At 72.3% G+C, this 112,719-nt stretch carries 100 protein-coding genes, 1 tRNA gene and 2 pseudogenes (2 of these 103 only partly in view); 63 read left to right on the top strand and 40 right to left on the bottom strand.

Going from position 1 to position 112,719, the window contains the following annotated elements:
- The 8 genes from ACE1OA_RS27675 to ACE1OA_RS27710 all read left to right on the top strand — a co-directional run.
- Positions 1–1,234, top strand: the 3' portion of a protein-coding gene (locus ACE1OA_RS27675; protein ID WP_432753544.1) for a hypothetical protein. It extends 56 nt beyond the left edge of the window; the window shows 1,234 of its 1,290 coding nt (coding positions 57–1,290); its start codon lies beyond the left edge, outside the window; the stop codon is at positions 1,232–1,234.
- Between the two features lie 19 nt (positions 1,235–1,253).
- The gene (locus ACE1OA_RS27680; protein ID WP_384869729.1) at positions 1,254–1,895 is read left to right on the top strand and encodes a TetR family transcriptional regulator; all 642 of its coding nucleotides are present in this window, start codon (positions 1,254–1,256) and stop codon (positions 1,893–1,895) included.
- Positions 1,896–2,022: 127 nt separating this feature from the next.
- Positions 2,023–4,242, top strand: coding sequence for a molybdopterin oxidoreductase family protein (locus ACE1OA_RS27685; protein ID WP_432753545.1), 2,220 nt, complete (start codon positions 2,023–2,025; stop codon positions 4,240–4,242).
- 211 nt (positions 4,243–4,453) lie between these two features.
- Positions 4,454–5,905, top strand: a complete 1,452-nt coding sequence (locus ACE1OA_RS27690; RefSeq protein ID WP_432753546.1) for a CitMHS family transporter — start codon at positions 4,454–4,456, stop codon at positions 5,903–5,905.
- Positions 5,906–6,134: 229 nt separating this feature from the next.
- Positions 6,135–6,995 carry a hypothetical protein gene (locus tag ACE1OA_RS27695; RefSeq protein ID WP_384869723.1) on the top strand — a complete coding sequence of 287 codons (861 nt, stop codon included), beginning with the start codon at positions 6,135–6,137 and terminating at the stop codon, positions 6,993–6,995.
- Positions 6,982–7,755, top strand: a complete 774-nt coding sequence (locus tag ACE1OA_RS27700; RefSeq protein ID WP_384869722.1) for a class F sortase — start codon at positions 6,982–6,984, stop codon at positions 7,753–7,755. Before ACE1OA_RS27695 ends, ACE1OA_RS27700 begins: the two co-directional genes overlap by 14 nt.
- 218 nt (positions 7,756–7,973) lie before the next feature.
- Positions 7,974–9,365: an aldehyde dehydrogenase family protein gene (locus ACE1OA_RS27705; RefSeq protein ID WP_356601088.1), complete on the top strand. Its 1,392-nt coding sequence runs from the start codon at positions 7,974–7,976 to the stop codon at positions 9,363–9,365.
- A 20-nt stretch (positions 9,366–9,385) separates the two neighbouring features.
- Positions 9,386–10,465 carry a zinc-binding dehydrogenase gene (locus ACE1OA_RS27710; RefSeq protein WP_356778718.1) on the top strand — a complete coding sequence of 360 codons (1,080 nt, stop codon included), beginning with the start codon at positions 9,386–9,388 and terminating at the stop codon, positions 10,463–10,465.
- Positions 10,466–10,663: 198 nt separating this feature from the next.
- On the opposite strand, the gene ACE1OA_RS27715 is transcribed toward ACE1OA_RS27710, so the two are convergent.
- From ACE1OA_RS27715 to ACE1OA_RS27730, 4 genes are all read right to left on the bottom strand, one after another.
- Positions 10,664–11,179, bottom strand: coding sequence for a DinB family protein (locus tag ACE1OA_RS27715; RefSeq protein WP_432753547.1), 516 nt, complete (start codon positions 11,177–11,179; stop codon positions 10,664–10,666).
- 40 nt (positions 11,180–11,219) lie between these two features.
- Positions 11,220–12,233: a DMT family transporter gene (locus tag ACE1OA_RS27720; protein ID WP_432753548.1), complete on the bottom strand. Its 1,014-nt coding sequence runs from the start codon at positions 12,231–12,233 to the stop codon at positions 11,220–11,222.
- 32 nt (positions 12,234–12,265) lie between these two features.
- On the bottom strand, positions 12,266–12,961 hold the full coding sequence (locus tag ACE1OA_RS27725) for an ArsR/SmtB family transcription factor (RefSeq protein WP_384869717.1): 696 nt from the start codon (positions 12,959–12,961) through the stop codon (positions 12,266–12,268).
- 136 nt (positions 12,962–13,097) lie between these two features.
- Positions 13,098–13,763 carry a TetR/AcrR family transcriptional regulator gene (locus tag ACE1OA_RS27730; protein WP_384869715.1) on the bottom strand — a complete coding sequence of 222 codons (666 nt, stop codon included), beginning with the start codon at positions 13,761–13,763 and terminating at the stop codon, positions 13,098–13,100.
- A gap of 74 nt (positions 13,764–13,837) precedes the next feature.
- On the opposite strand from ACE1OA_RS27730, the gene ACE1OA_RS27735 reads away from it, so the two are divergent.
- The 3 genes from ACE1OA_RS27735 to ACE1OA_RS27745 all read left to right on the top strand — a co-directional run bounded on the left by ACE1OA_RS27735 (position 13,838) and on the right by ACE1OA_RS27745 (position 16,133).
- Positions 13,838–14,989: an acyl-CoA dehydrogenase family protein gene (locus tag ACE1OA_RS27735; protein WP_432753549.1), complete on the top strand. Its 1,152-nt coding sequence runs from the start codon at positions 13,838–13,840 to the stop codon at positions 14,987–14,989.
- 61 nt (positions 14,990–15,050) lie between these two features.
- Positions 15,051–15,338, top strand: a complete 288-nt coding sequence (locus ACE1OA_RS27740; protein ID WP_147977281.1) for a YiaA/YiaB family inner membrane protein — start codon at positions 15,051–15,053, stop codon at positions 15,336–15,338.
- A 168-nt stretch (positions 15,339–15,506) separates the two neighbouring features.
- A complete protein-coding gene (locus tag ACE1OA_RS27745) occupies positions 15,507–16,133 on the top strand; it encodes a TetR/AcrR family transcriptional regulator (protein ID WP_147977280.1) in 627 nt (208 codons plus the stop codon).
- On the opposite strand, the gene ACE1OA_RS27750 is transcribed toward ACE1OA_RS27745, so the two are convergent.
- On the bottom strand, positions 16,124–16,585 hold the full coding sequence (locus ACE1OA_RS27750; RefSeq protein ID WP_356601081.1) for a MaoC family dehydratase: 462 nt from the start codon (positions 16,583–16,585) through the stop codon (positions 16,124–16,126). The two genes, ACE1OA_RS27745 and ACE1OA_RS27750, sit on opposite strands and share 10 nt — an antisense overlap.
- Positions 16,586–16,701: 116 nt before the next feature.
- Here ACE1OA_RS27750 and soxR point away from each other — a divergent pair, with 116 nt between their 5' ends.
- On the top strand, positions 16,702–17,175 hold the full coding sequence (soxR, locus tag ACE1OA_RS27755; RefSeq protein WP_356601080.1) for a redox-sensitive transcriptional activator SoxR: 474 nt from the start codon (positions 16,702–16,704) through the stop codon (positions 17,173–17,175).
- A 103-nt stretch (positions 17,176–17,278) separates the two neighbouring features.
- Here soxR and ACE1OA_RS27760 read toward each other — a convergent pair whose 3' ends face one another.
- The 5 genes and pseudogenes from ACE1OA_RS27760 to ACE1OA_RS27780 form a co-directional block, all read right to left on the bottom strand.
- Positions 17,279–18,349: an RNA ligase (ATP) gene (locus tag ACE1OA_RS27760; protein ID WP_386541910.1), complete on the bottom strand. Its 1,071-nt coding sequence runs from the start codon at positions 18,347–18,349 to the stop codon at positions 17,279–17,281.
- A 199-nt stretch (positions 18,350–18,548) separates the two neighbouring features.
- Positions 18,549–18,744 (bottom strand): annotated as a pseudogene (locus ACE1OA_RS27765) (3-keto-5-aminohexanoate cleavage protein); the annotation flags it as partial.
- 74 nt (positions 18,745–18,818) lie between these two features.
- Positions 18,819–19,430: a hypothetical protein gene (locus tag ACE1OA_RS27770; RefSeq protein WP_356601078.1), complete on the bottom strand. Its 612-nt coding sequence runs from the start codon at positions 19,428–19,430 to the stop codon at positions 18,819–18,821.
- Between the two features lie 499 nt (positions 19,431–19,929).
- Positions 19,930–21,159 carry a serine-threonine protein kinase gene (locus tag ACE1OA_RS27775; protein WP_356601077.1) on the bottom strand — a complete coding sequence of 410 codons (1,230 nt, stop codon included), beginning with the start codon at positions 21,157–21,159 and terminating at the stop codon, positions 19,930–19,932.
- A 301-nt stretch (positions 21,160–21,460) separates the two neighbouring features.
- Positions 21,461–22,702, bottom strand: coding sequence for an exo-beta-N-acetylmuramidase NamZ family protein (locus tag ACE1OA_RS27780; RefSeq protein ID WP_384869705.1), 1,242 nt, complete (start codon positions 22,700–22,702; stop codon positions 21,461–21,463).
- Positions 22,703–22,870: 168 nt separating this feature from the next.
- Here ACE1OA_RS27780 and ACE1OA_RS27785 point away from each other — a divergent pair, with 168 nt between their 5' ends.
- From ACE1OA_RS27785 to ACE1OA_RS27805, 5 genes are all read left to right on the top strand, one after another.
- Complete coding sequence (locus ACE1OA_RS27785; RefSeq protein ID WP_384869703.1) at positions 22,871–23,641, top strand: SDR family oxidoreductase; 771 nt, start codon at positions 22,871–22,873, stop codon at positions 23,639–23,641.
- The gene (locus ACE1OA_RS27790; RefSeq protein WP_384869701.1) at positions 23,638–25,284 is read left to right on the top strand and encodes a class I adenylate-forming enzyme family protein; all 1,647 of its coding nucleotides are present in this window, start codon (positions 23,638–23,640) and stop codon (positions 25,282–25,284) included. Before ACE1OA_RS27785 ends, ACE1OA_RS27790 begins: the two co-directional genes overlap by 4 nt.
- A 29-nt stretch (positions 25,285–25,313) precedes the next feature.
- Entirely contained in the window at positions 25,314–25,907 is a 594-nt protein-coding gene (locus ACE1OA_RS27795; protein WP_356601073.1) for a TetR/AcrR family transcriptional regulator, read from the top strand.
- Between the two features lie 69 nt (positions 25,908–25,976).
- Positions 25,977–26,126, top strand: a complete 150-nt coding sequence (locus tag ACE1OA_RS27800; RefSeq protein WP_356601072.1) for a hypothetical protein — start codon at positions 25,977–25,979, stop codon at positions 26,124–26,126.
- A gap of 109 nt (positions 26,127–26,235) precedes the next feature.
- Positions 26,236–30,492, top strand: a complete 4,257-nt coding sequence (locus ACE1OA_RS27805; protein WP_432753550.1) for an AAA family ATPase — start codon at positions 26,236–26,238, stop codon at positions 30,490–30,492.
- A gap of 12 nt (positions 30,493–30,504) precedes the next feature.
- Here ACE1OA_RS27805 and ACE1OA_RS27810 read toward each other — a convergent pair whose 3' ends face one another.
- Both ACE1OA_RS27810 and ACE1OA_RS27815 read right to left on the bottom strand, forming a co-directional pair.
- Positions 30,505–31,719, bottom strand: a complete 1,215-nt coding sequence (locus ACE1OA_RS27810; RefSeq protein ID WP_356601070.1) for an acyl-CoA dehydrogenase family protein — start codon at positions 31,717–31,719, stop codon at positions 30,505–30,507.
- 6 nt (positions 31,720–31,725) lie between these two features.
- Positions 31,726–32,748, bottom strand: a complete 1,023-nt coding sequence (locus tag ACE1OA_RS27815) for a phosphotransferase family protein (protein WP_356601069.1) — start codon at positions 32,746–32,748, stop codon at positions 31,726–31,728.
- A 163-nt stretch (positions 32,749–32,911) separates the two neighbouring features.
- Here ACE1OA_RS27815 and ACE1OA_RS27820 point away from each other — a divergent pair, with 163 nt between their 5' ends.
- A complete protein-coding gene (locus ACE1OA_RS27820) occupies positions 32,912–34,192 on the top strand; it encodes a glucarate dehydratase family protein (protein ID WP_432753551.1) in 1,281 nt (426 codons plus the stop codon).
- Positions 34,193–34,256: 64 nt separating this feature from the next.
- Here the strand turns inward: ACE1OA_RS27820 and ACE1OA_RS27825 are convergent, their stop codons facing one another.
- A complete protein-coding gene (locus ACE1OA_RS27825) occupies positions 34,257–35,168 on the bottom strand; it encodes an MBL fold metallo-hydrolase (RefSeq protein ID WP_432753552.1) in 912 nt (303 codons plus the stop codon).
- A 103-nt stretch (positions 35,169–35,271) separates the two neighbouring features.
- On the bottom strand, positions 35,272–35,568 hold the full coding sequence (locus ACE1OA_RS27830) for a hypothetical protein (protein ID WP_384869692.1): 297 nt from the start codon (positions 35,566–35,568) through the stop codon (positions 35,272–35,274).
- 203 nt (positions 35,569–35,771) lie between these two features.
- Between ACE1OA_RS27830 and ACE1OA_RS27835 the strand changes: the two genes are divergently transcribed.
- Positions 35,772–36,710: an NADP-dependent oxidoreductase gene (locus ACE1OA_RS27835; RefSeq protein WP_384869690.1), complete on the top strand. Its 939-nt coding sequence runs from the start codon at positions 35,772–35,774 to the stop codon at positions 36,708–36,710.
- A gap of 68 nt (positions 36,711–36,778) precedes the next feature.
- On the opposite strand, the gene ACE1OA_RS27840 is transcribed toward ACE1OA_RS27835, so the two are convergent.
- The 4 genes from ACE1OA_RS27840 to ACE1OA_RS27855 form a co-directional block, all read right to left on the bottom strand.
- The gene (locus ACE1OA_RS27840) at positions 36,779–37,087 is read right to left on the bottom strand and encodes a DUF202 domain-containing protein (protein WP_356601064.1); all 309 of its coding nucleotides are present in this window, start codon (positions 37,085–37,087) and stop codon (positions 36,779–36,781) included.
- Complete coding sequence (locus ACE1OA_RS27845) at positions 37,084–37,479, bottom strand: YidH family protein (protein ID WP_147977266.1); 396 nt, start codon at positions 37,477–37,479, stop codon at positions 37,084–37,086. Before ACE1OA_RS27845 ends, ACE1OA_RS27840 begins: the two co-directional genes overlap by 4 nt.
- 9 nt (positions 37,480–37,488) lie before the next feature.
- Positions 37,489–38,019 (bottom strand): NUDIX hydrolase, encoded by a 531-nt coding sequence (locus tag ACE1OA_RS27850; RefSeq protein WP_356778705.1) that lies wholly within the window; start codon positions 38,017–38,019, stop codon positions 37,489–37,491.
- Positions 38,020–38,100: 81 nt separating this feature from the next.
- Positions 38,101–38,745 carry a TetR/AcrR family transcriptional regulator gene (locus ACE1OA_RS27855; RefSeq protein WP_356601062.1) on the bottom strand — a complete coding sequence of 215 codons (645 nt, stop codon included), beginning with the start codon at positions 38,743–38,745 and terminating at the stop codon, positions 38,101–38,103.
- Between the two features lie 84 nt (positions 38,746–38,829).
- On the opposite strand from ACE1OA_RS27855, the gene ACE1OA_RS27860 reads away from it, so the two are divergent.
- Positions 38,830–40,485, top strand: a complete 1,656-nt coding sequence (locus ACE1OA_RS27860) for an FAD-binding dehydrogenase (RefSeq protein WP_361315285.1) — start codon at positions 38,830–38,832, stop codon at positions 40,483–40,485.
- 61 nt (positions 40,486–40,546) lie between these two features.
- Here the strand turns inward: ACE1OA_RS27860 and ACE1OA_RS27865 are convergent, their stop codons facing one another.
- From ACE1OA_RS27865 to ACE1OA_RS27875, 3 genes are all read right to left on the bottom strand, one after another.
- Complete coding sequence (locus ACE1OA_RS27865) at positions 40,547–40,972, bottom strand: ASCH domain-containing protein (RefSeq protein ID WP_356778702.1); 426 nt, start codon at positions 40,970–40,972, stop codon at positions 40,547–40,549.
- A 133-nt stretch (positions 40,973–41,105) separates the two neighbouring features.
- Positions 41,106–42,503: a GntP family permease gene (locus ACE1OA_RS27870; protein WP_432753553.1), complete on the bottom strand. Its 1,398-nt coding sequence runs from the start codon at positions 42,501–42,503 to the stop codon at positions 41,106–41,108.
- 109 nt (positions 42,504–42,612) lie between these two features.
- On the bottom strand, positions 42,613–43,137 hold the full coding sequence (locus tag ACE1OA_RS27875) for a gluconokinase (RefSeq protein WP_356601058.1): 525 nt from the start codon (positions 43,135–43,137) through the stop codon (positions 42,613–42,615).
- Between the two features lie 136 nt (positions 43,138–43,273).
- Here ACE1OA_RS27875 and ACE1OA_RS27880 point away from each other — a divergent pair, with 136 nt between their 5' ends.
- The 4 genes from ACE1OA_RS27880 to ACE1OA_RS27895 all read left to right on the top strand — a co-directional run bounded on the left by ACE1OA_RS27880 (position 43,274) and on the right by ACE1OA_RS27895 (position 47,571).
- Entirely contained in the window at positions 43,274–43,975 is a 702-nt protein-coding gene (locus tag ACE1OA_RS27880) for a FadR/GntR family transcriptional regulator (protein WP_356601057.1), read from the top strand.
- Positions 43,976–44,251: 276 nt separating this feature from the next.
- Entirely contained in the window at positions 44,252–45,721 is a 1,470-nt protein-coding gene (locus tag ACE1OA_RS27885) for an amino acid permease (protein ID WP_432753554.1), read from the top strand.
- 135 nt (positions 45,722–45,856) lie between these two features.
- Positions 45,857–46,942, top strand: a complete 1,086-nt coding sequence (locus tag ACE1OA_RS27890; RefSeq protein ID WP_384869683.1) for an S-(hydroxymethyl)mycothiol dehydrogenase — start codon at positions 45,857–45,859, stop codon at positions 46,940–46,942.
- Entirely contained in the window at positions 46,942–47,571 is a 630-nt protein-coding gene (locus tag ACE1OA_RS27895; protein ID WP_356601054.1) for an MBL fold metallo-hydrolase, read from the top strand. The genes ACE1OA_RS27890 and ACE1OA_RS27895 overlap by 1 nt, the downstream gene beginning before the upstream one ends.
- On the opposite strand, the gene ACE1OA_RS27900 is transcribed toward ACE1OA_RS27895, so the two are convergent.
- Entirely contained in the window at positions 47,555–48,481 is a 927-nt protein-coding gene (locus ACE1OA_RS27900) for an RluA family pseudouridine synthase (RefSeq protein ID WP_432753555.1), read from the bottom strand. The two genes, ACE1OA_RS27895 and ACE1OA_RS27900, sit on opposite strands and share 17 nt — an antisense overlap.
- Before the next feature lie 151 nt (positions 48,482–48,632).
- Between ACE1OA_RS27900 and ACE1OA_RS27905 the strand changes: the two genes are divergently transcribed.
- Positions 48,633–48,983, top strand: a complete 351-nt coding sequence (locus ACE1OA_RS27905; RefSeq protein ID WP_432753556.1) for a hypothetical protein — start codon at positions 48,633–48,635, stop codon at positions 48,981–48,983.
- Positions 48,984–49,066: 83 nt separating this feature from the next.
- On the opposite strand, the gene ACE1OA_RS27910 is transcribed toward ACE1OA_RS27905, so the two are convergent.
- Positions 49,067–49,154 (bottom strand) — tRNA-Leu (locus tag ACE1OA_RS27910).
- A gap of 229 nt (positions 49,155–49,383) precedes the next feature.
- Here ACE1OA_RS27910 and ACE1OA_RS27915 point away from each other — a divergent pair.
- From ACE1OA_RS27915 to ACE1OA_RS27925, 3 genes are all read left to right on the top strand, one after another.
- A complete protein-coding gene (locus ACE1OA_RS27915) occupies positions 49,384–50,712 on the top strand; it encodes a M20/M25/M40 family metallo-hydrolase (RefSeq protein ID WP_356778675.1) in 1,329 nt (442 codons plus the stop codon).
- Positions 50,713–50,858: 146 nt separating this feature from the next.
- A complete protein-coding gene (chpH, locus tag ACE1OA_RS27920) occupies positions 50,859–51,092 on the top strand; it encodes a chaplin ChpH (RefSeq protein ID WP_147977251.1) in 234 nt (77 codons plus the stop codon).
- A 155-nt stretch (positions 51,093–51,247) separates the two neighbouring features.
- Positions 51,248–52,090: a chaplin gene (locus ACE1OA_RS27925; RefSeq protein WP_432753557.1), complete on the top strand. Its 843-nt coding sequence runs from the start codon at positions 51,248–51,250 to the stop codon at positions 52,088–52,090.
- Between the two features lie 67 nt (positions 52,091–52,157).
- Here the strand turns inward: ACE1OA_RS27925 and ACE1OA_RS27930 are convergent, their stop codons facing one another.
- Positions 52,158–52,346, bottom strand: a complete 189-nt coding sequence (locus ACE1OA_RS27930) for a DUF5703 family protein (protein WP_147977249.1) — start codon at positions 52,344–52,346, stop codon at positions 52,158–52,160.
- A gap of 47 nt (positions 52,347–52,393) precedes the next feature.
- On the opposite strand from ACE1OA_RS27930, the gene ACE1OA_RS27935 reads away from it, so the two are divergent.
- Entirely contained in the window at positions 52,394–53,038 is a 645-nt protein-coding gene (locus ACE1OA_RS27935) for a hypothetical protein (RefSeq protein WP_356601049.1), read from the top strand.
- Between the two features lie 99 nt (positions 53,039–53,137).
- Here the strand turns inward: ACE1OA_RS27935 and ACE1OA_RS27940 are convergent, their stop codons facing one another.
- Both ACE1OA_RS27940 and ACE1OA_RS27945 read right to left on the bottom strand, forming a co-directional pair.
- Positions 53,138–55,408, bottom strand: coding sequence for a helix-hairpin-helix domain-containing protein (locus ACE1OA_RS27940; RefSeq protein WP_432753558.1), 2,271 nt, complete (start codon positions 55,406–55,408; stop codon positions 53,138–53,140).
- A complete protein-coding gene (locus tag ACE1OA_RS27945; protein WP_356601047.1) occupies positions 55,405–56,391 on the bottom strand; it encodes an aldo/keto reductase in 987 nt (328 codons plus the stop codon). Before ACE1OA_RS27945 ends, ACE1OA_RS27940 begins: the two co-directional genes overlap by 4 nt.
- A gap of 129 nt (positions 56,392–56,520) precedes the next feature.
- On the opposite strand from ACE1OA_RS27945, the gene ACE1OA_RS27950 reads away from it, so the two are divergent.
- Complete coding sequence (locus tag ACE1OA_RS27950) at positions 56,521–57,570, top strand: LLM class F420-dependent oxidoreductase (protein WP_356601046.1); 1,050 nt, start codon at positions 56,521–56,523, stop codon at positions 57,568–57,570.
- Positions 57,571–57,785: 215 nt separating this feature from the next.
- Positions 57,786–58,571: a ferritin-like domain-containing protein gene (locus ACE1OA_RS27955; protein ID WP_356601045.1), complete on the top strand. Its 786-nt coding sequence runs from the start codon at positions 57,786–57,788 to the stop codon at positions 58,569–58,571.
- Between the two features lie 22 nt (positions 58,572–58,593).
- On the opposite strand, the gene ACE1OA_RS27960 is transcribed toward ACE1OA_RS27955, so the two are convergent.
- Positions 58,594–59,577 (bottom strand): magnesium and cobalt transport protein CorA, encoded by a 984-nt coding sequence (locus ACE1OA_RS27960; RefSeq protein ID WP_356601044.1) that lies wholly within the window; start codon positions 59,575–59,577, stop codon positions 58,594–58,596.
- Positions 59,578–59,745: 168 nt separating this feature from the next.
- On the opposite strand from ACE1OA_RS27960, the gene ACE1OA_RS27965 reads away from it, so the two are divergent.
- From ACE1OA_RS27965 to ACE1OA_RS27985, 5 genes are all read left to right on the top strand, one after another.
- Positions 59,746–60,435 (top strand): histidine phosphatase family protein, encoded by a 690-nt coding sequence (locus ACE1OA_RS27965; RefSeq protein WP_361315262.1) that lies wholly within the window; start codon positions 59,746–59,748, stop codon positions 60,433–60,435.
- A gap of 77 nt (positions 60,436–60,512) precedes the next feature.
- Positions 60,513–61,103: a DUF3090 domain-containing protein gene (locus ACE1OA_RS27970; protein WP_147977241.1), complete on the top strand. Its 591-nt coding sequence runs from the start codon at positions 60,513–60,515 to the stop codon at positions 61,101–61,103.
- Positions 61,100–62,008, top strand: a complete 909-nt coding sequence (locus tag ACE1OA_RS27975) for an SCO1664 family protein (protein WP_384869669.1) — start codon at positions 61,100–61,102, stop codon at positions 62,006–62,008. The genes ACE1OA_RS27970 and ACE1OA_RS27975 overlap by 4 nt, the downstream gene beginning before the upstream one ends.
- Positions 62,009–62,153: 145 nt before the next feature.
- On the top strand, positions 62,154–63,383 hold the full coding sequence (gene mshC, locus ACE1OA_RS27980; protein ID WP_384869667.1) for a cysteine--1-D-myo-inosityl 2-amino-2-deoxy-alpha-D-glucopyranoside ligase: 1,230 nt from the start codon (positions 62,154–62,156) through the stop codon (positions 63,381–63,383).
- A gap of 115 nt (positions 63,384–63,498) precedes the next feature.
- Positions 63,499–66,552 carry an NPCBM/NEW2 domain-containing protein gene (locus ACE1OA_RS27985; RefSeq protein WP_432753559.1) on the top strand — a complete coding sequence of 1,018 codons (3,054 nt, stop codon included), beginning with the start codon at positions 63,499–63,501 and terminating at the stop codon, positions 66,550–66,552.
- A 69-nt stretch (positions 66,553–66,621) separates the two neighbouring features.
- Here ACE1OA_RS27985 and ACE1OA_RS27990 read toward each other — a convergent pair whose 3' ends face one another.
- From ACE1OA_RS27990 to ACE1OA_RS28015, 6 genes are all read right to left on the bottom strand, one after another.
- Entirely contained in the window at positions 66,622–67,695 is a 1,074-nt protein-coding gene (locus tag ACE1OA_RS27990; protein ID WP_356601039.1) for a PAC2 family protein, read from the bottom strand.
- 141 nt (positions 67,696–67,836) lie between these two features.
- Entirely contained in the window at positions 67,837–68,898 is a 1,062-nt protein-coding gene (locus tag ACE1OA_RS27995; protein WP_356601038.1) for an LLM class flavin-dependent oxidoreductase, read from the bottom strand.
- A 156-nt stretch (positions 68,899–69,054) separates the two neighbouring features.
- On the bottom strand, positions 69,055–70,665 hold the full coding sequence (locus tag ACE1OA_RS28000; protein ID WP_356601037.1) for a glycerol-3-phosphate dehydrogenase/oxidase: 1,611 nt from the start codon (positions 70,663–70,665) through the stop codon (positions 69,055–69,057).
- 16 nt (positions 70,666–70,681) lie between these two features.
- Positions 70,682–72,208, bottom strand: coding sequence for a glycerol kinase GlpK (glpK, locus tag ACE1OA_RS28005; protein ID WP_356601036.1), 1,527 nt, complete (start codon positions 72,206–72,208; stop codon positions 70,682–70,684).
- Positions 72,209–72,259: 51 nt separating this feature from the next.
- Positions 72,260–73,048 carry an MIP/aquaporin family protein gene (locus ACE1OA_RS28010; protein WP_356601035.1) on the bottom strand — a complete coding sequence of 263 codons (789 nt, stop codon included), beginning with the start codon at positions 73,046–73,048 and terminating at the stop codon, positions 72,260–72,262.
- Between the two features lie 383 nt (positions 73,049–73,431).
- Positions 73,432–74,193, bottom strand: a complete 762-nt coding sequence (locus ACE1OA_RS28015) for an IclR family transcriptional regulator (RefSeq protein ID WP_356601034.1) — start codon at positions 74,191–74,193, stop codon at positions 73,432–73,434.
- Between the two features lie 291 nt (positions 74,194–74,484).
- On the opposite strand from ACE1OA_RS28015, the gene metH reads away from it, so the two are divergent.
- From metH to ACE1OA_RS28035, 4 genes are all read left to right on the top strand, one after another.
- Positions 74,485–77,994 (top strand): methionine synthase, encoded by a 3,510-nt coding sequence (gene metH, locus ACE1OA_RS28020; RefSeq protein WP_356601033.1) that lies wholly within the window; start codon positions 74,485–74,487, stop codon positions 77,992–77,994.
- Between the two features lie 231 nt (positions 77,995–78,225).
- Positions 78,226–78,924: an HAD family hydrolase gene (locus tag ACE1OA_RS28025; protein WP_356779977.1), complete on the top strand. Its 699-nt coding sequence runs from the start codon at positions 78,226–78,228 to the stop codon at positions 78,922–78,924.
- A 531-nt stretch (positions 78,925–79,455) separates the two neighbouring features.
- Positions 79,456–81,045 (top strand): ABC transporter substrate-binding protein, encoded by a 1,590-nt coding sequence (locus ACE1OA_RS28030; RefSeq protein ID WP_356601031.1) that lies wholly within the window; start codon positions 79,456–79,458, stop codon positions 81,043–81,045.
- 75 nt (positions 81,046–81,120) lie between these two features.
- Positions 81,121–82,701 carry an ABC transporter substrate-binding protein gene (locus ACE1OA_RS28035; RefSeq protein ID WP_356779975.1) on the top strand — a complete coding sequence of 527 codons (1,581 nt, stop codon included), beginning with the start codon at positions 81,121–81,123 and terminating at the stop codon, positions 82,699–82,701.
- 107 nt (positions 82,702–82,808) lie between these two features.
- Here ACE1OA_RS28035 and ACE1OA_RS28040 read toward each other — a convergent pair whose 3' ends face one another.
- Positions 82,809–83,480 carry a response regulator gene (locus tag ACE1OA_RS28040; RefSeq protein WP_147977227.1) on the bottom strand — a complete coding sequence of 224 codons (672 nt, stop codon included), beginning with the start codon at positions 83,478–83,480 and terminating at the stop codon, positions 82,809–82,811.
- Between the two features lie 10 nt (positions 83,481–83,490).
- Entirely contained in the window at positions 83,491–84,393 is a 903-nt protein-coding gene (locus tag ACE1OA_RS28045) for a RecB family exonuclease (RefSeq protein WP_261992065.1), read from the bottom strand.
- A gap of 134 nt (positions 84,394–84,527) precedes the next feature.
- Between ACE1OA_RS28045 and ACE1OA_RS28050 the strand changes: the two genes are divergently transcribed.
- The 3 genes from ACE1OA_RS28050 to ACE1OA_RS28060 all read left to right on the top strand — a co-directional run bounded on the left by ACE1OA_RS28050 (position 84,528) and on the right by ACE1OA_RS28060 (position 87,533).
- Positions 84,528–85,814, top strand: a complete 1,287-nt coding sequence (locus ACE1OA_RS28050; RefSeq protein ID WP_356601029.1) for a site-2 protease family protein — start codon at positions 84,528–84,530, stop codon at positions 85,812–85,814.
- Between the two features lie 18 nt (positions 85,815–85,832).
- Positions 85,833–86,720, top strand: coding sequence for a tRNA (adenine-N1)-methyltransferase (locus ACE1OA_RS28055; RefSeq protein ID WP_019884997.1), 888 nt, complete (start codon positions 85,833–85,835; stop codon positions 86,718–86,720).
- A gap of 231 nt (positions 86,721–86,951) precedes the next feature.
- Positions 86,952–87,533, top strand: a complete 582-nt coding sequence (locus tag ACE1OA_RS28060) for a hypothetical protein (RefSeq protein ID WP_356601027.1) — start codon at positions 86,952–86,954, stop codon at positions 87,531–87,533.
- 78 nt (positions 87,534–87,611) lie between these two features.
- Here the strand turns inward: ACE1OA_RS28060 and ACE1OA_RS28065 are convergent, their stop codons facing one another.
- Positions 87,612–87,923 (bottom strand): ferredoxin, encoded by a 312-nt coding sequence (locus tag ACE1OA_RS28065; RefSeq protein WP_147977223.1) that lies wholly within the window; start codon positions 87,921–87,923, stop codon positions 87,612–87,614.
- A 242-nt stretch (positions 87,924–88,165) separates the two neighbouring features.
- Between ACE1OA_RS28065 and arc the strand changes: the two genes are divergently transcribed.
- From arc to prcA, 6 genes and pseudogenes are all read left to right on the top strand, one after another.
- Positions 88,166–89,932, top strand: coding sequence for a proteasome ATPase (gene arc, locus ACE1OA_RS28070; RefSeq protein ID WP_356601026.1), 1,767 nt, complete (start codon positions 88,166–88,168; stop codon positions 89,930–89,932).
- Positions 89,933–90,154: 222 nt separating this feature from the next.
- The gene (gene dop, locus ACE1OA_RS28075) at positions 90,155–91,666 is read left to right on the top strand and encodes a depupylase/deamidase Dop (protein WP_356601025.1); all 1,512 of its coding nucleotides are present in this window, start codon (positions 90,155–90,157) and stop codon (positions 91,664–91,666) included.
- 143 nt (positions 91,667–91,809) lie between these two features.
- On the top strand, positions 91,810–92,022 hold the full coding sequence (locus ACE1OA_RS28080; protein WP_260230259.1) for a ubiquitin-like protein Pup: 213 nt from the start codon (positions 91,810–91,812) through the stop codon (positions 92,020–92,022).
- 224 nt (positions 92,023–92,246) lie between these two features.
- Positions 92,247–92,438: pseudogene (locus ACE1OA_RS28085) on the top strand (endonuclease domain-containing protein); the annotation flags it as partial.
- The gene (gene prcB / locus ACE1OA_RS28090; RefSeq protein ID WP_356601024.1) at positions 92,390–93,229 is read left to right on the top strand and encodes a proteasome subunit beta; all 840 of its coding nucleotides are present in this window, start codon (positions 92,390–92,392) and stop codon (positions 93,227–93,229) included. The pseudogene ACE1OA_RS28085 and the gene prcB, both read left to right, overlap by 49 nt.
- Before the next feature lie 70 nt (positions 93,230–93,299).
- Positions 93,300–94,061 (top strand): proteasome subunit alpha, encoded by a 762-nt coding sequence (gene prcA, locus ACE1OA_RS28095; RefSeq protein ID WP_356601023.1) that lies wholly within the window; start codon positions 93,300–93,302, stop codon positions 94,059–94,061.
- 98 nt (positions 94,062–94,159) lie between these two features.
- On the opposite strand, the gene ACE1OA_RS28100 is transcribed toward prcA, so the two are convergent.
- Positions 94,160–95,179, bottom strand: a complete 1,020-nt coding sequence (locus ACE1OA_RS28100; protein WP_432753560.1) for a LacI family DNA-binding transcriptional regulator — start codon at positions 95,177–95,179, stop codon at positions 94,160–94,162.
- A 136-nt stretch (positions 95,180–95,315) separates the two neighbouring features.
- Here ACE1OA_RS28100 and ACE1OA_RS28105 point away from each other — a divergent pair, with 136 nt between their 5' ends.
- From ACE1OA_RS28105 to ACE1OA_RS28165, 13 genes are all read left to right on the top strand, one after another.
- Complete coding sequence (locus ACE1OA_RS28105) at positions 95,316–96,638, top strand: MFS transporter (RefSeq protein WP_356601021.1); 1,323 nt, start codon at positions 95,316–95,318, stop codon at positions 96,636–96,638.
- Between the two features lie 9 nt (positions 96,639–96,647).
- On the top strand, positions 96,648–98,009 hold the full coding sequence (pafA, locus tag ACE1OA_RS28110; RefSeq protein ID WP_147977216.1) for a Pup--protein ligase: 1,362 nt from the start codon (positions 96,648–96,650) through the stop codon (positions 98,007–98,009).
- 237 nt (positions 98,010–98,246) lie between these two features.
- Entirely contained in the window at positions 98,247–99,185 is a 939-nt protein-coding gene (locus ACE1OA_RS28115; protein ID WP_356779963.1) for an FKBP-type peptidyl-prolyl cis-trans isomerase, read from the top strand.
- Between the two features lie 40 nt (positions 99,186–99,225).
- Positions 99,226–99,597, top strand: a complete 372-nt coding sequence (locus ACE1OA_RS28120; protein WP_147977214.1) for an FKBP-type peptidyl-prolyl cis-trans isomerase — start codon at positions 99,226–99,228, stop codon at positions 99,595–99,597.
- A gap of 139 nt (positions 99,598–99,736) precedes the next feature.
- Positions 99,737–100,693: a helix-turn-helix transcriptional regulator gene (locus tag ACE1OA_RS28125; protein ID WP_356779961.1), complete on the top strand. Its 957-nt coding sequence runs from the start codon at positions 99,737–99,739 to the stop codon at positions 100,691–100,693.
- A gap of 13 nt (positions 100,694–100,706) precedes the next feature.
- Positions 100,707–101,663, top strand: coding sequence for a helix-turn-helix transcriptional regulator (locus ACE1OA_RS28130; RefSeq protein WP_386544593.1), 957 nt, complete (start codon positions 100,707–100,709; stop codon positions 101,661–101,663).
- A 120-nt stretch (positions 101,664–101,783) separates the two neighbouring features.
- Positions 101,784–102,047, top strand: a complete 264-nt coding sequence (locus ACE1OA_RS28135) for a hypothetical protein (RefSeq protein ID WP_356601017.1) — start codon at positions 101,784–101,786, stop codon at positions 102,045–102,047.
- A gap of 35 nt (positions 102,048–102,082) precedes the next feature.
- Complete coding sequence (locus ACE1OA_RS28140) at positions 102,083–102,280, top strand: hypothetical protein (protein WP_356601016.1); 198 nt, start codon at positions 102,083–102,085, stop codon at positions 102,278–102,280.
- A 187-nt stretch (positions 102,281–102,467) separates the two neighbouring features.
- A complete protein-coding gene (tatA, locus tag ACE1OA_RS28145) occupies positions 102,468–102,752 on the top strand; it encodes a Sec-independent protein translocase subunit TatA (protein ID WP_356601015.1) in 285 nt (94 codons plus the stop codon).
- A gap of 106 nt (positions 102,753–102,858) precedes the next feature.
- Positions 102,859–103,761, top strand: a complete 903-nt coding sequence (gene tatC / locus ACE1OA_RS28150; protein WP_356601134.1) for a twin-arginine translocase subunit TatC — start codon at positions 102,859–102,861, stop codon at positions 103,759–103,761.
- A 41-nt stretch (positions 103,762–103,802) separates the two neighbouring features.
- Positions 103,803–104,720, top strand: a complete 918-nt coding sequence (locus ACE1OA_RS28155; RefSeq protein ID WP_386544589.1) for a diacylglycerol kinase — start codon at positions 103,803–103,805, stop codon at positions 104,718–104,720.
- Between the two features lie 134 nt (positions 104,721–104,854).
- Positions 104,855–107,683, top strand: a complete 2,829-nt coding sequence (locus ACE1OA_RS28160; protein WP_356601013.1) for a DEAD/DEAH box helicase — start codon at positions 104,855–104,857, stop codon at positions 107,681–107,683.
- 200 nt (positions 107,684–107,883) lie between these two features.
- On the top strand, positions 107,884–109,380 hold the full coding sequence (locus tag ACE1OA_RS28165; protein ID WP_432753561.1) for a cytochrome P450: 1,497 nt from the start codon (positions 107,884–107,886) through the stop codon (positions 109,378–109,380).
- Positions 109,381–109,604: 224 nt separating this feature from the next.
- On the opposite strand, the gene ACE1OA_RS28170 is transcribed toward ACE1OA_RS28165, so the two are convergent.
- The 3 genes from ACE1OA_RS28170 to ACE1OA_RS28180 are packed head-to-tail and all read right to left on the bottom strand — an operon-like array spanning position 109,605 to position 111,975.
- Positions 109,605–110,528: an ADP-ribosylglycohydrolase family protein gene (locus ACE1OA_RS28170; protein ID WP_356601011.1), complete on the bottom strand. Its 924-nt coding sequence runs from the start codon at positions 110,526–110,528 to the stop codon at positions 109,605–109,607.
- Positions 110,528–111,001 carry an ABA4-like family protein gene (locus ACE1OA_RS28175; RefSeq protein ID WP_384873846.1) on the bottom strand — a complete coding sequence of 158 codons (474 nt, stop codon included), beginning with the start codon at positions 110,999–111,001 and terminating at the stop codon, positions 110,528–110,530. Before ACE1OA_RS28175 ends, ACE1OA_RS28170 begins: the two co-directional genes overlap by 1 nt.
- Entirely contained in the window at positions 110,998–111,975 is a 978-nt protein-coding gene (locus ACE1OA_RS28180) for a hypothetical protein (protein ID WP_432754102.1), read from the bottom strand. Before ACE1OA_RS28180 ends, ACE1OA_RS28175 begins: the two co-directional genes overlap by 4 nt.
- A gap of 127 nt (positions 111,976–112,102) precedes the next feature.
- Here ACE1OA_RS28180 and ACE1OA_RS28185 point away from each other — a divergent pair, with 127 nt between their 5' ends.
- Positions 112,103–112,719 carry the 5' portion of a MerR family transcriptional regulator gene (locus ACE1OA_RS28185; protein ID WP_432753562.1) on the top strand. Its footprint extends 16 nt past the window's final position, so only the first 617 of its 633 coding nucleotides appear in the window; its start codon is at positions 112,103–112,105; the stop codon falls past the right edge of the window.

A 112,719-nucleotide genomic window follows, 5' to 3' on the forward strand; every position in this document is an offset into this window, starting at 1 on the left:
GCACGACCTCCCGCTCTCGCCCTTCTACGCCTACGCCGGCGCCTTCGCCGCGCTCTTCGTCTCCTTCCTCGCCCTCGGCCTCCTCTGGTCCGCCTCCCGTTTCCGGGGGGCGGCCGCCGGCCGCCCCCTGCCCGCCGCCGTCCAGCGCGTCGCCGACGCCCGGGCCACCCGCGTCGCCCTGCGCGCGCTCGGCCTCGCCGCCGCCGTCACCGTCCTGCTGCACCTCCTCCTCGGCCCCGACGACCCCGAGCGCAATCCCGCGCCCGGCGCCGTCTACGTCCTGCTCTGGGTCGGACTCGTCCCCGCCTCCCTTCTCCTCGGCCCCGTCTGGCGCCTCCTCAACCCGCTGCGCGCCGTCCACTCCCTGCTGCCCGCACCCCGCACCCCACGGCCCCTGCCCGCCGCCGTCGGCATCCGCCCCGCCGCCGCCGGCCTCCTCCTCTTCGCCTGGCTCGAACTCGCCGCCCCCGAACCGGCGGCCACCCCCACCCTGCTGGCCTTCCTCGCCGTGTACGCGGCCGTGCAGCTCCTCGGCGCGGCCCGCCACGGCGCCCGCTGGTTCGCCCACGCCGACCCCTTCGAGGTCTACTCCTCCCTCCTCGCCCGGCTCTCCCCGCTCGGCCGCCGCGCCGACGGCCGGCTCGTCCTGCGCTCGCCCTTCGACGGCCTGGACTCCACCCCCCAGACCCCCGGCCTGGTCGCCTGCGTCTGCGTCCTCCTCGGCTCCACCGCCTACGACGGCCTGTCCGACCACCCTCGCTGGCTCACCGCTCTCCAGACCTCCCCCCTCGGTCCGACCGTCACCGCCACCCTCGGCCTGCTCGCCACCGTCGCCCTCGTCGCCGCCCTCTACGGCATCTGCGCCGGCGCCCTGCGCCTGATGACCCGCTCGCTGACCCACCCCCTCACCGCCTTCGCCCACTCCCTCCTGCCGATCGCCCTCGGCTATCTCGTCGCCCACTACTTCACACTCCTCGTGACCGAAGGGCCACGTACCGTCATGATGGCAGCGGGCACTGACAACGCCCTCGCCCCGGACCCGCCCCTCGCCCCCGGCGGCCTCGCGACCCTCCAGGTCGCCGCCATCGTCACCGGCCACGTCCTCGGTGTCGTCGCCGCCCACGACCGCTCGGTCCGCCTCTTCCCGCCCGCCCGGGCGGTGGCGGGCCAACTGCCGCTGTTCGCGCTGATGATCGCGTACACCCTCGGCGGTATCGGACTGCTCATCGCCTGACCCCGAGCGGAGCGGCATCATGGTCCCCGTGCCCCAGCCCCGCCCGACCCACCCGCCCACACCGCCCGCCCTGCGCCGCACCCCCGTCCAGCAGCGCAGCGCCGAGCGGCTCACCCGGATCCTCGACGCCTGCGCCGAACTCCTCGACGAGACCGGCTACGAACAGCTCAGCACCCGGGCCGTCGCCGTCCGGGCGGGCGTCCCCATCGGCTCCGTCTACCGCTTCTTCGGCAACAAGCGCGCCCTGGCCGCCGCCCTCGCCCACCGCAACCTCGACCGCTACGCCGAGCGGATCACCGCCCGGTTCGCCGCGCTCCCGGCGATCGACGCCCGCCGGGCCATCGACACCGTGCTCGACGAGTACATCGCCATGAAGCGGACCGTGCCCGGCTTCGCCCTGGTCGACTTCGGGGTGCCGGCACCCGGCGAGGCCGGCGACGACGACCCGAACCACCTGGTCGCCGGCCGGCTCTGCGAGCTGCTGGCCGCCCCGCTCGCCCGGGCCGACGACGAGGTCCTGCGCCGCAAGATCCTCGTCGGGGTCGAGGCCACCGACGCGCTGCTCCAACTCGCCTTCCGCACCGACCCGTCCGGCGATCCCGCCCTCATCGCCGAGACCCGCGCCCTCCTCCACGCGTACCTGGCGCCCGCTCTGTCCTGAGGTATCCGGGCCCGGCTCCTGCCGATCTAGGCCGGACGATGTCCGCTGCCCGCGGCCAGACCCTCCCCATCATCCCTACCGGTCGGTATGCTCGGCGCAGCCCGTCGCCGCCCCAGGGGAGACCGCCATGCCCGACGCCAGGTCCGACGCCACCTCCAACGCCCTGCGCATCTGTCCGCTGTGCGAAGCCACCTGCGGGCTGACCCTGACCCTGTCCGGTACCCGGGTCACCGGCGCCCGCGGCGACCGCGACGACGTCTTCAGCCAGGGCTTCATCTGCCCCAAGGGGGCCTCCTTCGGCGAGGTCGACGCGGACCCGGACCGGCTCAGGACCCCCCTCGTCCGTACCGACGGCGTCCTGCGGGAGGCCACCTGGACCGAGGCGTTCGACCTCATAGCCGCCCGCGTCCGTCCCCTCGTCGAGGAGTACGGACCGGACTCCGTGGGCATCGTCCTGGGCAACCCGAACGTGCACACCATGGCCGGGGCGCTCTACCCGCCCCTGCTGATCGGCGCCCTGCGCACGCGCAACCTCTTCACGGCCTCCACGCTCGACCAGATGCCCAAGCACGTCTCCAGCGGGCTGCTGTTCGGCGACCCCTTCGCCATCCCCGTGCCCGACCTGGACCGGACCGCGCACCTGCTCATGCTGGGTGCCAACCCGCTCGACTCCAACGGCAGCCTGTGCACCGCCCCCGACTTCCCCGGCCGGCTCAAGGCGCTGCGCCGGCGCGGGGGCACCCTCACCGTCGTCGACCCGCGCCGTACCCGTACCGCCGCGCTCGCCGACCGGCACATCGCGATCCGTCCCGGTGCCGACGCGCTCTTCCTCGCCGCGCTCGCCCACACCCTCTTCGAGGAGGACCTCACCGACCTCGGCGCCCTCGCCGCCCACGTCGAGGGTGTCGAAGAGGTGCGCGCGGCGGTACGGGAGTTCACCCCCGAGGCCGTCGCCGACGCCTGCGACCTGGACCCCGCCACGATCCGCGACGTCGCCCGCGAACTCGCCGCCGCCCCCTCGGCCGCCGTCTACGGACGGATGGGCAGCTCCACCGTCGAGTACGGCACCCTCGCCAACTGGCTCGTCGACGTCCTCAACATCCTCACCGGCAACCTCGACCGCGCCGGCGGCGCCCTCTTCCCGCTCTCCGCGACCGCCCCCGCGCCCCGCCCCGCGGGCCCCGGGCGGGGCTTCGCGCTCGGCCGCTGGAGCAGCCGGGTCTCCGGTCACCCCGAGGCCAAGGGTGAACTCCCCACGGCCGCGCTCGCCGAGGAGATCGAGACCCCGGGCGAGGGCCGCATCCGTGCCGTGATCACGATCGCCGCCAACCCGGTGCTGTCCGCGCCCGACGGGCGGCGCCTCGACGAGGCCCTGGACGCCCTCGACTTCATGGTCGCCGTCGACCCGTACCTCAACGAGACCACGCGGCACGCCGACGTGGTGCTGCCCCCGCCGCCGCCCTCGCAGAGCGCCCACTTCGACTTCGCCTTCAACGGGTTGGCCATCCGCAACCAGGCCCGCTTCACCCCGGCCGCCGTCCCGCTGGACGAGGGCCGCATGGACGAGTGCGAGATCCACGCCCGGCTGATCCTCGCCGTCTCCGGCATGCACGGCGCCCCGCCGTCGGCCGTCGACGACCTCGCCGTCGACACCGCGCTCGCCAAGGCCGTCACCCAGCGGCACTCCCCGCTGTACGGGGCCGATCCCGGCGAGCAGGCGCGGCTGCTCTCCGGCGGTACCGGCCCCGAGCGCCGCCTCGACCTGATGCTCCGCCTCGGCCCGTACGACATCGGGCTGGACGATCTCCGCGCGGCGCCGCACGGCGTCGACCTCGGCCCGCTGGAGCCGCGGGTCCCGCAGGTCCTCAAGACCCGCAGCGGGCGGATCGAGCTGCTGCCCGCGCCGATCGCCGCCGACCTGCCCCGGCTGCGGGCCGCCCTGGACGCCGGCCGGGACGCGCTCGTCCTGGTGGGCCGCCGTCACCTGCGCTCCAACAACAGCTGGCTGCACAACGTCCCGTCCCTCAACGGCGGCTCGAACCGGTGCACCCTCCAGGTCCACCCGGCCGATGCCGACCGTCTGGGCCTCGCGGACGGCAAGCCCGCCCGGATCTCCTCCGCGGGCGGCGCGCTGGACGTCGAGGTGGAGGTCACGGACGCGGTGCGGCGCGGGGTGGTCAGCCTCCCGCACGGCTGGGGGCACGACCGCCCGGGCACCCGGCTCACGGTCGCGGCCGGCCGCCCCGGCGTGAACGTGAACCAGCTGCTCGACGGCTCCCGGCTGGACCCGCTCTCGGGCACCGCCGTGCTCAACGGCTTCCCCGTGGACGTGGCGCCCCTGCCGTGACCTCCCCGGTCCCGCCGGTGCCGCGCCAGGGGCTGTCCCGTCATCCCCGGTGGGATCTGCCGGACCCCCGCTCCGACCTGGTTCTTTTGCTCGTATTGCTCACGCGTCAAGACCTTGTTGGCGGCTGAAGAGGGCACCTAACGTCATCGCGACCACCGCTCCGGCGAACCCTCCCCGGTGCGAGTTCGACGGTGAACGTGAGGTGCCCTCGATGCTGACCATCCTCGGCTTCGCCATGATCGCGACCTTCCTGGTCCTGATCATGATGAAGAAGATGTCGCCGATCGCGGCGCTCGTCCTGATACCGGCGCTCTTCTGCGTCCTCGTGGGGCAGGGGGCCCAGCTCGGCGACTACGTCATCGACGGCGTCGGCAAGCTCGCGCCGACGGCCGCGATGCTGATGTTCGCCATCGTCTACTTCGGCGTGATGATCGACGTCGGGCTCTTCGACCCGATCGTCCGGGGCATCCTGCGCTTCTGCAAGGCCGATCCGGTGCGCGTCGTCGTCGGTACGGCGATGCTGGCCGCGATCGTCTCGCTCGACGGCGACGGCTCCACGACCTTCATGATCACCGTCTCGGCGATGTACCCGCTCTACAAGCGGCTCGGCATGAGCATGGTCGTCATGACCGGGGTCGCGGCGACGGCCAACGGCGTCATGAACACGCTCCCCTGGGGCGGCCCCACCGCCCGCGCCGCCACCGCGCTGAAGGTCGACGCCGCCGACATCTTCGTCCCGATGATCCCGGCGCTCGGCGCGGGCCTGCTCTTCGTCCTGGTGCTGGCGTACGTCCTCGGCCGCCGCGAGCGCCGCCGGATCGGCTACCTCAGCCTGGACGACGCCCTGGCCCCCGAGTCCGCGACCGCGCTCGTCGCGGCGGGCGGCGCTACCGCGAAGGGCGCCGGCAGTGCGAAGTCCGCCGGCAGTGCGGGTGCGGGCGGTGGGGGAACGGGTGCCGGTACCGTTCCGCCGACCGGCGGCGGCTCCGACGCCGCCGCCGCGGATGACGACGACGAGGCGTTCCGCGGCCTCGACCCGAACCGGCCGACCCTGCGCCCGCGGCTGTACTGGTTCAATGCCGCGCTCACCGTCGTCCTGCTCACCGCGATGATCCTCGAACTGCTGCCGATCCCGGTCCTGTTCCTGATCGGCGCCGCCCTGGCGCTCACGGTCAACTATCCGCAGCCGGCGGCCCAGAAGGCCCGGCTCGCCGCCCACGCCGACAACGTCCTCAACGTCGCCGGTATGGTCTTCGCCGCCGCCGTCTTCACCGGTGTCCTCACCGGAACCGGCATGGTCGGGCACATGGCCGACTGGCTCGTCGGGGCCATCCCGGAGGGGATGGGGCCGCACATGGCCCTGGTCACGGGCGTCCTCAGCCTTCCGCTCACCTACTTCATGTCGAACGACGGCTTCTACTTCGGCGTCCTGCCGGTGCTGGCCGAGGCCGGCGCCGCGCACGGGGTCTCCCCGCTGGAGATCGCCCGCGCCTCGATCGTCGGCCAGGCCCTGCACATGTCGAGCCCGCTCGTCCCGGCGGTGTACGTCCTGGTCGGCATGGCGAAGGTCGAGTTCGGCGACCACACCCGCTTCACGGTCAAGTGGGCCGCCCTCACCTCCCTCGTCGTGCTGGCCGCGGCGTTCCTGTTCGGGATCGTCTGAGGCCCGTCCGGTCGTCCGCGGCGTCGTGTGCCCGCCCGGGATCACGAGGAGCTGAAGGGGCGTCTCCCGGATCCCGCCGGGCGCGCGGGGGCGGGCGGCCCCAGGACCGATGGGGTGAAGATCGGAGGGTGACGCGGCGCTGCCGCCCCCTTCCGCCTCCCTGTCGCCACAGATAGTCAGATTATCTGCCGAATTGTCTGGCATCGTCGCGACCGGGAGGAACCCCTTCATGACCGTCCTGACCGTCCGTCCGCTGCTGTCCACCGCCCTCGCCGCCCTCGCCGCCGGCGGCGTGCTGTGGACCGGCGCCCCCACCGCCGACGCCGTCGTCGGGGACAGCGGTGACCTCAAGATCCAACGCGTGGGCACCGACCCCGACAGCCGCGCCGACCACACCCGGGTCTGCCAGTTCCACCTCGCCGCCTTCAACTTCGAGACGCTCCGCGAGGTCGACTGGGAGATCGCGCCCCAGCCCCGGGTCGGCGCCGCGACCTCCGGGGGCCGCATCATGCTCCGCGGCGGCATGGGACACACCGCCGACCTGGCCCTGCCCGAGGGCCGGTACCAGCTCACCTGGACCTTCGACGGCGCCGTCGAGACCGGCCCTGCGAAGGACTTCCGGGTCGACTGCGCCGGTGACCTGACCAACCCTCAGCCCAACGGTGCCGGAGCCGGCGGAGGCAGCGGTGACAGCGGCGGCGGCGAAGCCGACGACGGCGCCCCGGGCCCGAACGGAAGCGCCTGGAGTGGCGACGGCGGTGACGGCGGCGGGGAAGGTGCGGAGCCGGACAGCGCCGGAGCCGACGGCGGGAGGGGTGCGGAAGCCCCCTCCGGCCCCGGCGCCGGAGGGGGTGACGGCGTCCGGGGGAGCGGTGCCGACGAGGCGGTCGGCACGGCGCGGCGTGCCGACCGCGGCGACGCCCGCCCGCCGCACGGCCCGGTCGGCGCCGGCGGCGGTGGCAGCGCCGAGGTCGCCGCGGACGACGACTCCGCCTTCGGCGCCGGGTCGGCCCTCGCCGCCGGGCTCGCGGGTACGGCCGTGCTGATCCTCGTCCGCCGGTCGCGGCGCCGCACCGATGGCACCGCGTAGATCCCGCTCCGCGCGCAGGCGGCGGCGCCGACTCCGGCTCCTGCGGACCGTCGTGGGAGCCCTCTCCCTGACCGTCGGCGGGGTCTGGTGGGCGCAGGGCGGGGAACCTCCCGACCCGTCGGCGAACGCCGCCCCGGCCGTGGACGGGCGGCGCGCCGGTGACGGGCCGGCGGCCCACCCCGGCCCGCCGGCGGCCGCACCCGCCGTCCGGCCGCCGACGGGACCGAAGCCGGCGGTGAGACCGAAGTCGCCGGCGCGCCCGCCGCACCCGCCCAGGCCGTCCCCCGCGCCGCTGCCCCCCTCGCGCGCGACCCGCCTGGCCATTCCGGCGATCACGATCGAGGCACCGGTGCGCGGCATCGGCCTGGACCGGTCCGGAAGGCTGGGCTCCCCACCGGTCGACAACCCGCGCGTCGTCGGCTGGTACGCCCGTGGTGCCACGCCGGGGGAGCGCGGCACGGCCGTCTTCGTCGGGCACCGCGACACCCTGACGGGACCGGCCATCTTCCTCAACCTCGACTCGCTGACCACCGGCCACACCATCCGGGTCGCGCGGGCGGACGGCCGTGTCGCCGTCTTCACGGTCGACAAGGTCCGCACCTACACCAAGGCCGCGTTCCCCGACACGGAGGTGTACGGCTCCACGGGCCGGCCGGAACTCCGGCTGCTCACGTGCGGGGGAGCGTACTCGCCCAAGACCGGGTACGAGGCGAACATCGTCGTCTTCGCCCATCTCACCGACGTCGCCCGCCGGATCTGACCGGAGGCGGCATCAAGACGGAGTCCTCCGGGGCCGCCCGGCGGGCGCGCGTCCACCCGGCGGGCCCGCGCCCCGCGGCGCGAGCCCGCCGGTCCCGGTACCCCGGGGCGGCCGGTGTGGGATGCGTGACAGCGGGTGCGGCCGACCCTGGCGCCAGAAAACTAACAGCGCTAGTTTGGGTCTGGACGACGAACCGGCCGGCCCCAAGGAGACAGTCGATGAAGGCCCACGACGCGATGTACATCGGCGGAGCATGGCGCGCAGCCTCCTCCTCCGACACCATCCCGGTGATCAACCCCGCGGACGAGCAGGTCATCGGGCACGTCCCGGCCGGGACCGCCGAGGACGTGGACACCGCCGTACGGGCCGCCCGCGCCGCCTTCCCCGGCTGGGCCGCCACCGCGCCCGCCGAGCGGGCGGCCGGCATCGCGGCCCTCCGCGACGCGCTCGCGGCCCGCGCGGAGGAGATCGCCGCAACGGTCACCGCCGAGCTCGGTGCCCCGCCCCAGCTCGCGGCCGCCGTCCACACCGGACTGCCGATCGCCGTCGCCGGCTCGTTCGCCGAGCTCGCCGCCACCCACCCCTTCGAGGAGAAGGTCGGCAACTCCACGGTCTACGCCGAGCCCGTCGGCGTGGTCGGCGCGATCACCCCGTGGAACTACCCGCTCCACCAGATCGTCGCCAAGGTCGCGCCCGCGCTCGCCGCCGGCTGCACCGTCGTGCTCAAGCCCGCCGAGGACACCCCGCTGACCGCCCAGCTCTTCGCCGAGGCCGTCCACGAGGCGGGGCTGCCGGCCGGAGTCTTCAACCTGGTCACGGGTCTCGGCCCGGTCGCGGGTCAGGCGCTCGCCGAACACCCCGACGTGGACCTGGTCTCCTTCACCGGCTCCACCGCCGTGGGCCGGCAGATCGGCGCCACCGCGGGCGGCGCCGTCAAGCGGGTCGCCCTGGAGCTCGGCGGCAAGTCCGCCAACGTCATCCTGCCCTCCGCCGACCTGGGCAAGGCCGTCGCCGTCGGCATCGCGAACGTCATGTCCAACTCCGGCCAGACGTGCAGCGCCTGGACCCGCATGCTGGTGCACACCGACCGGTACGACGAGGCCGTGGCGCTCGCCGCCGAGGCCGTCGCCAAGTACGTGCCGGGCGAGCGCGTCGGCCCCCTCGTCAACGCCAGGCAGCAGCAGCGCGTCCGCGGCTACATCGAGAAGGGCGTGGCCGAAGGCGCGCGGATCGTCGCCGGCGGCCCCGAGGCCCCGAAGGAGACCGGCTACTACGTCTCCCCGACCGTGTTCGCCGACGTCACGCCGCAGATGACCATCGCCCAGGAGGAGATCTTCGGCCCGGTCGTCTCGATCCTGCGCTACCAGGACGAGGAGGAGGCCCTCGCCATCGCCAACGGCACCGTCTACGGCCTCGCGGGCGCCGTCTGGGGCGACCAGGAGGCCGCCGTGGCCTTCGCGCGGCGCATGGACACCGGCCAGGTCGACATCAACGGCGGACGCTTCAACCCGCTGGCCCCGTTCGGCGGTTACAAGCAGTCGGGTGTCGGGCGCGAGCTGGGTGCGCACGGCCTGGCCGAGTACCTCCAGACCAAGTCCCTCCAGTTCTGAAACCCCGAGGAGTCAAGAGCGTGATCCGCGCCGCCGTCCTGACCGCCGTCGGCTCTCCCCTGGAGATCACCGGCATCGAACTCCCCGAACCCGGCCCCGGCCGGGTGAAGGTGCGCCTGGCCGCGGCCGGGGTGTGTCACTCCGACCTGTCCCTGTCGAACGGCACCATGAAGGTGCCCGTTCCGGCGGTACTCGGCCACGAGGGCGCCGGCACCGTCGTCGCCGTCGGCGAGGGCGTCGCCCATGTCGCCGTCGGCGACCACGTCGTCCTCAACTGGGCCCCGTCCTGCGGCGCCTGCCACCACTGCTCGATCGGCGAGGTCTGGCTCTGCGCCGACGCCCTCAAGGGCTCGGCCGCGGTGCACGCGGTCGCCGAGGACGGCACCACGCTGCATCCCGGGCTCAACGTCGGGGCCTTCGCGGAGGAGACCGTGGTGCCCGCGAACTGCGTGCTGCCCGCGCCCGACGGCGTCCCCCTCACGGAGGCGGCCCTCCTCGGCTGCGCCGTCCTCACCGGCTGGGGCGCGATCCACCACTCGGCGCGGGTCCGGCAGGGGGAGTCCGTCGTCGTCTTCGGCGTCGGCGGCGTGGGCCTGGCCACGCTGCAGGCCGCCCGGATCGCCGGCGCCGGGCCGATCGTCGCGGTCGACGTGTCGCCCGAGAAGGAGGAGCTCGCCCGGGCCGCCGGGGCCACCGACTACCTGGTCGCCTCGGACACGACGGCCCGGGAGGTCCGCAAGCTGACGGGGGGCCAGGGCGCCGACGTGGCCGTCGAGTGCGTGGGCCGCGCCGTCACCATCCGTACCGCCTGGGACTCCACGCGGCGGGGCGGGCGCACCACCGTCGTCGGTATCGGCGGCAAGGACCAGCAGGTGACGTTCCACGCCCTGGAGATCTTCCACTGGGGCCGCACGCTGTCCGGCTGCGTCTACGGCAACTCCAACCCGGCCGAGGACCTGCCGGTCCTCGCCGAGCACATCCGGGCGGGCCGGTTCGACCTGTCCACGCTCGTCACCGAGCGGATCACGCTGGACGGCATCCCGGGCGCCTTCGCCAACATGGTCGCGGGCAAGGGCGGCCGGGCGCTGGTCGTCTTCTAGGGCCCTGTCCTGAGCCGGGCCCTGTCCGGGTCTCGGCCTTGTCCGGGTCCGGGCCCTCCGCGGTCCCGGTCCCGGTCCCGGCCTCGTCCCGGTCCCGGACCCGTCCCGGACCCGTCCCGGACCGGTCCCGGGGTGGGGTCCCGTCGATTGCGCCGCGCAGGCGGCGCGGCCGACGGGACACCGGCGTTCGGACAGACCTCAGACGCCCGTCCGGCCGTCGACGAGCTCGCGCACGATGTCGAGGTGGCCGTTGTGGCGGGAGGTCTCCTCGACGAGATGGAGGATCACCCAGCGGAGGTCCACGTGCCGGCCGTCCCGGAGGGGGCGCACGGCCTTCGCGTCCAGGTCGTGGTCGGCCAGCAGGCGACGGTGACGGGCGCTCTGCTCCTCGTACTCGGTGAGGAGGCGGGGCAGCGGGATGTCGACCGCGGTTCGCATCTCCGGGTCGGGGTCCTCGTCGGTCGCCTCCGTGAGCGGCCCCTCGGGTTCCTCCCCCAGGAACACCACCTGGACCCAGTGGTGCTCGACCCATCGCAGATGGCTGATCAACCCGCTGATCGTCATCAGCGGTGAGCCCGGGAGCGGTGCCTTGCGGGCGTCCTCCGCGGAGACCCCCTCGCATTTGGCTCGTGCCGTGTCACGGGCGTAGTCGAGGAAGGTGGACAGCTGTGTGCGCTCGTCCCAGCTGGGCGGCGTATCGGTTCGTCGAGTCATCGCAGGGAGTGTCCCGCGGCTCGGTGGGGGCGTCGAGCGATTAACGAGCGGAGCCCGCCGTGCCCTTGCCGGACGCGTCGCCCACGGGGGTGGCGGACGAGGCGGTCTCCACGGTGTCCACCGCGCCCGGGGCGTCCACCGTGCCGGTGACCGCCACGGCGGGCTCGGCGTCCGCCGTCTTCGGGCGGGAACGCGAGACGGCCACACCCGCCAGGCACAGCACACCGCCCGCGAGGGTCAGGAGGCCCGGCAGCTCGCCCAGGAGCGCCCACGCCATGACCACCACCAGCGCCGGCACGGCGTACGTCGTCGCGCCCATCCGCCCCGCCGTCGTGCGGGCCAGCGCGTAGGCCCAGGTCGTGAAGGCCAGCGCGGTCGGGAAGACGCCGAGGTAGACCATGTTCAGGGTGGCCGACACCGGCGCCTCACCCAGCTCGCCGATCAGCTGCCAGGAGAAGGGCAGGCACACCACCGTGCCGATGAGGCAGCCGAAGGTCGTGACCTGCAGGGCGGTGGCGTGCGCGAGCGCCGGCTTCTGGGCGACGACACCGGCGGCGTACGTGACGGCGGCGACCAGGCAGAGCACGACGCCGAGCACCGAGGCGTGCCCCTTGCCCGACATCGACAGACCCACGGCCACCGCGCCCGCGAAGGACACGCCCATGCCGGCGATCAGCCGGGGCGGCAGCTTCTCGCCGAGGAACCGGGCGCCGAGCAGGGCGATCAGCAGGGGGCCGATGTTGACGACCATCGCGGCCGTGCCCGCGTCCACCTCCTGCTCGCCCCAGTTGAGCGCCACCATGTAGCCGCCGAACCAGAGCAGTCCCGAGACGAGGATTCCCGGCCAGGCCCCGCGGGACGGCAGTCCCTCCCGCCGGACCAGCAGCACGAGAACGAGGACGAGCGAACCGGCGACGAGCCGGCCGAGCGCGAGGGCGCCGGGGGAGTACGCGGCTCCGGCGCTGCGGATGGAGACGAAGGCGGAGGCCCACAGGACGACGGAGACGCCGGCGGCGGCGAGGGCCGACCGGGAGGTGGTGCGGGAGTTCGTCATGGGGTGACGGTAGGCCGTGAACGGTTCGGTCTTCACCTAATTTCCAAGGGGCTTACTCCCAGGGCTTGTCGGAGCGCCTCCTCGCCCTCGGGCGTCACCTTCACGGCCCGTTCGGACCCGATCCGCACGCACCAGCCGCGGTCGAGCGCGTGACGGCACAGCGCCGCGCCCGCGAGCCCCGCGAGGTGCGGTCGCCGCTCGGTCAGGTCGAGACAGCCGCGGGCGACGGGCCGGCGTCCGGCGGTGGCGAGCGTGATCCCCAGATCCGCGAACCACGTCATGCCGCGGTCGGTGAGCGCGAACCCGGTGTCCTGCCGCAGCAGCCCGCGCGCGGTCATCGCCTCGGTGACGACGATCCCGAGCCGCCCCGCGAGATGGTCGTAGCAGGTACGGCCCCGGGCCATGGCCCGCCCCGCGCTCGCGGCCCGCAGCGTCCGCGGCGGCTCCGGGGCGGCGGGTTCAGCGCGGGCGGCGAGGTCCTCCACGAGCTGGGCGATTTCCGGATCGGCGAGGCGGACGTACCGGTGTCGGCCCTGGCGCTCCTCCGCGAGCACCCCGCCCGCGACGAGCTTGCCCAGGTGTTCGCTCGTGGTGGAGGCGGCCACGCCCGCGTGGCGGGCGAGCTCGCCCGCCGTCCAGGCCCGTCCGTCGAGCAGGGCGAGCAGGAACGCGGCGCGGGTCTCGTCGGCGATCAGGGCCGCGAGGGCGGCGAGGTCTCTGGGAGCCATGGAACCAGGGTCCCGCACGGTCGCTTCGGCCCCGGCCGAACGGTCCCGCCGCCGTGCGCCGCGGACCACCGGGCGTCTCCCCCGCGTCGCGCGGGCGCCCCGTCCCGCCCTCCCGCGCCGCCGGGCCGGCCCGGCTTCAGGTCCCGCGGACCGCCCAGGCGCCGCGGATCCCCGCCTCGTACTGGATCGCCAACCCGTCGAGCAGCGCGCGCAGCCCGGTCTCGAACGCCCCCTCGTCGACCTTCTGGCGGTGCTCCGCCAGGAGGTGCGCCTGGCCGAGGTGCGGATAGTCGGCCGGGTCGTACGCGGTCTCGTCGTCGACGAAGCCGCGGGCGAAGGAGCCGAGCGCCGAGCCGGTGACGAAGTACCGCATCAGCGCGCCGATGGAGGTCGCCTGGGCCGGCGGCCAGCCGGCCCGGACCATGGCGCCGAAGACCGCGTCGGCCACCCGCAGGCCCGCCGGGCGGCGGCCCGGGCCCCGCGCGAGCACGGGGACGATGTGCGGATGGTCGGCCAGGGCGGCCCGGTAGGAGCGGGCCCAGTCGTACAGCGCGGTCCGCCAGTCGCGGCCGTCGTCCTCGTCGAACATCGACAGGTCGATCTTCGCGCTGACCGCGTCGGCGACGGCGTCGAGGATCTCGTCCTTCGTGCGGAAGTGGTTGTAGAGCGAGGGGCCGCTCACGCCCAGTTCGGCCGCGAGCCGCCGGGTGGAGAGGGCGGCGAGACCTTCCGCGTCCACGAGCGCGCTCGCCGTCTCGACGATCCGGTCTCTGCTGAGGAGGGGCTTGCGCGGTCGGGCCATGGCCCACATAGTAGGCCCGTACACCAGAAACTAGCAGTGCTAATTAAAGCCCGCGATCGAAGGTCGGTGCCGCAGTGAACCTGGAGCTCAGCGAGGAGCAGGAAGCCGTCCGGCGGCTCGCCGAGGACTTCGTCGCACGCGAGGTCGCCCCGCACGTCGTCGCCTGGGACCGCGGCGAGAGCGTCGACCGCTCGATCGTGAAGAAGCTCGGCGCCGTCGGCTTCCTCGGGCTCACGATCCCGGAGGAGTACGGCGGCTCCGGCGGCGACCATCTCTCCTACTGCCTGGTCACCGAGGAGCTCGGGCGAGGCGACTCCTCCGTGCGCGGCATCGTCTCGGTCTCCCTCGGCCTGGTCGCCAAGACGATCGCCGCCTGGGGCGACGAGGAGCAGAAGCGCCGCTGGCTGCCCCCGCTCGCCTCGGGCGACGCCATCGGCTGCTTCGGCCTCACCGAGCCCGGCACGGGGTCCGACGCCGGAAGCCTGGCGACCAGGGCGGTCCGCGACGGGGACGGCTACGTCGTGAACGGCACGAAGATGTTCATCACCAACGGCACCTGGGCCGACGTCGTGCTGCTCTTCGCCCGGACCGACGACACCCCCGGTCACAAGGGCGTCTCCGCCTTCCTCGTCCCCACGGACACCCCCGGCCTCACCCGTCGCACCATCCACGGAAAGCTCGGTCTGCGCGGCCAGGCCACCGCCGAGCTGGTCCTGGAGGACGTCCGCGTCCCGGCCGCGGCCATGCTCGGTCCCGAGGGCAAGGGCTTCTCGATCGCCATGTCCGCCCTCGCCAAGGGCCGGATGTCGGTCGCGGCGGGCTGTGTCGGCATCGCGCAGGCGGCGCTCGACGCCGCCGTCCGCTACGCGGGGGAGCGCGAGCAGTTCGGCAAGCCCATCGCCTCCCACCAGCTGGTGCAGGAGCTGATCAGCGACATCGCCGTGGACGTCGACGCGGCCCGGCTGCTGACCTGGCGGGTCGCCGACCTGGTCGACCGGGGCGAGGAGTTCGCCACGGCCGCGTCGAAGGCGAAGCTGTACGCCTCGGAGGCCGCGGTGCGCTGTGCCAACAACGCCCTCCAGGTCTTCGGCGGCTACGGCTACATCGACGAGTACCCGGTCGGGAAGCTCCTGCGCGACGCCCGGGTGATGACGCTCTACGAGGGCACCAGCCAGATCCAGAAGCTGATCATCGGGCGGGCCCTGACGGGGGTCTCCGCCTTCTGAGTACCGGGATGAGTAGCCGAGCGGATGTGGCCCCCGGCACATCCGCCGGATGCTGTCGGGCATGAGTGAGACACCGGTCAAGCAGCAGAACACGGCCGCCTACCACATGCAGGCCGTCATCTCCTTCGGACTCGCCCTCACGGCGGTGGCCGTCGGGATCTACAAGCTCGAAGCGGACGCCTGGGTGCGGTCCTTCCTCGCCATCGCGGTCCTCTACCTGACGACCTCGGCCTTCACGCTCGCCAAGGTCGTCCGCGACCGCCAGGAGGTCGGCCAGATCGTCAGCCGGGTCGACCAGGCCCGCCTGGAGAAGCTCCTCGCCGAGCACGACCCCTTCCAGAAGCTCTGACGCCGTGCGGAGGCTCCGGCCCCTCCGGAGCCCCGGCCCTCCCGGAAGCCCCGATCCGGCTCGTCCGCTCCCGGCGCCCGGTGACAGAGATCTGCCACCACGCCTCTAAGCGCTTGCTCAGCTTCGTTGTATGGTGTTCGTCCTTGACGGATGAAGAAGGGGCGAACCATGAGCGTGGCGGAGGAGACGCCCGGCGGCGAGGACGTGCCGTGGGGCGAGGTCACGCCCGAGGCCGCCCGGCGCCTGCTGGTCGCGGCCGTCGAGGCGTTCGCCGAGCGCGGCTACCACGCCACCACGACCCGTGACATCGCGGGCCGCGCGGGCATGAGTCCGGCCGCCCTCTACATCCACTACAAGACCAAGGAAGAGCTGCTCCACCGGATCAGCCGCATCGGTCACGACAAGGCGCTGGAGATCCTCCGGGTCGCGGCCGACGGCGAGGGCACGGCCGGGGAGCGGCTCGCCGACGCCGTACGGTCCTTCGTCCGCTGGCACGCCGAGCGGCACACCACCGCGCGGGTCGTCCAGTACGAGCTGGACGCGCTCGGCCCCGAGCACCGCACCGAGATCGTGGCGCTGCGCCGCGAGTCCGACGCCGTCGTGCGCCGGATCGTCAACGAGGGTGTGGCGGCCGGGGAGTTCGACGTGCCGGACGTGGCCGGCACGACGGTCGCGGTGCTCTCGCTGTGCATCGACGTGTCCCGCTGGTTCAACACGGAGGGCCGCCGGACGGCCGACGAGGTCGGCGCGCTCTACGCCGACCTCGTACTGCGGATGGTCGGGGCTCAGAAGTAGTAGCGGGAGACCGACTCGGCGACGCACACCGGCTTGTCGCCGCCCTCGCGCTCCACGGTCACGGTCGCGGTGACCTGCACGCCGCCGCCGGCATCCGTCACCTCGGTGAGGACGGCGGTCGCGCGCAGCCGCGAGCCCACGGGTACGGGGGAGGGGAAGCGGACCTTGTCGGTGCCGTAGTTGATGCCCATCTTCATGCCCTCGACGCGCATGATCTGCGGTACGAGCGCGGGCAGCAGCGACAGCGTCAGATAGCCGTGCGCGATGGTCCGGCCGAAGGGCCCGGCGGCGGCCCGTTCCGGGTCCACGTGGATCCACTGGTGGTCGCCGGTCGCGTCGGCGAACAGGTCGATCCGCTTCTGGTCGACCTCCAGCCAGTCGCTCTGCCCCAGCTGCTCGCCCACTCCGGCGCGCAGCTCCTCGGCGGACGTGAAGATCCTCGGCTCAGCCATGTCCCTGTTCCCTGCCTCTCACCCGGTCGGTCCCACCTCTAAGCGACTGCTTAGTCTGGCCGTATCGGGGTGCGCTGTCAACGGGTCGCCCGAACCGAACCAGTAGGGTTCGAGGAGTGCCCCAGATTCCGGAGAAGATCCACGAGCTCACCGTCGGCCAGCTGTCCGCGCGCAGCGGCGCCGCCGTGTCCGCCCTGCACTTCTACGAGACCAAGGGCCTGATCAGCAGCCGCCGTACGAGCGGCAACCAGCGTCGCTACGTCCGGGACACCTTGCGTCGCGTCGCCTTCATCCGCGCCGCCCAGCGCGTCGGCATCCCGCTGGCCACCATCCGGGAGGCGCTCGCCGCACTCCCCGAGGAGCGCACCCCCACCAAGGAGGACTGGGCGCGGCTCTCGGAGGCCTGGCGCACCGAGCTGGACGAGCGGATCAACCAGCTCGGACGGCTGCGCGACCACCTCGCGGACTGCATCGGCTGCGGCTGCCTCTCGCTGGAGAACTGCGTGCTGTCCAACCCGGACGACGTCGTCGGCGAGCGCATGACCGGCTCGCGCCTGCTGCCGGAACGCCGGCGCGCGGCGCGCGACTGAGGGCCCCGGGCCGCGACGCCCCGTCCCCCGCGCCGGACACGGCGCAGGGGCCCGACACCCCCGTGGTCGGACCCCTGCTGTTCTCGGAGGGCGGTGCCCCGCCCTACTCGTACTCGGTGCCGCCCTTGCGCGTCAGGTACGCGTGGCTGACCGCCTTGGCGATGGCCCGCCCCCCGACCACGGGGCTGTACCGCTCCGTCACCGGACGGATCACGACGCCCTCCCGCAGGTGCAGCTCCCGCCCGGACACGGTCTCGCGGCCGGTCGCCAGCTCCAGCACCGTGCCGAGGTCGTACGGCCCCGTGTACAGCCGCGGTACGAGCGGCAGTTCACCCGGCTCCAGGACCTCCGCCGGGTCCAGCCGGCGCACCTCGCCGTCGATCTCGGCCGACACGTCGAAGACCGCGTAACCGAGGTCCTCGCCACGGGCGTTGGCGCCGTAGCCGAGGTCCTGGACCCCGGCCCCGTACACCTCGCCGAACAGGCCGATCCGGCGGGCGCCCAGCCGCTCGGCGAGCCGTGCAGCGACCGCCGGGGCGTCGTGCCCCAGGACCGCCCGCCAGTACAGGTTGCGCGGATCCTCCCGGAGGGCCAGGCCCTTCGCCCCGAACCCCTTCGAGGACACCTGGACCCGCCCGTCCTCCGCGAAGTACGTGAGCAGGCAGGCCGATCCGTGCAGCTTCTCCGTGAGGACCACCGGCTCGCCGGGCTCGAAGATCCCCGGATAGCGCTGGAGGTTCTCGATGTCGCACCAGGGCAGCAGATCGGGCGCGGCCTCCACGTCCCCGGACATCGTCGGCGGGATCGGTGGCGTCCACTTGGTGATCCCCAGCAGTTCGGCGAAGTCGGTCTCCGCGGCGACCGCCTCGGCCAGGTCGACGTCCGCGAGCGCCTTCGGCCGGCACACGAGTCCCTGCGACAACTCGCCCCGCAGGCGCACCGCCTTGACGCGGTCCGAGGCCTTTCCGGCGAGCCGCCCGGTCAGTCCGAGCTCGTCGACCAGGGCGAGCGGGAGCACCGCCTGCTCCGGGATGTAGATCGCCATGTCGCCCGTGCGGTACGCGCCCTTGGCGACGACGGCGCGATACAGGCCCACCTGGGCCAGTTCGAGCGCGTCGGCGTTCGGATGGGCGTGGACGGTCAGCACTTCGGCGGTGACGCGCAGCGTCGACATGGCGGTTCTCCGGTGGATTCAGGGTGTCGTCATCGCCGGACACACTGCGGCACGCGCATACCGTTGGGCCACCGATTTACCGCCTGGTAGCGTCACTTGGTTCCGCCGGGCACCGCGACGCCACGCGCCGGCGAGGCGAGTTCGGCATCGCCCCTCCTCCCCGTCCGGGACCGGACGCGCTCCCCCCCCCGCCGTACCGGTCGGGCTCCGCCCACGCGCCGGTCGTCACGCCCACCGGGACGTCGACCGCGGCGCGGATCGCGGTGAGGGCCGCCGCCGGCGCCCGGGGCGGGAGCGTGATCGTCACCGCGCGGCGTTCCGGGGTGGACGCGCACGTCCACCGCCCCGGCCGCGACCGCCTGCGCCGCCGCGGCGGCCATGGCACCGGGCGACATCGGCACGGCCGCGGTGTCACCGGGGCCGCGCGTGCCGTCCGGTCAGACCCGGATCACACGTTCCGCTCCGCCGCTCAGGCCGCGGACACCAGCCGCGGCAGGGACTCGCCCCGCGCCCGGGCCAGCGCCCCCGCGGTGAGGACCGCCTGCGGTACGACCACCCCGCAGTTCCCGCACACCGGGCCGAACCACGGTTCCTCGCGCAGCTCCGGACGCCACTCGATCCGGGGTCCCGCGCACACCGGGCAGGCATCCCCCGGGCCCGATCGCAGAGCGGCTATCAGTCGTCGCAGCACCTCGGCCAGCGGCTCCGAGGGATGCACGGCGGGATCGTCGCACCGCGCCACCCCGTTGCCGCCCCAGGTCCGCCGGTGCCAGTCGTCGAGCGCGCCCGGCCGGCGCAGCCCGTCGTGCTTCTCGCGCCGCCGCCGCTCGGCGAACTCCTCCTCGTAGGCGAGCCACACGGCCCGCGCCTCCTCCAGTTCCTCCAGTGCGGCCACCAGCCGCCCCGGATCGAGCTCCCGGTCCTCGGGCCCGAACCCGTGCCTCCGGCACAGGTGGGCCCAGGTCGCTCGGTGCCCGTAGGGGGCGAACCGCTCCAGGCACTTGCGCAGCGAGTACCGCCGCAGCGCCGTGTCGCACCCCGGATCACGCACCTGTCTCGCAAGACTCCGGAAACCGGCCATCGCTCCGCACCTCCGTCGCTGGTACTTCGGCGTCAAGGACGTTATGGGATGGACGAACGAGTGCCCCGTCCTGTTCCATCGAAAATTCGAAGAGGCCCGTGAACGGCGTACGGGGGACGTTCGGTACGGGACGCCACACGCGGACTCGCGGGCGGTCCGGCCCTCCCGGAGCGGGACTCCGACCGGCTCGCCGAAGCCGGGGAGGAGGAGCTCGCGCACGGGCTCGCGGTCCCTCAAGAACCGGCGTCCTCCCAGATCAGGAGCCTGTGGCACAGGGCTTCCCGGAGCTCGCCGAGGTGCCGGTCCGGTCCGGCGAGGTGCCCCGCCCCGAGCTCCCGGGGGCGGGCCGGAAGCCCCTTCCGGGCGCCGTGACCGGCGGTGCCGGCCCTCCCGAGGTCTGGCGAGAACTCGCCGCCCGACCGGACCCCGCGCCCCGCGACGGGATCGACGGCGGGCCCGGCGGGCCCACCGATGTGACATTCTCCCGGTCGACGGTCGCTCAGGTCCCGAACCGGCCCGCCGACGCGATCACCCGCGCCAGTTCCACGTGGATGATGTCGCTGTGCGCGCCGGCGGGAGGACCGCCGTCCTTGACCACCGCCGCCGCGTCCACGCTCACGCAGCCCGAGGACGGAACGCCGTCACGCAGCGCCGTGGCCAGGGTCAGGGAGGCCGCGTCCGGCACCGCCTGGATGCCGTCGTGGCCGATCGCCCCCCAGCGGCGGTCGCTGCCGAGGATCGACTCGGCGTCCCGGGCCAGCCGCGCGGCCAGCGGGTAGATCACTCCGAGGGCCGTGTCGTGCCGGGAGTAGCAGGCCACCACCGGCCCGTCGACCCGCCGCTCCATGTCCCGCAGGGCCCCGCCCCGGCCGGGCTCGTGCGGCAGGCTCGCCGCGAACGCGTAGTGCGAGAAGGACCCCTGGAGCAGCGTCACGGACCGGACGGTGCGCACGCCCTCGGGCAGGGCGCGCAGCGCGTACGCGACGAGCCGGGCGCCCATGCTGTGGCCGACGAGATGGATCCGCAGGCCGGGGGCGGAGCGGGCGAGCCGGCCGAGCAGCGGCCCGAGCCCCCGCTCGCCGACCGTGCCGGCCCGGCGCTTCATCGTGTAGTACGTGGCCTGCCGCAGCGCCTCCCGGGCGCCCTTCCAGTACCGCCCGAGCCGGCCCCCGAACGCCTCGCGCGGCGTCGGCACCGCCCCCGGTCCGGCCGCCTCGTCCAGCGCGTCCGCGAACATCGCGCAGACCACCACCGGATCCCCCAGCAGGAAGTCGGGCACCGGCGGCCCCTCGGCCAGGGACCGCGAGGCCGGGCCGGTGTCGGTCAGCTCCCTGAGCAGATCGCCGAACTCGGTGAAGGCGGCCTCGTCCTCCGGCTGTTCGCGCAGCAGCGCGGACAGCCGTTCCACCACGGCCTCCTTGCCGGGATGCACCGCCGCCACGGACTCGAAGTCGGGGATCGGTTCGTCCGTGAACATCGTCGACGGCCACACCACACCGGCGTACGCCAGCCGCGCGCCCGGTCGCACCAGGCCCGGGAAGGGGGCGAAGAAGGCCGCGTACATCCGGGTGGCCACGGACGGGTCGCTGTTCCACCCGTGGGCGAACACCACCAGGTCCGTGGCTCCCCGCGCGGCGAGCGCCGACAGCGCCTCGTGCTGCCCGGCCGCGCCGTCTCCGTCCTTGTCGAAGGTGATCTCCCGGTACGGCTCCACACTCATCCCGGCCATGGGCGGTCCGTCCCTCCGTGTCGAGGACACTGTCGTGGAGGGAGCCCGGAGGACCCCCTCCCGCGACAGCATCCTGCGCGCACGGGGGGACGGCCAGGCTTTCGGCGCGGACGCGCCGCGGAGTCCACCGGGACGTGCGGCAACAGGTCGTACGAGTCGGCCGGGCGGACCGGTGCCGGGCTGCCGGGGGACGCGAGGCCGTGCCGATCGGCCGAGGCGGGCGGAACCCGCCCCGGCGTCCCCGCAGGATCGGCAGGACACCCCTGGGAACGTCTTGCCGGTCAGGCCGGAGAGGCACCCCTCAGCGGTAGAGCAGGTGCTCCCGGCGCACGGCGCGGAAGGCCGCCAGGTCCGCGGCCCAGGCGCCGACCACCTCGTCCGTGTCCGCGCCCGCGTCGACGAGGGTCCGCACCCGGGTGGAGCCGGTCAGCTTGTCGATCCAGTTGTCCGGACGCCAGGCGAACCCGCTCCACGACCGCTTCGCGCTGACCAGCAGCCCGATGCCGGCGCGTACCGGGTCGAAGACGTCACGGTCGTGCACGTGGAGCTGGACGCCGCCGACCGTCTTTCCCTGGAACTTGGAGAAGGTCGGGGCGAAGTACGCCTCCCGGAAGCGGACCCCGGGCAGTTCCAGGGCGTTCGCCTCCTCCGCCCAGCGCCGGTCGATCCCCTCCGCGCCCAGCAGTTCGAAGGGGCGGGTCGTGCCGCGCCCCTCGGAGAGGTTGGTGCCCTCGAAGAGGCAGGTCCCGGAGTAGACGAGCGCGGTCTCCGGCGTCGGCATGTTGGGGCTCGGCGGCACCCAGGGCAGCCCGGTCGCGTCGAAGAAGTCCCGGCGCCTCCACCCCGACATCGTCACGGTCTGCAGCCGCACCGGCGTCGTCAGGAACTCGGCGTTGAACAGCAGGGCCAGTTCCGCCACCGTCATCCCGTGCGCCTGGGCGATCGGTTCGCGGCCCACGAAGGTCGCGAAGGCCCGGTCCAGGACCGGGCCGAGGGCCGCCCGCCCGGTCACCGGGTTCGGCCGGTCGAGGACGACGAAGCGCTTGCCGGCCAGGGCGGCGGCCACCATGCAGTCGTACAGCGTCCAGATGTAGGTGTAGAAGCGCGCGCCCGCGTCCTGGATGTCGAAGACGACGGTGTCCACGCCGGAGGCGGTGAACACGTCGGCGAGCGGCTGACCGCTCTTCAGGTACGTGTCGTAGACGGGCAGTCCGGTCGCCGGGTCGTCGTGGCGGCCCTCGGAGCCGCCCGCCTGCGCGGTCCCCCGGAAGCCGTGCTCGGGGCCGAAGACGGCCGTCAGGTCCACCCGGTCGTCGGCGTGCATGACGTCCACGATGTGCCGGGCGTCGGCGGTGATCCCGGTCGGGTTGGTGACGATGCCTACCCGTTCTCCGGCGAGGAGCGCGTAGCCGTCGGCGGCGAGCCGGTCGAAGCCGGTGCGCACCCGGCGCCCGCCCTCGTGCGCCGCGGCCGCGGGGGCGGCCGCGGCCCCCACGCCCAGGGCGCCGCCGGCGGCGAGCAGACCCCGTCTGGACAGGCTCATGCGGAAACCTCCTTGATCGCCTTCCCTGACATGGGCACGCACGCTAGCGCCTGCACCGGCCGCGCGATACGAGGCGTGCGGTGCGAGGTGTCGCCGAAGAGGACTTCCGTCTCGACATACCGACTGGTTAGTCTGCTGTCACTGTCGCAACGGAGAAGGCGGGTCCCGATGAGTACGGTGCAGGGCGCTGGAGTGGTCGTCACGGGTGCGGGAGGCGGGATAGGCGCCGCACTGGCACGCCGGTTCGCCGCCGAGGGCGCCCGGGTCGTCGTCAACGACCTCGATCCCGACCGCACCGAGGCCGTCGCCGAGGAGATCGGCGGCCTGGCGATCGCGGGCGACGCCTCCGCCATCGTCGAGGAGGCCCGCGACGCCCTCGGCGGACCCGGCTCCATCGACGTGTGGTGCGCCAACGCCGGGCTCGCCTCACCCGGCGACGCCTTCGCCGACGAGGCCGTCTGGGCCGCCGCCTGGGACGTCAACGTCATGGCGCACGTCCGCGCGGCCCGCGCCCTGCTGCCCGAATGGCTGGAGCGCGGCAGCGGCCGCTTCGTCTCCACCGTCTCCGCCGCCGGCCTGCTCACCATGGTCGGCGCCGCGCCCTACAGCGTCTCCAAGCACGGCGCGTACGCCTTCGCCGAATGGCTCTCGCTGACCTACCGGCACCGCGGGCTCAAGGTCCACGCGATCTGTCCGCAGGGCGTCCGCACGGACATGCTCACGGCCGCCGGATCGGCCGGCGAACTCGTCCTGACCCCCACCGCCATCGAGCCCGAGGATGTCGCCGACTCCCTCTTCGACGCCATCGACACCGACCGCTTCCTGGTGCTGCCGCACGCCGAGGTCGCCGACTACTACCGGGCCCGCGCGACCGACCCCGAACGCTGGCTCGGGAACATGAACCACCTCCAGCAGAAGTGGGAGCGAGCCGGCGCATGACCTCGATCTACGCCGCGATGCCCTGGGTGGCCCAGCTCAGCGAGGCACAGCGGGCCCCGATAGCGCCGCCGCCCACCGTGCTGCACGCCTTCCGCGCCGCCGCGGCCCGCACCCCCGGTCACCCCGCCCTCGCCTACTTCGACGGCCGGCTGACCTACCGCGAGACGGACGCGCTCTCCGACTCGGTCGCCGGACACCTCGCCGCCCGGGGCGTGGCGCGCGGCGACCGGGTCGCGATCATGCTCCAGAACAGCCCCCACTTCGTGCTGGCCCTGCTCGGCGCCTGGAAGGCGGGCGCCACCGTCGTCCCGCTCAACCCCATGTACAAGTCCGGCGAGGTCGGCCACGCCCTGCGCGACTCCGGCGCCACCGCCCTGATCTGCTCCGACCGCGCCTGGGAGAGCCATCTGCGCGACACCGCGGCCGCGGCCTCCGTCGGCGTCACGCTCACCGCCTGCGAGCGCGACCTGCAGACCCGCGACGACCCCCGCGTGCTCGCCTTCGAACGGGTCCCCACCGAGACGGACGACCTGATCGAGGTCGCCCGCGCCGGACACCCGGCCCCCGCGGACCGTGACCCCGGCGCCGACGACGTGGCCCTGATCAGCTACACCTCCGGCACCAGCGGCACCCCCAAGGGCGCTCTCAACCTCCATCGCGGCATCGTCCACAACGCCGAACGCCAGCGCACGGGCCACCCCGTCCCCGAGGGCGCCGGCTACTTCGTCCTCGCGCCCCTCTTCCACATCACCGGCCTCGTCTGCGAACTGGGCGCCTGCTTCGTCAACGCCGGCACCCTCGTCCTCGCCTACCGCTTCGAGGCCGGGGTCGTGCTCGACGCCTTCCTGGAGCACCGGCCCGCCTACACGGTCGGCCCCTCCACCGCCTTCATGGCCCTGGGCGCCCACCCCGGCGCCACCCCCGACCACTTCTCCTCGTTCCTGGTCGTCTCCTCGGGCGGCGCACCCGTGCCGCCCGCCCTGGTCGAGAGGTTCCGCGCCGGCTTCGGCCCGTACATCCGGAACGGCTACGGCCTCACCGAGTGCACCGCGCCCTGCGCCGCCGTACCGCCGGAGAAGGAGGCCCCGGTCGACCCCGTGTCCGGGACCCTGTCGGTCGGCGTCCCCGGACCGGACACGCTCGTGCGCATCCTGGACGAGACGGGTGCCGAGGTGCCCTTCGGGGAGCAGGGCGAGATCGCGGTCCGCGGCCCCCAGGTGGTGCCCGGCTACTGGGGGATGCCCGAGGCCACCGCCGCGACCTTCCCCGACGGGGAGCTGCGCACCGGCGACATCGGCTTCATGGACGCGGACGGCTGGCTGTACGTCGTCGACCGCAAGAAGGACATGATCAACGCCTCCGGCTTCAAGGTGTGGCCGCGGGAGGTCGAGGACGTGCTCCACACCCACCCGGCTGTCCGGGAGGCCGCGGTCGTCGGGGTGCCCGACGCCTACCGGGGAGAGACCGTCAAGGCCTACGTCAGCCTGCGCCCGGGAGCCGAGACGAGGCCCGAGGAACTGTCCGCCCACTGCGAGCAGCGCCTGGCCGCGTACAAGTATCCCCGCGAGGTGGAGATCCTGGCGGAGCTGCCCAAGACGACAAGTGGGAAGATCCTCAGGCGGGAACTCCGTTCCCGCCCGTGACGACGATGACGAGAGAGAGGCGGCGGCGCATGGCCAGGACGACGGACGGGAGCGGTACCCCCGTCCCCCAGAGGCTGCTGGCCGCCGCCACCCGGCTCTTCGCCGAGCAGGGCTACGACCGGACCTCCGTGCAGGAGATCGTCGAGGCGGCGGGGGTCACCAAGGGCGCGCTCTACCACTACTTCGGCTCCAAGGAGGACCTCCTGCAGGAGGTCTACTCCCGGGTGCTGCGGCTCCAGCAGGAACGGCTCGACGCCTTCGCGGGCGCCGACGCCCCCGTCGAGCAGCGGCTCCGCGCCGCCGCCGCGGACGTGGTCGTCACCACCATCGAGAACCTCGACGACGCCTCGATCTTCTTCCGCTCGATGCACCACCTGAGCCCGGAGAAGAACAAGCAGGTGCGGTCCGAGCGGCGGCGGTACCACGAGCGGTTCCGGGCGCTGATCGAGGAAGGCCAGCAGGCCGGCGTGTTCACCACCGAGACCCCCGCCGACCTGGTGGTCGACTACCACTTCGGGTCCGTCCACCACCTGTCCACCTGGTACCGGCCGGACGGCCCGCTCACCCCCCAGGAGGTGGCCGACCAGCTGGCCGGCCTGCTGCTGCGGGCGCTGCGGCCCTGACGCCACCGGGCCGCGACGGTCCCGGCGCCCCCGGTGGACCGGGCGCCCGCGCAGGTCCACGCTGGAGACATGAGCAACCGCGTACCACGGCTGTGGAGCGCGGCCTACGGACCGTCGCGCGCCCCGCTCACCCGCCTGCTCGCCCGCGGTGCCCTGCGGATCACCGCCTTCGTCCGGGAGCTGGCCCTGGCCGACCACCGGCCGTTCGTGAGCCTGTGACCTGTGCCCCTCCGGGTTCCGCAGCCGCTTCCGGCGCACCCTCCGCACTCGGGTCACCGCCTTGCGGATTCCCCGGTCCCCGAGCGGGCGCGACAGGTATAACTTCCGGGTGGAGGTCGACCGAAGGCTCGTCGTCGCCGGCACCGGCGCCTACGACCACGAAGACGGACTGCCGCTCGTCCGCGAGGAGTTGAAGGCGGCGATCCGGCTCTTCGGTGGCCTCGGCTACCGCCTCGACGAGCGGATCGAGGAGGTCACCACCGCGGAGTTCCGTTCCCGCCTGGCGGACTGGGCCTCCCGCTGCGACCACACCGGCGAAGCCGTCGTCGTCTACTGCACGGGCCACGGAGTCCAGGGCCCCGACCGGCACTATCTGCTGTGCCGGGACAGCCACGGACAACGCCTGAACAGCACCGCGCTGGCCGCCGAGGACCTCACGCGCCTCGTCCTGGACGCGGGCGCCGGACGCGTCCTGCTCGTCGTCGACACCTGCTACGCGGGCGGGGCGGGGGCCGACGCCGCCCGGATCGCCGGCACGCTGCACCGCTCGCTGCGCGACGGCGCCGGCCGCGCCGGCGGGCTGACCGACTTCTCGGTCATCGCCGTCGCCCGCGCCGGGGAACCGGCCGCGCCGATGGTCTTCGCCGGCGCCCTGGAGACCGCGCTCGCCCGGCTCTCGCTCTCCCACAAGCAGCAGTACCTGTCCGTGGAGCAGGTCGTCCGCACGGTCAACGACATCTACCGCAGCGCCGGCATGCACCAGACCGCCCACGCCCACGTCGTGACCGAGGGATACGCCTTCTTCTCCTTCGAGAACTCCGGCTACCGCCCCGAGGCGCGCTACGACGACTGCGATCTCGCCGAACTCACCGTCCGCCTGAGCCCCGAGGGGCGCCGCCGCCGCGCCGAACTGGAGAACCACTTCGTCCCCCGGGGGCGTGGCTTCGAGGACGGCGGCGCGGGCGGCCGGGCCTCGTACTTCATGGGCCGCACCGCCGAACTCGACCGCCTCACCACGTGGCTGGGCGGCGGAGTCGGCGGGTGGGGCAGGGGAGTGGTGGTCACCGGGGGCCCGGGGGTCGGCAAGTCCGCCCTGCTCGGCCGGCTGCTCCTGCGCGCCGCGTCCCCCGCCTCGGCGACCGCCGTCCCCACGGCGATCCACGCCCGCCACCGCTTCCTGGCGGACATCGTCGCCGGCATCGCGGACGCGGCCGGCCTCGACGGCGCGACCACCGTGCAGACGTTGCTGGTGGGCCTCGCCTCACGCCGGGAACCGCTCGCCGTCCTCGTCGACGCCCTGGACGAGGCGGGCGAGGCCGGCGCCGACGACGCCGAGGCCCGGCGCATCGCCACCCTGCTCCTGGTGCCGCTGGCACGGATTCCGTGCGTACGCCTCCTGGTCGGCACGCGGCGGCACGTCCTGGACGCACTGCGCGGCGAACTGTCGGTGCTGGACCTCGACGACCGGCTCGCCGCCAGCCGGGACGACGTCGCACGGTACGCCCGCAGGCTGCTCCAGGCCCCCGACGGACCCGGCAGCACCGGGCCCTACGACGACCCCACCGCCGTCGCCGTCGCCGAGGAGATCGCCGACCGGGCCGGGGGCAGCTTCCTCTCCGCGCGGATCGCCGCCCGCCACCTCGGCCGCATGCCCCGGTCGATCGACCTGACCGACCCGGGCTGGCGCGCCGGGGTCCCGGTGGTGGGGGAGGCGCCGGGCGAGACGTTCCTCCGGGTCCTGCGGCACCGGCTCGGCGCGCAACGGGCCCGCGGCCTCCCCCTGCTGGGCGCGCTCGCCCTCGCCCAGGGCCGCGGCCTGCCACCCGACGAGGTGTGGCGGGCCGCCGCCGGAGCACTGGGCCGGCGGTCGTACTCCTGGGAGGACGTCGAGTGGATCGTCCGGGCCGCCGGCGAGCACCTCGTGGAGGACCTCGACGAGTCCGGCCGGTCCGTCTACCGGCTCTACCACCAGTCCTACGCCGACGCCCTCGCCGCCGACATCACCCCGGCCGCCCGGGACCGGGTGGCCCGGGCCCTGTACGCCCTCGTCCCTCGCGTCGACCGGGTGCGCGACTGGACCGCCGCCCCCGCGTACGTGCTGCGCCACCTCGCCGAGCACGCCGAGGGAACGGACCTCCTCGACGTCCTCGCCCTCGACCCCGCCTACCTGCTCACCGTCGACACCGACGCCCTCCGGCGCGTCCTGGACCGCGCCCCGTCGGGCCCGGCCCACGACGCGGCCCGCACCCTGAACCACGGGGCGGCCCTGCTCCGCAGCACGGCGGACCCGGCCACCCGCGCCGCACGCCTGAGACTGTCCGCCTTCCAGTCCGGCGCCGAACCCCTCGCCCGGGCCGTCCGCGACCATCACCCCGACCTTCCCTGGGACACCCTCTGGGCCGACGTCGCTCCCGTCCCGTACACCACGCTCGGTACCCTCACCGCGCCGGTCGGCGGTGCCGCCGTCGTGACCGCGCACGGCCGGCCGGTCCTCGTGACGGCCGAGACCGGCGGCCCGGTCTCGGTCTGGGACTGCACCGACGGCCGGCCGCTCGGGCTGCTGCCGGGCGACGTCGGCCGGGTGACCGGGGTGCACGGCTGCGACGGGCACCCGTGGGCGGCCCTGCGGACCCGGACCCACGTCTGGGTCTGGGACGTGGAGAGCCGGGACCTGATCGGAGCGATCGAGCACGAGGGCCGTGCCGCGCTCGTCGACTGCGCGCTGCTCGCCCTGGACGGCCGGTGCGTGGTGGTGACCCTCGACGCGAGGGGCGAGGTCGTCCTGCACGACCTGACGCGGGACCGCGTCCTCGCCCGGCTGCGCGAGGGACGGCGGCGCAGACCGTGGCAGGCGGTCCGGCTGGCGGCGGCACCCTCGGAGGACGGCGGGTTCCGTGTCGCGACCACCGTCGAGTGGCATCAGGACGAGCTCTCGTTCCGCCGGGCCCGGCTGACGGTCTGGGAGATCGGCCCGGACGCCGAGCGGCCGGCCCGGACCTGGACCCGCGTCCTGCGCGGACGCCGGGTCTCCGCCCTCGCCGTCCACGGCGCGACCGTGGCCGCGGCGACGAGACGCGCCTGGCTCCCCACGCGCGGGGGCCGCTCCCTCGCCCTGGAGATGCGCGGGCCGAGGGTCGTCGAGTGGGCCGGGGGCCGGCGCCATCTGCCCGCCCTGCGCGTCTGCCCCGGTGCGCCGGACGGCACGGGGCTGTGGTCCCTCTACGAAGCGGGGGGCACGGTGTTCGCCTTCGACGAGCGGGGCGAGGCGGCCGCCGCGACCCCGGTCGACGCTCCGGTGCGGCACCTCCTGGCGGCCGGTCGCGGGCCGAAGGGCCTGTGGCTGGTCTCGCTCGCCCCCGACGCCGCGTCCGCCAAGTCGTGGACGCTCGCCCCGGGTGGCGCGGACGACGCCGAGGACGCCGTGGACACGTCCATGGCGGTCGGGACGAGCGACGGCCGGCCCGTGGTCGCGAGCCGCCGCGGGGCACGGGTGCGGCTGCTGGATCCGGAGACCGGTGCCGAACTGCGCGCCGACGCCATCGACACCGGCTTCGTCGCGGGCACTTCGGGGGCGCCCCTGATGCGGCTGCGCCCCGGGAAGCGGGCCGTGACGGAACTGTGGGGCGGTGCGGACGGCGGGGCCGTCGATCGCCGCGGCACCGTGGACGACCTGCGACCCGTCCTCCTGGGCGGGGTCCCGCACCTGGCGATGGTCAAGGGCTACGGCGGTCTGGGCGAGAAGTACCTGGTGCTGCGAAAGCCGACCGGCGCCACCGTGTGGGCGGAAGGGGTGGGGCTCGTACGAGTCGGACCCCTGCGCGCCGTTCCTGCCGGTGGGTACGCCCTCATGGCCGTGGCCGGCGCTCTCCCGGGCAGCGGCGGCAACGACCAGGGAGCGTTCGACTTCGGCCCGGAGCAGTACATGCTGGCGGTCCGGTCGCTGCCGGGCGAGGCCGTCGACCACTGGGAGGAGGTGCACTCCCTGGACCTCGTGCACGACGTGGGCGTGTGGCCCGGAGGCCCGGTCGTCGGGTACGTCACGGCGGACGGACGCCTGGTCGTCCGCACCCGCTTCCTCCCCGCCGGGACGAGGAGCCGGGACCGTCACCCGCCCGAGCCGGTGACACGGCCCGACTCCGCCCGGATCTCGGTCTTCCGGCTCCAGACCCGGCACGGGCGGCCCACCGTCCTGACGGCCACCGCCGACGGGTACGTCACGCTCTTCGTCGTCGCGGCGGCCGACGACCAGCCCGAGGTCCTGCACCGGATCCCGCTCGGCTGCGCGGTGCGCGACCTGGAGTGGGTGGACGACGAGCGGCTCGCCGTCCACACCGCCACCGGGGTGATCTGCCTCAGGCTGCCCTGAACTCGGCCGCCGCTACAGGTACTTCTTGATCTCGCGGCGCGCCAGCGATCGCTGGTGCACCTCGTCCGGCCCGTCCGCCAGCTTCAGCGTCCGCGCCGCGGCCCAGAGTTCGGCGAGCGGGAAGTCCTGCGAGACACCGCCCGCGCCGTGCACCTGGACCGCCTTGTCGATGATGTCGACCACCGCGCGGGGGGTCGCGATCTTGATCGCCTGGATCTCCGTGTGCGCGCCGCGGTTGCCGACGGTGTCCATCAGCCAGGCGGTCTTGAGGACCAGCAGCCGCAGCTGCTCGACCGTCACCCGCGCGTCCGCGATCCAGTTCTGCACGACGCCCTGCTGGGCGATCGGCTTGCCGAAGGCCGTACGGGACACGGACCGCCGGCACATCAGCTCGATGGCCCGCTCGGCCATGCCGATCAGCCGCATGCAGTGGTGGATGCGGCCCGGGCCGAGCCGCGCCTGGGCGATGGCGAAGCCGCCGCCCTCCTCGCCGATCAGGTTCGAGGCGGGGACGCGGACGTCGTGGAAGAGCACCTCGGCGTGACCGCCGTGGGAGTGGTCCTCGTAGCCGTACACCTGCATCGCGCGCCGTACCTCGACACCGGGGGTGTCGCGCGGCACGAGGATCATCGACTGCTGGCGGCGGACGTCCGAGCCCTCGGGGTCCGTCTTGCCCATCACGATGAAGATCCGGCAGTCGGGGTTCATCGCCCCGGAGATGTACCACTTGCGGCCGTTGACGACGTACTCGTCACCGTGGCGCTCGATCCGGGTCTCGATGTTCGTGGCGTCGGAGGAGGCCACCTCGGGCTCGGTCATCGCGAACGCCGACCGGATCTCCCCGGCGAGCAGCGGCTCCAGCCACTGCTTGCGCTGCGCCTCGTCGCCGAACTGGGCCAGCACCTCCATGTTCCCGGTGTCCGGGGCGGCGCAGTTGAGGGCGGTCGGCGCCAGGTGGGGACTGCGGCCGGTGATCTCGGCGAGCGGCGCGTACTGGAGGTTGGTCAGCCCCGCGCCGTACTCCGCGTCGGGCAGGAAGAGGTTCCACAGGCCCTGGCGCTTGGCCTCGGCCTTGAGGTCCTCCACGACGCCCGGGGTGTCCCAGGGGGAGGCGAGCAGCGCCCGCTGCTCGTGCTCGACCCGCTCGGCCGGGTAGACGTGCTCGTCCATGAAGGCGAGCAGCTTGGCCCGCAGTTCCTCGGTGCGGGCGTCGAACGCGAAGTCCATGACGGATCAGCCTTCCTGGAGGGTGGTGAGGCCGTGCTCGATGAAGACGGGGACCAGTTCGCCGATCCGGTCGAAGCCGGCGCCGACGGTCTGCCCGAGGGTGTAGCGGTAGTGGATGCCCTCCAGGATCACGGCGAGCTTGAACCAGGCGAAGGCCGTGTACCAGGAGATGGCGGAGGTGTCCCGGCCGGAGCGGGCGGCGTAGCGCTCGATCAGCTCGGCGGGATCGGGGTGCCCCGCGGCGGCCGCGGTGGTGCTGACCGGGGAGTGGGGAAGGTCCAGCCTCGCGCTGTACATCACGAGCAGGCCGAGGTCCGTCAGCGGGTCACCGAGGGTCGACATCTCCCAGTCGAGGACGGCCTTGATGCGGTCGTCCTCGCCGATCAGCACGTTGTCCAGGCGGTAGTCGCCGTGGACGACGGTGGCGGCGGGGGAGGGGGGCAGGGCCCGGCCGAGGGCGGCGTGCAGTTCGTCGATGCCGGCCAGTTCCCGGTTGCGGGACGCGTCGAGCTGCTTGCCCCAGCGCCGGAGCTGCCGGTCGAGGAAGCCCTCGGGGCGCCCGAAGTCGGCGAGGCCGACCTCCGCGGGGTCCACGGCGTGGAGGTCGACGAGGGTGTCGACCAGGCCGAGGACGGCGGCGCGGGTGCGCTCGGGCCCGAGCGGGGCGAGCTGCTCGGCGGAGCGGTAGGGCGTGCCGCCGACGAACTCCATGACGTAGAACGGCGCCCCGAGCACCTGGTCGTCCTCGCAGAGCACGACCGGCTCCGGAACGGGCACGGCCGTCGGGTGCAGGGCGCTGATGACCCGGTGCTCGCGCTTCATGTCGTGCGCGGTCGCCAGGACGTGGCCGAGCGGCGGCCTGCGCACCACCCACGCGCCGGTGCCGTCGGTGACCCGGTACGTGAGGTTGGACCGGCCGCCCTCGATGAGCCGGGCGGTCAGCGGGCCGGATACGAGCCCGGGCCGCGCGCGGTCGAGGAATCCGCGCAACTGCTCGGGATCGAGACCTGGCGGCGGGGCTGGGCTCATCGTGCGTACCTCCGGGTGGCTTCGCGGGCCGGGCGCGGCCGGCGGGTCGGCGTTCATGATGACCGACCAGTCGGTATGTCGTCCAGGGTCCGTCCGGGCGTGACACCGGGAAAGCCTGTCCGGCACCCTGGTCGCGAATCTGATCCATGAATAGAGTTCACATATGAATCCTGCGAGTTCTGATCTGATCGTCGACGAGGTCCGGCTGACCCCGATCCTCATCTCCGACCCGCCCCTGCTCAACACTCAGGGTGTCCATCAGCCGTACACGCCGCGCCTGGTGGTCGAGGTCGTGACGCGCGGGGGAGTGAGCGGAGTCGGGGAGACGTACGGCGACGGGAGGTACCGGGAGCTCGCGCGGCCCCTCGCCGAGGCGCTGCCGGGGCGATCGATCACGGATGTGAACGGCCTGTTCAGGTTGGCGGCCGAGGTGTGCGGCGATTCACGTGCCGTCGACGGGCGGGTGGACGCGGGCGGCCTGCGCGGGGTGCAGACCGCCGACAAGCTCCGCCTGTCCGTCGTGTCCGCCTTCGAGGTCGCCTGCCTGGACGCCCTCGGCAAGGCGCGCGGCCTTCCCGTCCACGCCCTGCTCGGCGGCAGGGTGCGCGACAGCGTCGAGTACAGCGCCTACCTCTTCTACAAGCACGCCGGCCAGGACGCGTGGGGCCCCGCGCTCGACCCAGCCGGCATCGTCGGGCAGGCGCGCCGCTTCGACCGGGAGTACGGCTTCCGCTCCTTCAAGCTCAAGGGCGGGGTCTTCCCGCCCGAGCAGGAGATCGCCGCGATCCGCGCCCTGGCCGAGGCGTTCCCCGGCCGCCCGCTCCGGCTCGACCCCAACGGCGCCTGGTCGGTCGAGACGTCGCTGGCCGTGGCCCGGGAGCTCGCGGACGTCCTGGAGTACCTGGAGGACCCGGCCACCGGCACGGCCGCCATGGCCGAGGTCGCGGCCCGCACGGACGTGCCGCTCGCGACCAACATGTGCGTCACCACCTTCGAGGAGGTGCCGGAGGCCTTCGCCCGCGACGCCGTGCGGATCGTCCTCTGCGACCACCACTACTGGGGCGGCCTGCACCGCACCCGCGAACTCGCCGCGCTCTGCCGCACCTACGGCGTCGGGCTCTCCATGCACTCCAACACCCATCTCGGCATCAGCCTCGCCGCCATGACCCATGTCGCCGCCACCCTGCCGCTGCTCGACCACGCGTGCGACACCCACTACCCCTGGCAGACGGAGGACGTCGTCACCACCCGGCCCGACTTCCGGGACGGCCGCCTCGCCGTCTCCGACGCGCCCGGCCTCGGGATCGAGCTCGACCGCGACCGGCTGGCCGACCTGCACCGCCGCTGGGTGGCGGACGACGGCACGATGCGCGACCGCGACGACGCGGCGGCGATGCGGCGTCTCGACCCGGACTGGCGGGCGCCCGCGACCCCGCGCTGGTAGCGGCGCGGGCCGTGCGGCGGGCGGGCGGCGGCTCTCCGGCGTCCGCCCGCCGCACGGCCGGCCGTCAGGCGTGGCAGGCCACCGGCACGCCCCCGTTCATCGCCGCCATGTCGCCGAAGACCGCCGCCGGGTCCAGCGGGGAGCCTTCCGGCAGGCCGTCCAGTTCCGCGTACGCCCGGTGCAGGTTCGCCACCAGGCGCTCGCTCTCCCGCCACGCCGCGAACTCCCCGAGATCCGCCTGCCGGGCCGTCTCCAGCGGCGTGGCCCCCTTGGCGCGACCCTCGGCGGCCAGCTCGGCGACCCAGCGCAGATAACGCTCCGTGGCGTCGTACGCCGACGGGTCGGTGACCCTGCCGTGGCCCGGCACGACCGTCGGGGCGTCCAGCGAGCGGAGCAGGTCCAGGGCGCGCAGCGATCCGGCGAGCGAACCCATCGGCAGGAACGGCGTCCCGCCGTGGAAGACCAGGTCCCCGGTGAAGACGACGCCGTGCCCGGGAAGGTGCACGATCGAGTCGCCCGTGGTGTGGGCGGGCCCCGGGTGCAGCACCCGTACCTCCGTCTCGCCCACGTGCAGCGTCAGCCGCTCGCTGTACGTGAGGGAGGGCGGCGCCACCTCGATGTGCCCGAAGTCCGTCTGCGGCCACAGCAGGTGCAGCTGGCGGCCGGCGGCCAGCTGTTCGGCCCGGCAGTTCTCGTGGGCCACGATCCGGGCCTCGGGCAGGAACACCCCGTTGCCGTAGGTGTGGTCACCGTGGTGGTGGGTGGAGACGACGGTCCGCGGCAGCGGCAGGCCCTCGGCGAGCACCGCCTCGCGCAGCAGCCGGGCTCGTCGCTCCGTGGCCGCCGTGTCCACGAGCAGCGTCTCCCCGCCGCTGCCGAGGAACCCGGCGTTGTTCAGGCACCAGCCGCCGTCGGGCTGGACGAAGGCGTGCACGGACGGGGCGAGCGTGACGACGTACGGATCGGTGGCAGGCAAGGGGATCCCCCCGGAAGGAAACTGACGCGTGGTCGGACGACAGGAGCAGCCTGCCAGTCGGATCCGTCCGGGGGGAAGCTCGGCCGCGGGAGTGCGGACGGTGTCAGTGGTCGTCCCAGTGCCCGTCGTGGGCCGCGTGCCGGTGCCCGTCGTGGACGTAGTCCTGGTGGTCGCCGTGGGTCACCGCCGGGTGCCCGCATCCGGGCCCGTGCTCGTGCGCGTGCCCGTCGTGCGCCAGGTGCCCCTCCCGCTCGCACTCGTCCCAGTGTCCGGCGTGCTCGCGGTGCAGGTGTCCGTCGTGGGCGTAGTCGACGTGGCCCTCGTGGTCGATGGCCGGGTGCCCGCAGGCCGGCCCGTGGGCGTGCTCGTGCGTGGGGTGCTCGGGATGGGGAGCGGTCATGGTGTCGCCTCGGTGATGAGGGGGTGGGTGACCGCTCCAGGCTAGTCCGTTATGCCGGTTCAGTCCGCTTTTCGGCTCGGGGGTGGCGTGGTGTCCCCCTCGGCATCCGCGCACCGAGCCGGCCGATCGCGCCGCCCGGCCGCCGCCCCCGGCCGGGCGACCCCGGCTTGCGGGAGGCAGGGGCCGCGTCGATCGTTCGGGGTATGAAGGCGATCAGCTACAGCCGGTACGGCGGACCCGAGGTGCTGGAGTACGGCGAGCGGCCCGACCCGAAGGTCGGACCGGACGCGGTGCTGGTCAAGGTACGCGCCGCCGCCGTCAACCCGGTCGACTGGAAGGCCCAGGCCGGGTACCTCGACGGCATGATGGACGCGGTCTTCCCCGTCGTCCCCGGCTGGGACGTCTCCGGCGTCGTCGTCCAGCCCGGCGTCTCCGTCACCGAGTTCGCCGTGGGCGACGAGGTCATGGGCTACGTCCGGGAGGACTTCCTCGCGCGCGGCACCTTCGCCGAGTACGTCGCCGCCCCCGTCCGCACCCTCGCCCGCAAGCCGCGCACCGTCGGCTTCGAGGAGGCGGCCGCGCTCCCGCTCGTCGGACTCACCGCCTACCAGTCGCTCCACCACGCCCTGGCGGTGCGCTCGGGCGAGACCGTCCTGGTGCACGCGGCGGCCGGCGGGGTCGGCTCCATGGCCGTCCAGATCGCCCGGCACCTCGGCTGCCGCGTCCTCGGCGCGGCGCGCGAGGCGGGCCAGGACCGCGTCCGTGAGCTGGGCGCCGAACCGGTGCTGTACGACGAGCGGACCTTCACCGAGCAGATCCGCGCCCTCGCCCCGGACGGCGTGGACGCCGCGCTGGACACCATCGGGGGTCCCTTCCTCAAGCTGACCCCGGACGTCCTCGCGCCGGAGGGCCGCCTCGTCTCGATCGCCGACGGCGAGGTGCTCGCCCTCGGCGGCCGGTACTTCTGGGTCCGCCCCGATCCCGAGGACCTCGCCGCCCTCGCCGTGCTCGTCGACGACGGCGTCCTGACGGTCCGGGTGGCCCGCAGCTTCCCGCTGGAGGAGGCGGCCGACGCCCAGCGCGCCAACATGGAGGGCGGCCTGAACGGCAAGGTCGTCGTCACGGTCGCCTGGCCGGACTGAGTTCCAGGGAGCGGGCGTCTTGCCGATCTCGCCGGGCTCCCGGGTGTGAACGATCGACACGGCACCCCCTACAGCACCACCGCCACGGCGAACACCGCGAGCGCGGCCGTGCACGTCGTCGCGAGCAGCGCCCCCCGGTGCGAGAGCGCCCGCGGCGCGGGGGCGTCCAGGTGCTGGATCCGCCGGTGGGCGACCGCCAGGAAGGCCACCCAGACCAGCGCCACCCCCGCCGCGCCGGCCAGCCCGGCGGCGGTGATCTCGTCGTGGATCGCCGCCTTCGCCGCCAGTACCGCCACGATCGTGCAGGTCAGCGTCGTGCGCCGCCAGGCCAGCCGGGTTCGCTCGGGCTGCAGTCCGGGGTCGCGGCCCCCGGTCACCGACCGGCCCAGCCGAAGAGGACGACCACCACCATGGCCAGCGCCACCACGGCCACCGCCAGGCTCAGCAGGGTCGGGAAGCGCGACACCGGAAGGTCCTCGCCGCGGCGCATGGCGCGCTCGCAGCGCACCCAGTGGTTCACCGCCCGCAGGGCGCACAGCACGCCCGCCGCGAGCAGCGCCAGCGCCAGCCCGACCCGCACTCCCCAGCGCAGGTCCGGGAGGAACTGGTCGACCGCGAAGCCGCCGCCGACGAGCGCGAGAGCCGTCCGGATCCAGGCGAGGAAGGTGCGTTCGTTGGCGAGGGAGAACCGGTAGTCCGGGGTCTCGCCCTCCTCGCTGATCCGCTGCGGGGCGAACCACAGCCGCAGGCTCTGTACGAAGTCGCTCACGCGGGCACCTTATAGGCCCGGTCCGCCGGTCGCCCGGTACGCGAGCAGCCGCTCGTACGCCGCCCTGCCGTCCGGAACCCACTCCCGGTCGCCCAGCCTGCGCGTCAGTTCCTCCTCCGGCAGGAAGGCGTGCCAGGCGACCTCCTCGATCTGCGGACGCACCGGCAGCGTGCACCGCACCTGGTACACGGCCGACCACCACTTCCCGGCGACGCCCTCGGAGTCGTACAGGAAACGGAACAGCGGCTCGGGGCGCGGGAGCCCGGACACGCCGAGTTCCTCCTCCGCCTCGCGCAGCGCCGCCTCGTCGTAGGACTCGCCGGCGCCGACGACACCGCCGACGAACATGTCGTACAGGGACGGGTAGACGAGCTTCGTCGGCGTGCGGCGGTGCACGAAGATCCGGTCCTCGGCGTCGCGGACCAGGATGAACGCGCAGCGGTGGATCAGACCCCGCGCGTACGCCTCCCCACGCGGGGCCTGCCCGATGACCCGGTCGTCCTCGTCGACGATGTCGACGATCTCGTCAGTGGCGCTCATGCGGCCATCCAAGCAGGCCGCGGGCGCCGCCGGTGATCGGGACGGTCGGTCCTGCCCGTGAGCTCGTTCATGGAGGTCCCTTCAGGACGTGGATCGGGGGTCGGGGCCGCTCGGGGGCGGTGCGGCGGAGAGGAGCGCCGTGGTGGTCCCGGCGAGGTCGGCCAGGAACAGGGCCTCGCCGGTGAGGGGTTCGGAACCGTCGAGGTACTGCCGGGCGCGGTCGGCCATCGCCGCGCCGACGACGGTGAGCGCCAGGTCCAGGCGCTCCAGGCGCACGGGCTCGGGCAGTGCGGCCAGGCAGCCCTCCACGCGTTCGATCAGGCGCCAGTAGGCGGTGCCGGCGAGCGCGGGGTGGGGGGTCCGGCTGCGCACCCCGCTCTCGTGGCTGAGCTGCGCGGAGATCCGCAGGCAGCGCCGGCCGCGGTCGGTGCGCAGCTCGCTCGCCTCGGCGGTGACCAGTGCCGTGATCAGGGCGCCCGGCTCGTCGGGGGCCGCCGCGAGCAGGGGCGCGAGCACCTGCTCCGTGCGCAGCCGGCGGCCCGCCATCACCGCGTCGAGGAGCCCGCCCCGCGAGCCGAAGTGGTACTGCACCGCGGAGGGATTGCCCTGTCCGGCCCGGGCGACGATGTCGCGCAGCTGGGCGCCGTCGACTCCCTGGGCGGAGAAGACCTCCTCCGCGGCGCGGATCAGCTTCTCCCTGGTCTCCGGTCCCGATGTCCTGGCCATACCCTCATATTAATGCTGGACATTAGGAAACGGGAGAGCCCCGGACGGTTGACTGGATACATTCGTGTATCCAAGATTCGGTCCATGTCGTACGACGCTGATGTGATCGTCATCGGAGCCGGGCTCGCCGGGCTCGTCGCCACCGCCGAGCTGGTCGACGCAGGACGGAGCGTGATCCTGCTCGACCAGGAACCCGAGCAGTCGCTCGGCGGCCAGGCGCACTGGTCCTTCGGCGGCCTCTTCCTCGTCGACTCGCCCGAGCAACGCCGGATGCGGATCAAGGACAGCCCCGAGCTGGCCCTCCAGGACTGGCACGGATCGGCCGGCTTCGACCGCGCCGAGGACCACTGGCCGCGCAAGTGGGCGGAGGCGTACGTCGACTTCGCGGCGGGCGAGAAGCGCAGCTGGCTCCACAGCCGCGGCGTGCGCTTCTTCCCGGTGGTCGGCTGGGCCGAGCGCGGCGGGTACGACGCGAACGGGCACGGCAACTCGGTGCCCCGCTTCCACATCACCTGGGGGACCGGACCGGGCCTCGTCGCCCCCTTCGAACGCCGGGTCCGCGAGGGCGTCGCCGCCGGCCGCGTCCAGCTCCGCTTCCGGCACCGGGTCACCGGCCTCGGCCGGACCGCCGGGGCCGTGGACACCGTCAGCGGCGAGATCCTGGAGCCGTCGGACGCCGAGCGGGGCACCGCGAGCAGCCGCGAGGTCACCGGCTCGTTCGCCTACCGCGCCCAGGCCGTGATCGTCACCTCGGGCGGCATCGGCGGCAACCACGACCTGGTGCGCAAGCAGTGGCCCGAGCGGCTCGGCACGCCGCCGGCGAAACTGCTCTCCGGTGTGCCCGCCCACGTCGACGGACTGATGCTGGGGATCGCGGAGGACGCCGGCGCGCACCACATCAACCGCGACCGGATGTGGCACTACACCGAGGGCATCGAGAACTGGAACCCGATCTGGGCCCGGCACGGCATCCGCATCCTGCCCGGCCCCTCCTCACTCTGGCTCGACGCCCGAGGCCGGCGTCTGCCCGTGCCGCTCTTCCCCGGCTTCGACACCCTCGGCACGCTCGAACACATCATGCGCACCGGCCACGACCACACCTGGTTCGTGCTCGACCAGCGGATCATCGGCAAGGAGTTCGCGCTCTCGGGCTCGGAGCAGAACCCCGACCTGACCGGCAAGTCGATCCGCGACGTCATCGGACGGGCCCGGGCCGAGGTGCCCGGCCCGGTGAAGGCCTTCATGGACAACGGCGTGGACTTCGTGGTGGAACGCGACCTCGGAGCCCTCGTCCGGGGGATGAACGCGCTGACCGAGGAGCCTCTGATCGACGAGGCCGAGCTGCGGCGCGAGATCACCGCACGGGACCGCGAGATCGCCAACCCCTTCACCAAGGACCTCCAGGTCACGGCCATCCGGGGCGCCCGCGCGTACCTGGGCGACAAGCTGATCCGCACGGCCGCGCCGCACCGGATCCTGGACCCCAAGGCGGGTCCGCTGATCGCCGTACGGCTGAACATCCTCACCCGCAAGTCGCTCGGCGGTCTGGAGACGGACCTCTCCTCGCGGGTGCTCACCGAGAGCGGTGAGCCGCTCCCGGGGGTGTACGCGGCGGGTGAGGCGGCCGGATTCGGCGGAGGCGGCGTCCACGGATACCGCTCCCTGGAGGGCACGTTCCTCGGCGGCTGCATCTTCTCGGGCCGCGCGGCGGGCCGGGCGGCCGCCGAGGCGGTGCGGTAGGCAGACGCCCAGGGGGGGTCCCGCCCCGGGACCGTCGGTGCCGGACAGGAGGGGGAGCGACTCAGACGAGCCGCTCCACCACCCGGAAGCGCTCCGCGACGAGCAGCGTCGCGTCGTCGACGGTGAACCCGGGGTCGCCCAGGCCCTCCCGCATCTCGTCCGAGTGCCAGAAGCGTTCGTGCGCCTCCCGCCAGGCCGCGACCGAGGTGTGCCCCTCGCCCTCGTCGACCGCGTGCCGCAGGTCGACCTCGCCGAGCGGCAGGACCCGTACCTCCGTCACCTCCACGACCGCGACCTCGCGGCCGTCGGAGTCGACGAGGGCCGAGCGCTCGCCCACCTCGGGCAGTTCCTCGTCCTCCACCGTCCACTCGGCGAGCAGCCCCGTCGTGGAGACCTTCTCGCCGGAGAGCACCGCGGCGACCAGTCGGTCGCGCAGCGGGCCGGGGAAGGCGAGCAGGAAGGGCTTGAGCGCGTGAGGGCCGGTCATGGCCGACAGTCTGTCAGCCATGTCCGGCCCCAGGGGGAACCCCGCCGATCTCGCCGGGCCCGGCCCGGTCGGCAGGACGCCCCCTCGCCGCCCGTTCACCGTGCGGGCAGTCGCGCCCGCGCCGGCGTTCGGGTCACAACACCAGCGACAGCAGCAGGACGAAGACGATGCCGAAGACCGAGATGATCGTCTCCATCACCGACCAGGTCTTCACCGTCTGGCCGACGTCCATCCCGAAGTACTCCTTGACCAGCCAGAAGCCCGCGTCGTTCACATGGCTGAAGAAGAGCGAACCCGCTCCGATCGCGAGGACGAGCAGTGCGGTCTCGCTCGAGCCCATGCCCTCGGCGAGCGGGGCCACCAGACCGGCGGCCGAGATCGTCGCCACCGTGGCCGAACCGGTCGCGAGCCGTATCGCCACCGCGATCAGCCAGGCGAGCAGCAGCGCCGGGATCGACCAGTTCTCGGAGAACTCCAGGATCATCTGGCCCACACCGGCGTCGATGAGGGTCTGCTTGAAGCCGCCGCCCGCGCCGACGATCATCAGGACGCCCGCGATCGGGGCGAGGGACCTGTCGACGGTCGTGGAGAGCCGCTGCTTGCTGAAGCCGGCCGCGCGGCCCAGCGTGAACAGACCCACGATGACGGCGGTGAGCAGCGCGATCAGCGGCGAGCCTATGACGTCGGTGATCTTCTGCAGGCCGTTGTCCGGGTTGTCCACGACGATGTCGACCAGTGCCTTGACCAGCATCAGGACGACCGGCAGCAGCACGGTCGAGACCGTCGCGACGAAGCCGGGACGCTTCTCCAGGTCCTCCGAGGGCCGGGCGGGGATCATGTTCTCGGGAGCCGGGATGTCCACCCAGCGGGCGGCGTACCGGGAGAAGACGGGACCGGCGATGATCACGGTCGGGATGGCGACGACGACACCGAGCGCGAGGGTGATGCCGAGGTTCGCCCCGAGCGCGTCGATGGCGACCAGCGGACCGGGGTGCGGCGGGATCAGACCGTGCATCACGGACAGCCCGGCGAGCGCCGGGACGCCGATCCGCATGAGCGAGAAGTTGCCGCGCTTGGCGACGAGCAGGACGACCGGGATCAGCAGCACGATGCCGACCTCGAAGAAGAGCGGCAGACCGATCACGGAGGCGATCAGGACCATCGCCCACGGCATGGACCGGCGGCTCGCCTTCGCCAGGATCGTGTCGACGATCTGGTCCGCGCCGCCGGAGTCGGCGAGCAGCTTGCCGAGGATGGCGCCGAGGGCGATCAGCACGCCCACGCTCGCGACGGTCTTGCCGAGGCCGGCGGTGAAGGAGTCGATCGTCGCCGCGAGCGGGGCGCCCGCGAACACGCCCAGGGCCAGCGACCCGATGGTCAGGGCGAGGAAGGCGTGCAGCTTGAACTTCGTGATGAGCAGGACGATGACGGCGATGCCCGCGAGCACGGCGATGCCGAGCTGGGCATTGCCGGCCGAGGTGATGGGCTCGACGGCGTCCGCTGCCAGCACCTCGACGCTGAGACTGGTCACGGTTGTTCCTTCTGGAGAACGGGGACAGGAAGGGGACGGGAGTGCGACGGTCCGGGGGACCGGGACGGCGGCTGCGCGTCCCGCCGGGCCGGGGGAGCGGTGACGGACCTCAGCCGGCGAGCCGGCGCAGGGCCGCGACGGCCCGTTCGGTGATCTCCGCGGGGGAGCCGGAGACGTCGACGGCGACACCGGCCTCGTCCTCCTGCAGCGGCTGCAGGGTGGCGAACTGCGAGTCGAGCAGGGCGGTCGGCATGAAGTGGCCCCTGCGGGCCCCCATCCGCCGCTCGATCAGCGCGCGGTCGCCGGTCAGATGGAGGAAGACGACACCCGGGGCGGCGGCGCGCAGCCGGTCCCGGTAGATCCGCTTCAAGGCGGAACTGCTCACCACACCGCCGAGCCCGGCCCGGTCGTGCGCCCACGCGCCGATCGCGTCCAGCCAGGGGCCGCGGTCGGTGTCGTCCAGCGGCACGCCGGCCGACATCTTGGCGACGTTCGCCGCCGGGTGGAAGTCGTCGCCCTCGGCATAGGGGATGCCGAGCGCCTCGGCGACCAGCGGACCGATGGTGGTCTTGCCGGTGCCGGCGACGCCCATCACGACGACGACCTGAGGGGTCGTCCGGGGAGTGGAGCTCATGGGGGTGCCTCGCTGTCTTCTTCGACAGATGTCCGTCGCGCTCATGAAACCCATTGAGTACGACGTATTCAAGAGCGTGTGACATAAAAGTCATACTTTTAGTTCCCGGCTTCCGGACCCGCATAGGCTGAGCCCCATGACGACACCGGCCCAGGGGCTTCATCCGCACGTCCTCGCCGCCCTGGGTCTCGCGATCACCGCGGGGGAGTACCCGCCCGGCAGCGTGCTGCGCAGCGACGAGCTCGCCCAGCGCTTCGACGTCTCGCGCACCGTGGTGCGCGAGGTGGTGCGGGTCCTGGAGTCGATGCACCTGGTCGAGTCCCGGCGCCGGGTCGGCGTGATCGTGCTGCCGACCGAGCGGTGGAACGTCTACGACCCGCAGGTCATCCGCTGGCGCCTGGCCGGCGCGGACCGCCCCCGCCAGCTGCGCTCCCTGACCGTCCTGCGCTCGGCGGTCGAACCGGTCGCGGCCGGGCTCGCCGCCCTCCACGCCACTCCCGAGCAGTGCCGCGAACTGACCGAGCAGGCCCTCGGCATGGTCGCCACCTCGCGCGGCCGGCAGCTGGAGGCGTACCTCGTCCACGACGTCGCCTTCCACCGGGTCGTCCTGAACGCCTCCGGGAACGAGATGTTCGCCCGGCTCGGCGACGTGGTCGCCGAGGTCCTCACCGGCCGCACCCGCCACCAGGTGATGTTCGAGGACCCCGACCCGGCGGCCGTCACCCTCCACGTCCAGGTCGCCGAGGCGGTACGGGAGAAGGACGCGGTCCGCGCGGAGGAGCTCACCCGGCAGATCGCCGTCGGCGCCCTCCGGGAACTGGACGTCCTCGCACCGTAGGCCGGACCCGGCAACCGTCGGGCGCGGCGCCGCCCGGGAGTCCGGCGCGCCGGCGGTTCCGGCAGCTCACGCCCCACCCGGGCGCGAAACCGGCGCACAACGCCCGTACCTCCTTGCGCAAGCTCAGAAGTAGCTCAAATAAGGGCGTTCAGTGACATTGGCCACTGCCGACGACCCCGCCCAGCCGTGACGATGTGCGCTGGCCGCGTCGGGGACACCCCCCACCGCGTGGCCGGGTACCGCACAGACCTCCCCCTCACGAAGGCGAACAACTCCATGAGTGACCGCATGTCCCCTGCGGCCGACACGCTGTCCGCCACGCCACCGGCGTCCGCGACTCCCGCCTCCCCCCATGTCGACGCGGGCGACGCCGGCTACCGCAAGGACCTGAAGTCCCGCCACATCAACATGATCGCCATCGGCGGCGCGATCGGCACCGGCCTGTTCCTCGGCGCCGGCGGCCGCATGGCCAACGCGGGCCCGTCGCTCTTCATCGCCTACGCGGTCTGCGGTGTCTTCGCCTTCTTCGTGGTCCGGGCCCTCGGCGAACTGGTCCTCTACCGTCCCTCCTCCGGCGCCTTCGTCTCCTACGCCCGTGAGTTCATGGGCGAGAAGGGCGCCTACACGGCCGGCTGGCTCTACTTCCTCAACTGGTCGACCACCGCCATCGCCGACATCACGGCCGCCGCCACGTACGCCCACTTCTGGGCGATGTTCAGCGACGTCCCGCAGTGGATCCTCGCCCTGGTGGCCCTCGCCGTCGTCCTCGCCGCCAACCTGATCTCGGTGAAGTACTTCGGCGAGATGGAGTTCTGGTTCGCGATCGTCAAGGTGGGCGCCCTCGTCGCCTTCATGCTGATCGGCATCTTCCTCGTCGTCACCCAGCACGAGATCGGCGGCCACACGCCGGGCCTCGCCACCATCACCGACAACGGCGGCATCTTCCCCAGCGGCGTGATGCCCATGCTGCTGCTCGTCCAGGGCGTCGTCTTCGCCTACGCGTCCGTCGAACTCTGCGGCGTCGCCGCCGGCGAGACCGAGCACCCCGACAAGATCATGCCGAAGGCGATCAACTCGATCATGTGGCGCGTGGGCCTGTTCTACGTCGGCTCCGTCGTCCTGCTGGCACTGCTCCTGCCGTACACCGCGTACTCCGGCGACCAGAGCCCCTTCGTCACCGTCTTCGAGAAGCTCGGGATCCCCGGCGGCGCCGGCGTCATGAACCTGGTCGTCCTCACGGCGGCCCTCTCCAGCCTCAACTCGGGCCTGTACTCCACCGGCCGCATCCTGCGCTCCATGTCGCTGTCCGGCTCCGCGCCGAAGTTCACCGGCGTCATGAACAAGGGCGGCGTCCCCTACGGCGGCATCCTGCTCACGGCCGGCTTCGGCGTCCTCGGCGTCGTCCTCAACTTCGTGATGCCCGGCGACGCCTTCGAACTGGTGCTGAACTTCGCCTCCGTCGGCATCCTCGGCACCTGGGCCATGATCATGGTCTGCTCGCTGCTCTTCCACCGCCGCTCCCGGGAAGGCCGGGTCACCCGCCCCTCCTACCACCTGCCCTGGGCCCCCTACACCCAGATCGTCACGCTCGGCTTCCTCGCCTCCGTCCTCGTCCTGATGTGGATGGACGGCGGCATCGGCCGCACCACCGTCGCCTGCCTGCCGCTCATCGCGGCGCTGCTCGTCGGTGGCTGGTTCCTCGTCCGCAAGCGGGTCCGCTCCACCGCGGTCACGCTCGAGGACTGACACCCACCCGGTACGTCTCCCCGCGTACATCCCCCACGGGTGAGGAAGACCCCCGCAGGCGCGACCTGCGGGGGTCTCGCCCTTCGTCAGGGGATAGTGGTAGCCAAGAGCCTTACCGAGGAAGGGAAGTACACGATGGCGCAGCAGGTCCAGGGAGTCGTCGCCCCCGGCAGGAACGAGTCCGTACGGGTGGAGACGATCGTCGTCCCCGATCCCGGACCCGGTGAGGCCGTGGTGAAGATCCAGGCGTGCGGGGTCTGCCACACCGACCTGCACTACAAGCAGGGCGGCATCAACGACGACTTCCCCTTCCTCCTCGGTCACGAGGCCGCCGGTGTCGTCGAGTCGGTCGGCGCCGGCGTCACCGACGTGGCCCCCGGTGACTTCGTCGTCCTCAACTGGCGTGCCGTGTGCGGCACCTGCCGGGCCTGTCTGCGCGGCCGTCCCTGGTACTGCTTCGCGACCCACAACGCGAAGCAGAGGATGACCCTGCTCGACGGCACGGAACTCTCCCCGGCCCTCGGCATCGGCGCCTTCGCGGAGAAGACCCTGGTGGCCGCCGGCCAGTGCACCAAGGTCGACCCCGCGGTGGCTCCCGAGGTCGCCGGCCTGCTCGGCTGCGGCGTCATGGCCGGCATCGGCGCGGCGATCAACACCGGCGACGTCGGCCGCGGCGACACGGTCGCCGTCATCGGCTGCGGCGGAGTCGGCGACGCGGCGGTCGTCGGGGCCCGCCTCGCCGGAGCGGCCAGGATCATCGCGGTCGACATCGACGACCGCAAGCTGGCGAAGGCGAGGGAGATGGGTGCGACCGACACCGTCAACTCCCGTTCCACCGACGCCGTCGAGGCGATCCGCGAGCTGACCGGAGGCTTCGGCGCCGACGTCGTCATCGAGGCCGTCGGCCGCCCCGAGACCTACCGGCAGGCGTTCTACGCCCGCGACCTCGCCGGCACCGTCGTCCTCGTCGGCGTCCCCACCCCCGAGATGAAGCTCGAACTCCCGCTCCTCGACGTCTTCGGCCGCGGCGGCTCCCTGAAGTCCTCCTGGTACGGCGACTGCCTGCCGTCCCGAGACTTCCCGATGCTCATCGACCTGCACCAGCAGGGCCGCATCGACCTCGGCGCCTTCGTCACCGAGACCATCGGCCTCGGCGACGTCGAGAAGGCCTTCGCCCGGATGCACGAGGGCGACGTCCTGCGCTCGGTGGTGATCCTCTGATGGCCACCCGCATCGACCACCTGGTCACCTCCGGCACCTTCTCCCTCGACGGCGGCACCTGGGACGTCGACAACAACGTCTGGATCGTCGGCGACGACAGCGAGGCGATCGTCATCGACGCCGCCCACGACGCCTCCGCGATCCTCGCCGCCCTCGACGGCCGCACCCTCCGCGCGATCATCTGCACCCACGCGCACAACGACCACATCGACGCGGCTCCGGCCCTCGCCGCCGCCACCGGCGCCCGGATCCTCCTCCACCCCGACGACCAGCCCCTCTGGAAGCAGACCCACCCCGACCACAGCCCCGACGGCGACCTCGCCGACGGTCAGGTCCTGACCATCGCCGGCACCGACCTCCAGGTCCTGCACACCCCCGGCCACGCCCCCGGCGCGGTCTGCCTGTACGCCCCCGACCTGGGCACCGTCTTCACCGGAGACACCCTCTTCCAGGGCGGTCCCGGCGCGACGGGCCGGTCCTTCTCCCACTTCCCGACCATCGTCGAGTCCATCCGCGACCGGCTGCTCACCCTCCCGCCGGAGACGGTCGTACGGACCGGACACGGCGAGTCGACCACCATCGGCGCGGAGGCGCCCGCGCTCGACGAGTGGATCAGCCGAGGCCACTGAGCCTCAGCCGGCTCTCGAACCTCCGCGGCACACCCGTGAACGGGTCGGTGAACTCCAGCGTCCGCGCGAGCAGTTGCAGCGGCCGCGCGTAGTCCTCCGGCCCGTCCGGGTGCACCACGGGATAGATCGGATCGTGCAGGATCGGCACCCCCAGGGCGTTCATGTGCACCCGCAGCTGATGGGTGCGCCCGGTGGCCGGCAACAGCCGGTACCGGGCGAGCCCGCCCCGGTGCCCGACCAGCTCGATCCGGCTCTCGCTGTTCGGCTCGCCCGGCTCCTCCCGGGCGGCCAGCACCCCGCGCTCCTTCACGATCCGGCTGCGCACCGTCACCGGCAGCGCGAGCCCCGGCAGGTACGGCGCCACCGCCTCGTACTCCTTGGCCACCAGCCGGTCCCGGAACAGCGTCTGGTACGCGCCCCGGTCCTCCGGGCGCACGACGAAGAGCACCAGCCCCGCCGTGAGCCGGTCGAGCCGGTGCGCCGGCTGGAGCGCCGGCAGACCCAGATCCCGGCGCAGCCGTGCGAGCGCCGTCTCGGTCACGTGCCGGCCGCGCGGCATCGTGGCCAGGAAGTGCGGCTTGTCGACGACCACGAGCCGCTCGTCGCGGTGCACCACCCCGATCTCGAAGGGCACCCGCTCCTCCGCGGGGAAGTCCCGGTGGAACCACAGACACCGGCCGGCGTCGTACACCTCGTCACCGGTGACCGGCCCGTCCACCCCCACGAAACGGCCGTCGCGCAGCATCTCCTCGACCCGCCCGACCCCGATCGCGCCCCCGAACCGCGCCCGGAGATGATCCCCGACCGTCGGCCACGCCCCCTCGGGATCCTCGGGCAGCCGCACCCGCGCCGGATCGATCCCGTCCCGCTGCGGCAGCGGGGCGGCGGGGGTCCTCGTTCTGCGTCTCACCGTCCCCACGGTATCGACCCGCACGACGCGCCCTACGACGGCCGTGCCCTCACGCACTCCACCGAACGCCGTAGAGCGGGCCCGGCTTCGCCCCACGAGGCGTCGCGCGTCACGGGAAGGGCACACTCCCGCTGACGCAAAGGGGTACCGGATGGAACCACTCGCCGCGGGCGCGGTCGCCGCGCTCATCGCCCGCTACGCCGAACACCTCGCCGCGGGCCCGCCCGACCCGGACCTCACCGAACGGCTCGGCGGCCTGTGGGACGCCGTCGCCGCGCGCTTCCAGGGCGATCCGGTCGCGGAAGGCGCCCTGCTGCGGCTGCGCGACCAGCCGGAGAACACCAACCGGCGCTGCGCCGTCGAGGACCACGTGCAGGAGCTGGCGGACGGCGACCCGGAGTTCGGCGCCGCCCTCGCCGGGCTGCTGGAGCGGGCGGGCCGCCCCGCGTCCACGTACCGGCCGCGCATCCCGGCGGCCCGCCCCTCGATCGAGAACGGCTGACCGGTCCCACCGGCCCACCGGAACGCGCGCGCCGCTCCGAACGCCGAAGTGCCCGTCGAGATCATCTCGACGGGCACTTCGTGTGGTGTCCGAGGGGGGACTTGAACCCCCACGCCCGATAAAGGGCACTAGCACCTCAAGCTAGCGCGTCTGCCATTCCGCCACCCGGACAAGGTGTCTGTCCTCCCGGCCCGCTGGGCCGTTCCGACGTGGAAAACCATAGCAAACATTCGGGGTGGTCGATCACCACCCCCTTCCCGGGCCGCCCCGGGCCCAAACCGCGGCTCGTGTGACAGCCGCATGTCGGCCGGCTGCCGCCCTTGGGTCCGGAGGGCCGGGCGCGGGAGGATGGGGGAGTACCACCGGCAATCACGTGGGGCACGTAGTGGGAGGAAGCAGCGTGAGCGAGTCGAACACGGCGGCACGGAGGGTCTCGGGCGAGGACGAGGTCGTCGACCTCTGTCGCGACCTCATCCGCATCGACACCAGCAACTACGGCGACCACTCCGGCCCCGGCGAGCGGCTGGCGGCGGAGTACGTCGCCGAGAAGCTCGCGGAGGTCGGACTCGAGCCGAAGATCATCGAATCGCACAAGGGGCGTGCCTCGACCGTCGCCCGCATCGAGGGGGAGGACCCCTCGCGGCCTGCCCTGCTCATCCACGGCCACACCGACGTCGTCCCGGCCAACGCGGAGGACTGGACGCACCACCCCTTCTCCGGCGAGGTCGCCGACGGCTGCGTCTGGGGCCGGGGCGCCGTCGACATGAAGGACATGGACGCGATGACCCTGGCGGTCGTGCGCGACCGGATGCGCAGCGGCCGCAAGCCCCCGCGGGACATCGTCCTCGCCTTCCTCGCGGACGAGGAGGCGGGCGGCACCTACGGCGCCCGGCACCTCGTGGACCACCACCGCGACCTCTTCGACGGGGTCACCGAGGCCATCGGCGAGGTGGGCGGCTTCTCCTTCACGGTCAACGAGAACCTGCGGCTCTACCTGGTCGAGACGGCCCAGAAGGGCATGCACTGGATGCGGCTGACCGTCGAGGGCACCGCCGGCCACGGTTCGATGACCAACAACGACAACGCCATCACCGAGCTGTGCGAGGCGGTCGGCCGGCTGGGCCGCCACCAGTGGCCGGTGCGGATGACCAAGACCGTCCGGTCCTTCCTGGACGAGCTCTCGGACGCGCTCGGCACCCCGCTGGACCCGGAGGACATGGAGGCCACGCTCGCCAAGCTCGGCGGCATCGCCAAGATGATCGGCGCCACGCTGCGCAACTCCGCCGCCCCGACCATGCTCGGCGCCGGCTACAAGGTCAACGTGATCCCCGGCCAGGCCACCGCCCACGTCGACGGACGGTTCCTGCCCGGCTACGAGGAGGAGTTCCTCGCCGACCTCGACCGGATCCTGGGCCCGCGGGTCAAGCGGGAGGACGTGCACGGGGACAAGGCCCTGGAGACCGGCTTCGACGGCGACCTCGTCGACGCCATGCAGCTCGCCCTGAGGGCCGAGGACCCGATCGCCCGGGCCGTGCCGTACATGCTCTCCGGCGGCACCGACGCCAAGTCCTTCGACGACCTCGGCATCCGCTGCTTCGGCTTCGCGCCGTTGAAGCTGCCGCCGGAGCTGGACTTCGCCGGGATGTTCCACGGTGTCGACGAGCGGGTGCCGGTCGACGGTCTCCGCTTCGGCGTCCGGGTGCTCGACCGGTTCATCGACGCCTCCTGAGCCCACTCTTTCCGGCTATTCGCCCGCGCGTGCGCATGTGACCGGAAAGAGTGAATGCACGCATGGGCTCGTAGCCCGCCCATCTCCCCCTCGTTACAGGTGATGCGGTCCGAGGTTGGGATCGCATTTGCCAACAAGGAGGAATAATGATCAAGAAGGTCGTCGCTGCTGCGGCTGCCACGGGCGGTCTCGTTCTCGCGGGTGCGGGCATGGCCGTTGCCGACTCGGGTGCCCAGGGTGCCGCCATCGGTTCCCCCGGCGTGCTCTCGGGCAACGTCGTCCAGGTGCCGGTTCACATCCCGGTGAACGTGTGCGGCAACACGGTCTCCGTGATCGGGCTGCTGAACCCCGCCTTCGGCAACACCTGCGTCAACGCCTGACGTTGTGCCTCGACCCCTGGGGGTCTGAGCCAGGCCGGCCCTGGAGTGCGTGCCATGCACTCCGGGGCCGGTGGGCATTTCCGCCCCGGGCCCGGACGGCCCGGAGGCCCCTTCTGCGGTGCAGAAGACAGAAGCCGAGAAGCAGGGAACAAGCTATGCGACAGGTCACGCGCAAGGGTCTGATCACCGTTGCGGCAGCCGGCGGCGTCATCGCCCTCGGTGGTGGTTACGCCCAAGCCTCCGCGGGTGCGGGCGGCACGGCCACGAACTCGCCGGGCGTCGCGTCCGGCAACTCCGTCCAGGTGCCGGTGCACGCGCCGGTCAACGTGTGCGGGAACACGGTCAACGTGGTCGGGTTGCTGAACCCGGCGGCGGGCAACAAGTGCGCCAACGTCTCCCAGCGCGGCGGCGGCGCCTCGGCCGGGGGGCACGCGAGTCACTCGCCGGGTGTCGCGTCCGGCAACTCCCTCCAGGTGCCGATCGACATCCCGGTGAACCTCTGCGGGAACAGCATCACGGGTATCGGCGGTCTCAACCCGGCGATGGGCAACGACTGCGCCACCGGCATCGAGCCGGCGCACCCTGGGCACCCTGGGCACCCGGGCAACCCCGGTAACCCTGGTAACCCTGGGAATCCCGGTAACCCTGGCAACCCCGGTAACCCTGGCAACCCCGGGAATCCTGGCAACCCCGGGAATCCCGGCAACCCCGGTAACCCCGGTAACCCCGGGAATCCTGGAAACCCGGGCAACCCCGGTACGCCCGGCAACCCTGGTACCCCGGGTTACCCCGGTACTCCGGGCAACCCCGGATACCCCGGAGAGCCGGGCTCGCCGACCGGACCGAACACGCCCGGTACGAACGTCCTCACCCCGCCGCAGGGCGCCGAGGAGCTCGCGCAGACCGGCGCCGCCCCGCTCGGGATGACCATCCCGGCCGGCGCGGGCCTGCTGCTCGCCGGCTCCGTGCTCTACCGCCGCGCCCGCCGGTCCGCCTAGGGCCTGTCCCCCTAGCGGGCGACCGAGGAACGCGCAGGGGCCCCGCACGGCGGGGCCCCTTGTCATGTCACCAGGTGGCGCGGACCTGACGGATGATGCGCCGCCGAAGCCGCACCCTGCGGCTCCCGTCCCGGTGCAGGGTCAACCGGTCCAACTCCCAGTGCTGGTACTCGGCATGATCGGTGAGGAGCCGCGTCGCCTCCTTGCGGGAGACGCCCCGCGGCACGTACAGGTCGACAAATTCGTATTCCGGCATCGCATCTATTGTGCGGGCACCGGCCCCGTACGGATAGCGTCTGTCCCATGTCTGATGCTGCGCAGCCCACCGCTGCCGAGGTACGTGCCGCCGCCGAGGCGGTCAAAGCCGCACTGGACCGTCACCTCGAGGCGGTCGAACGCCGCACGGGGGACGACGACCCGGCCGTCTACGAAGCCTTCAACGCCCTGGCCGCGGCGGCGGAGGCGTACGACGAGCGGCTCTACGACCGGTACGACGAGGTCACTCCCTTCGAGATCCCCGGCGCCGACGACTCCCTGCCGCCGTACGCCGGGCCCGAGGAGCCGCACGCGCTGAGCGTGCTCATCCGCCGTGACTACGCGGTGGTGGAGCCGAAGCGGCTGCTCGCCCAGGCGCAGCGCATCGCCGACCTGGAGAACGAGGACGGCTCGGAGGCGCCCGCCACCGTCGGCGCCAGCGCCCACGCGGCGCTCGGCGTGCTGTTCGGTGAGTACGAACCGGACGAAATCGCCTCGCGTCACAAGGAATTCGGTCTCGAGGAGGGCGACTCCACCCTCTGGGTGTCGGCCACCGACGAGCTGCCCGAGCCGGGGGAGTGGCTCGGCGCGCCCTTCGAGCAGGCCGACCCCGAGCGGATCGTCTGCCGGTTCGACGTCAGCGCCGTCTTCGACGACGAGTCGGACGAGGACCCGGAGGACCGGGAGCCGTGACCGGGCCGGCCGCACGGCGGCCGGCAGCACGACGGAGGAGGGCGGGGCGGCCTGGCGGCGGTCCCGCCCTCCTCCGTCTCCTCGTGCCCCTCGGCCCCCTCAGTCCTCCGGTGTCGCCAGCAGCGCTTCCAGGAGGGGGCGCAGCCGGGTCGTACGGTCCGCCGTGACGCCCTCCGCCACCGCCCGGGGCAGCGCCTGGTCCACGCCGTGGACGACCGACAGATGGCGCTCGGCGCGACCGAACGCGGTGTAGACCCAGGCGCGGCTCAGCCCGCCCGCGGCGTCGCCCGGCAGCACCACCACGGCGGCCGGCCAGCGCATCCCGGCCGCCTGGTGCGCGGTCAGCGCCCAGCCGTGCCGCAGCGCCCGTTCCACCCGCTCCTTCGGTACGACGACCTTCGCGTCCTCGCACTCCAGGTGCAGCCCCTCTGCGTCCGCGGAGACGACCGTCCCGGTCACCGTCCGGCCGGGCGCGGGCGCGTAGGCCACCGCGTCGCCCGGGTCGTAGCCGCCGAAACGGCCGGGGCCGGGGTTGAGCCGCTGCTTCAGCGCCGTGTTGAGCGCCCGGGTGCCCGCCGAACCGCCGTGGCCCACCGTGATCACCCGGGTCTGCCCGGCCGGCACGCCGAGGGCTCGCGGAATGGAGTCGGCGACCAGCTGCACCGTGCGGTGGACGGCCTCGCCGGCGTCCCTGACGGGCACGATCACGACCTCCTTGCCGGGGGCCTCCACCTGGTTCAGCTCGCCGATGCCGATGCCGGAGACCAGCTCGCCGAGCGGGCCGGGGTCGGGCGTCCGGGACGCGATCTGCGGGCACACCCGGGCCGCCAGGAGGTCGGCGAAGACCCGGCCCGCGCCAGCCGAACCCAGCACGCCGGGGTCGCCCCCGAGCACCAGACGGCAGCCGTCGGGCAGCGATTCGACCAGCATCGCGGCGTTCTCGACGTCGAGCTGCGGCGCGTCCAGCACCACCAGCAGGTCCAGGGCGAGCGCGCCGTCCTCGTCCCGTCCCGGCCCGTCCGCCCCCGACAGCAGGGCGGCGACGGTGGTCGCGGGCGTGTCCAGGCGGACGCGGCCGTTCTCGCTGTGGACCGCGACCGCGACGCGCAGACCCCGCTCGCGCGCGGCCTCGGCGAGCGCGACCGGCTCGCTGCGGGCCGCCTCACCACCGGTGTGCAGCACCAGGCCGTGCTCCCCGGCCGCCCGGACCAGCTCGGGTCCGTCCCACACCTCGGGCGTCACCGTCTTGACCAGCCGGGCCAGGCCGTCGGCCAGACTCTCCTCGGCGAGGGCGTACCGGTCGAGGCCGAGGAGCACGGGCAGCTCCGGGGCCGGCTCGGCCGCCGGTGCGGCCTGCTCCGCCCCGTCGGCGTCGGCGTCGTCGGTGTCGTCGAACCCTTCCGCGGCCGGCTCCTCCTCCTGGAAGACGAGCACCGTGGCCTCGGACACCGCCTGCCGGACGGCCTCGTCCGGGTCCGGCACCGACAGCTTGGCCAGCCCCGCCCGCACGTCTCCGGCCTCCAGGGCGGTGTGCCCCTTGAGCGCGGCCCGTTCCAGCAGCCAGCCGACCAGCGCCGCCCCGCGGCGCGGATCGCCGGGTCCGCACGCGTCGCCGAGCAGCGCGCGGGCGAAGCCGTCCGCCTGCTCGGGCTGCACGCCCGGGACCGAGAGCAGCTGCCAGGGATCCTCGCCCAGCACCTGGGCGGCGCCCTCGCCCAACAGCGGCGCGACCCGCTCCGCCAGCGACTCGGGAGCCCCGCCGCGGGCGAGGATCTCCCGCACCGCCGCCACGGTCCCGGGCGCGGCCGACAGCACCTCGGCCGCCTGCCGTACGACGGGCGTGGGCGCCGGCTCCGGGGCGGCGCGCCGGGGCGCGGGGGCCGGCGTCTCGAAGAGGTCGGTGTCCGTCCTGGTCCCGCTCTCCACGGCCCGTACCGCCGCCAGCAGATCGGCCGCCTTGCCGCTGAGCTTGGCACCGGCGTCGACGGGGCCGTCCTTCTCGGCCTTGCGCTGCTCGATCCTGGCCCGCAGCTCGCGCTGCGCGGCCAGTTCGGCCTGTGCCTCGGACACCTCCGGCGACGTCGCGGCACCCTCCGCCGCGCCGCCCTCGCCCGCGGTGCCGCCGGCCGCGTCGCCCGGTTCCGCCGCGTCGGGATCCGCGTCCTCCGTGCCGTCGCCGTCGCCGTCGCTGTCCGCCGCCGCCGGGGCGGCGTCCCGCGTGCCGTCCTCGTCCGGCCCCGCCCCCGCCGTGTCGTCGGGAACGTCGGCGGCCGGTGCGGCGCTCTCCGGCGCCGAGTCCTCCGCGGCCGATCCCACGACCGCCTCGTCGTGCTCGGCCTCGGGAGTGGTCTCGCGGGAAGGCTCGGTCACAAGGTGCTCCAGTCCTGGTCCGGGTAGCGGTGCACGGGCGCCGACACGTCGTCGAGAGCCCGACAGATCTCGTCAGGAAGACTAAGGCTCTCCACTGACAGAGCGGCCGCGAGCTGCTGCGCGTTGCGCGCGCCGACGATCGGCGCGGTCACCCCCGGCCGGTCGCGCACCCAGGCGAGGGCGACCTGCAGCGGTGTGACCGCCAGTCCGTCCGCCGCCGTCGCCACCGCGTCCACGATCCGGCTCGCCGCCTCGTCGAGGTACGGCTCCACGAACGGCGCCATCGTCTCCGAGCCGCCCCGCGAGTCCGAGGGCGTGCCGTGCCGGTACTTGCCCGTCAGCACCCCGCGGCCGAGGGGAGAGGACGGCAGCATGCCTATCCCCAGGTCGAGCGCGGCCGGCAGCACCTCGCGCTCGACGCCCCGCTGCAGCAGCGAGTACTCCATCTGCGTCGCCGCGAGGCGGGTCCGCGCGCCGGCCGCCGAGCCGAGCTGCCAGGTCCCGGCCTTCGCCAGCTGCCAGCCGCAGAAGTTCGACACCCCCACGTACCGCGCCCGTCCGCTGCTCACGGCGATGTCCAGGGCCTGGAGCGACTCCTCCAGCGGTGTGTGGGGATCGAAGGCGTGCAGCTGCCACAGGTCGACGTGGTCGGTGCCCAGCCGCGCCAGGGAGGCGTCCAGTGCGGCCAGCAGATGCCCCCGGGAGCCGTCCATGCGCCGGTCCGGGTCGGGCACGCTGCCCGCCTTGGTCGACACGACCAGGTCCCGCCGCGGCACCAGCCGCTCCATGAGCTGCCCGAGCAGGTATTCGGCCTCGCCGCCGCCGTAGACGTCCGCGGTGTCCACGAGCGTGCCGCCGGCGTCCCAGAACGCCTTCAACTGGTCGGCCGCGTCGTGCTCGTCGGTGTCCCGGCCCCAGGTGAGGGTGCCGAGCCCGAGCCGGGAAACGCGCAGGCCGGTACGTCCGAGATGCCTCTGCTCCATGGGCGCGAGATTACTGGCCACGGCCCCACGCGGAGAGACCCTGTGGACAAGCTCCTCCTGACGGATGCCGCACCCGCGCGCTAGAGTCCCGCGCAAGGGACGTTACTGATCAGTAAAGAGGGTGCGGATATGCGGCTCGGCATCAACCTCGGCTACTGGGGCGCCGGTATGGACGGCGACAACCTCGCCGTCGCCCAGGAGGCGGACCGCCTCGGATACGACGTGTGCTGGGCGGCCGAGGCCTACGGCTCCGACGCGCCCACCGTGCTCTCCTGGGTGGCCGCCAAGACCGAACGGATCGACGTCGGCTCCGCGATCATGCAGATCCCCGCGCGTCAGCCGGCCATGACGGCGATGACCGCCGCCACCCTCGACTCGCTCTCCGGGGGCCGGTTCCGCCTCGGTCTCGGCGTCTCCGGACCGCAGGTGTCCGAGGGCTGGTACGGCGTCAAGTTCGACAAGCCGCTCGCCCGCACCCGCGAGTACGTCGAGATCGTCCGCAAGGCCATGTCCCGCGAGCGGCTCACCTACGAGGGCGCCCACTGGACGCTCCCGCTGCCGGACGGCCCCGGCAAGCCCATCAAGCTCACCGTCCACCCGGAGCGCGAGCACATCCCGCTCTACATCGCCGCGATCGGCCCCAAGAACCTGGAGCAGACCGGCGAGATCGCCGACGGCGCCCTGCTGATCTTCCCCTCCGCCGAGCACCTGGAGGAGACCGCGCTGCGCCACCTGCGCGCGGGCCGCGAGAAGGCGGGGCTGACGATGGACGGCTTCGACGTCCACCCGACCCTGCCGCTGGCCCTCGGCGACGACATCGACGCCCTGGCGGACATCTTCCGCCCGTACACCGCGCTGTACGTCGGCGGCATGGGCAGCCGCAAGCAGAACTTCTACAACCAGCTCGCCCAGCGGATGGGGTACGAGAAGGAGGCCGCCGAGATCCAGGACAAGTACCTGGCCGGCGACAAGACCGGCGCCGCCGCCGCCGTACCGCGGCAGCTGATCGACCAGACCACCCTGCTGGGCTCCGTCGAGCGGATCGCCGACCGCATGAAGGCCTACGCCGAGGCCGGTGTGACCACGCTGACCCTGGCCCCGGCCGGCTTCACCCTGGACGAGCGCCTCGCCGCCCTGCGCGCGGGCACGGAGGCCCTGGAGCGGGCGGGCCTGGCGTAGCGGGAGGAAGTCTGCGGCCGTGGTGGGGGCTCGGGGGTCTTCCCCGCCACGGCCGTCACGCTGAACAACGCTCCGACCCGCCCCCCGGTTACGAGCGCGGGGCTCATTCTTTCGGCCGAGTCGCCCGCCCCTCGTGTTGCCCACTCTCCCGCGGCGCATTTGACTCGGTGTCTGCGGACGTGCGGTGTGCGGACGCCCGTATGGAGGTGGCAGCAATGCTCACGGCCAGGAGCCTTTTCCAGGAGATCATCGACAACGACGAGTCCTTCCAGCTCTTCTGTTCGATCGCCGCCAGCGGCGAGACGCAGGGAGGCTGGGAGAACGCGCGCATCGCGGCGCTCGTCGCCCCCGGCATGCGGGACCTGACTCCCAAGATCACCCGGCACGGCGCCGACGAGGACAAGCACGGCCGGATCTTCAACGCGCTGATGAAGAAGCGCGGCGTGGAGCCCGTACCGGTTCCTCCGGAGACCGACTACACCATGCTCCTCGAACAGCGCGGGATCGGTCTCGCCCACGACAAGCTGCGCCGCGACGAACCGCTGACCGAGGAGGACGTCGTCGTCTACCTCGCCCACAGCAGGGTCACGGAACAGCGGGCGGCCGACCAGATGGACATGCTGGTCACGTACTTCGGCGACCACCCCGAGCTCGGCAGGGCCATCCACATGATCTGCAACGACGAGGACAACCATCTCGCCTACTGCCACGAGGAGCTGCTGCGCCTCGCGCAGGCCGGCCACGGCCGTCTCATCCAGCGCACGCTGCGGGAGTCCGCGCTCACCGAGATCAAGGTGTACCGCGACGTCAGCCTGGCCGTGATGAGCCACATGGGCCGCATCCTGGAGTGGCCGCGGGCCAAGTCGGCCGCGCTCGCGGCCGGAATCCACGGCATGCACGCCTGGGAGCGGTTCGCCGGCTGGCACAGGATGGTCGACCTGAGGATGCCCGAGCGGCGCGACGCGCTCGGCGGGCCCGCCGTCCCCGCACCGGCCTTCTGACCTCGTCGTCCGCGCGCCGCGGCTACATCCAGCCGCGGCGCTTGAACAGCCGGTACAGGCCCGCCACGGCCCCGGCCATCAGCAGGACGACCGCCGGGTACGACCACTCCCAGCCCAGTTCGGGCATGTGCTCGAAGTTCATGCCGTAGATGCCCGCGACCATCGTGGGGACCGCGGCCATGGCCGCCCACGCCGAGATCTTCCGCATGTCGTCGTTCTGCCGCACGCCCATCTGCGCCAGATGCGCCGACAGCACGTCCGAGAGGAGCCGGTCCAGGCCCTCCACCTGCTCGTTGGCCCGGGTCAGGTGGTCGACGACGTCCCGGAAGAAGGGCATCGAGTGCTCGTGCACGAACGGCACCGACGCGGCCGCCAGCCGCTGCATCGGCACCGTCAGCGGGCTGCTCGCCCGGCGGAACTCGAGCACCTGGCGCTTGGCGGTGTAGATCCGCGCCGCCGTGTTGCCCGGCTTGCCCCCGACCGGCGCGAACACGTCGGCCTCCAGCTCCTCCAGGTCGACCTGGAGCTCGCCGGCCACGTCGATGTAGTGGTCCACCACGGCGTCGCTGATCGCGTACAGGACGGCCGTCGGGCCGTGCCGCAGCACGTCCGGCTCGGCCTCCAGCCGTTTGCGGACCGCCGCGAGCGGGGCTCCCTCGCCGTGCCGGACGGTGACCACGAACGAGTCGCCCAGGAACACCATCAGCTCGCCCGTGGAGACCCGGTCGCTCTTCGGCTCGTACAGCACCGGCTTGAGGACGACGAAGAGCGAGTCCTCGTAGACCTCCAGTTTGGGTCGCTGATGGGCCTTCAGCGCGTCCTCGACGGCCAGGGGGTGCAGCGCGAACTCGGCCGCCACGTGATCGAACTCCGCCTCGGTGGGCTCGTGGAGGCCGACCCAGAGGAAGGCGTCCCCGCTCGCCCGTGCCTCCGCCAGGGCGTCGGACAGGTCGGCGGGGCCTTCGGCACGGGCACCGGCCTTGTAGAGGGCAGAGTCGACGATCATCCGGGTATTCTTCCCCGCTCCGCCGCTTCTCGCACCCGCCCCTCCCGCCCCGGTCCCCGGCCCCGCGCGCGGGCCCCGGTCCGGTACCCCGGTGCCGGCCGCCCCGCCGGGCGGTCGCGAAGGAAGCCGCCGCCCCACGCGCCCGGGCGTGGCCCTACCCTTGCCGCCATGGCCACGTTGATCCTCGTCCGTCACGGACGCTCCACCGCCAACACCTCCGGGGTCCTCGCCGGGCGGACGCCCGGGGTCGCGCTCGACGAGCGGGGCGCCGCGCAGGCCGCCGCCCTCCCCGGGCGCCTGGCCGGCCTGCCGCTGGCCGCCGCCGTCAGCAGCCCGCTGCAGCGGTGCCGCGAGACCCTCGTGCCGCTCCTGGACGCCCGCCCCGGCCTGCCGCTGCACACCGAGGAGCGCATCAGCGAGTGCGACTACGGCGACTGGTCGGGCCGCAAGCTCGCCGAGCTCAACGACGAGCCCCTGATGGAGGTCGTCCAGGCGCACGCCTCCGCCGCGGCCTTCCCCGGCGGCGAGTCGATGCGCGCCATGCAGGCGCGGGCCGTCGACGCCGTACGGGACTGGAACGCCCGGATCGAGGCCGAGCACGGCGAGGACGCCGTCTACCTGATGTGCTCGCACGGCGACATCATCAAGTCGATCGTCGCGGACGCGCTGGGGATGCACCTCGATCTCTTCCAGCGCATCCACGTCGACCCCTGCTCCGTCACCGCCGTCCGCTACACCCGGCTGCGTCCCTTCCTCGTCCGCCTCGGGGACACGGGCGACCTCGCCGGTCTCGCTCCCCGGGAGGCGCGTGACACGCAGGGGACGGCCGAGGTCGGGGGCGGCGCGGGCGCACCGTGATCCATCCGCGCAGTAGGGTGGACGGGCCGCTGTAGCGCGGGCCTTCACCACTGTCGAGACTCAAGGGAGTCAGGGACGTGTCCCGTCAGGTGTTCCTCTACGACCCACCGGAGCGTTTCGTGGCCGGTACGGTCGGGCTGCCTGGCCGCCGTACGTTCTTCCTGCAGGCGTCCGCGGCGGGCCGGGTCACCAGCGTGGCCCTGGAGAAGACCCAGGTCGCCGCGCTGGCCGAGCGCATCGACGAACTCCTCGACGAGGTCGTGCGCCGCACCGGCGGCAACGCCCCCGTCCCGGCCGTCGCGCCCGCCGACATCGCGGACACCGCCCCGCTGGACGCCCCGGTGGAGGAGGAGTTCCGGGTCGGCACGATGGCGCTGGCCTGGGACGGCGAGGAACAGCGCATGATCGTCGAGGCCCAGGCGCTCGTCGAGCTCGACGCCGAGTCGGACGAGGACCTCGCCGAGGCCGAGGAGCGGCTGCTCCAGGACGAGGAGAACGGCCCGCCGATGCTGCGCGTCCGGCTCACCGGCGCTCAGGCCCGGTCCTTCGCCAAGCGCGCCCTCGACGTCGTCAACGCCGGCCGCCCGCCGTGCCCGCTGTGCAGCCTGCCGCTCGACCCCGAGGGCCACGTGTGCCCGCGCCAGAACGGATACCGGCGCGGCGCATGACGTACGCCGACAGGCCCGACGTGCCCCCCGTTCCCGACGTGCCCCCCGTTCCCGGCGGCCCCGGCGGACCCGCGGCCCTGGCGTCGCCCGGTGGGCAGCCGCCGCCCGGTCCCTCCGCCGCCGCGGACGTCGAACTGCTCGCCCACGGTGAGCTGACCGTCCGCGGCCAGGTCCGTGAGGCATCCAACGCGGTGCTGTTCTGCACGGTCGCGCACCGGGGCCGGGAGGCCGACTGCGTCTACAAGCCCGTGGCCGGTGAGCGGCCCCTGTGGGACTTCCCCGACGGCACCCTCGCCCAGCGCGAGGTCGCCGCCTACGAGCTCTCCGAGGCGACCGGCTGGGGCCTCGTGCCGCCGACCGTGCTGCGCGACGGCCCGTACGGCGAGGGCATGGTCCAGTTGTGGATCGAGGCGGACCCCGGCGCGAACCTGCTGGCCCTGACCGAGGGCGAGGAGGCGGGCGAGGGCTGGAAGGCCGTCGGGCCCGCCCAGGTCGGGGAGGACCGCACCGCGCTCCTCGTGCACGCGGACAGCCCGGCGCTGCGCCGTCTCGCCGTCCTCGACGCGGTCATCAACAACGGCGACCGCAAGGGCGGTCACCTGCTGCCGGCGCCGGACGGACACGTGTACGCCATCGACCACGGCGTGACCTTCAACGTGGAGGACAAGCTCCGCACCCTGCTCTGGGGCTGGGCGGGCGAGGAACTGCCCGCCGAGGCCGTCGAGGTCCTCGCCGGCCTCCGCGACGCGCTCGCGCCCGGCACGCCGCTCGCCACCCGTCTGGCGGAACTGCTCACCGCGGCCGAGGTGGACGCCCTGCGGGCCCGCGTCGAGGTCCTGAGCCGGACCGGCCGGCACCCGGAGCCTTCGGGCCAGTGGCCCGCCATCCCCTGGCCGCCCGTCTGACCGATCGGATCCGGCCACACCCCGCCTGACCGGGTGGGACCCCCCAGGGGTATGCACGAACCGCTCTGACCCGCAAGACCGCCTAATCGGTCAAGATCCCCGGTCCGGTTCGTATCCGGAACAGGTGTCCGGTTACGCTCAGGTCATGCATGCCTGGCCCGCTTCTGAGGTCCCCGCCCTGCCCGGCAAGGGCCGCGACCTCCGGATCCACGACACCGCGACCGGCGGACGAGTGACCCTCGCCCCCGGCCCCGTCGCCCGTATCTACGTATGCGGCATCACGCCGTACGACGCGACCCACATGGGTCACGCGGCGACCTACAACGCGTTCGACCTCGTTCAGCGCGTGTGGCTCGACACCAAGCGGCAGGTCCACTACGTCCAGAACGTCACCGACGTCGACGACCCCCTCCTGGAGCGGGCCGTCCGCGACGGCATCGACTGGGTCGGCCTCGCCGAGCGCGAGACCGCCCTGTTCCGCGAGGACATGACCGCGCTGCGGATGCTGCCGCCCCAGCACTACATCGGTGCCGTCGAGGCCATACCCGGCATCGTGCCGCTGGTCGAACGGCTCCGGGACTCCGGGGCCGCCTACGAGCTGGACGGCGACGTCTACTTCTCGGTCGAGGCCGACCCGCACTTCGGCCAGGTGTCGAACTACGACACCGAGCTGATGCGGCACCTCTCCGCCGAGCGCGGCGGCGACCCCGACCGCGCCGGGAAGAAGAACCCGCTCGACCCGATGCTCTGGATGGCGGCCCGCGAGGGCGAGCCGAGCTGGGACGGCGGCACCCTCGGCCCCGGACGGCCCGGCTGGCACATCGAGTGCGTCGCCATCGCCCTCGACCACCTGGGCATGGGCTTCGACGTGCAGGGCGGCGGCTCCGACCTGATCTTCCCGCACCACGAGATGGGCGCCTCGCACGCCCAGGCGCTCACCGGCGAGTTCCCCATGGCGCGGGCGTACGTCCACGCCGGCATGGTCGCGCTCGACGGCGAGAAGATGTCGAAGTCGAAGGGCAACCTGGTCTTCGTCTCGGCGCTCCGCCGTGACGGCGTCGACCCGGCGGCCATCCGCCTCGCCCTCCTCTCGCACCACTACCGCGCGGACTGGGAGTGGACCGACCAGGTCCTCCAGGACGCCGTGGACCGCCTGGAGCGGTGGCGCGCCGCCGTCTCCCGTCCCGACGGCCTGCCGGCCGACGCGCTGGTCGAGGAGATCCGCGACGCGCTCGCCGACGACCTCGACGCCCCGGCCGCGCTCGCCGCGGTCGACCGCTGGGTGGCGGCCCAGAACGCCGACGGCGGCACGGACGAGTCCGCGCCCGGCCTCGTCTCCCGCTCGGTCGACGCACTGCTCGGTGTCGCCCTGTAACGAGCACCTCCGAGCAAGTCCCTTTCACGCAACCGCCCTTGGACTTCCAGCCGAAGTCCGAGGGCGGTTCCGTTTTGTCCTGGCTCCCTGCTCGTTTCTGCGCTAAATACCCTCCATGCAATCAACATTGCGCATGAAGACTGCATTCGCAGGCGCCATGCTCGGACTGCTCGCGACCTTCGCGGGATCCGGCAGCGCCCAGTCCGCCGAACCGGCCCCCACCACGGTCGGGGACGTCACCGGCTTCGCCGCCGAAGGCTCCGTCTACCGCCTGAGCGCCGGCCCGGCCGAGGCCCGCGTCAGCTTCGTCACCCCGGAGACCTTCCGCATCGAACTGTCCCCCGACGGAAAGTTCACCGACCCCACCGGGCAGGACATCGTCCTGCCCCAGGGCCCGCCGCCCGCCACCCGCTGGTACGACCGCGGCGACCGCTACGAACTCACCTCCGCGAAGGTGACCCTGCGCGCCTACAAGGCGCCGCTCCGCTTCGCCGCCATCCGTGCCGACGGCACCCCCCTGTGGTCCGAGACCAAGGGCCTGACGTGGAGCCAGGACCGCACCACCCAGTCCCTGACCCGGGGCGCCGACGAGCAGTTCTACGGTGCCGGGATGCAGAACGGCCGCGGCAACACCTCACACCGCGGCAAGACCGTCGAGGTCGGCGTCGACTACAACTGGAACGACGGCGGGCACCCCAACTCCGTCCCGTTCTACCTCTCCTCGGCCGGCTACGGCGTCTACCGCAACACGTACGCCCCGAACACGTACGTCTTCGGAGAGCCCGTCACCACCACCGCCCGCGAACAGCGCTTCGACGCCTACTACTTCGCGGGTGACGGCTCCGACGCCGCCAAGGACGTCATCGGCCAGTACACGACCCTCACCGGCAAACCCTTCCTGCCGCCCGTCTACGGCCTGGAGATCGGCGACGCCGACTGCTACCTCCACAACGCCAACCGCGGCGAGCGCCACACCCTCGACGCCCTGAAGGTCGCCGACGGCTACGTCGCCAACGACATGCCCAACGGCTGGATGCTCGTCAACGACGGATACGGCTGCGGCTACGAGAACCTCGCCGAGACCGCGACCGGCCTCCAGCAGCGCAAGATGCAGCTCGGCCTGTGGACCGAGGACGGCATCGACAGGCTCGGCGAGCAGGTGAAGGCCGGCCAGCGGGTCGCCAAGCTCGACGTCGCCTGGGTCGGCGAGGGCTACAAGTTCGCCCTCGACGGCTGCAAGGACGCCTACGCCGGCATCGAGGCGCACAGCGACGCCCGCGGCTTCACGTGGGCCCCCGAGAGCTGGTCCGGCGCCCAGCGCTGCGGCGTGCAGTGGTCCGGCGACCAGTCCGGCAGCTGGGAGTACATCCGCTGGCAGATCCCCACCTACGCCGGCGCCTCCATGTCCGGACTCGCCTACACCACCGGCGACGTCGACGGCATCTTCGGCGGCAGCGCCAAGACCTACACGCGCGACCTCCAGTGGAAGACCTTCCTGCCGGTCACCATGACCATGGACGGCTGGGCCGCGAACGACAAGCAGCCCTTCCGCTACGGCGAGCCGTACACCTCGATCAACCGCGCCTCCCTCAAGCTCCACGAGGCCCTGCTCCCCTACATCTACTCGCACGCCCACCGCGCCACCACGACCGGCGTCGGCCTCGCCCGGCCGCTCGTCCTGGAGTACCCGGACGACCCGAAGGCGGCCGGCGAGGCGGCCAGGTACGAGTTCCTCAGCGGCGAGGACTTCCTCGTCGCCCCCGTCTACCAGGACGCCGTCGAACGCGACGGGATCTACCTGCCCAAGGGCACCTGGATCGACTACTGGAGCGGGCGCACCTACGAAGGCCCGGTCACGGTCGACGACTACAGCGCCCCGCTCGACACCCTGCCCCTGTTCGTCCGGGCCGGGGCGACGGTCCCCATGTGGCCCGGCGGCATCCGCTCCTACGCCGACCGCACCGCGGGCTCCCCGCTCGCCTGGGACGTGTACCCGCAGGGCACGTCCTCCTTCACGCTCTACGAGGACGACGGCGTCACCCGCGACCACCGGGCCGGCCGGTACGCCACGCAGCGCGCGGACGTCGTGGCCCCGGGGCGCGGCGCGGGTGACGTGACCGTCCGGATCGGCGCGAGCCAGGGCACCTTCGCCGGCAAGTCCGCCGCCAGGCCCTACCAGTTCACCGTCCACACCGGCGACGCGCCGTCGGCCGTGAAGCTCGGCGGCACCCTGCCCCGGTTCACCTCGCGCGCCGCCTACGAGGCCGCGTCGCAGGGCTGGTGGTACGACCGGGACGACCGCGGGGGAGTGGTGAAGGTCAAGACCGCCGCCCTGCGCACCGACCGCGCGTTCACACTGGAACTGAAGGACACCAGCGCGGTCGGCGGAGCGGTCCCGGGCGCGGCCGCCACGCTCGCCGCGCCGGCCGGACAGGAACTGGGCGCGGGCAGCCCGGGCACCGTCGCCGTCGACGTCACCGCGGGGGACCGGGACGCCACCGGTGTCGAGGTCTCCCTCGACGTCCCGGCGGGCTGGCAGGCCGCCCCGGCCGCCCCGATCGCGCGCGTCCCGGCCGGCACCACCCGGCGGGTCGAGGTCGCCGTGACCCCGCCCGGGTCCGCCGCACCCGGCGAGGCGACGCTCACCGCGACCGTCCGGCACAGGTCCGCCGGACAGGACCGCACCGCCGTCCAGCGCTTCGCGGTCGGGGTGATGCCGCAGCCGCCCTCGGCCGACGCCTGGGCGAGCGACCTGGTCTGGCTGAGGTCCACGAACGGCTGGGGGCCGCCCGAGCGCGACCGGTCCAACGGCGAGTCGGGCGCGACCGACGGCCACCCGCTCACCCTGGCGGGCAGGACCTACGAGAAGGGAGTCGGCGCCCACGCCGACTCCGACATCGAGGTCTACCTCGGAGGACGCTGCACCGCCTTCACCGCCGACGTCGGCATCGACGACGAGATCGCCGGCTACGGGGACGTGGCCTTCTCGGTGGAGGCCGACGGCAAGGTCCTGTGGACCTCACCCCGGCTCACCGGCGCCTCGGCGACGCTCCCGGTGGACGTCGACGTCACCGGCGCCCGCCATGTCCGCCTCCGGATCACCGACACGAACGGCTCGAAGAGCGGTGACCACGGCGACTGGGCCGCGGCGCGTTTCGCGTGCGCCTGACGGTCCGACGAGAAGGGGCCGCGCCGGAAGTCCGGCGCGGCCCCGTCGCGTCACGGGCGCGTACCGCCCTCAGCCGTCGCCGTCCCGGCCGCCGTCCTCGCCGGCGTCGCCGGTCTGCCCCGTGTCGCCGTCGGCGTCGTCGCGGGGTGCGGGCGGCTGCTCGGCACCGCCCGGCTCCGGCGGCGCCTCCGGGCCCGGCTGCTCCGGCTTCGGAGGCCGCGTGCGCCCGCTGGACGGGTCCCTCAGATACGAGGCGTCACCCCCGTCGGTGGCCAGGCCGGGGCCCTGCCCCGGCCCCTGACCGGGCTCGCGCCGCCGCAGGTACCGCTCGAACTCCCGGGCGATCGCCTCGCCGGAGGCCTCCGGGAGCTCCGCGGTGTCCCGCGCCTCCTCCAACGTCTGGACGTACTCGGCGACTTCGCTGTCCTCGGAGGCCAGCTGGTCCACCCCCACCTGCCAGGCCCGCGCGTCCTCGGGCAGCTCGCCGAGCGGGATGCGCAGACCGATCAGGTCCTCGAGCCGGTTCAGCAGCGCCAGCGTCGCCTTCGGGTTCGGCGGCTGCGACACGTAGTGCGGCACGGCCGCCCAGAGGCTCACCGCCGGCACACCCGCGTGCGTGCAGGCCTCCTGGAGGATGCCGACGATGCCCGTGGGGCCCTCGTACCGGGTCTCCTCCAGGTCCATCGTCCGCGCCAGGTCCGGATCGGACGTGACGCCGCTGACCGGGACCGGCCGGGTGTGCGGGGTGTCGCCGAGCAGCGCGCCCAGGATCACCACCATCTCCACGCCGAGTTCGTGGGCGAAGCCCAGGATCTCGTTGCAGAACGAGCGCCACCGCATCGACGGCTCGATCCCGCGGACCAGCACCAGGTCACGGGGCTTCTCGCCGCCGATCCGGACCACGGAGAGCCGGGTCGTCGGCCAGGTGATCTTCCGGACCCCGTTGTCGAGCCACACCGTCGGCCGGTTGACCTGGAAGTCGTAGTAGTCCTCGGCGTCGAGCGCCGCGAACACCTCGCCCTTCCATTCCCGGTCCAGGTGGGCGACCGCGGTGGAGGCGGCGTCGCCGGCGTCGTTCCAGCCCTCGAACGCGGCCACCATGACCGGGTCGATCAGCTCGGGAACCCCCTCGAGCTCGATCACCCAGTGCCTCCTTTTCGACGTTCCTGCCGTACGGACCAACCTTACGGCTTTCCGGCGGTCCGGCCGCAGCCCCCGCAGCCTCCCGGGGGCCTTCGTTCCCGTGATCGACTACCCAGGAACGCGAGTCGGCACACGGCGGGCTCAGTCCTCCCAGAGCGTGCTGGGCGCCTCCTTGCGGACTACGGGCGCGATCTCCTCGGCGAAGCGCTGCAGCGTCTCGGTCTGTTCGGCCGTGGACTGACCGAATCCGTCGACGGTGACCGACTGGAGGTCGTGGCCGTAGACCTCGTGGTACCCGAGGATCTTGTCGATGATCTGCTGCGGGGAGCCGATCAGCTGCGGACCGTCGGCGATCGCCTCCTCGATCGTGCGGAACGGGGTGTTGTACCCGGCCTTCCCCTCCAGATGCGGTCGGAAGCTCTGCCGTACGCGTGCCTCGTAGAGGTCCTTGTAGCGGACGACCGCCTCCCGGGGCGTGTCGGCGATCAGCAGTCCGCCGGATCCGGCCGCCACGCGCGCCTGCGCCGGGTCGTGCCCGTGCTCCTCGAACCTCTCGCGGTAGTGGGCGATGAGCCTCGCGTAGGCCGCCCGGGGCTGGATCGCGTTCGCGGTGAACAGCGGGTCGCCGTGCCTCGCCGCGAGTTCGGGGGAGTTGCGGCTGGTGGCCGAGCCGTGCCACACGCGCGGCACGCCGTCGTACGGCCGCGGAACCGTGGTCACGCCCTTCAGCGGCGGACGGAACTCGCCCTCCCAGTCCACGCCCTCCTCGCTCCACAGCCGGCGCAGCAGCTCGTACTTCTCCCGCTGGAGGTCCCACTGCCGGCTCTCGTCCAGGCCGAAGAGGTCGAAGTGCCCGGCCTCGGCGCCCTTGCCGATGACGAGCTCGACCCGGCCGCGGGAGAGCTGGTCGAGCGTGGCGTAGTCCTCGGCGACCCGCACCGGGTCGAGGATCGCGACGACCGTGACCCCGGTGAGCAGCCGGATCCGGGAGGTGCGGGCGGCCAGCGCGCCCAGCACCGCCGTCGGGCTGGAGGAGAGGAAGGGTCCCGCGTGCCGCTCGCCGAGGGCGTACGCGTCGAAGCCGAGCCGCTCGGCGGCCTCGCCGACCGCGAGAACCTGCTCCAACCGGTCCGCCGCGGTGGGCAGTTCGCCGGTGAGGGGATGGGGGGCATGGCCGATGAGGGAGAGCACCTGGAACTTCATGGTCCAACTCTCCCGGGCCACTGTTGCGGTGGTGTGGCGGCCGTGTGGCACCCGGCCGGGCCGGCCCGGGACACGCCTCGGGGGCGGTCCGTGAACGGACCGCCCCCGAGGCGTGTCTTGCCGACCGTGCCGGGCTCCCGGCGAACCGGCCCGGTTTCAGGCCTTCTTGCCGAGCAGATCGTCGACCTTGCCGCGGATCTCGTCCGTGGCCAGACCGCGGATCGTCAGCGTGGTGCGGCGGCGCAGCACGTCGTCCGCCGTCTCGGCCCACTCGTGGTCGCGGGCGTAGGCGACCTGCGCCCAGATCTCCGGGGCGTCCGGGTGGATGCGCTCCGCCAGCTCCGGGTTCTCGTTCGCCATCCGGGCGATGTCGAAGGAGAGCGAACCGTAGTGCGTGGCCAGGTGCTTGGCCGTGTCGGCGGCCATCCGCGGACCGGGGGCCGGGCCGTCCACGAGCAGCCGGTGGGCCACCGCGTTGGGGTTGGCTATGCCGGGCAGCGGCAGCCGCTTCGGCAGCGTGGAGACCGGCTCGTAGTCCTCGCCCAGCGGGTGACCGGGCAGGGCCTCCAGCTTCTTCATCACCGTACGGCCGATGTGACGGAAGGTCGTCCACTTGCCGCCGGCCACCGACAGCATGCCGCCGCGGCCTTCGGTGACGACGGTCTCGCGCTTGGCCTTGGAGGTGTCGCCCGGCCCGCCCGGCAGCACCCGCAGCCCGGCGAAGGCGTAGGTGATCAGGTCGCGCGACAACTGCTGGTCACGGATGGAGAAGGCGGCCTCGTCCAGGATCTGGGCGGTGTCCTTCTCGGTGACCTCGACCTGGCCGGGGTCGCCCTCGTACTCCTCGTCGGTGGTGCCGAGCAGCAGCATGTCCTCCCAGGGGAGGGCGAAGGTGATGCGGTACTTGTCGATCGGCGTGGCCAGCGCGGCCTTCCACGGCGAGGTGCGCTTGAGGACCAGGTGCGCGCCCTTGGACAGGCGGATGGACGGGGCCGCGTTGGGGTCCTCCATCCGGCGCAGGTGGTCGACCCACGGTCCGGTCGCGTTGAGCACGAGCCGGGCGGAGACGCCGAACTCGTCGCCGCTGGTGCGGTCCCGCAGTTCGGCGCCGGTGACCCGGCCCCGGGTGAAGCGAAGCCCGGTGACCTCGGCGTGGTTGAGGACGGTGGCCCCAGCGGCGACCGCGGCGCGGACCGTCATCAGCGCCATCCGGGCGTCGTTCATCTGGTCGTCGCCGTACACGGCCACGGCCTTGAGGTTGTCGGTGCGCAGCTCCGGCACGTCCTGCGCGGCCTTGGCGGGGGAGAGCAGGTGCCCGACGCCGTCACCGAACGCCGAGAGGGCGGAATAGGCGAAGACACCGGCGCCGAGCTTGGCGGCGCCGTGCGGGCCGCCCTTGTAGACGGGCAGGTAGAAGGTGAGGGGGTTCGCGAGGTGCGGTGCCACCTGGCGGGACACCGCACGTCGCTCGAAGTGGTTCTCCGCGACCAGCTTCACGGCGCCGGTCTGCAGGTAGCGCAGGCCGCCGTGGAGGAGCTTGGAGGAGGCGGAGGAGGTGGCGCCGGCGAAGTCGCCGGCGTCCACCAGGGCCACCCGCAGGCCCGACTGCGCGGCGTGCCAGGCGGTGGAGATGCCCAGGATGCCGCCGCCGATCACCAGGAGGTCGTACGTCGCCTTGGAAAGCTGCTCCCGAGTCTCGGCGCGGCTCGGGTGGGAACCGGCGGCCGGTCGCGTCCCGAGGGAGGGGACGCTCTGCAGGGTGGTCATGTCGATCTACTCCTCGTCAGTTTTCCTCGTCGAGCCAGCCCATGGAGCGCTCCACGGCCTTGAGCCAGTTCTTGTACTCGCTGTCACGCTTGTCGGCGTCCATGCGAGGGGTCCATTCCGCCGCGCGGCGCCAGTTGGCCCGCAGGGCGTCGGTGTCCGGCCAGAAGCCGACGGCCAGGCCGGCGGCGTAGGCGGCACCGAGGCAGGTGGTCTCGGCGACCATCGGGCGCACGACCGGCGCGTCGAGGAAGTCCGAGAGGGTCTGCATCAGCAGGTTGTTGGAGGTCATGCCGCCGTCGACCTTGAGCGCGGTCAGCTCGACGCCGGAGTCCTTCGTCATGGCGTCGGTGATCTCGCGGGTCTGCCAGGCGGTGGCCTCCAGCACGGCGCGGGCGATGTGCGCCTTGGTGACGTACCGGGTGAGGCCGGCGATCACACCGCGGGCGTCGGAGCGCCAGTACGGGGCGAACAGGCCGGAGAAGGCCGGCACGAAGTAGGCGCCGCCGTTGTCCTCGACCGAGGAGGCGAGGGTCTCGATCTCGGCCGCGGACTTGATCAGGCCCATCTGGTCGCGCATCCACTGCACCAGCGAACCCGTGACGGCGATCGAGCCCTCCAGGGCGTAGACCGGCTTCTCCTCGCCGATCTGGTAGCCGACCGTGGTCAGCAGCCCGCTGTAGGAGTTGATGATCTTGTCACCGGTGTTCATCAGCATGAAGGTGCCGGTGCCGTAGGTGGACTTGGCCTCGCCCTCGGCGAAACAGGTCTGGCCGAACAGGGCGGCCTGCTGGTCGCCGAGCGCGGAGGCGACCGGGATGCCGTCCAGGACGCCGCCCCTGACGTGGCCGTAGACCTCGGCGGAGGAGCGGATCTCCGGCAGCAGGGCGGCCGGGATGTCCATGGACTGGAGGATCTTGTCGTCCCACTCCATGGTGTGCAGGTTCATCAGCATGGTGCGCGACGCGTTGGTCACGTCGGTGACGTGGTGGCCGCCGTCGACGCCGCCGGTCAGGTTCCAGATGACCCAGGAGTCCATGGTGCCGAAGAGGATGTCGCCGCGCTCGGCGCGCTCGCGCAGACCCTCGACGTTGTCGAGCAGCCAGCGGACCTTCGGGCCGGAGAAGTAGCTCGCGAGCGGCAGGCCGGTCTCGCGGCGGAAGCGGTCCTGGCCGACGTTGCGGCCGAGCTCCTTGCAGAGCCCGTCGGTGCGGGTGTCCTGCCAGACCAGCGCGTTGTGGACCGGCTCACCGGTGTTCTTGTCCCAGAGCAGCGTGGTCTCGCGCTGGTTGGTGATGCCGATGGCCTTCACGTCGGCGGCGGAGATGCCGCCCTTCTCGATCGCGCCGGCGACCACTTCCTGGACGTTGGTCCAGATCTCGGCGGCGTCGTGCTCCACCCAGCCGGGCTTGGGGAAGATCTGCTCGTGCTCCTTCTGGTCGACCGAGACGATGCGGCCGTCCTTGTCGAAGACGATGCAGCGGGACGAGGTCGTGCCCTGGTCGATGGCGGCGATGAAGGGGCCGCTGGTGTGTGCGTCGGTCACGGGGTGCTCCCAGGAGGTCTCAGGGGTCGGCTTCGACTACTGCTGTACGGCTCAGGCGAACGCGATGTTGTAGATACCCGCCGCGAGGGCGCCGCCGATCAGAGGACCGGCGATCGGGATCCAGGCGTAGCTCCAGTCGGAGCCGCCCTTGTTCGGCAGCGGAAGCAGGGCGTGCACGATGCGCGGACCGAGGTCACGGGCCGGGTTGATGGCGTAGCCGGTCGGGCCACCGAGCGAGAGGCCGATGGAGACGACCACGAAGGCGGTGATGAGGGCGCCTATGACGCCCAGGCCCTTGCCGCTGTCGTTGAGACCCTGCGTGAGCACCGCGAGGACGAGCACGACGGTGCCGATGATCTCGGTGGCGAGGTTCTGCCAGACGTTGCGGACCTCGGGGCCGGTGGAGAAGACGCCGAGCACCGGGCCGGCCGTGGGGGAGGCCTTCTGGTCGACCATGCCCTCCTCGTGCGGCGGCGCGGCGACGATCTCCGGGTCCGTCAGGTGGGCCTGGAACTGTCCGTAGTAGGCGATCCAGACCAGCGCGGCACCGATCATGGCGCCGAGCATCTGCCCGGCGAAGTAGACCGGGACGTTGCTCCAGTCCCCGTCCTTGATCGCGATGCCGACCGTGACGGCCGGGTTGAGGTGGGCGCCGGACAGCGACGCCGTCATGTAGACGGCGGTCATGACCGCGAAGCCCCACCCGAAGGTGATGGCCAGCCAGCCGGCGTTCTGCGCCTTCGAGCGCTTGAGCACGACGGCGGCGACGACGCCACCGCCGAGCAGGATGAGCACGGCGGTACCGATGGTCTCGCCGATGAAGATGTCGGAGCTGGACACCCGCGACTCCTTTGTCCTTCGTCCAGGGGAAGGCGAACCACGGGTCCCGCCGGTGGTCCGCGCCCTCGTGTGAGGGCGTTGGCCGGCCCTTGGCACTGTCACACCTTAGCGCGTATTGCCGTTAGGCGTTCGACAATGTCGACCGGTGAACGGAAGTTTTGCCCCCTGGTTAACAGCGCGTCAAGGGTTCTTGCCCGGGAACCCCGCGCATAACGCGATCGTTACCGACCGCTTCCGCGAGGGCGCGCCGAGCGCGGCGGCCGGCTCCCGGGAAACGCCGAGGCCCGGCCGTCGGAGGACGACCGGGCCGGATGTGCGGAGTCGGGCGGCGGGCGGGCGTGCCGGGCCGCCCGGGAGGTGCCCGGGTCCTGTCCGGACCGGATCTAGAAGCGTCCGGCTCCCAGGTCGCGGGAGACGGCGCGGGCGCAGTCGCGTACCGCGGCGATCAGTTCCGAGCGCAGTTCACCCCCGTCGCAGACCCGCTCCACGGCGCCCGTGATGGCCACCGCGCCGACCGGCATCCGGCGCCGGTCGTGGATCGGCGCGGCCACCGCGGCCACGCCGTCCCAGGTCTCCTCCACGTCCGCCGCCCAGCCCCGCGCGCGGGTGGTGTCGAGCAGCGTCTCGAAGGCCGTGGTCTCGGTGATCGTGCGGGGCGTGAACGGCTCGCGCACCAGCTCCAGGACCTCGCTGTGCGCCACCGGGTCGTAGGCCGAGAGCACCTTGCCCAGCGCCGTGGAGTGCAGCGGCTGCATGGCCCCCACCTCCAGGACCTGCCGGCTGTCGTCCGGCCGGAAGACGTGGTGCACGATCAGTACGCCCTGCTGGTGCAGTACGCCCAGATGGACGCTCTCGCCGCTGGACCGCGCCAGGTCGTCCGTCCACACCAGGGCCCGCGCCCGCAGCTCGTGCACGTCGAGATAGCTGTTGCCCAGGCGCAGCAGCTCCGCGCCCAGCTGGTAGCGCGACGCCGCGTCCTGCTCGACGAAGCCCTCGGCCTGCAGCGTGCGCAGGATGCCGTGCGCCGTGCCCTTCGCCAGGCCCAGGGACGAGGCGATGTCGGACAGGCCGAGCCGGCGCTCGCCGCCCGCGAGCAGTCGCAGCATCGCCGCCGCCCGTTCAAGCGACTGGATGTTCTTCGCCATCGCCCGGCCCTTCTCCCTGTCTCCTGATCGCGGAGTTTCGTGGATCTTACGGAGCAGGATCCCGTGGATCATGCTGTTCGGCAATGCTGAACACTATCGGTCGATGCCGACCGATCGTTACCCTGACAGTGTCGTTCACGAACGGGTCCGACCGGGAGCCCCCCGACACAGGATGCCGTCCGCCCCGTGGAACACCCTGCCCACCCCGGCATCCGCACGGTTACTCTGGCCCCGTACACCCTCCACCGAGGGTGTGAAGCCGACAGCCGTCGCATCCCAGGGAGCTCATCCATGGCCTCGTCGCCGACCCCGTCCGCTGGCAGCACCGACCGCGCCGCAGCCCTTCGCGAGGCACTCGCGACCCGGGTCGTCGTGGCGGACGGAGCGATGGGCACCATGCTCCAGGCGCAGGACCCCTCGATGGAGGACTTCCAGGACCTCGAGGGATGCAACGAGATCCTCAACGTCACCCGCCCGGACATCGTCCGCTCGGTGCACCAGGAGTACTTCTCCGCGGGCGTCGACTGCGTCGAGACCAACACCTTCGGCGCCAACCTCGCCGCGCTGGGCGAGTACGACATCCCCGAGCGCGTCCACGAGCTCTCCGAGGCGGGAGCCCGGATCGCCCGCGAGGTGGCCGACGAGTTCACCGCCTCCACGGGACAGCAGCGCTGGGTGCTGGGCTCCATGGGCCCGGGCACCAAGCTGCCGACCCTCGGCCACGCCCCGTACACCGCCCTGCGCGACGCCTACCAGCAGAACGCCGAGGGCCTGCTCGCGGGCGGCGCCGACGCGCTGCTGGTGGAGACGACCCAGGACCTCCTGCAGACCAAGGCCTCCGTCATCGGCGCCCGCCGCGCCCTCGACGCGCTGGGCGCCGACGTCCCGCTGATCTGCTCCGTGACCGTCGAGACCACCGGCACCATGCTGCTGGGCTCCGAGATCGGCGCCGCGCTCACGGCCCTGGAGCCGCTCGGCATCGACATGATCGGCCTGAACTGCGCCACCGGCCCGGCCGAGATGAGCGAGCACCTCCGCTACCTGGCGCGGCACTCCCGCATCCCGCTGTCCTGCATGCCGAACGCGGGCCTGCCCGTCCTCGGCAAGGACGGCGCGCACTACCCGCTGTCCCCGGCCGAGCTCGCCGACGCCCAGGAGAACTTCGTCCGCGAGTACGGACTCTCCCTGATCGGCGGCTGCTGCGGCACGACCCCGGAGCACCTGCGCCAGGTCGTCGAGCGCGTCCGCGACCTGACCCCGGGCACCCGCGAGCCGCGCCCCGAGCCGGGCGCCGCCTCGCTCTACCAGACGGTCCCCTTCCGCCAGGACACCTCCTACATGGCGATCGGCGAGCGGACGAACGCCAACGGCTCCAAGAAGTTCCGCGAGGCCATGCTGGAAGCCCGCTGGGACGACTGCGTCGAGATGGCGCGCGACCAGATCCGCGAGGGCGCGCACATGCTCGACCTCTGCGTCGACTACGTCGGCCGCGACGGTGTCGCCGACATGGCCGAGCTGGCCGGCCGCTTCGCCACCGCCTCCACGCTGCCGATCGTCCTGGACTCCACCGAGGTCGACGTCCTGCAGGCCGGCCTGGAGAAGCTCGGTGGCCGGGCCGTCATCAACTCCGTCAACTACGAGGACGGCGACGGTCCCGAGTCCCGGTTCGCCAAGGTCACCCGGCTGGCCCAGGAGCACGGCGCCGCTCTCATCGCGCTGACCATCGACGAGGAGGGCCAGGCCCGCACCGTCGAGACCAAGGTCGCCATCGCCGAACGCCTCATCGACGACCTGACCGGCAACTGGGGCATCCACGAGTCGGACATCCTCATCGACACCCTGACCTTCACCATCTGTACCGGTCAGGAGGAGTCCCGCAAGGACGGCATCGCCACCATCGAGGCGATCCGCGAGCTCAAGCGCCTGCACCCGGACGTGCAGACCACGCTCGGCCTGTCGAACATCTCCTTCGGTCTCAACCCGGCCGCCCGCATCCTGCTCAACTCCGTCTTCCTCGACGAGTGCGTCAAGGCGGGCCTCGACTCGGCGATCGTGCACGCCTCCAAGATCCTCCCGATCGCCCGCTTCGACGACGAGCAGGTGAACACCGCCCTCGACCTGATCTACGACCGGCGGACAGAGGGCTACGACCCGCTGCAGAAGCTGATGGCGCTCTTCGAGGGCGTCAACACCAAGTCGATGAAGGCCGGCAAGACCGAGGAGCTCCTCGCCCTGCCGCTGGAGGAGCGCCTCAAGCGCCGCATCATCGACGGCGAGAAGAACGGCCTGGAGGCCGACCTCGACGAGGCGCTGCAGACCCGGCCCGCCCTGGAGATCGTCAACGACACCCTGCTCGACGGCATGAAGGTCGTCGGCGAGCTCTTCGGCTCCGGCCAGATGCAGCTGCCGTTCGTGCTCCAGTCCGCCGAGGTCATGAAGAACGCGGTGGCCTACCTGGAGCCGCACATGGAGAAGTCGGACGCCGAGGGCAAGGGCACCATCGTGCTCGCCACCGTCCGCGGCGACGTCCACGACATCGGCAAGAACCTCGTCGACATCATCCTCTCCAACAACGGCTACAACGTGGTGAACCTGGGCATCAAGCAGCCCGTCGCCGCGATCCTGGAGGCCGCCGAGGAGCACAAGGCCGACGTCATCGGCATGTCCGGCCTGCTGGTCAAGTCCACGGTGATCATGAAGGAGAACCTGGAGGAGCTGAACCAGCGCGGCCTCGCGGCCGACTTCCCGGTCATCCTGGGCGGCGCCGCGCTGACCCGCGCGTACGTCGAGCAGGACCTCCACGAGATCTACGAGGGCGAGGTCCGCTACGCCCGCGACGCCTTCGAGGGCCTGCGCCTGATGGACGCCCTGATCGCCGTCAAGCGCGGCGTGCCGGGTGCCGCCCTGCCGGAGCTCAAGCAGCGCCGGGTCGCCCAGCGTGCCACCGCGCTCCAGGTCGACGAGCCCGAGGCGGGCGGCCGTTCGGACGTCGCCGTCGACAACCCGGTCCCTGCCCCGCCGTTCTGGGGCACCCGGGTGGTCAAGGGCATCCAGCTCAAGGAGTACGCGAGCTGGCTCGACGAGGGCGCGCTCTTCAAGGGCCAGTGGGGTCTCAAGCAGAACCGGGCCGGCGACGGCCCGAGCTACGAGGAGCTCGTCGAGAGCGAGGGCCGGCCGCGGCTCCGCGGCTGGCTGGAGCGCCTGCACACGGAGAACCTGCTGGAGGCGGCCGTCGTCCACGGCTACTTCCCCTGCGTCTCCAAGGGCGACGACCTGATCATCCTGGACGAGCAGGGCAACGAGCGGACCCGCTTCACCTTCCCGCGCCAGCGCCGCGGCCGCCGGCTGTGCCTGGCCGACTTCTTCCGCCCGGAGGAGTCCGGCGAGACGGACGTGGTGGGCCTGCAGGTCGTCACCGTCGGCTCCAGGATCGGCGAGGCCACCGCCAAGCTCTTCGAGTCCGACTCCTACCGCGACTACCTGGAGCTGCACGGCCTCTCCGTGCAGCTGGCCGAGGCGCTCGCCGAGTACTGGCACGCCCGGGTGCGCGCGGAGCTCGGCTTCGCGGGCGAGGACCCGGCGGACGTGGAGGACATGTTCGCGCTGAAGTACCGCGGCGCCCGCTTCTCGCTGGGTTACGGGGCCTGCCCCGACCTGGAGGACCGGGCGAAGATCGCCGAGCTGCTGCAGCCCGAGCGCATCGGCGTCCAGCTGTCCGAGGAGTTCCAGCTCCACCCGGAGCAGTCCACGGACGCGATCGTCATCCACCACCCCGAGGCGAAGTACTTCAACGCCCGCTGAGCGCGCCGGGCGGGGGGCCGACCGGCCCCCGCCCGGCGGCTCCGCGGAGCCCCGCAGCGACCGCCGGGCACGCCCTCGCGCGCGCCCGGCGACACGGCGGGGCACGTCAGGGCGTAAATGTCGGCGCTCCCGGTGATCGAGACGTACACTGGTCGGTCCAGTGCAGGCCGGTCCCCCTCCCCGTACCGGGAGGGGGGCCGGCCTTCTCGTCCCTCCATGGAGGTGTGCCGGATGACCAGTACGGTCCCCGCGTCCTTGTTCCGTACCAACGGGAGCTCCGCCCTGCAGGCGGTCTTCCTCGACATGGACGGCACCCTCGTCGACACCGAGGGCTTCTGGTGGGACGCGGAGGTCGAGGTCTTCCAGGACCTCGGGCACCGGCTGGACGAGTCCTGGCGCGACATCGTCGTCGGCGGCCCCATGACCCGCAGCGCGGGCTACCTCATCGACGCCACCGGCGCCGACATCACGCTCGCCGAGCTGACGGTCCTGCTCAACGACAAGTTCGAGCAGCGCATCGACCGTGGGGTGCCGCTCATGCCGGGCGCCGAGCGACTGCTGGCCGAACTGGCGCTGCACAACATCCCGACGGCCCTGGTCTCCGCCTCGCACCGCCGGATTATCGACCGGATCCTCGCCTCGCTGGGGCGCGACCGCTTCACCCTCACCGTGGCCGGTGACGAGGTGATCCGTACCAAGCCGCACCCGGAGCCCTATCTGACGGCCGCCCGCGGCGTGGGCGCCGAGCCCGGGCTCTGCGCGGTCATCGAGGACACGGCGACGGGCGTGGCGTCCGCCGAGGCGGCCGGCTGCCGGGTGGTCGCGGTGCCCTCGGTGGCGCCCATCCAGGCGTCGGAGGGCCGGGTCGTCGTCCGCTCCCTGGAGGAGGTCGACGTACCGTTTCTCCGCACCTTGATCACTGGGGTCTGATCATTTGAGCTTTGTCTGAGCTTCAATTCTCCGCAGACACGGAAGGGAACGCTCAGCACTTGATCGTGCATTTTCCGTGACCGCGACGTGAAGCCCCACGGGAGACCGCGCGGAATTCCCCGGCCACCCGCCGAAAGAGCACCGGCGTGACCTTGGTCACGCAGCGTGCGGACCGGCGGGTGGCCTTCGTGCGTCCGGTGTCCGGTTCAACCCCGTTCGACCCCTCCCATGTGTCCTGATTCATCAAGTGATGCACGAAACATGCCTCCGCATGACTATCGGGCCTCTCGCATTCATGATCACTATGCGATTACCCGGTGAGGTGATCGGAGGCCGGTAATACCGGCATCGCCCATTAATCTTTCGCGAGTACTTCGCCCCATATCCACGTGCCCCCGGCGCATACCCCAGTCGCCGCGAACACAGGACCGATCGCACACCATCCCGGCCCGATCGCCCGCCCTGACCGGGCGGCAGTGGCGGAGTGTTCGTACCCCGCTGAAACAGTGCCGGATGAGGAGACTGTCCAGGATGAACCGCAAGACCTTGGTGCTGCCGGCCGTGGCCGGCCTGCTCGCCCCGCTGCTCGTCGCCTGCGGCGGCTCGGACGAGAGCAGAGCCATCGTCGTCGGCACCACGGACCAGTTCCTCGCCACCAGCGAGGCCCCGGCGCCCCTCGACCCCGCCTTCGCGTACGACACCGGCGCCTGGAACATCCTGCGCCAGACCGTGCAGACGCTGATGCACGCGCCCCGCGGCGGCGGCGAGCCCGTGCCCGAGGCCGCCGAGAGCTGCGCGTTCAGCGACAAGGCCAGCGAGAGCTACCGCTGCAAGCTGCGGGAGGGCCTCACCTTCTCCGACGGCTCGCCCGTCACCGCCGAGGACGTCAAGTTCTCCGTCGAGCGCGTGCTGAACATCAAGTCCGACAACGGCACCGCGGCACTCCTCGCGAACATCGACGCCATCGAGACCAAGGGCGACCGCGAGATCGTCTTCCACCTCAGGACGCCCGACGCGACCTTCCCGTACAAGCTGTCCACCCCGGTCGCCGGCATCCTGAGCAAGAACAAGTACGGCGCCAAGGAGCTCCGCGAGGGCTTCGAGGTCGACGGCTCCGGCCCGTACACGATGAAGGTCGAGCGCGACGGCGACCGCATCGCCAAGGCCGTCTTCACCAAGAACCCGAACTACAAGGGCGACATCACCCTGCGCAACGACAAGGTCGAACTGCGCTCCTTCGCCGACGCGGACACCATGGGCAAGGCCCTCGAGGACCGCCAGATCGACATCATGACCCGCTCGATGTCGCTCGACCAGATCAAGAAGTTCACCGAGACCCCGCAGGCGGGCATCGAGCTCACCGAGGTCCCCGGCCTGGAGATCCGCTACCTCGCCTTCAACACCGAGGCCCCCGCCGTCAAGGACAAGGCCGTCCGGCAGGCCATGGCCTCCGTGGTCGACCGCGGCGCACTCGTCAGCTCGGTCTACGGCGAGACCGCCCAGCCGCTCTACTCGCTGATCCCCTCCAGCATCACCGGGCACTCCACCGACTTCTTCGACATCTACGGAGAGCCCAGCGCCACCAAGGCCCGCGGCATCCTGCGCGACGCCGGCATCAAGACCCCGGTGAAGCTCACGCTCCACTACACCACCGACCACTACGGCTCCGGCACGAAGAAGGAGTTCGAGACGCTGCAGCGGCAGCTGAACTCCACAGGACTCTTCCAGGCCACCGTCGAGGGCACCGAGTGGGCCAAGTTCCGCCCGGCGCAGAAGCGCGGCGACTACGAGGTCTACGGCCTCGGCTGGTTCCCCGACTTCCCGGACCCGGACAACTACGTCGCACCGTTCCTCGACGCGGACAACTTCCTCAACACGCCCTACGTGAACAAGGCCGTCCGCGAGCAGCTCATCCCGCAGTCGCGCCGCTCGGCCGACCGCACCGCAGTCAGCCCGGTCTTCGGAGAGATCCAGGAGACCGTGGCCAAGGACGTGCCGCTGCTGCCGCTCTGGCAGGGCAAGCAGTACGTCGCCGCCCGCGACGACGTGACCGGCGTCGAATGGGCTCTGAACACGTCCTCGGACCTGCTCCTTTGGGAGTTCGGCCGGGGCAGCGCCTGACCGCTCCACCAGCTCGGTGACACCGGTCGCGCACGGGGCGCGGCCGGCCTGGCAAGAGATCAAGAGGCAAGTTCTGTGAAGCACAACAAGTGGCTGACGGCCCCGCTCGCCGCGGGTCTGTCCGCCGCCCTGCTCAGCGGCTGCGGCGCGGAGCAGGGCGGGGGTTCCGCCGGCTCCGGGGGCAACATCCGCGTCGGGATGTCGGACGAGGTCCTGGCGACCGATCCCGCCGCCGGTTACGACCCCGGCTCCTGGCTGCTGTTCAACAACGTCTTCCAGTCCCTGCTGAGCTTCCCCAAGGGCACCTCCACGCCCGAGCCGGAGGCCGCCGAGAAGTGCGGCTTCGAGTCGGGCAGCAAGGTCTACCGCTGCACCCTGCGCGAGGGCCTCACGTTCTCCAACGGCAACGCCCTGACCGCCGAGGACGTCAAGTTCTCCTTCGAGCGCGCGCTGAAGATCAACGACCCGTCCGGCCCGGGCCCGCTGCTGTCCTCGATCGACACCATCGAGACCCCGGACGACCGGACCGTCGTCTTCCGGCTCAAGGTCCCGGACGCCACCTTCCCGAGCAAGATCGCCTCGGGCGCCGGCTCGATCGTCGACCACCGCGAGTACGCCGCCGACGCGCTGCGCACCGACGGCAAGGCGGTCGGCTCCGGCCCGTACAAGCTGGAGTCCATCAGCGACACCGAGGCCGTCTTCTCCGTCAACTCCTCCTACAAGGGCAGCGCCCAGCCGAAGAACGGCGGCGTCACCCTCAAGCTGTACGACGGAGACCGCGAGGCCCTCTCGAAGGCCGTCGCCGACCAGGACATCGACGTCGCCTACCGTGGCCTCGCCGCCGACGACATCGCCGCCCTGGAGAACTCCGCGACGACCGACGACCGGGGCATCGAGGTCGTCCAGGGCACGAGCGCCGAGGTCCAGCACCTGGTGTTCAACGTCAAGGACCCGGTCGTCGGCAAGCTCGGCGTCCGTCGGGCGATCGCCCACCTGGTGGACCGCGAGGCCCTCGTCCAGGACATCCTCAAGTCCACGGCCACCCCGCTGTACTCGATCGTCCCGGCCGGCGTCGCCGGACACAACACCGCCTTCTACGACACCTACGGCAGCCCCGACGCGGCCAAGGCCAAGAAGGCGCTCCGCAAGGCCGGCATCACCGACAAGGTGAAGCTCACGCTCTGGTCCACGCCCAGCCGCTACGGTCCCTCCACCGACCAGCAGCTCAAGGCGATAGCCGAGCAGCTCAACGCCAGCGGCCTGTTCGACGCCGACGTCCAGTCCGTCGCCTTCGAGCAGTACGAGAAGGACATCGCGGCCGGCAAGTACGGCGTCTACGTCAAGGGCTGGGTGCCCGACTACCCCGACGCCGACAACTTCACCGCCCCGTTCTTCGGCGAGGGCAACGTCCTCGGCAACAACTACGAGAACGACACGATCACCGGCACCCTCCTCCCGAGGACCTCGGCCGCCGCCGACCGCGGCGCCACCGACGCGGACTACGGGAAGCTCCAGGACCTGGTCGCCGACGAGCTGCCGATCCTCCCGCTGTGGCAGGGCAAGCAGTACGCGGTCGCCCGCGACAACGTCACGGGCCTGGAGTGGACCCTGGACGCCTCCACGGTCTTCCGCTTCTGGGAGCTCAAGAAGAACTGACCCGCCGGACGCCGCCCCTCCCGGGCGGCACGAAGGCGACAGGCGACACGACGAGGGGCCCGGAGCGCGACCAGCGCGCCGGGCCCCTCCCGCACGTCCCCGGGGCGCTACTGCGCGCCCGGCCGCACCAGACCGCTCTCGTAGGCGTAGACCGCCGCCTGCACCCGGTCGCGCAGCCCCAGCTTCGTCAGCACGTGCCCCACGTGCGTCTTCACCGTCGTCTCGCTGACGAACAGGTCCGCCGCGATCTCCGCGTTCGACAGACCACGCGCCACCAGCTTCAGCACCTCGACCTCACGCTCGGTCAGCGTGTTCAGCGTGTCCGGCACCTGCTCCTCGCCCGACGGCAGGTGCGCCGAGTACTTGTCGAGCAGCCGCCGTGTGATCGACGGGGCCAGCATCGCCTCGCCGGCCGCGACCACCCGGATCGCCTGTACCAGCTCGTTGGCCGGCGCGTCCTTCAGCAGGAAGCCGCTCGCCCCCGCGCGCAGCGCCTCCACCACGTACTCGTCCAGATCGAACGTGGTCAGCACCAGCACCTTCGCCGGACCGTCCCGGCCGGGACCGGTGATCTGGCGCGTGGCCTCGACCCCGTCCATCCGCGGCATCCGGATGTCCATCAGCACCACGTCGGGCTGCAGCGCCCGGACCTGCTCCAGGGCCTGGAGGCCGTCCCCGGCCTCACCGACGACCGCGAGGTCCTGCTCCGCCTCCAGAATCATCCGGAAGCCGGTGCGCAGCAGCGGCTGGTCGTCGACCAGTAGGACGCGGATAGCCACAGGAACTCCTCTACGGGGCGGGCGGGACCGGCCCCATTCTGCCCTGACCCGATTCGCCCGACTCCGGCGGGCGCGCGGAAACGATCTCCAGCGGATACACCGGGGGCGTACCGCCGAACTCCGGGCACACCTCCTGGTGGTCGCACCAGCCGCACAGCTTCGTCGGACGGGGCCGCCACTCGCCCGTCTCGGTCGCCAGCCGGATCGCCTCCCACAGCGCCAGCAGCTTGCGCTCCACGCGCAGCAGGTCCGCCTCCACCGGGTCGTACGTCAGCACGTCCCCGCTGCCCAGGTAGACCAGCTGGAGCCGCCGGGGCACCACCCGCTTCAGCCGCCAGATCACCAGCGCGTAGAACTTCATCTGGAACAGCGCGCCCTCGCTGTACTCCGGCCGCGGCGCCTTGCCCGTCTTGTAGTCGACGATCCGCACCTCGCCCGTCGGCGCCACGTCGATCCGGTCGATCACGCCCCGCAGCCGCAGCCCCGAGTCCAGCTCCGTCTCGACGAACAGCTCCCGCTCCGCCGGCTCCAGCCGCGTCGGGTCCTCCAGCGTGAACCACCGCTCGACCAGCCGCTCCGCCTCGCCCAGCCACTGCGCCAGCCGCTCGCCCTCCGCGTCCTCGGCGAACAGCCCGGCCAGCTCCGGCTTCGACTCGAGCAGCCGGTCCCACTGCCCCGGGATCAGCGACTTCGCCCGCGGAGCCGTCCGTTCCACGGCCGGGGCGTCGAAGAGCCGCTCCAGGACCGCGTGCACCAGCGTGCCCCGGGTCGCGGCCTCGCTCGGCTTCTCCGGCAGCCTGTCGATCACCCGGAACCGGTACAGCAGGGGACACTGCATGAAGTCGCTCGCCCGCGAGGGCGACAGCGACACGGGGGCGCGGGGCCCCGCCGGCGGCTGCTCGCTCGTACTCATGACGAAGACCCTACGACCCGCCACCGACAGCGAGCGGAATACCATCGACGACAGACCCCCTCACACTGCATGATCGAAACGTGACGCAGTGCCGCGACGAAGCGGATCACGCAGCTCGGCCACGAAAGGATCCCGTGAACCAGGACGACGAGCGCGGCGAGGACCACCGGCCGCGATCCGGCGCATCGGAACCCGGGCCCGCGACGCCGCAGCCGACCGGAGGCCCCGCCGGCGACGGCGGCGGAGGCAAACCGCGACGGTCCGAGGATCCCGGCGGCGGCATCCTCATGGGCCGCCCCTTCGGCGTGCCCGTCTACGTGGCGCCCAGCTGGTTCCTCGTCGCCGCCCTCATCACCTGGGTCTTCGGCGACCAGATCCAGCGCGTGCTGCCCGACCTCGGCGCGGCCCGCTACCTCGTCTCGCTCTTCTTCGCCGTCGCCTTCTACGCCTCCGTACTGGTCCACGAACTGGCCCACACGATCGCCGCCCTCCGCTTCAAGCTCCCGGTGCGCCGCATCCAGCTCCAGTTCTTCGGCGGCGTCTCCGAGATCGAGAAGGAGACCGAGACCCCGGGCCGCGAGTTCGTCCTCGCCTTCGTCGGCCCGCTGCTCTCCCTCGTCCTCGCCGGCCTCTTCTACCTCACCCTGTACGCCGTCGAGCCCGGCACCGTGCCCGGCGTCCTGCTCGGCGGCCTGATGATCTCCAACCTGATCGTCGCGGTCTTCAACCTGCTGCCCGGGCTCCCGCTCGACGGCGGCCGGATGCTGCGCGCCGTCGTCTGGAAGATCACCGGCAAGCCCATGAGCGGCACCGTCGCCGCCGCGTGGGTGGGGCGCGCGCTGGCCGTCGCCGTCCTCATCGGCCTGCCGCTGCTCACCCGCACCGGCCTCCTCGGCAACGAGACCGACGACATCAGCGGCATGGACACCGTGACCGACGCCCTGCTCGCCGCGATCCTCGCCGCCATCATCTGGACCGGCGCCGGCAACAGCCTGCGCATGGCCCGGCTGCGCGAACACCTCCCCGACCTGCGCGCCCGCAGCCTCACCCGGCGCGCCATCCCGGTCGAACCGGCCACGCCGCTCTCCGAGGCGCTGCGCCGCGCCAACGAGGCCGGAGCCCGCGCCCTCGTCGTCGTCGACGGCCAGGGCGCCCCCACCGGCCTGGTCCGCGAGACCGCCATCGCCGGCGTCCCGCAGCACCGCCGCCCCTGGGTCGCCGTCAGCGGCCTCTCCCAGGACCTCACCGACGGCATGCGGGTCCCGGCCGAACTCACGGGCCAGCCGCTCCTCGACCACCTGCGGGCCAGCCCCGCCTCCGAGTACCTCGTCGTCGAGGACAGCGGCGAGATCTACGGCGTCCTGTCCGCGGCCGACGTGGAACGCGCCTTCGTCCGGGCCATGGCAAGACCCTCCTCGTAACCCCGGTACTCTGGTCACATGTCCGAACCGACCGGTGCCGCCCGCCGTCGCGGGCCCTTCAAGGTCGGGGACCAGGTCCAGCTCACCGACCCCAAGGGACGCCACTACACGTTCACGCTCGAGGCCGGAAAGAACTTCCACACCCACAAGGGTTCTTTCCCCCACGACGAGCTGATCGGTGCTCCCGAGGGCAGTGTTGTCCGTACCACGGGAAACGTCGCCTACCTTGCGCTGCGCCCCCTGCTCCCCGACTACGTCCTGTCCATGCCCCGCGGCGCCGCCGTGGTCTACCCCAAGGACGCGGGGCAGATCCTGGCCTTCGCCGACATCTTCCCCGGCGCACGCGTCGTGGAGGCCGGGGTCGGCTCGGGCTCGCTCAGCAGCTTCCTGCTCCGCGCCATCGGCGACAGCGGCATGCTGCACTCGTACGAGCGCCGCGAGGACTTCGCCGAGATCGCCAAGGGCAACGTCGAGCGCTACTTCGGCGGTCCGCACCCGGCCTGGCAGCTGACCGTCGGCGACCTCCAGGACAATCTGTCCGACACGGACGTCGACCGCGTCATCCTGGACATGCTCGCTCCCTGGGAGTGCCTGGAGGCCGTCTCCAAGGCGCTCGTCCCCGGCGGCATCCTCTGCTGCTACGTGGCGACCACCACCCAGCTCGCGCGCACCGTGGAGTCCATCCGCGAGTTCGGCTGCTACGCCGAGCCGCAGCCGTGGGAGTCCATGATCCGCAACTGGCACGTCGAGGGCCTGGCCGTCCGCCCGGACCACCGGATGATCGGCCACACCGGCTTCCTCGTCACCGCCCGCCGTCTCGCCGACGGCGTCGAGCCTCCGATGCGCCGCCGCCGGCCCGCCAAGGGCGCCTACGGCGAGGACTACGAAGGCCCCAACAAGGGCTGACGTCCCCCCGGGCCTGACGCCCCGACAACCACAGCGCGCCGCCGTCGAGTTCCCGCCCCGCCGCGGGGAACTCGACGGCGGCACCTTCACGTTCGGGCACGTTCGCGTTTGCTTTCGGCATTTCCCCGCCCGGCCCGCCAGGATCCCGTACCCCGGCTGTTCCGCCCGCCTGTGACGTGTGGCACGATGCCCGGAACTCCTTCCGCACCACCCTCACAGGAGACGTCTCGCGTGCAGCCCTCCGCCGTCCCGGACCTCGCGCACACCCACGCCCGGCCGGTGCACTGGCTGGCCACCGCGACCGCGATGGCCGCCGTCGTCGCCGCGGCCGGCCTGCTGCAGCCCGGTGCGGCCACCGCCACCACCGAGGCCGGACCGAAGACCGCCCCCGCCGCCGCGCCCGCGGCCGCGCCCGCCCCGGACGCCGCCGGAGCCGACTACCCGTTGCAGTGCGGGGGAGGGCCGAGCAAGGTCGTGCGGCAGGCGCAGGGGGATCTCGACGGGGACGGCGACCCCGAGACCGTCGCAGTCGTGCACTGCGAAGCCGGATCCGGCACCCCGCCCAGCGGGATGTACGTCCTCACCCGGGGAGAGAAGGGCGCCGCGCGCGTGGTGGCCACCCTCGTGGAGCCGACGCAGCAGAAGAGCGTCGCGGACCTGGCCGTGCGCGACGGGGCGGTCACCGCCACCCTGCTCGGCTACTCGTCCCCGGACGTGCCCAGCTGCTGCCCCGACGAGCAGGAGAAGGTCAAGTGGCGCTGGCGGGGCGGCGCGTTCGTCCGCGGTGGCCAGGACGACGCCCGGGCCCTCTGAAGGATTTCACCGGCCTCACGGATCCCGCCGCGGGCACGGTCCTCGGCGACGGAGCGTGAGCGTCACGCCCCCGGATCGTCACTCCGCGTCAGGGCCGTAGACCTCGACCCGGTCCGCGACCCGGCGTACGTGGATGCAGTCGCCGGGGCACTCCTTCGCGGAGTCCACCACGTCCTGGAGCAGCGGCAGCGGCACCGGCGTGGTGGCGCCCGCGTCCTGCAGCAGCTCGTCGTCGGCGCTCTTCACGTACGCCAGGCCGTCGATGTCGAGCTCGAAGACCTCGGGCGCGTACTGCACGCAGATGCCGTCCCCGGTGCAGAGGTCCTGGTCGATCCAGACCTCCAGCGCCTCGCCGGCGCCCGTCGTCGGGGCCTCGTGCTGCACGGTCATGATTCCTGCCGTTTCTGCGTCTGGTTCGTAAGTCCGGTCAAGCCTGACGGGTGTTGACCACTGACGACGATACAACCGCCGGCTTTCCGATGTTGATGGGTGGGTATTCACCTGGCGTGAGGGGAAGCGCAAGGGTGAAGATCGGACACACCCCGACAGTCTTTGTGATCTAGGGGTTTCAATCACCACCCACGCAGGTAGGGTCAGGAAGCGTCCAGCTCCCCTTGGAGGAGGTGAGGACCGTGGCAGCCCACGACGACGACATCAACCGCGGCATCCGGCCGGGGCGGGGGTCTGAAGACCCCGCCGGCCAGGTTGCCTATCTCGAGCAGGAAATCGCCGTCCTGCGCCGCAAGCTCGCCGACTCTCCGCGCCATACGAGGATTCTCGAAGAGCGGATCGTCGAGCTGCAGACAAACCTGGCCGGCGTGTCCGCGCAGAACGAGCGGCTCGCCAATACCCTCCGTGAGGCCCGCGACCAGATCGTGGCCCTCAAGGAGGAGGTCGACCGGCTCGCACAGCCGCCGGCCGGCTTCGGTGTCTTCCTGCAGACGAACGAGGACGGCACCTGCGACATCTTCACCGGGGGCCGCAAGCTCCGGGTGAATGTCAGCCCCAGCGTCGAGCTCGACGAGCTCCGGCGCGGCCAGGAGGTCATGCTCAACGAAGCGCTCAACGTGGTCGAGGCCATGGCGTTCGAGCGGGCCGGGGACATCGTCACCCTCAAGGAGGTCCTTGAGGACGGCGAGCGTGCCCTGGTGGTCGGGCACACCGACGAGGAGAGGGTGGTGAGGCTGGCCGAGACGCTGCTGGACACCACCATCCGACCCGGCGACGCCCTGCTGCTCGAACCCAGGTCCGGCTACGTCTACGAAGTGATCCCCAAGAGCGAGGTCGAAGAGCTCGTCCTCGAAGAGGTCCCGGACGTCGACTACGACAAGATCGGCGGTCTGGGCGGCCAGATCGAGATGATCCGCGACGCGGTCGAGCTCCCGTACCTCCACCCGGATCTCTTCAAGGAGCACGAACTGCGTCCGCCGAAGGGCATCCTGCTCTACGGACCGCCCGGATGCGGCAAGACGCTCATCGCCAAGGCGGTGGCCAACTCCCTTGCCAAGAAGGTCGCCGAGGTGACCGGTCAGCCCGCCGGGAAGTCGTACTTCCTGAACATCAAGGGCCCCGAGCTCCTCAACAAGTACGTCGGCGAGACCGAGCGGCACATCCGCCTCGTCTTCCAGCGTGCCCGGGAGAAGGCGAGCGAGGGTACCCCCGTCATCGTCTTCTTCGACGAGATGGAATCCCTCTTCCGCACCCGCGGATCCGGTGTCAGCTCGGACGTGGAGAACACCATCGTCCCGCAGCTGCTCGCCGAGATCGACGGCGTGGAGGGGCTGGAGAACGTCATCGTCATCGGCGCCTCCAACCGCGAGGACATGATCGACCCCGCGATCCTGCGGCCCGGCCGGCTCGACGTCAAGATCAAGATCGAGCGCCCGGACGCGGAGGCCGCGAAGGACATCTTCGCGAAGTACCTCACTCCGACCCTGCCCCTGCACTCGGACGACCTGTCCGAGCACCAGGGCTCGAAGGAGGCCGCCGCGCACGGAATGATCCAGTCCGTCGTGGAGCAGATGTACGCGGAATCCGAGGAGAACCGCTTCCTGGAGGTCACGTACGCCAACGGCGACAAGGAAGTCCTGTATTTCAAGGACTTCAACTCCGGAGCGATGATCCAGAACATCGTCGACCGGGCGAAGAAGATGGCCATCAAGGCTTTCCTTGACCACGACCAGAAGGGCATCCGCGTCTCCCATCTCCTCCAGGCATGCGTGGACGAGTTCAAGGAGAACGAGGACCTGCCCAACACCACCAACCCCGACGACTGGGCCCGGATCTCCGGAAAGAAGGGCGAGCGGATCGTCTTCATCCGCACCCTCGTCACCGGAAAGCAGGGCGCGGACACGGGACGCTCCATCGACACGGTGGCGAACACCGGTCAGTACCTGTAGATCGCACACCGGCTGCGGATGTCCGGACCACGGGCATCCGCAGCCGGCCGCTTTTCCACCGCAGAAAGACGTAATCGATCTCCCCACCGGCGCGGAGTCGCTCTAGGCTCTTCGGTACCGCCGAGGCGCGCAGTGCGGGGACGGGCACCGCACACGCATCGGCAGAGAGCGGTACTTGAGCGCCGCACCCGAAGGGGAGCGCCGCCGGGCAAGGAGGGCCGCATGACCGTACGGCGAGTAATGGGCATCGAGACGGAGTACGGGATCTCCGTCCCGGGACACCCGAACGCCAATGCCATGCTCACCTCGTCCCAGATCGTCAACGCCTACGCGGCGGCGATGCACCGGGCGCGCCGCGCCCGCTGGGACTTCGAGGAGGAGAATCCGCTGCGGGACGCCCGCGGCTTCGACCTCGCCCGCGAGGCCGCCGACTCCAGCCAGCTCACCGACGAGGACATCGGCCTGGCCAACGTGATCCTCACCAACGGTGCCCGCCTCTACGTCGACCACGCCCACCCCGAGTACAGCGCCCCCGAGGTCACCAACCCCCGCGACGCCGTGCTCTGGGACAAGGCCGGCGAGCGGATCATGGCCGAGGCCGCCGAGCGCGCCGCCCAGCTGCCCGGTGCCCAGCCGATCCACCTCTACAAGAACAACACCGACAACAAGGGCGCCTCCTACGGCACGCACGAGAACTACCTGATGAAGCGGGAGACCCCGTTCTCGGACATCGTGCGCCACCTGACCCCGTTCTTCGTCTCCCGGCAGGTCGTCACCGGCGCCGGCCGGGTCGGCATCGGCCAGGACGGCCGCGAGCACGGGTTCCAGATCAGCCAGCGCGCCGACTACTTCGAGGTCGAGGTAGGGCTGGAGACCACGCTGAAGCGGCCGATCATCAACACCCGGGACGAGCCGCACGCCGACGCCGAGAAGTACCGCCGGCTCCACGTGATCATCGGTGACGCCAACCTCTCCGAGATCTCGACCTACCTCAAGCTCGGCACCACCGCCCTGGTCCTGTCGATGATCGAGGACTCCTTCGTCAACGTGGACCTGGCCGTGGACCAGCCGGTGCGCACCCTGCACCAGGTGTCCCACGACCCGAGCCTCCAGCACCTGGTCACGCTCCGCAGCGGCCGGACACTCACCGCGGTGCAGCTCCAGATGGAGTACTTCGAGCTGGCCAGGAAGTACGTGGACGAGCGCTACGGCGTCGACGCGGACGAGCAGACCAAGGACGTCCTCAGCCGCTGGGAGGACACGCTCAACCGGCTCGAGAACGATCCGATGAGCCTGGCGGGCGAGCTGGACTGGATCGCCAAGCGCGAGCTGATGGAGGGCTACCGACGCCGGGACGGCCTGGACTGGGACGCGGCCCGGCTGCACCTGGTGGACCTCCAGTACGCCGACGTACGCCCCGAGAAGGGCCTGTACAACCGTCTGGTGGCCCGTGGGCGCATCAAGCGGCTCCTGGACGAGACCGAGGTCGTACGGGCCGAGACGAAGCCTCCGGAGGACACCAGGGCCTATTTCCGGGGCCGCTGCCTGGAGCAGTACGCGGACGACGTCGCCGCGGCTTCCTGGGACTCGGTCATCTTCGACCTGCCGGGGCGGGACTCGCTCCAGCGGGTGCCGACCCTGGAGCCCCTGCGGGGCACCAGGAACCACGTCAAGGAACTGCTGGACCGGTGCCGGACGGCCGAGGAACTGGTCCGCGTCCTGTCGGGCGCCTGACGCCTGAAATGCCCGGGCATTGGGAATCATGGGACTAGTGCCCGGGCGTTGTACCGATTTGCGGGGCCGATGTCAGACCTGGCTTGTAGGGTCTGATCTTGAGAGACCCAACCGAGCGGGCCGATTCGAGCGGGGTGAGGGATATGGCGACCAAGGACACCGGCGGCGGACAGCAGAAGGCGACGCGTTCCACGGAAGAGGTCGAGGAGACGACCGCGGAGGCGAGCTCCGACCTTCAGGAACGCCAGGAGAAGCTGAGCGACGACGTCGACTCCGTCCTGGACGAGATCGACGACGTCCTGGAGGAGAACGCCGAGGACTTCGTGCGATCGTTCGTGCAGAAGGGCGGCGAGTAGTCACCCCTGCCTTCACTTCGAAGGCCGGAGGCGGGATGCGCGCCCCGAGGCAGGACTGAGGAGCGGCGCGCGCGGTGGGTCGTGACCCGGCCGCGCGCGTCCCCCTCCGTCACGGCGCCGGCAGGCTCCGGGCGCACCCGCGCCATGCTCCGCCGCGCGTCCGCGGCACCCGCCCGGCCGTCGCCGGGCGGACCCGAGAGGCATCCACGACGATCCGCCGTACTGCCCGCGCAGTACATGTGGATCACCGCCACGAGACGGGTAGGGTCCGTGGCATACCGTGCAGCAACTGCAATACGGGCACCGGCTCGTTGGGAGAGGATCCCGACACGATGCGTCGGGCCGACTCATACCTGGAGGGACACGCGTGGAAGCCAACACTCGTAGCACCGGGCGTCTACCAGCTGCCTTCCTGACGCCGGGGTCGTCCTCGTTCCTGGACTTCCTCTCCGACCACTCGCCGGAGCTGCTTCCCGGCAACAGGAAGCTTCCCGAGGGGATCGTCGAGGCACCCCACGGCACCACGATCGTGGCCGTGACGTTCCCCGGCGGAGTCGTCCTCGCCGGTGACCGCCGGGCGACCATGGGCAACATGATCGCCCAGCGCGACATCGAGAAGGTCTTCCCGGCCGACGAGTACTCGGCCGTGGGCATCGCCGGCACCGCCGGCCTCGCCGTGGAGATGGTGAAGCTGTTCCAGCTGGAGCTGGAGCACTTCGAGAAGGTGGAGGGGGCGACCCTCTCCCTGGAGGGCAAGGCGAACCGCCTCTCCACCATGATCCGCGGCAACCTCGGCATGGCCATGCAGGGCCTCGCGGTGGTCCCGCTCTTCGCCGGCTGGGACGAGGGCAAGGAGAAGGGCCGGATCTTCTCCTACGACGTGACCGGTGGCCGCTCCGAGGAGCACGGCTTCGCCGCCACGGGCTCCGGTTCGATCTTCGCCCGCGGCTCGATGAAGAAGCTCTTCCGCCCCGACCTGACGGAGGAACAGGCCACCACGCTGGTCGTGCAGGCGCTGTACGACGCGGCCGACGACGACTCGGCGACCGGTGGACCGGACCTCTACCGACGCATCTACCCGATCGTCACCGTCATCACCGACGAGGGCTTCCGCAGGCTCACCGAGGAGGAGTCCTCGGCGCTCGCCCGCTCGGTCACCGATCGGCGACTGGAGCAGCCCGACGGCCCGCGCGCCGCCCTGCTCTGACTCACCGTCGCCCTCTCCCGGACCGCGTCCGGGGCATCCCCAGCGCCCAGAAGAAAGGGACGGACCACCGGTGTCGACTCCGTTCTACGTCTCACCCCAGCAGGCCATGGCCGACCGGGCCGAGTACGCCCGCAAGGGCATCGCCCGGGGCCGCAGTCTCGTCGTCCTCCAGTACACCGACGGCATCGTCTTCGTGGGCGAGAACCCGTCCCGTGCACTGCACAAGTTCAGTGAGATCTACGACCGGATCGGCTTCGCCGCGGCCGGCAAGTACAACGAGTACGAGAACCTCCGCATCGGCGGCGTCCGCTACGCCGACCTGCGGGGCTACACCTACGACCGCGGCGACGTGACCGCGCGGGGCCTGGCCAACGTCTACGCCCAGACGCTCGGCACGATCTTCTCCAGCGCCGGTGAGAAGCCCTACGAGGTGGAGCTGGTCGTCGCCGAGGTGGGCGCCGAGCCCGAGGGCGACCAGATCTACCGGCTGCCGCACGACGGGTCGATCGTGGACGAGCACGGCTCGGTCGCGGTCGGCGGCAACGCCGAGCAGATCGGCAGCTTCCTGGACCAGCGGCACCGCGACGGGATGTCCCTGGCGGAGGCGCTGAAGCTCGCCGTCCAGGCGCTCTCGCGCGACACCAACGGCAGCGAGCGGGAGATCCCCGCCGAGCGCCTGGAGGTGGCCGTGCTGGACCGTACGCGTCCGCAGCAGCGCAAGTTCAAGCGGATCATCGGCCGCCAGCTGGTGCGGCTGCTGGAGGCGGACAACGCGGCGATCGCGAAGACGGACGACCCGTCGGACGAGATTCCGGACGAGTCGGCGGAGTAGGTCCTCCGCAGGCGCTCCCGTCGGCCCCGGCCCGCCCCGCGGACCGGGGCCGACGCGTACCCGGTCTCCGGTGGGGCGCCGCGGCGCGAGCCCCGACGTCAGACCGCGGGCGGCGGGCCCGAGGAGCCGCGGGGCTTCAGGGCGACGGGCAGATCGCCGGCCTGCGGCGTCTCGCCCGCCAGGACGGCGAGGAGCGCCGCCATGCCCCGCTCCCCGATGGTCTCGGCGGGCAGCCGGATCGTGGTGAGCTCGGGCTCCAGCGCCGTCGCGAGCGCCAGGTCGTCGAAGCCGGTGACCGAGACGTCCTCGGGCACGCGCAGCCCCAGCCGCCGGACCGCCTTGCAGGCGCCGGCCGCCAGGATGTCGTCGTCGCAGATCAGTGCCGTCGGCCGGGGGCCCGGGCCGGTGAGGGCCTGCTCGGCGGCGGCCCGGGCGCCGTCGACGTCCAGCGGGGCGCGGACGGTGCGTACGGACACGTCCCGCAGCGCCTCCGTCAGGGCCGCCGCCCGCACGTCGAAGGTCCAGGACGGCACGGCGGAGGCGAGGTGGACGAAGCTGCGGTGGCCGAGGCCCAGCAGATGCCCGGTGACCTGCCGCATGCCGTCGGCGACGTCGAGGTTCACGTGCGCCGCCGCCGCGGTGTCGGCGGGGTCGCTGTCCAGCATCACCAGCGGCAGATCCGTCCCCCGGAACGCCTCCAGGGCGTCGGAGGCCATGGACGAGGCGATGACGCCGTCGAGCGCGGCGCGGGCCGAGGCGAAGGGGTCCCGGGCGGGTCCGACGCCGTCGGGGGAGGGGTAGAGCACCACGCCGAAGCCGTGGCGGGCGGCGACCGTGGCGGCGCCGGTGTAGACGCGGGCGAAGAACTCGTTGGTCAGCGCCGGGACCACGAGGAGGGCGGTCCTGGTCCGGCCGAGGCGCAGGTTGCGCGCCGCGAGGTTCGGCCGGTACCCGAGCACGCGCGCGGCCTCCCGTACCGACTCCGCCGTCCGCTCCGAGACCCGGCCGCGCCATTTGTCGCCCAGCACCAGCGAGACGGTGGCCTGGGAGACCCCAGCGGCCCTGGCGACGTCACGACTGGTCGGCCGCGGTCCGCCGAGCGGTTCCGGGGTCTGCACACATGCCTCCGCGATCTACGGTCCCTGCCTGCTGCCGACCCGTGGGCTGGACCCACGGGATGTCGCCATGGTACGTATGACGCAAGACGTTATACGTAAAACCTCGGGGGTGGGCGCCGGGGGAGAGGAGACGGACATGGCCACCGAGGCCAAGGCGACGGGCGGCTATCGCGACATCCTCGGGGCGCCGCACGCCCTGCGGCTGCTCACCGGGACCCTCGTGGGCCGCCTCCCCAACGGGACCGGCCCCATCGCGATCGTGCTCTTCACCCGCGCCGAGGGCGGCAGCTACAGCCTCGCCGGCGGCCTCACCGCCGCCTACGGCATCGCCACCGCCGTCGGACAGCCCCTGCTGGGCCGGGCCGTCGACCTCAAGGGGCAACCGCGCGTCCAGCTCCCGGCCGCCCTCGTCTCCGCCCTCGGCATGATCGTCCTGGCCCTGGCCGGCATCGGTCACCTCCCCCTCGCCTACGCGGCCGTGGTCGTCGCCGGACTCCTCACCCCGCCCCTCGAAGGCGGCCTGCGCGCCCTGTGGCCGAGCGTGCTGGGGCGCGAGGACCGGGTCCACCGCGCCTACGCCCTGGACGCCGTCGCCCAGGAGGTCATGTTCACCGTCGGTCCGCTGCTGCTGACCCTCCTCGTCGCCCTCTGGTCACCCGCCGCCGCCCTCGTCGTCATCAACGTCCTCGGCGTCCTCGGCGCGCTCTCCGTCGTCGTCTCCGAGCCCTCCCGCGCCTGGCGCTCCGAACCGCGCGAGGCCCACTGGCTCGGCGCCCTGCGCTCGCCCGGACTGCTCGCCCTGCTCGGCTCGTTCTTCTTCGTCGGCCTCGCCCTCGGCTCCATCACCGTCGCCGGCCTCGCGTACGCCGACGACCAGGGCAACGAGGCGGCCTACGGCTGGCTGATGGCCGCGCTCGGCCTCGGAGCCCTCATCGGCGGTGTCGCCTACGGCGCCCGCCACTGGTCCGGCGCCCCCGAGCGGCGGCTGCGCGTCATCGTCGGCCTGCTGGCCCTGTGCTACCTGCCCCTGATGCTCACACCCGGGGTCGTCCCGATGACCGCGCTCGCCGCGCTCTCCGGCGTCTTCCTCGCCCCCGCCCTCGCGTGCGGCTTCATCGTCGTCGACCGGCACGCGCCGGCCGGCACGGTCACCGAGGCCTTCTCCTGGCTCGTCACCACCTTCGGGGTCGGGGCCGCCCTCGGCTCGGCCGTCGCCGGACCCGTCGTCGAACTCTCCGGAACCACCGCGGGCTTCGGTGTCGCGGGCGCCGGAGGTTTCGCTGCGCTCCTGGTCCTCCTGGCCACCGGTCGCGTCCTCGGGACCCCCGGCCGCAGGACACGACACGCCGTGGCCGCCGGCGGCGGGAACCCCGGACACGCCGAAAAGAACACGCACTCATCGGAAAATGATCGAAACGGGGCCGCCGAACCCGGTTTCAGCGCAGGGCATCAGGCGTAATGTTCAGTCATGGACCGCCGCATTTTCGGGCTGGAGAACGAGTACGGCGTCACGTGCACGTTCAGGGGACAGCGCCGACTGTCTCCTGACGAAGTGGCGCGCTACCTCTTCCGCCGTGTCGTGTCATGGGGCCGCAGCAGCAATGTCTTCCTGCGGAACGGCGCCCGCCTGTACCTCGACGTGGGTTCGCATCCGGAATACGCAACACCGGAATGCGACAACGTGACCGAACTGGTCACCCACGACAAGGCCGGCGAGCGCATTCTCGAAGGTCTGCTCGTCGACGCCGAACGCCGCCTGCACGAGGAGGGAATCGCCGGCGACGTCTATCTCTTCAAGAACAACACCGATTCGGCGGGAAACTCCTACGGCTGCCACGAGAACTATCTCGTCGCCCGCCACGGAGAGTTCTCCCGGCTCGCGGACATCCTCATTCCCTTCCTCGTCACCCGGCAGCTCATCTGCGGTGCCGGAAAGGTGCTCCAGACCCCGCGCGGCGCCGTCTACTGCGTCTCCCAGCGGGCGGAGCACATCTGGGAGGGCGTCAGCTCCGCGACGACCCGCTCCCGGCCCATCATCAACACCCGCGACGAGCCGCACGCGGACGCGGAGCGGTACCGCCGTCTCCACGTCATCGTCGGCGACTCGAACATGTCCGAGACGACCATGCTGCTCAAGGTCGGCGCCACCGACCTGGTGCTGCGCATGATCGAGGCGGGCACCGTGATGCGCGACCTGACGCTGGAGAACCCCATCCGGGCCATCCGTGAGGTCAGTCACGACATCACCGGCCAGCGCAAGGTCCGTCTCGCCAGCGGGCGCGAGGCCTCCGCGCTGGAGGTCCAGCGCGAGTACTACGAGAAGGCCGCCGACTTCGTCGACCGCCGCGGCATCCGCACCGGCACGGTCGCCCAGGTGCTGGAGCTGTGGGGCCGCACGCTCGACGCCATCGAGGCCGAGGACCTCGACCGCATCGGCACCGAGATCGACTGGGTCATGAAGTACAAGCTCATCGAGCGGTACCGGGCGAAGAACAACATGACCATGTCGCACCCGCGGGTCGCGCAGATAGACCTCGCCTACCACGACATCCACCGCCGCCGAGGGCTCTACTACCTCCTGGAGAGGAAGGGGCAGGCGGCCCGGATCTGCAACGACATGAAGATCTTCGAGGGCAAGTCCGTGCCCCCGCAGACCACCAGGGCGCGACTGCGCGGCGACTTCATCCGCCGCGCGCAGGAGCAGCGACGGGACTTCACCGTCGACTGGGTCCACCTCAAGCTCAACGACCAGGCCCAGCGCACCGTGTTGTGCAAGGACCCCTTCCGGTCGGTCGACGACCGGGTGGAGAAGCTGATCGCCGGAATGTAGCGCCGACCTCACGACACGTCAGGCCCCGCACGTCCCACGTGCGGGGCCTGACGTGCGTCGTCCGCCGCCGACGTCCCCCGGAGCCGTCCGGGCACGGGAGGTACCCCCCACCGCGTTGTCTCCCACCTCCGCCTCGGATCCGAAGCCCCGGGACCCCGCTCACCGATCCGGCCTGATCGACAGGACACCCCCTAGAGTGTCGAGCAACTACTGTGCCGTCTGAGATCTGAGGAACACGTGCGCCGACTTGCCGGCCTACTGGTCGTCCCGCTGCTGCTGCTCTCGACAGCGGCCTGCGGCAGCGACGACAAGGGCTCCGACTCCGCCTCGATGAAGAACGGGCTGCCCGCCATCACCGCGGGTGAGAAGTTCGGAGAGAAGCCCACCCTCGCGAAGGGAGAGGGGGATCCGCCCAAGGAGCTCAAGGTCAATGTGATCAGCAAGGGCGACGGCGCGGTCACCAAGAAGGGCGACGCGATCCAGGTGAACTACCTGGGTCAGGCGTGGGACTCCACCACCCCCTTCGACAACAGCTTCGACCGCGGCCAGCCGTTCGACCTGACGCTGGGCGCCGGTCAGGTCATCAAGGGCTGGGACCAGGGACTGGAGGGCCAGACCGTCGGAAGCCGGGTCGAGCTGGGCATCCCGCCGGACCTCGGCTACGGCGCGCAGGGTCAGGGCGACATCAAGCCCAACGCCACCCTCGTCTTCGTCGTGGACATCCTCAAGGCGACCACGATCCCGAAGTCCGCCACGGGCACCGCGGTCGCGCAGGACAACAAGGACCTGCCGAAGGTCGGTACCAACACCGACGGCAAGGCGCCCTCGCTGACCGTCCCCAAGGTCGACCCGCCGACCAAGCTCGTCTCGAACTACGTCCTGGAGTCCAAGGGCGAGGTCGTCAAGAACACCGACACGGTCGTCGTGAACTACGTCGCGGCGCTGTGGAAGGACGGCAAGGTCTTCGACTCCACCTACGCGCGGGGCAAGACCGAGAACTTCCCGCTCGCCCAGCTGACCCTGAAGGGTCTCAAGGACGGCATCACCGGCAAGAAGGTGGGCAGCCGCATCCTGATCGTCGCCCCGCCGTCCGAGGCGTTCGGCAACGAGGAGAAGCAGGGAATCCCGAAGAACTCCACGCTGGTGTTCGCCGTGGACATCCTGGCGAAGATGTAAGACTGTCCCGACGCAGTACATCGGTATGAGGAGCAGTGCAGTGAGCATCGAGAAGCCCGAGGTCGACTTCCCGGGCGGCGAGCCGCCGAAGGACCTGGAGATCAAGGACATCTGGGAGGGTGACGGTCCGGAGGCCAAGGCCGGCGCCACCGTCTCCGTCCACTACGTGGGCGTCTCCTTCTCCACCGGCGAGGAGTTCGACTCCTCCTGGAACCGCGGCACCCCGCTGCAGTTCCAGCTCGGTGTGGGCCAGGTCATCCAGGGCTGGGACAAGGGCGTGCAGGGCATGAAGGTCGGCGGCCGCCGCCAGCTGATCATCCCCGCGCACCTCGCGTACGGAGACCGCGGCGCCGGCGGCAAGATCGCCCCGGGCGAGACGCTGATCTTCGTCTGCGACCTGGTCGCCGTCTGATCGGTCGCATCCGACCGTAAACGGTCATGACGAGGGCCCATGCCGTCCGGCATGGGCCCTCGGCTTTTGCCCGGACACCCCGGGGCGGTACGGTCGGACGTCCGAGAAGTCAATCCGGCAGAAGAGGTGCAGGGCGTCGATGGCGATTGCCAAGGCCGAGCGGCTGATGAATCTGGCGCTCTGTCTGCTCGGGACCCGGCGGCCGCTCTCCAAGCGGGAGCTCCGCGGCTCCATCGAGGCGTACATGGAAGCGAGCACCGACGACTCGTTCAACCGGATGTTCGAGCGCGACAAGGACGATCTGCGCGAGCTCGGCCTGGTCATCGCGACCGTCGAGAACCTGGAGGGCGAGACCGGCTACCTCGCCCGGCGCGACTCCAACCGGCTTCCGCCCATCACGCTGGACGCCGAGGAGGCCGCCGCGCTCGGTCTGGCCGCGAAGGTCTGGCAGCAGGCCCGTCTCGCCGGGGCCGCCAGCGGCGCCCTGCAGAAGCTCCGCGCCGCCGGGATGCCCGAGGCCGAGGACTCGTACGAGGCGCAGCACAGTGCGCTGGAGCCGCGCATCCCGGTGCACGAGGCCGCGTTCGAGCCCCTGATGCTGGCCTGCCGCGACCGTCGCCCCGTCGTCTTCGACTACCGCAAGGCCACCGCCGCCCGCCCCGAGACCCGCCAGGTCGAGCCCTGGACGCTCGAGTGCGTGCGCGGCCACTGGTACCTCGCCGGCTGGGACCGCGACCGCGGCGCCGAGCGCGTCTTCCGTCTCTCCCGCATCACCGGCAAGGTCCGCTCCCGGGCCGGCGCCTTCACCGCGCCCGTGCCCGACGTCGTCACCGTCCGGGAGACCGTCGAGCGCTGGTCCGGCGAGATCGCCACCCGCTCGGCCCGGATCCGGCTGCGCGCGGGCTGCGGCTACCCGCTGCGGTCCCGTGCCCGCTCGGTGAGCGAGGGGGCCGACGGCTGGGACGAGCTGGAGATCCCGTACGGACACGGCCTGGACGCCTGGCTCGTCGAGTTCGGTCCGGACGTCGTCGTACTGGAGCCCGCCGACCTGCGGGCCGACGTGATGGACCGGCTGCGCGCCGTGGCCAAGGGCTGAGGGGACGGACGGCATGGCAGCGAACGCGATCGACCAGACGAGGCGGATGCTCTCCCTCGTCACCTACCTCCGCGAGCGGCCCGGCGCCCACGTCGCCGACGTCGCGCGCGCCTTCGGCATCACCGAGGACGAGCTGATCTCCGACCTCGACGTGCTGCCGATGTGCGGCACCAGCTTCCGCGGTGGGGACCTCCTCGACATCGACACCGACGGCGACCGCATCTGGTGGCACAACCCCGACGACGTCGCCGAGCCGCTGCGGCTGGCCGCCGACGAGGCGACGGCGCTGCTGGTCGCCGCCCGGGCCGTCGCCACCCTGCCCGGGCTGCGCGAGAGCGACCGGGAGGCGCTGCTGCGCGCGACCGCCAAGCTGGAGACGGCGGCCGGTGAGACCGCCGGCGCCAGTGCCCGGCTCTCGGTCACCTTCGAGTCCGAGGGCGGCGTCTTCGCCGAGGTCGACCGGGCCATCTCGGAGCGACGCCGGCTGTGGGTGCGGTACTACTCGCCCGCCCGCGACGAACTGACCGAGCGTGAGGTCGACCCGATCCGCCTCTTCGCCGTCGGCCACACCTACATGGAGGCGTGGTGCCGGCTCTCCGAGGCGCGCCGCACCTTCCGTCTCGACCGCGTCGCCGAGATCCGGATCCTGGACGAGCAGTCCGCACCGCCGGAGATCGAGCTGCGCGACCTGTCCGAAGGGCTCGTCCAGCCCTCGGCCGAGGACCCCGAGGTCGTCGTGCAGGTCGGGCCAGGCGGCCGCTGGGTCGCCGAGTACTACCCGCACGACCGGGCCGAGGAACTGGCCGACGGCGGACTGCGCATCACCCTGCGCACGCCCGCCCCGGCCTCGCTGCGCAGGCTCGCGCTGCGGCTCGGCAGCGACGGGCGGATCGTGGCCCCGCAGGAACTCGCCGACAGTGCCCGGCAGGCTGCCGCGGACGCCCTCGCCGCCTACGGGGACGGCGGCTGACGGATCCCCCGCCCGCGGGCGGGGGAAAGGGGGAATGTGACATTCCCCGTACGGTGGGCGCTGTTGTCTGTGGAACCGATCGGATCGCGCGAGCGCGCGGGTGCGGGGGAGTCGAGAGGGATGAGGGAATTGTCCGTGATGCACGGAATGACGGCATCGATCGCGCCGGTGTTCTTCAAGGCCGCCTGCCCCGACTGCCGCTCCCGCTTCGAACTCGCCGCGAGCGCCCTGCGCCTCGCCATCGGAGCGAGCCGCCGCACCACGTTCTACTCCTTCACCTGCCCCGAGTGCGGCAGCGCCGTCCGCAAGCCCGCGGGGGAGCGGATCGTCGAACTCCTCACCGGCGGCGGCGTCCGCACCCTGCGCCTGCACCCCACCGTCTGACACGTCGCGGTCCGCGCAGCGTCTAGGCTCGGCACATGTTCTGGCCCATGCTCGCCATCGCGCTCGGATTCCTCGGCATCGCCGTCCTCGGCGTCCTCGGCATCAAGGTCTTCGTCGAGGCCCAGCGGCTCGGCCGCCAGGTCGCGGACACCACGGCCCGCATCAGCCGGGCCGCCGAAGACCTGGAAAGGGCGGCCGGAGACCTGGCGCGCACCGGCGAGGCCCTGCGCTGACACCGTGCCCTACCCTGCGACGCGGGGCCCCGGCGGGGCCCGCCCGGTCCGCAATCGTGAGTATGCACGGGCATTGCCCTGCGTTTACTCCTGCGGGTTACGATCGCAGACAGCGCGGTGGCCGGACGCATGTCCGACCCGCCGGGCAACGCACTCCATGTCGCCTCGGTGAAGAAGGTAAACAGCTATGGGTAGGCTCGGCCCCACCGAGATCATTCTGATCCTCGTCGTCATCATCCTGCTGTTCGGCGCCAAGAAGCTCCCGGACATGGCCCGTTCCCTCGGCAAGTCGGCCCGCATCCTCAAGAGCGAGGCCAAGGCGATGAAGTCGGACGACCAGCAGACCGCCCCCGCCGAGCCGCCGCACCCCGGCGCCGCGGACCAGGCCGCCCCGCGTACCATCCAGGCCTCGCCCGGGGACGTGACCAGCGCGCGGCCCGTGACCGAGCCGTCGGACACCACCAAGCGCTGACCCGGTCCGCCGCAGACCGCCGCACCGAGCGGCGGCCTGCCGCACGAGATGAGGACGTGGGTTGCTCAAGTCTGCCCGCAAGCAGGTGAAGGACCCCGAGGGCCGCATGCCCCTCGTGGAACACCTGCGTGAGCTCCGTAACCGCATGGCGAAGGGCCTCCTGGCCATCGCCGCGGTCACCGTCGTGGCCCTCGTGTACAGCGAGGACCTGATGCAGTTCCTGACGAAGTCGGTGCCCAAGTGCGCCCCCGGCATGACCAGCGACGGCGGCAACTGCGCGATCGTCTCCTTCAACACGCTGATCGCCCCGTTCAGCACGACGATCCAGGTCAGCCTCGTGACCGGCCTCGTCGTCGCGAGCCCGATCTGGCTCTACCAGCTGTGGGCCTTCATCGCCCCGGGCCTGCACAAGAACGAGAAGAAGTACACGTACGCCTTCGTCGGCGCCGCGGTGCCGCTGTTCACCGCCGGCGCGTACCTCGCGTACCTCATCCTTCCCATCAGCGTGAAGGTGCTCATCAGCCTCACGCCCGGCGGCTCGGCGAACATCCTGTCCCTCGGTGACGTCCTCGACTTCACCCTGCGCATGGTGCTCGTCTTCGGCCTCGCCTTCGAGCTCCCCCTCGTCCTGGTGATGCTCAACCTGACCGGCATCCTGACCGGCCGCCGGATGGCCGGCTGGTGGCGCGGCGTGATCATGGGCGTGTTCGTCTTCGGCGCCGTGATCACCCCCACCACGGACCCGGTCGGCATGCTGGCCCTGGCCGGCCCCATCACCGTGCTGTACCTCGCCGCCGTCGGCTTCTCGCTCCTGAACGACCGGCGCCGCGCCCGCCGTGACCGGGACGCCGAGCTCGACGACGACCAGGCGTCGGTCCTGGACCACATCCCCGAGGCCGTCGGAGCCGTCGAGCCCGTCAGCGCCGTCCGGGCCCTGCCCGAGCAGGCCACCGGCGAGGGCGACGGAGCCCGCGCACATCGTCAGAGCGGTTACGACGACATCACCTGATCTTGTGGGGTCCCCCCGCAGGCTCCGTCCCGGGGGGACCCATGACCAGCGAGATCACCCTGTTCGTCAATCCCGCCGCGGGACGTGGCCGGGGCGCGCACGCCGCGCTGCCGGCCGCTCGTGCGTTCCGGGACGCCGGCCTCTCGGTCCGCACCGTCCAGGGAACCGACGCCCCGGACGCGCTGCGGCGCGCCCGTGAGGCCGTGGCCCGGGGGACCGGCGCCCTCGTCGCCGTCGGCGGCGACGGCATGGTCTCCCTCGCCCTCCAGGCGGTCGCCGGCACGTCCACCCCGCTCGGTGTCGTCGCCGTCGGCACCGGGAACGACTTCGCCCGCGCCGTCGGCCTCCCCCTGCGCGAACCCGCGAGGGCGGCCCGCCTCACCGCCGGACTGCTCGCGGCCGGCGGCCGGCGCATCGACCTCGGCAGGGTCGGCGACCGCTGGTTCGGGACCGTCCTCGCCTCCGGGTTCGACTCCCGCGTCAACGACCGCGGCAACCGCATGCGCCTGCCCGCCGGCCGGTTCAAGTACGACCTCGCCATGATCGCCGAGCTCGCCGCCTTCAAGCCTGTCCCCTACCGGCTCACCCTCGACGACGGCAGCGAGCGGCTGATCGACGCCACCCTCGTCGCCGTGGGCAACGGCACCTCCTACGGCGGGGGCATGCGTATCTGCGCCGACGCCCGCATGGACGACGGCCTCCTCGACGTGACCGTCGTCGGCGACTGCTCCCGCACCACCCTGCTCAAGGTCTTCCCGCGGGTCTACCGGGGCACCCACCTCGACCACCCGGTGGTCTCCGTACACCGGGCGCGCGCCGTCACCCTCGACGCGCCCGGCGTCACCGGCTACGCCGACGGCGAGCCGCTCGGCCCGCTGCCGCTCACGGCGCACTGCGTGCCCGGCGCGCTCCGGATCCTGGCGCCCGAGCCCGGACACGAGCCCGGACCGCGGTCGTAGCCGTCGCCGCCGGCCGTGCCCCGGGGTCGTGCCGGGCCGTCCCGCGGTCGGTTCGCGCCGTCCGGCGGTTCCCCCGCGGCGGTCATTTAAAGATCGCGTCACTGTCCGAGTCGGCGGGTAGGCTCGACAGCAAGATGACAGAGGACCTCACACCAGCCGAAGCGTACGCAGCCGCCCGGGCACGCAACGCCGAGCAGGCCACGGCGCTGGCCCCCTTCCGCGAGATGTACGAGTTCGGTCTGGACCCGTTCCAGATCGAGGCCTGCCAGGCCCTCGAAGCGGGCAAGGGCGTGCTCGTCGCCGCCCCCACCGGCTCGGGCAAGACCATCGTCGGCGAGTTCGCCGTCCACCTCGCCCTGCGCCAAGGGCGCAAGTGCTTCTACACGACGCCGATCAAGGCACTGTCGAACCAGAAGTACGCCGACCTCGTGAAGCGGTACGGAGCCGACAAGGTCGGTCTCCTGACCGGCGACAACAGCGTCAACTCCGAGGCGCCCGTCGTCGTCATGACGACCGAGGTCCTGCGCAACATGCTGTACGCGGGCTCGCAGACCCTCAGCGGTCTCGGGTACGTCGTCATGGACGAGGTGCACTACCTCTCGGACCGCTTCCGCGGCGCCGTCTGGGAGGAAGTGATCATCCACCTCCCGGAGTCCGTGACGCTCGTGTCACTCTCCGCCACCGTGTCCAACGCCGAGGAGTTCGGCGACTGGCTCGACACCGTGCGCGGCGACACCGAGGTCATCGTCTCCGAGAGCCGCCCCGTGCCGCTCTGGCAGCACGTCCTCGCCGGGCGCCGGATGTACGACCTCTTCGAGGAGGAGAGCGACCACGGCGGCCGCGCCGCCTCCCGACGCGAGGTCAACCCCGATCTGATGCGCCTCGCCCGCACCGAGAACACCCGCACGTACAACCCGCGCGAGCGCCGCCGCGGCAAGATGGTCCGGGAGGCCGACCGCGAGCGCGAGCGGCGCCAGCGCTCCCGCATCTGGACGCCGGGCCGGCCCGAGGTCATCGAACGGCTCGACGCCGAGGGCCTCCTGCCCGCCATCACCTTCATCTTCAGCCGGGCCGGCTGCGAGGCCGCCGTCCAGCAGTGCCTGTACGCCGGACTGCGCCTCAACAACGACGAGGCGCGCCTGCGGGTCCGCGAGATCGTCGAGGCGCGCACCGCCTCGATCCCCGACGAGGACCTGCACGTCCTCGGCTACTACGAGTGGCTCGAAGCGCTGGAGCGCGGCATCGCGGCCCACCACGCCGGCATGCTCCCGACCTTCAAGGAGGTCGTCGAGGAGCTCTTCGTCCGCGGCCTCGTCAAGGCCGTCTTCGCGACCGAGACGCTGGCCCTGGGCATCAACATGCCCGCCCGGTCCGTGGTCCTGGAGAAGCTGGTCAAGTGGAACGGCGAGCAGCACGCCGACATCACCCCCGGCGAGTACACGCAGCTGACCGGCCGCGCCGGCCGACGCGGCATCGACGTCGAGGGGCACGCGGTCGTGCTGTGGCAGCGCGGGCTCGACCCCGGCCACCTCGCCGGGCTCGCCGGCACCCGGACCTATCCGCTGCGCTCCAGCTTCAAGCCGTCGTACAACATGGCCGTCAACCTCGTTGACCAGTTCGGCCGGCACCGCTCCCGCGAACTGCTCGAGACGTCCTTCGCGCAGTTCCAGGCGGACCGGTCCGTCGTGGGCATCTCCCGCCAGGTCCAGCGGAACGAGGAGGGCCTCGACGGCTACCGCGAGGGCATGACCTGCCACCTCGGCGACTTCGAGGAGTACGCGCAGCTGCGCCGCGACCTCAAGGACCGCGAGACCGAGCTGGCCAAGCAGGGCGCGGCTCAGCGCCGTGCCCAGGCCGCGGCGTCGCTGGAGCGGCTCAAGGCCGGTGACGTCATCCACGTCCCCACCGGCAAGTTCGCCGGGCTCGCCCTCGTCCTCGACCCGGGCATCCCCGCCGGCCGCACCAACGGCCACCGGGGCTTCGAGCAGCACGACGGGCCGCGCCCGCTCGTGCTCACCGCGGAACGGCAGGTCAAGCGCCTCGCCTCGATCGACTTCCCGGTCCCCGTCGAAGCCCTGGAACGGATGAGGATCCCCAGGTCCTTCAATCCGCGCTCCCCGCAGTCCCGGCGCGACCTCGCGTCCGCCCTGCGGACGAAGGCGGGGCACATCAACCCCGAGCGGCACCGCAGGGACCGCTCGGCCGCCGCGGACGACCGCGAGATCGCGCGGCTGCGCACGGAACTGCGCGCCCACCCGTGCCACGGCTGCGACGAGCGCGAGGACCACGCCCGCTGGGCCGAGCGCTACCACCGGCTGCAGCGGGACACCCGGCAGCTGGAGCGGCGCATCGAGGGCCGTACCAACACCATCGCCCGCACCTTCGACCGCATCGTCGCGCTCCTCACCGAACTCGACTACCTGCGGGGCGACTCCGTCACCGAGAACGGCAAGAGGCTCGCCCGGCTCTACGGCGAACTCGACCTGCTGGCCAGCGAATGCCTGCGCGACGGCGTCTGGGAGGGCCTCACGCCGCCCGAACTGGCCGCCTGCGTATCGGCGCTGGTCTTCGAGGCGCGGCAGGCCGACGACGCCGTGGCGCCGAAGCTGCCGACCGGCAACGCGAAGGCCGCGCTCGGCGAGATGGTGCGGATCTGGGGCCGGCTCGACGCCCTGGAGGAGGAGTTCAAGATCAACCAGGCGGAGGGGGTCGGCCAGCGCGAGCCGGACCTGGGCTTCGCCTGGGCCGCCTACCAGTGGGCCTCGGACAAGAGCCTCGACGAGGTGCTGCGCGAGGCCGAGATGCCGGCCGGCGACTTCGTCCGCTGGTGCAAGCAGGTCATCGACGTCCTCGGTCAGATCGCCGCGGCCGCGCCCAAGGAGAACAGCACGGTCGCGAAGAACGCCCGCAAGGCCGTCGACTCGCTGCTCAGGGGGGTCGTCGCCTACAGCTCGGTGGGCTGACGGGCGGACGGCCGACAGCCTGCGCACCGAAGTCGCCCGAAGGGCCCGTGGCGTCGCCACGGGCCCTTCGGGTTTCCCGGGCCCTTCGGTTTTGTCCCGCCCGTTGTCCACAGGCCGTTGTCCACAGGGGTGGCGGAGTGACACACCCTTCCGATTCCATGGAGTCGTACACGGTTCAACACCGTTGAGAGGGAGGGAACGTGACCACGCAAGCCGGTCCGCGGGCCGCCGCAGAGGCGGCCGACGGACAGAGGATCGTGCCGGGGCCCCGGGGCGTGCCCCTGCTCGGGAACATGCCGGAGTTCGGCAAGGACCCGCTCGCCTTCTTCGAGCGGCTGCGTGAGCGTGGCGACTTCGTCAGCTGGCGGTTCGGACCGAGTCCCGCCCTCTTCATCGCCCATCCCGACACCATCGGCGAACTCCTCACCGAGATCGAGCGGACCTTCGACCAGCCCGACCTCGGCATCGCCTTCCGCACCCTCCTGGGCAACGGCGTGGTCGTCGCCAAAGGCGCCGACTGGCGCCGCAAGCGCTCGCTCGTCCAGCCGTCCGTCCGGCCCAAGCAGGTCCGTTCCTACGCCGCCACCATGGCCGAGTGCGCGGTCGCCCTCGCCGACCGCTGGAGCGACGGACAGCGCGTCGACGTCAAGAAGGAGATGGCGGCGCTCACCCAGCTCATCGCCGTCCGCACCATCTTCGGCGTCGACACGGCGGCCGACGCCGAGCTCATCGGACGGGCCATGGACGTCGCCCAGAAGGAGATCGGTGCCGAGTTCAGCGGCATCGGGGCCATCCTGCCCGACTGGGTGCCCACGCCAGGCCGCGCCCGCATCAAGAAGGCCGCCGCCGTCATCGACGCCGAGGTCGGACGGGTCGTCGCGCGTCACCGCGACGGCGACACCGAGCGGCCCGACCTGCTCAGCCGCCTGCTCGCGGCGCAGGACGAGACCGGTGCCCACCTCTCCGACGAGGAGATCCGCGACGAGACCGTCACCCTCTACATCGGCGGACACGAGACCACCAGCTCGACCCTCGTGTGGGCCTGGCACCTGCTCTCGCGCAACCCCAGGGTGCGGGCCGCACTCGCCGAGGAGCTGGACCGCGTGCTCGGCGACCGCGAGCCCGGCTTCGAGGACTACGCGCAACTGACCTACACCCAGGCGGTGGTGAAGGAGACCCTCCGGCTCTACCCGACCATCTGGCTCCTGACGGGCATCGCCAAGGAGGGTGCGGTCCTCGGCGGCCGGCCCGTTCCGCCCGGCACGCGGGTCTGGAGCAGCCAGTGGGCGACCCACCGGGACGCGCGCTGGTTCGGCGATCCCGACGAGTTCCGCCCGGAGCGCTGGGGCACCGCGGTGCCCGCCCTCTCGGGGGAGGACGGCGCGGCCGATGGGGAGAGCGCCGGGGGCAAGGGCGCCGAGGAGATACCCGAGTACGCCTGGTTCCCGTTCGGCGGCGGCCCGCGGGTCTGCCTCGGGACGCGGTTCGCCATGGTCGAGTCCGTGCTGGTGCTCGCCGTCCTCGCCCGCCGCTTCCACCTCGACCTCGACCCCGGCGAGATACGCCCGGTGCCCAGCCTCACGCTCCAGCCGGACCGCGACGTCCTCGCCACCGTCCGGGCGAGGCCCGGCCGGCCGGCGGGGGAGGACGCGGATCCGGGCGCGGACGGGTCCGGCACGGCGGCGACGGCCGGCTAGGTCCTGTCCGGGCGATCTTCGAGGATCGGCCCGCGGCGTCGGATGTGGTGTATCGCAAGGCGGAGGATCGCCCTCGTACTGGGCGTACTCGGGCGACTCCGACCACGCCGCGAGACGCCGCAGCCGTCGTCGCGGGCCCGAGAAGATCACCCGGACAGGACCCAGGTCCTGTCCGGGGTTCCGGACCCTCGGTTCTGGCTCCTCCGCTCGGGTGGCTGCTCGGCTCAGGCGATCAGGGCGGTGGCCAGCGCCCGCAGGTCGTCGGAGCGCAGGGTGCGGGGGCCGTGGCCCGGGAGCGGGACGTGCAGGGGGTCGGTCCACCGGGCGGGGATCGCGCCGGCTCCGTGGACCGCGCCCGCGAGCAGGCCGGTGACCGCGGCCACCGTGTCCGTGTCGCCGCCCAGATCGATGGCGACGGCCAGGGCCTCCTCGAACGACGTGGTGGTACGCAGCGCCCAGACCGCCGAGCCGAGGCAGGGCCACACCGCGCCGTTGAACTCGGTGGCGTCGTCCGGGTGCCAGTCCGGCGCGAGGACCACCGCCCAGCGGGCGCGGTGCGCGGGGGCGACGGCGGCGAGCGCCTCCGGCAGCGCGGCCGACGGGTCCTCGCCGAGCAGGGCGACGCGGACGAGTTCGTGCAGGAGGGCCGTCCCCTCCCAGGCTGCGGCGTCCCCGTGGGTCAGGGCCGCGATCCGGCGGGCGGCGTCCCGGGTTGCCTCCGGGCCGGCGGCGGCGAACCGGACGGCGGAGGTGGAGGCCCGCATCAGCGAACCGTTGCCGGCGGCACGGCCGTTGACCTGGAAGTGCAGGGCTGCCGCGGTGTCCCAGGAGTCGCCGCTGCTCAGTACCGCCTCGGTCTGCAGGCCGATGTCCTTGGGGTCCGCCGCCGCCCAGGACCGGAAGCGCCGGAAGATGTCCGGCAGGTCGAGACCGCCCCGTTCGAGGAGGGACTCCCCGACGAGGACGGCCATCTGGGTGTCGTCGGTGGCCTCGCCCGGATCCCAGCCGCCGCCCCCGCACATCTCGCCCCTGCCGTCGGGGAAGCGTTCCCGGAAGACGCCGGGCAGCCCGAACTCGAAGGGCGCGCCCAGCGCGTCTCCCACGGCGGAGCCGAGCACCGCCCCGACGGCACGGTCGATCGTTCGCATCAGGCCAGCGTAGACGGCCCGGGGACGAGGCTCCCGCCCTGGCCGGGACGAGGTGTCACGGGCTTCCGGAGCGCGCGCAGGACCAGGAAGACGAGCAGTCCGAAGGGGGAGAGGAGGATCGAGAACAGGAGCAACGGCCCCATCACGAAGGGGGAGATGCCCCGTCTGCGGCCTTCGAGGTACATCCACTGACCGAGCAGCAGGTCCCAGGCGAGGATCTGCGCCCAGACCGCCCCCGCTCCGCCGGCGAGCGCCACGAGGTCGCGGAAGGTGTCGATGTCCGGGCTGCTCACCGCCGCCCACAGCTCGGGGAAGACCGGGATCGCCATCACCAGATAGACCGTCAGCACCGGCAGCACGGTCAGGGGCGAGGCCGCGAGCCGTTCCGTGCCCCGCCAGCCGGGCGCCAGGATCATCAGCAGCCAGAAGGGAGCGACCAGGTAGAAGGAGAACTCGAAGAGAAAACCGGTCATGCCGCGAACTCCTTACGGGAGGTTCCGGAGTCGCCGGTCGTTCCGGCGCCGGGTCCTATGTGTGGCGGGGTGCGCAGGGCGGCCCAGGTGGTCGCGACGGTCAGCGCGACGATCGCGCCGGCGGCGGCCAGGGTCGTGCCGTCGGGGTCGACCAGGGGCCGGCCGCGCAGTGCCTGCCAGGTCAGCAGTCCGAAGGTCGCCGTGTACGCCCCGGAGACGACGAGAGTGAGCCTCAGCCGGACCCGGTCGTCGCGCAGCCGGGCGAACCGCGGGGCGAGCGTGACCAGGGCGAGCAGCACGAGCGGGATCACCTGCAAGGCGTGCATGCCGAAGAAGTGGGCGATCCGCAGGTCGCCGCCGGTCGTGGACCAGCCCGTCACGGCCATCGAGGGGCCCCCGTCAGGGACACCGACGCTGTGGGCTCCGGTGATCGCCGCGTCGTCGCCCGCGGCGAGCTGCTCCGGGGTGGGCACGACCATCACGAAGCCCACGGCCGCGCCGGCGAGCGCGATCAGGGAGCCGAGGCGTACCGCCCAGGCGGTCGCGCGGTCCAGGATGCGGGCGCGTAACAGCAGGACCGCGATGACGAGTGCGGCGAGCCAGAGGACCACGACGGTGGCGCCCATGACCTGGAACAGTGCCGCGTCGAGCGGGGTCTCGTTGTTGAAGTGGCTCTGCCGGCCGCGCACGACCTGGACCGTGATGATCACCATCTCGACGACGCCGGCCGCGGTGAGCACGGTGCCCGCCCACCAGCCGACCCGGCGGCCGCGTGGCAGCAGGCTGAGCATCCACGCGAGCGTCATCGCATAGGCGACGAAGGAGACGGAGAACTTGAACGGCTTGGACCAGATCGGCACGCCGACGAGCATGCGGTCGTCGACGATCAGGCCGCCGACGCTGACGACGGCGAGCAGGGCCATGGAGCCGGAGAACCACACCAGCGGCCGATGGAGCTCGCGGATACGCGGCATCGATGAGGACATGGGCAAACCCCCGTGATTATAGATAGCGGCACTCGCCGCTATCTGATAGCTCCACTATCTATGATGGGGGTGCCGGTCGGCAAGGCCGGAGCAAGACCAGGAAGGTGAACGGACTGTGCGCGTCGGAGAGTTGAGTCGCAGGGCCGGAGTGTCGGTGCCGACGATCAAGTACTACGTACGGGAAGGACTGCTGCCGGCCGGGCAGTTGACGAGCCCGAACCAGGCCTCGTACGGCGAGGCGCACGTGAGGCGCCTCCGCCTGATCCGGGCGCTCATGGACGTCGGCGGGCTGTCGGTGGCGGGCGTCCGTGAGGTGATCGAGGCGATCGAGGACACCGAGCGGCCGGTGCACCAGGTGCTGGGCGCGGCGGCTGATCGCGTGGTGCCGAGCCATGACGGGGAACCGGTGGCGGGAGTCGCCGCCGCGCGAACGGCCGTGGCCGAGCTGATCGAACGGCGCGGCTGGCGGTCCCATCCGGAGAGCCCGGCGGCCGAGTCGCTGGCCGTGGCCCTGGCGACCATGGAGGACGTGGGGCATGGGGGGTTCGCGGAGGTGCTCGACGCGTACGCGGACGCCGCGGAGCAGGTCGCCCGGGCGGATCTGGACTACGTGGCCCGCAACATGGCGCGGGAGGAGCTCGTGGAGAGCGTCGTGGTGGGGACGGTGCTGGGCGACGCGCTGTTCGCGTCACTGCGCAGGCTCGCACACGTCGACGCCTCGGACCGGGTCTT

It is taken from the genome of Streptomyces sp. JL2001 (assembly GCF_050917515.1).
GTDB lineage: Bacteria > Actinomycetota > Actinomycetes > Streptomycetales > Streptomycetaceae > Streptomyces.

What these genes read in the sequence shown, in the direction of transcription:
- ACE1OA_RS27680 (WP_384869729.1), top strand. Translation starts at nt 1,254, where the DNA reads ATGGTCCCCGTGCCCCAGCCCCGCCCGACCCACCCGCCCACACCGCCC.
- ACE1OA_RS27685 (WP_432753545.1), top strand. Translation starts at nt 2,023, where the DNA reads ATGCCCGACGCCAGGTCCGACGCCACCTCCAACGCCCTGCGCATCTGT.
- ACE1OA_RS27690 (WP_432753546.1), top strand. Translation starts at nt 4,454, where the DNA reads ATGCTGACCATCCTCGGCTTCGCCATGATCGCGACCTTCCTGGTCCTG.
- ACE1OA_RS27695 (WP_384869723.1), top strand. Translation starts at nt 6,135, where the DNA reads ATGACCGTCCTGACCGTCCGTCCGCTGCTGTCCACCGCCCTCGCCGCC.
- ACE1OA_RS27700 (WP_384869722.1), top strand. Translation starts at nt 6,982, where the DNA reads ATGGCACCGCGTAGATCCCGCTCCGCGCGCAGGCGGCGGCGCCGACTC.
- ACE1OA_RS27705 (WP_356601088.1), top strand. Translation starts at nt 7,974, where the DNA reads ATGAAGGCCCACGACGCGATGTACATCGGCGGAGCATGGCGCGCAGCC.
- ACE1OA_RS27715 (WP_432753547.1), bottom strand. Translation starts at nt 11,179, where the DNA reads ATGACTCGACGAACCGATACGCCGCCCAGCTGGGACGAGCGCACACAG.
- ACE1OA_RS27720 (WP_432753548.1), bottom strand. Translation starts at nt 12,233, where the DNA reads ATGACGAACTCCCGCACCACCTCCCGGTCGGCCCTCGCCGCCGCCGGC.
- ACE1OA_RS27725 (WP_384869717.1), bottom strand. Translation starts at nt 12,961, where the DNA reads ATGGCTCCCAGAGACCTCGCCGCCCTCGCGGCCCTGATCGCCGACGAG.
- ACE1OA_RS27730 (WP_384869715.1), bottom strand. Translation starts at nt 13,763, where the DNA reads ATGGCCCGACCGCGCAAGCCCCTCCTCAGCAGAGACCGGATCGTCGAG.
- ACE1OA_RS27740 (WP_147977281.1), top strand. Translation starts at nt 15,051, where the DNA reads ATGAGTGAGACACCGGTCAAGCAGCAGAACACGGCCGCCTACCACATG.
- ACE1OA_RS27745 (WP_147977280.1), top strand. Translation starts at nt 15,507, where the DNA reads ATGAGCGTGGCGGAGGAGACGCCCGGCGGCGAGGACGTGCCGTGGGGC.
- ACE1OA_RS27750 (WP_356601081.1), bottom strand. Translation starts at nt 16,585, where the DNA reads ATGGCTGAGCCGAGGATCTTCACGTCCGCCGAGGAGCTGCGCGCCGGA.
- ACE1OA_RS27760 (WP_386541910.1), bottom strand. Translation starts at nt 18,349, where the DNA reads ATGTCGACGCTGCGCGTCACCGCCGAAGTGCTGACCGTCCACGCCCAT.
- ACE1OA_RS27770 (WP_356601078.1), bottom strand. Translation starts at nt 19,430, where the DNA reads ATGGCCGGTTTCCGGAGTCTTGCGAGACAGGTGCGTGATCCGGGGTGC.
- ACE1OA_RS27775 (WP_356601077.1), bottom strand. Translation starts at nt 21,159, where the DNA reads ATGGCCGGGATGAGTGTGGAGCCGTACCGGGAGATCACCTTCGACAAG.
- ACE1OA_RS27780 (WP_384869705.1), bottom strand. Translation starts at nt 22,702, where the DNA reads ATGAGCCTGTCCAGACGGGGTCTGCTCGCCGCCGGCGGCGCCCTGGGC.
- ACE1OA_RS27785 (WP_384869703.1), top strand. Translation starts at nt 22,871, where the DNA reads ATGAGTACGGTGCAGGGCGCTGGAGTGGTCGTCACGGGTGCGGGAGGC.
- ACE1OA_RS27790 (WP_384869701.1), top strand. Translation starts at nt 23,638, where the DNA reads ATGACCTCGATCTACGCCGCGATGCCCTGGGTGGCCCAGCTCAGCGAG.
- ACE1OA_RS27795 (WP_356601073.1), top strand. Translation starts at nt 25,314, where the DNA reads ATGGCCAGGACGACGGACGGGAGCGGTACCCCCGTCCCCCAGAGGCTG.
- ACE1OA_RS27800 (WP_356601072.1), top strand. Translation starts at nt 25,977, where the DNA reads ATGAGCAACCGCGTACCACGGCTGTGGAGCGCGGCCTACGGACCGTCG.
- ACE1OA_RS27810 (WP_356601070.1), bottom strand. Translation starts at nt 31,719, where the DNA reads ATGGACTTCGCGTTCGACGCCCGCACCGAGGAACTGCGGGCCAAGCTG.
- ACE1OA_RS27815 (WP_356601069.1), bottom strand. Translation starts at nt 32,748, where the DNA reads ATGAGCCCAGCCCCGCCGCCAGGTCTCGATCCCGAGCAGTTGCGCGGA.
- ACE1OA_RS27820 (WP_432753551.1), top strand. Translation starts at nt 32,912, where the DNA reads ATGAATCCTGCGAGTTCTGATCTGATCGTCGACGAGGTCCGGCTGACC.
- ACE1OA_RS27830 (WP_384869692.1), bottom strand. Translation starts at nt 35,568, where the DNA reads ATGACCGCTCCCCATCCCGAGCACCCCACGCACGAGCACGCCCACGGG.
- ACE1OA_RS27835 (WP_384869690.1), top strand. Translation starts at nt 35,772, where the DNA reads ATGAAGGCGATCAGCTACAGCCGGTACGGCGGACCCGAGGTGCTGGAG.
- ACE1OA_RS27850 (WP_356778705.1), bottom strand. Translation starts at nt 38,019, where the DNA reads ATGAGCGCCACTGACGAGATCGTCGACATCGTCGACGAGGACGACCGG.
- ACE1OA_RS27855 (WP_356601062.1), bottom strand. Translation starts at nt 38,745, where the DNA reads ATGGCCAGGACATCGGGACCGGAGACCAGGGAGAAGCTGATCCGCGCC.
- ACE1OA_RS27860 (WP_361315285.1), top strand. Translation starts at nt 38,830, where the DNA reads ATGTCGTACGACGCTGATGTGATCGTCATCGGAGCCGGGCTCGCCGGG.
- ACE1OA_RS27865 (WP_356778702.1), bottom strand. Translation starts at nt 40,972, where the DNA reads ATGACCGGCCCTCACGCGCTCAAGCCCTTCCTGCTCGCCTTCCCCGGC.
- ACE1OA_RS27875 (WP_356601058.1), bottom strand. Translation starts at nt 43,137, where the DNA reads ATGAGCTCCACTCCCCGGACGACCCCTCAGGTCGTCGTCGTGATGGGC.
- ACE1OA_RS27880 (WP_356601057.1), top strand. Translation starts at nt 43,274, where the DNA reads ATGACGACACCGGCCCAGGGGCTTCATCCGCACGTCCTCGCCGCCCTG.
- ACE1OA_RS27885 (WP_432753554.1), top strand. Translation starts at nt 44,252, where the DNA reads ATGAGTGACCGCATGTCCCCTGCGGCCGACACGCTGTCCGCCACGCCA.
- ACE1OA_RS27890 (WP_384869683.1), top strand. Translation starts at nt 45,857, where the DNA reads ATGGCGCAGCAGGTCCAGGGAGTCGTCGCCCCCGGCAGGAACGAGTCC.
- ACE1OA_RS27895 (WP_356601054.1), top strand. Translation starts at nt 46,942, where the DNA reads ATGGCCACCCGCATCGACCACCTGGTCACCTCCGGCACCTTCTCCCTC.
- ACE1OA_RS27905 (WP_432753556.1), top strand. Translation starts at nt 48,633, where the DNA reads ATGGAACCACTCGCCGCGGGCGCGGTCGCCGCGCTCATCGCCCGCTAC.
- chpH (WP_147977251.1), top strand. Translation starts at nt 50,859, where the DNA reads ATGATCAAGAAGGTCGTCGCTGCTGCGGCTGCCACGGGCGGTCTCGTT.
- ACE1OA_RS27925 (WP_432753557.1), top strand. Translation starts at nt 51,248, where the DNA reads ATGCGACAGGTCACGCGCAAGGGTCTGATCACCGTTGCGGCAGCCGGC.
- ACE1OA_RS27930 (WP_147977249.1), bottom strand. Translation starts at nt 52,346, where the DNA reads ATGCCGGAATACGAATTTGTCGACCTGTACGTGCCGCGGGGCGTCTCC.
- ACE1OA_RS27935 (WP_356601049.1), top strand. Translation starts at nt 52,394, where the DNA reads ATGTCTGATGCTGCGCAGCCCACCGCTGCCGAGGTACGTGCCGCCGCC.
- ACE1OA_RS27945 (WP_356601047.1), bottom strand. Translation starts at nt 56,391, where the DNA reads ATGGAGCAGAGGCATCTCGGACGTACCGGCCTGCGCGTTTCCCGGCTC.
- ACE1OA_RS27950 (WP_356601046.1), top strand. Translation starts at nt 56,521, where the DNA reads ATGCGGCTCGGCATCAACCTCGGCTACTGGGGCGCCGGTATGGACGGC.
- ACE1OA_RS27955 (WP_356601045.1), top strand. Translation starts at nt 57,786, where the DNA reads ATGCTCACGGCCAGGAGCCTTTTCCAGGAGATCATCGACAACGACGAG.
- ACE1OA_RS27960 (WP_356601044.1), bottom strand. Translation starts at nt 59,577, where the DNA reads ATGATCGTCGACTCTGCCCTCTACAAGGCCGGTGCCCGTGCCGAAGGC.
- ACE1OA_RS27965 (WP_361315262.1), top strand. Translation starts at nt 59,746, where the DNA reads ATGGCCACGTTGATCCTCGTCCGTCACGGACGCTCCACCGCCAACACC.
- ACE1OA_RS27975 (WP_384869669.1), top strand. Translation starts at nt 61,100, where the DNA reads ATGACGTACGCCGACAGGCCCGACGTGCCCCCCGTTCCCGACGTGCCC.
- mshC (WP_384869667.1), top strand. Translation starts at nt 62,154, where the DNA reads ATGCATGCCTGGCCCGCTTCTGAGGTCCCCGCCCTGCCCGGCAAGGGC.
- ACE1OA_RS27985 (WP_432753559.1), top strand. Translation starts at nt 63,499, where the DNA reads ATGCAATCAACATTGCGCATGAAGACTGCATTCGCAGGCGCCATGCTC.
- ACE1OA_RS27995 (WP_356601038.1), bottom strand. Translation starts at nt 68,898, where the DNA reads ATGAAGTTCCAGGTGCTCTCCCTCATCGGCCATGCCCCCCATCCCCTC.
- ACE1OA_RS28000 (WP_356601037.1), bottom strand. Translation starts at nt 70,665, where the DNA reads ATGACCACCCTGCAGAGCGTCCCCTCCCTCGGGACGCGACCGGCCGCC.
- ACE1OA_RS28015 (WP_356601034.1), bottom strand. Translation starts at nt 74,193, where the DNA reads ATGGCGAAGAACATCCAGTCGCTTGAACGGGCGGCGGCGATGCTGCGA.
- metH (WP_356601033.1), top strand. Translation starts at nt 74,485, where the DNA reads ATGGCCTCGTCGCCGACCCCGTCCGCTGGCAGCACCGACCGCGCCGCA.
- ACE1OA_RS28025 (WP_356779977.1), top strand. Translation starts at nt 78,226, where the DNA reads ATGACCAGTACGGTCCCCGCGTCCTTGTTCCGTACCAACGGGAGCTCC.
- ACE1OA_RS28030 (WP_356601031.1), top strand. Translation starts at nt 79,456, where the DNA reads ATGAACCGCAAGACCTTGGTGCTGCCGGCCGTGGCCGGCCTGCTCGCC.
- ACE1OA_RS28045 (WP_261992065.1), bottom strand. Translation starts at nt 84,393, where the DNA reads ATGAGTACGAGCGAGCAGCCGCCGGCGGGGCCCCGCGCCCCCGTGTCG.
- ACE1OA_RS28055 (WP_019884997.1), top strand. Translation starts at nt 85,833, where the DNA reads ATGTCCGAACCGACCGGTGCCGCCCGCCGTCGCGGGCCCTTCAAGGTC.
- ACE1OA_RS28065 (WP_147977223.1), bottom strand. Translation starts at nt 87,923, where the DNA reads ATGACCGTGCAGCACGAGGCCCCGACGACGGGCGCCGGCGAGGCGCTG.
- dop (WP_356601025.1), top strand. Translation starts at nt 90,155, where the DNA reads ATGACCGTACGGCGAGTAATGGGCATCGAGACGGAGTACGGGATCTCC.
- ACE1OA_RS28080 (WP_260230259.1), top strand. Translation starts at nt 91,810, where the DNA reads ATGGCGACCAAGGACACCGGCGGCGGACAGCAGAAGGCGACGCGTTCC.
- ACE1OA_RS28105 (WP_356601021.1), top strand. Translation starts at nt 95,316, where the DNA reads ATGGCCACCGAGGCCAAGGCGACGGGCGGCTATCGCGACATCCTCGGG.
- pafA (WP_147977216.1), top strand. Translation starts at nt 96,648, where the DNA reads ATGGACCGCCGCATTTTCGGGCTGGAGAACGAGTACGGCGTCACGTGC.
- ACE1OA_RS28125 (WP_356779961.1), top strand. Translation starts at nt 99,737, where the DNA reads ATGGCGATTGCCAAGGCCGAGCGGCTGATGAATCTGGCGCTCTGTCTG.
- ACE1OA_RS28130 (WP_386544593.1), top strand. Translation starts at nt 100,707, where the DNA reads ATGGCAGCGAACGCGATCGACCAGACGAGGCGGATGCTCTCCCTCGTC.
- ACE1OA_RS28135 (WP_356601017.1), top strand. Translation starts at nt 101,784, where the DNA reads ATGAGGGAATTGTCCGTGATGCACGGAATGACGGCATCGATCGCGCCG.
- ACE1OA_RS28140 (WP_356601016.1), top strand. Translation starts at nt 102,083, where the DNA reads ATGTTCTGGCCCATGCTCGCCATCGCGCTCGGATTCCTCGGCATCGCC.
- tatA (WP_356601015.1), top strand. Translation starts at nt 102,468, where the DNA reads ATGGGTAGGCTCGGCCCCACCGAGATCATTCTGATCCTCGTCGTCATC.
- tatC (WP_356601134.1), top strand. Translation starts at nt 102,859, where the DNA reads ATGCCCCTCGTGGAACACCTGCGTGAGCTCCGTAACCGCATGGCGAAG.
- ACE1OA_RS28155 (WP_386544589.1), top strand. Translation starts at nt 103,803, where the DNA reads ATGACCAGCGAGATCACCCTGTTCGTCAATCCCGCCGCGGGACGTGGC.
- ACE1OA_RS28160 (WP_356601013.1), top strand. Translation starts at nt 104,855, where the DNA reads ATGACAGAGGACCTCACACCAGCCGAAGCGTACGCAGCCGCCCGGGCA.
- ACE1OA_RS28170 (WP_356601011.1), bottom strand. Translation starts at nt 110,528, where the DNA reads ATGCGAACGATCGACCGTGCCGTCGGGGCGGTGCTCGGCTCCGCCGTG.
- ACE1OA_RS28175 (WP_384873846.1), bottom strand. Translation starts at nt 111,001, where the DNA reads ATGACCGGTTTTCTCTTCGAGTTCTCCTTCTACCTGGTCGCTCCCTTC.
- ACE1OA_RS28180 (WP_432754102.1), bottom strand. Translation starts at nt 111,975, where the DNA reads ATGCCGCGTATCCGCGAGCTCCATCGGCCGCTGGTGTGGTTCTCCGGC.